Genomic DNA, 110,522 nt, shown 5'->3' on the forward strand with positions numbered 1-110,522 from the left:
GAAAAGCGCGTCACCGCCTTTCGGACATGAGGAAGAGTGTGCGCAGCGCAAAATCCGGAGGAATGATCAACCATGGCGGATTTTCCGGCATGGAACTGATCGGCAATCGCGTTCATTGTGATCACGGTTCTCCCAAACCATATCACAAGGACATTTTTCATGACCCATCAATCCCGCACGGCCGTTAATGGCCGCAGCGATGGTAGCCGGTCTGCCTGGCTTGCGGTCGCCTCTCTCTCGCTGGGCAGCTTCAGCCTCGTGACCGCCGAATTCCTGCCGGCAAGCCTCATCCCTGGCATTGCCTCCGATCTCTCGATCAGCCCCGGCCTTGCCGGACAAACGGTCACCGCGACAGCCGCCATCGCCGCCTTTGCCGGCCCCGGCATTGTCGTCGGCGCCCGCAAGCTCGACCGCCGGCTGGTGCTCTTGAGCCTGACGGTGCTGCTGGTCATCTCCAGCCTGATTGCCGCGACCGCAAGCGGCTTTGCCCTTTTGCTCTCCGCGCGCGTGCTTCTGGGCGTCGCGCTCGGCGGCTTCTGGGCGTTATCCGCCGCCTTCGCCATGCGTCTGGTGTCGCCGGACAATCTGCCGCGTGCCATGGCCATCGTCATGGCCGGCGTCTCCGTCGCCACGGTTTGCGCGGCCCCTCTCGGCGCCTGGATCGGTGACCTCTTCGGCTGGCGCTCGGCGTTCTACATGACATCAGGCCTCGGCGTGATCGCCCTCATCATCCAGGCGCTGACGGTTCCGGCCATGCCGCCTGCCGGTCATGCCGGTTTCGCCACCATGGCCCGCCTGTTTCGCCGCCCGGCGCTTCGGGTGGTGCTGCTTGTCACGGTCTTTGCCGTGGCTGGCCATTTTGCCGGCTTCACCTTCATCCGCAGTTATCTGGATGAGGTGATCCATCTCGACGTGGCAACCGTGTCGCTGGTGCTGCTTGCCTTCGGCATCGCGGGCTTTTTCGGCAATATGGCGGGCGGCGCGATGTCGGCACGCAGCAGCAGCGTTTCGCTCGCCGTCGCTGCCGGCCTCATCGCGCTTGCTGCGGGAACCATGGCCTTGTCCGCCAGCATTCCAGCCCTTGCCATCGCAGCGGTTGCCGTCTGGGGTTTTGGCTTTGGTGCCTTTCCCGTCAGCGTGCAGAGCCGGATCACCCGCATCGCCTCCGATGAAGTGGAAAGCGCCGGCGCCGTGATGCTGACCACATTCCAGGTGGCGATTTCTGCCGGTGCCATCATCGGCGGCCTGCTGGTGGATGCTATAGGCCCGATCGGCGTCATCAGCTTTGCCGGCGTATCAAGCGCGCTCGGCGCCTATATCATGCTGGCCGGCACATCCCGCGTGCCCGCCGAAAGTGCTGCCTGACATCGAACGGCCGGGCGGCGCAACCTTCGTGCCGCCCAACCTGCCCTATTTGCGCAGTCGATACCCTGTCTTGAAGATCCATGCCAGCACGCCAAGGCAAGCGCTGAGAAAAACCGCGATCATCGCCACGCTGATCAGCGGATTGACGTCGGAGATCTCGTAAAAGCTCCAGCGGAAGCCGGAGACGAGATAGAGCACCGGGTTGAGGTGGCTGACGGCCTGCCAGAAGGGCGGCAGCATGTCGATGGAATAGAAGCTGCCGCCAAGGAATGTCAGCGGCGGCACGACCAGCATCGGCACCAGGTTGAGCTGTTCGAAATTATCCGCCCAGATGCCGATGATGAAACCGAACATCGAAAACGTCACCGCCGTCAGCACCATGAACAGCAGCATCATCACCGGATGGGCGATGGTGAGATCAACGAAGAGCGAGGCGGTGGCCAGGATGATCAGGCCGATGATCAGGCCCTTCGTGGCGGCAGCCCCGACATAACCCATGACGATTTCGGCCATCGAGACCGGCGCTGACAGGATTTCGTAGATCGTGCCGGTGAATTTTGGGAAATAGATGCCGATGGAGGCATTGCCGATGCACTGGCTGAGCAGCGTCAGCATGATGAGGCCGGGCGTGATGAAGGCACCATAGGAGACGCCGCCGACTTCGTTGATGCGCGAGCCGATGGCCGTGCCGAAGACGATGAAATAGAGTGATGTGGTAATGACCGGCGAGATCACGCTCTGCAGCAGCGTCCGCTTCATCCGCGCCATTTCGAAGAAATAGATGGCCTTGACCGCTTCAATATTCATGGGCGTTCTCCCACAAGCGACACAAAGATATCTTCAAGCGAGCTTTGGCGGGTGGCAACATCGCTGATTCCCAGGCCTTCCGCTTCGATGGCAGCGAGTACTGCGCCGATGCGGCCCTCGCCGGCGCCATTGCCATACTCATGCACCAGTCCGCGCCCGCCATCGGCAAGCGTCAGGCCAAGGGCTGCAAGCGTGGGCGGCAGGCTCTCCAGCGGCGCCTTCAGCTCCAGCCGCAACTGCTTGCGCCCGAGCTTTTGCATCAGCGCCCGCTTTTCCTCGACCAGCAGCAGCTCGCCGCCGCTGATGACGCCGATCCGGTCCGCCATTTCTTCCGCTTCTTCAATGTAATGCGTGGTGAGGATGACGGTCACCCCCGTCTCGCGCAGCCGGCCGATGGCCGCCCACATGCCGCGCCGAAGCTCCACATCGACGCCTGCCGTCGGCTCATCGAGAAAAAGGATCCGCGGCTCATGCGCCAAGGCCTTGGCAATCAGCACACGCCGCTTCATGCCGCCGGAGAGTTCGCGCAGCTTGGCATCGCGCTTGTCCCACAGCGTCAGGTCCTTCAGGATCTGCTCGATCAACGCCGGATTGGCCTTTGCGCCATGCACGCCGCGCGAAAACGTCACGGTGTTCCACACGGTCTCGAACTGATCGGTGGTCAGTTCCTGCGGCACAAGCCCGATCAGCGCGCGTGTTTTGCGAAACTCCTTCACCACATCATGGCCGCCGACGAGAACGGCACCTGAAGTGGGCATGGAAATGCCGCAGATGATGGAGATCAGCGTCGTCTTGCCGGCACCGTTCGGCCCGAGCAGCGCCAGGATTTCACCCTCGCGGATCTCGAGATCGACGCCTTTCAGCGCCGAAAACCCGTTGGCGTAGGTTTTCGTGAGGTTTTGGATAGAAACAATGGAGGACATGGGGGAAAGGCGCACACGTTTTGGGCAGGATGATGCGCCTTATATAGGCATGATATGACAATTACGAGGGCTGGAAACGAAACCTTGGCAGGCAGCGCCGCTTCGGGATGCTGCCTGAAGATGTGGTGTTTGCCGAGAAACCGTCAATTTCGCCGCAAAGACATAAGCATGGAACCGCTGATCCGGCATGCCTGCTGCAAGCGTCTGCCTGCTTCGCTCACAGTGCGTGTTAGCTCTGGCCTCGACGCCTGAGGGCAAACTCCACCGCCACGTCGATCCAGCCGGAATAGTTGATGCCGCATTCGGCCAGCGCCAGTGGATACATGCTGCGATCGGTGCAGCCGGGCATGGTGTTGACCTCGTTGAGATAGAGGCTGCCATCCTCCAGGAGAAAGAAATCGATGCGGGCAATGCCTTCGCAGCCGAGCGCGCGAAACGCCTTGCGGGAAAGCGCCCGTGCGCGCTCGGTAACGTCCTCCGGCACAAGCGCCGGCACATGGATGGCTGCCCCTTCCGGATCGAAATACTTGGCTTCGTAATTGTAGAAATCATGTTTTTTCGAGGTGACGATTTCGCCCGGCGGAGACACGGTGAGGCTGCCATCGGCGTGTTCGAGCACGGCGCATTCGATCTCGCGGCCGGCGAGGAACTGTTCCACCAGCAGCTTGTCGTCAAATTCGAAAGCCTTCTTGAGTGCCGGCAGAACCGCCTGCGCGCCATCGACGCGCGATACGCCAAAGGATGAGCCCTGTCGCGCCGGCTTGACGAAGAAGGGATAACCGAATTCCGCCTCGAGCGCTGCCGCATCCATGGCATCGCCAGCCGCAAGGCAGCGGGCCAGCGCCACAGGCACGCCTGCCTCGCGTAAAAGGCGCTTGGCCACATCCTTGTCCATGGCAACCGCCGAACCCAGCACACCGCAGCCGGCATACGGCAGACCCGCCATTTCAGCATAACCCTGCACGGTGCCATCTTCACCATACGGGCCATGCAGCACCGGAAACAGCAGGTCTAACTTCGGCAACTCGGCGGGGCCGCCCGGCGCGACGGCGACCATCAGGCCCTTGCCGCCCGGCACCAGCGCCACCGGCACGCCGCGGTCCGCTGCCAACGCGCGCCCCGTCGTGTCATCCTCCTGCAGCCACCAGCGACCATTGCGATCAATGCCGATCGGAAACACGTCATAACGCGTGCGGTCCATCGCCTTCATCACATTGGTGGCAGACAGGATGGACACGTCATGTTCGGCAGAACGGCCGCCGAACAGCACGCCGACGCGGATTTTAGGGCTCATGGGATCTCCGGAAAAGGAATTTGTCGAGGCAATGGGAAAAGGGTCACGCGGCAGGGGCAAGGGTGCGGTTCGAGCCGCCCCGGTTGCATCCGCCAGCATCATCGCCAGTATGTCGAAAGTCGGGCATCCGGCACGCCGTCCCCACGTCCGGCAAAAATTTCAGTCGCAGTAGCGGTTTCCGGTGGCGCGGCTGCGCAGGTCGAAATGGAAATGGTTCCAATGTTCCTTGTTGCTGCCCGGACCGAGCACGGTGTTGAAATACTTGCAGCTGTCGCTGCGCACCGCCTTCAGCAGCGCACCCTCGCGAAACGAGAACAGACCCTTCTTGCGCACATCGATTTCGTGGCCGTTCTTCAACACGAACTTGCCGACATCGATCGCGTTTCCGCGCGCGTGTTCCGACATCGGGTTGTAGCGCTGGCGGCTGTTGTTCATGCGGCGGCAGGAATAGCCACCCAAGGGCTCGATGGTCTTGACGCCGGTCAGGTAGCGCAGCCGCGAGGACGGAGCGAGTTCGTTCTTGACCCATTTGGCAAAGGCAAGCGTCGTCTGGCAATTGAGCGTCACGGAAGGCTTCACGTCGATATTGCCCGACAGCCCGGACAATTCCACCGGGTAATCGATGCCGCAGCTTGGGCCGTCGGAAATGCGCGGCTTGTCGCGAAATTCAACGCCCATGCGCTGTAGCTCGCGCCGGCAGGAGATTTCCGACGCCGGCATCGGCCCATCGGCAGGGGCGTCCATGCGCGGGCTTTCCAGCGCTCCGGCGGGGCTGTTCGGCCTCAGCATCGCCACCTGCTCGGGCTCCGGCTTCGGGCGGCTTGGCGCAATGACACGGCTCTGGTCGCTCCAGCGCGGCTCGGCGGGCGCCGAATTGCTGGAAACAGGCGCACGGGCCACGGATCCAGAGGGCAGCGGTCCAGGGGCGATCGATCCGCCGGACGACGTTGCGTCCATGCGTCTTGGCGCAACGGTGCCATTGGCATAACCGGCACCTGGCACGGCAGTTGGCGGCGCCATCGCCGCCTGCGGTGCAACGGACGCGACCTTCCGCGAAGGCGTGACGGGCTGGCGCGGCATGACCATCGAAATATCGTTATCCTGTTCCTCGGCAAGACCGACGACGCGGCGACTGTCAGCGGCAGGGTCTGCCAGCCCCTCACCGCGCACCGGCGCTGAGCCCGGATTTTCCGCCGCAACCGGATTGCCGGAGGCTGAAAGGGTGAGTGTGCCAAGCGATGCGGGCGGCGCTCCAAGCGTGACCGCTCTTCCGATAGGCTGCCTGTTGCCGCCATCGGGTGCATAGACCTCTCTGGAGAGGCTGTCACTGTTCTGGTTTTGGCTGTAGGCCTGCACCGCCTGCTGCTGCGGGACGGCATATCCCTGCTGCACCGGCGCATCCGGCAGCGGTGCCGGCGGCGTCATCGGCTGGATCGACCCGACCTGCGTGCGGGTATCGATCGATGCCAGCGGCATCAGGCCGTCCGCCGTGCAGCCGACCAGCACGGTCGAAATCATCAGGAAGGCCATCGCCCGCCGGGAGGAAAAGGCATACGCCATACGAAGCTCGTCACATCTCGTGGTGCGGGAAAGCCACACAGACGGATTCTAGGCGGTCAGGGTAAACGAAAGCTTTCTGAAACAAGGTCTTTTCATGACCAAAGGTTGCGCAGCAAGTCGCATCGCGCAACTGCGCATCCGGCGATCATCACGGAGTGTTCGGGAGGGAGCAATCGGGTCTATTCCGCCGCCAGCCGCTCCGGACCACCCCGGCGCCCGATCAGCTGGTGAAAATCCTGGCTGCTCGGGCACTGCGTCAGGCGCTGCGTCAGCGCCTCGATCAGCCAGCCTGTGGCAGGCCCTGGCGGGTTGGCAGTCCGGCGGATGTAATAGAGCGGATATTCCGTCGTCTCATAGGCATCGATATCGAGCGCCACCAGCCGGCCGCTCGCCAGATCCTCGCGGACCAGCGGGGCCGGAAGGCCGCCCCAGCCCAGCCCGCCGCGGATCAGCTGGTGTTTCGTCGCCACATCGCCAACCCGCCAGACCTTGAACGACAGCACGTTGAAATCACGCCCTTTTGTAATGCCGGAGGCATCCGTGACCACCAGCTGCACTTCCTCGCGCACGTCGCGGCGTGTCAGCGTGCGCTCGATCAGCGTCAGCGGATGGTCGGCAGCGGCCACCGGCACCATGTAGGAATGGCCGATCTTTTCCGCCGTCAGCGTGTCATCTTCCTTCAGCAGACTGCCGCCGATGCCGATCGTGGCACGCCCGGTCGCCACCATGTCCATCACCATGCCAAGCTCTCCCGCATGGAGGCTGAGCGAGACGGAGGGAAACCGCTTGCCGAATTCCGTCAGCGATTCGACGATGGCATCGATCGGCACCATGTTGCTGACGGCAAGCGACACATCGGCTTCCAGCCCCTGCTTCAGCGCCTTGGCGCGCGCCCGCATGACCTGCAGGTCGGAGTTGATGCGCCGCGCATCGGCCAGAAGTGCGCGGCCGGCATCGGTCAGCTGCGTCTGGCGCGAGCCGCTGCGCTCAAACAACGACACTTCCAGCTGCGCTTCCAGATTGCCGATCGTGTAGCTCACCACAGATTGCGCCCGGTTCACCTGGCGGGCGGCGGCGGAAAAGCTGCCGGTCTCGGCCACGGCGAGAAACACCTGCAACTGATCGAGCGTCGGATTGGCGTCCATGAGCATCATCCACAGAGTTGATGGGTATCTTCGATATTATCACTATTTTCTGGATAGGTGTCCAACCTTATGTTCCGCCGCGATGGAGGCGATCCCAGGCCTCCCGCCAGAAATCAGTATGGATAACCACCATGTCGAAGATCCTCCTCATCACCTCGAGCCCCCGCGGCGAAGAATCGGTTTCCACGAAGGTTGCCACGGATGTGGCAGGCGCACTCGCCACCCGTAGCGGCGGTGACGTGGTCGTACGCGACCTCGCCGCCCAGCCGATCGCCCATCTCGATACCGTCACCACCTCGGCCATCCGCAAGGCCCCTGCCGACCGCACGGCACCGGAAGCCGCCGCCGCCGAAACCTCTGACGCGCTTGTCGCCGAACTGTTTGCCGCCGACGAAATCGTCATCGCCACCGGCCTCATCAACTTCAACATCTATTCGGGCCTGAAGAGCTGGATCGACAATGTCGCACGCGCCGGCATCACGTTCCGCTACACGGCAGAAGGCCCGGAAGGCCTGGTGACCGGCAAGAAGGTCTACATCGTGCTCGCCGCTGCCGGCGTTTATTCCGATGGCCCGGCCGCCCCGCTGAACCACGCCGTTCCGTACCTGAAGACCGTGCTCGGTTTCCTCGGCATGAAGGACGTTGAAGTCATCTATGTCGAAGGTCTGGCTTTCGGTCCGGAAGCCGTCGAAAAGGCACTGGCCTCTGCCAAGAGCCGCACCGAAGAACTGGCAAAGGCTGCCTGATCAGCTTGGCCTGACCGGTCAATCCCACCAAAGGGCCGTAGCGCACGCTGCGGCCCTTTTTTTGCGTGCGTTACGTGGTGCGGGAGGCTGCACCATCCGAAAACAGCGAGGCGCCATTCTGGTCGATGATCTGGCGTGCCTTGCGGAAGGTGCATTCCATCGCATCGTCCATGGAGGTGAACATGTCGGCGCGCACGAAGGTGCGAACCAGCGTCTGGCCATCCACCACCTTTTCAATACGCCCGGCAAGCCGCAACTGAGACCCCTCGCGCATCGGCTCGGCATAGATCATGCAGCCGGCATGTTCCTGCGGCTCGGCTTTCGGAGCGGCAGCAGCCGGCTTGTCTCCGGCGGAAAACATCGAGAGGATTTTTGAAAGGAAGGCCATGGATTTCCCTGTCCGTGTCGCGTGGTGAACGAAACGCCGGCAGCAAGCCACCGGCGCCAGTTTAGATTGATCAGATGATCAGGTTTGCCAGGATCTCGTTTTCGGTAATGTCCTGGTAACCGAGCCCGGCCTCCTCGAAGCGGGCGAGCAGGCCCGCAAAATTCTCCGGTCGGATGGTTTCGATGCCAATCAGGATCGAGCCGAAATTGCGCGCCGATTTCTTCAGGTATTCAAAGCGGGCGATATCGTCCTCAGGCCCCAGAAGATTGAGGAAATCGCGCAGCGCGCCGGGGCGCTGGGCCAGCCGCAGGATAAAATATTTCTTGAGGCCCGCATGGCGCATGGCGCGTTCCTTGACGTCGGGCAGGCGCTCGAAATCGAAATTGCCGCCGGAGACCACAGCGACAATCACCTTGCCCGTCACCGCATCCGCCGGAAGCGATGCCAGCGCCGTCAGCGACAGCGCACCGGCAGGCTCCAGCACCACGCCCTCGATATTCAGCATTTCGGTGATGGTCACGCAGATGGCGTTTTCCGGAACCGCCATCACCTGGGTCTCCGGAAAATGCTTCAGCGCCTCGAAATTCATGTCTCCGATGCGCGCGACGGCTGCACCATCGACGAAATTATCCACCTTCGCCAGGGTCACCGCATGGCCGGCTTTGAGGCTTTCCTTGAGGCTTGGCGCACCCGCCGGCTCCACCATCAGGAAAGCGGATGGATCAAGCGTATCGGACAGATAACCTGTCATGCCCGAGGAAAGGCCACCGCCGCCGACGGGCATGATGACGAGATCCGGCGTCACACCCTCAGGCAACTGGCGGGTGATTTCGGCGGCCACCGTTGCCTGTCCCTCGATGATGTCGGCGTGATCGAAAGGCGGCACCATCATGCCGCCGGTTTCCTCCACATGCGCGCGCGCTGCCGCATAGCACTGGTCAAAGATGTCGCCGATCAGGCGGATGGTGATGAAGGGACCACCGAACATGCGCGTCTTGTCGATCTTCTGCTGCGGCGTCGTCACCGGCATGAACACCACGCCGGGCACTTCGAAATGACGGCACACGAAGGCAAAACCCTGCGCATGGTTGCCGGCGGAGGCACACACGAAGGTGCGACCGCGGGCACCGTTGGCGATCGCCTTGCGCAGGAAATTGAACGCGCCGCGGATCTTGTAGGAGCGCACCGGCGACAGGTCCTCGCGCTTCAACCACACTTCGGCACCGAAACGACGGCTCAGATGCTCGTTGAGTTGCAGCGGAGTTTCGGGAAAGATTTCCCGCATCGCGGCCATCGCGTCATCCACAGCTGCACTGATCATCATATTCCATCCGTTGAAATTCCATTCGCTCCCCGCTATGCCATAGCTGATCGAGAGAGACAAAAGCTTCTTTCCAGACACAACCATCAGGACATCAGGCTTTTGAACGCAAACCTGTTCCGGTCATCCCTCTATATCGTTGCCCTATGCGGCATGTATCTGTCGGCGGCGATGTTCGTTCCCGCCTTCGTCGACGTCTACTACGGCCATCGCGACTGGCATGTGTTTGCCTTTTCCGGCGTGATGGTCGGCGGATTGTCGCTGGCAACGGCCATGGCGACGCGCGGCTCGGTGCCGGTCTTCAACAAGCGTCTGGGCTTTTTCCTCGTCAATATGCTGTGGGCGCTGTTTTCGCTTGTGGGCGCCATTCCGTTTTACCTGTCGGGCCTTGATCTCACCTTTGCGCAGGCGCTGTTTGAATCGATCTCGGCGATCACCACCACGGGTTCGACGGTTCTTGTCGGGCTGGACCGGATGGCGCCGGGCATTTTGATGTGGCGCTCACTTCTGCATTGGCTGGGCGGCATCGGCATCGTGGCGCTCGGGCTTTTCGTGCTGCCGTTTCTGCGCGTCGGCGGCCTGTCCTTCTTCAAGCTGGAATCATCCGATACCGGCGACAAGCCGTTTGCCAAGCTCGCGAGCTTCACCCGCGCCTTCATGGCCGTTTATGTCGGCATCACGATCCTGTGCACCATGGCCTATGCTTTTGCCGGCATGGGGCATTTCGATGCGCTGAACCATGCCATGGCAACCGTTGCCACCGGCGGGTTTTCCACGCATGACGCCTCTTTCGGTTATTTCAACAGCATTCCCCTGATGTGGGTCGGCACCGTATTCATGACGCTGAGCAGCCTGCCCTTCTCGATCCTCATCCTGTTTGCGGTTCGCCAGCGGCTCGACAGCCTGCGCGATCCGCAGATCGGCTTTTTCCTCGGTTATCTCTGCCTGTTTTCCGTCGCGCTTGGACTCTATCACCACCTCTACAACGGCGTCGATATGCAGACGGCGCTGGCGCATTCCTTCTTCAACATCTCCTCGATCCTCTCTACCACCGGCTTTGCCAGCGAGGATTATACGCTGTGGGGACCGTTTGCGGTGATGCTGGTGTTTTTTGCCACCTTCATGGGCGGCTGCTCCGGCTCGACGGCGGGCGGTATCAAGGCCTACCGGTTCGTCGTCGTCCTGAACGTCGTGCGAAGCGGCCTCAAGAAGCTGATCTATCCCAACGCCATCTACCCGGTGCGTTATGGCAAGACCGTGGTGGACCCGGACGTGGTGCGCGGCGTCTTCCTGTTCATCAGCCTTTATCTTTTTCTCTGGGCGGTCGGAAGCCTGTGCATGGCACTGCTCGGCTACGATATTCTGACCTCGGTCTCGGCTGTCATCACCTGCCTCTCCAACGTCGGTCCCGGCCTTGGCCACCTCATCGGCCCCGCCGGCAATTTTTCCTCGATCAGCGACCCGGCACTTTATCTGCTCTCGCTGATGATGCTGCTCGGACGCCTGGAAATCCTGACGGTGATGGTGCTGCTCCTGCCGCTGTTCTGGCGCAGCTGAGGCCGGGGGTTGCCGGGAGGTGGGTGGTGCGGACGACGGGGATCGAACCCGTATACCTCTCGGTGAGAGATTTTAAGTCTCTTGCGTCTACCAGTTTCGCCACGTCCGCATGCGCCAAGTCTTCTTCATGGGCTTGAAGAAAAATGCAAGGGCATGTTTGGGCTGAATCGGCCTCGCCTTGCAAGACGGGCGGTGACATATATTTGAGCCGTGGCATCCGCCTCGCCTTCCGCTGCTTGATCCGAGCGCCGAGGACGATAGGCGAAGGCCGGGGCTCACTCGGGAACTTCGCCGCAGCCTTGGCCGTTTGCCCGCCATCAAAAACAGGACACGAAAGATCATGAGAATATCGACGCTTGCGATTTTTGGCGCACTGGCACTTTCCGCCTGCAGCACGGCCACCAATGCGCCCGGTTATGATCCCATTCCCGGCAGCATCATCTACAATGGCCAGCCGCGCACGAAGCTGACGAAATCCCCCATCGGCAGCACGTTTTCCCATGAGTTTCGCGCAAATGGCGGACAGTATATTGAAACCTACCAGATCCAGCCGGATCGCAGTCTGAAGATCGTGCGCCGTATCTTTATGCCTGACATCCTCAGTTTCGATGACTGACCCTTGTGACAGCCCCACGACCGGCCGCAATGAGAGAGGAACCGTCAGGGGCCGGTGACGCACCCTGCATTGCGCAGTAAACAGCCGCCCCTTGCATCCGGGGCGTGCAGCCCTATCTCGTCTCGGCATTGAAAGGGAATACCAGTGAAATATCGCTTCCTCATCGTTGAAGACGGCCTGCTGATCGCCATGGATCTGGAAGAGGCCATCGAGCGAAGCGGCCATGAGGTGGTGGGCATCGCACCGGATATGAAGGTGGCGTTGAACTATGCCAAAGATGCCGACATCGCCTTTGTCGACGTGCGTCTGGCCGATGGCGAAACGGGACCGCAGCTTGCCCGCATCCTTGTCGAGCGCGGCATCCTGGTGGTTTTTGTGACCGGCAATCCGATGCTGGTCGAAGGGCGCGATGCCGGAGCCCTCGGCGTCATCGCAAAACCTCTGACGCAGCAGGCGGCGCTCGATGTCATCCAGTTCGCTGTCGACTGGAAAAACGGCATAACCCGCAATCCCCCGGGCCGCCTGCGCCTGTTCAAGCCGCTCCCGGTTCCAGGCACCTGACATTCAGAATCTGCGACAAGACGTTGAAATAAAAGAAAAGGCGCGAAAAAATGATCCGCGCCTTTTCCTGTTGTGGTTTGCAGAAAATACTCAGCTGGCGAGCTTGTTGGCAATCTTTGCCACATGCGCACCCTGGAAACGGGCACCTTCCAGCTCGATCTCGGAGGGCATACGCGAGCCGTCGCCTTCGGTGATGGTCGAGGCGCCGTAGGGCGAGCAGCCCTTGACCTGTTCGGTGCCCATCTGGCCCTGGAAGGAATAGGGCAGACCGACGACGGCCATGCCATGGTGGAGAAATGTCGGAATGAACGACAGGATGGTCGATTCCTGGCCGCCATGCTGAGTGGCCGTCGAGGTGAAGACCGAGCCGACCTTGCCGATCAGCTTGCCGGCAAACCACTGGCTGCCGGTCTGGTCCCAGAAATTGCGCATCTGTGAGGCAACCGTGCCAAAACGGGTGCCGGCACCGACGATGATGGCATCATAGCTTTCGAGATCGGCAGGTGTGGCTATCGGGGCCGACTGATCCATCTTGTAATGCGAGGCCTTGGCCACCTCTTCCGGCACCAGTTCCGGAACGCGCATCACCGTCACTTCCGCACCTTCCGATTTTACGCCTTCAGCCACCGCATAAGCCATGGTTTCGATGTGTCCGTAGGTCGAATGATAAAGTACCAATACCTTCGCCATGTTTTTCTCCCTTGGTTGCAAACACCGGGCTGGCGTTTGCCTTGGCCCGCAGATTACCTGCAACCGGCGCGGAAGCTACCGCGAATTCACGCACGCACTGTTCGATGATACGAAACGACAAATCCGCAACGATCATGTTTACGTAACAATGCGGTCGGACAAAATCGGCCCGCCGGTAAACGGGTCGCAGGCTCTTCATCCGCTGCCCGGTTTGCCGTAGGAACAGCAGACACGGATCATCGTTCCATCGCATCAATCGCCACCCCATGAGGATCACCATGACGTCTCAGATCGTAACCGCTGCCATACTCGCGATTGGCGACGAACTTCTGTCGGGCCGGACCAAGGACAAGAATATCGGACATCTCGCCGATCTGCTCCTCCTGTCGGGGATCGACCTCAAGGAAGTCAGGATCGTCGCCGACGAGGAGGACGCGATCGTCGAGGCACTGAATGCGCTGCGGGCACGCTTCACTTATGTCTTCACCTCCGGCGGCATCGGCCCGACGCATGACGATATCACCGCCGATGCCATCTCAAAGGCGTTTGGCCTGCCCTGCGAGCACGATCAAGCGGCCATGACACAGCTTGCCGCCATGTATGAGCGGCGCGGCATGGAGTTTACGGACGCCCGCCAGCGTATGGCCCGTATGCCCCGGGGCGCGCGGCATATCGCCAACCCGGTCTCGACGGCACCTGGCTTTATCGTGGAGAATGTCTATGTGATGGCCGGCGTGCCTCAGGTGTTCCAGGCCATGGTCGACAACATCCTGCCGGAGCTTGCAACGGGCGAAAAGATGCTCACCCGCGCGCTGCCCTGCCCCTATGGCGAAGGCGATATCGGCACGCTTCTCGGCACCATCCAGAAAGCTCATCCCGACACCAGCATCGGCTCTTATCCCAAATATGATGGCCAGCGCTTTTCCACCGAGCTTGTGGTGCGCGCCCGCGACGCATCCGCACTTGACGCTGCGGCAGAGGCAATCATTGCGATGATCCGGGATCTTGATGCCGCACGCGCCACCGGCCATCCCGGACCGGAGGCCTGAGAGGCCGTCTTTTCCGGATTATCAAGGACATATGACTCAGCGTGAGAAGACGGGAACACGCACTGCTTGACCCAGCGCAAGGCGTGTCCCATCTGAAGTGAGATGGTGGAACAATACGTCCGCCATCCGCGCAGAGGAGATACCGCCATGGGTTACAAGACCATACTCGCCGTCCTCGACAGCCAGAAAAACGCCAAGCCGATCACCGATTTCGCGGTGGACTTTGCGCGGCAATTTTCCGCGCATGTCGTGGGGGTCCGGGCGGAAATGCTGCCGACGGTGCCGCTGATTGCGCCGATGGAAATTCCAGATCCGACGGCCATGGAAATGTTGCAGCAGGCAGCAGAGGCAGAAACCGGCAAGATTGCCGGCATATTTCGCGGCATTGCCGAGCACGAGGGCATCTCGTTTGAATGGCGTTCCTTCGTGTCCTCTGCCAGCTACAGTTCCGAAAGCGTGTTGGAATGCACCCGCGCCAGCGACCTGATCCTCGCGGTCCAGAATGATCCCGCCACCAGCAACGACAACAGCGCGGATCTGGAAACGCTGCTGTTTGAGAGCGGTCGCCCGGTGCTGCTGGTGCCGCATGTTCTCTCGGCACCGAAGCCCATCCGCCGCGTGCTGATTGCCTGGAACGGCTCGAAAGAGGCCGCCCGCGCCACCTTTGATGCGCTGCCCTTCCTGAAAGAGGCCGAAAGCGTCGAGATCCTGTCCATCGACCCACCCGGCATGCCGCGCCAGACGCCAGCCCTTGCCGGTTCAGATCTTGCCGCAGCGCTTGCCCGCCACGATGTCAATGTGACGCTGAGCACCGAAGAAAAGGGCGATCTTTCGGTAGCGGCCATTATCGAGAACCGCCTCTCCGACAACAGCATCGATCTGCTTGTCATGGGCGGTTATGGCCATTCGCGCTGGTGGGAAATGCTGTTTGGCGGGGTCACCCGCAATGTCTTGCAGAGCATGACGGCGCTGACGCTTCTGTCACGCTGATCCGGCTTGCACAGGCAAGCAATTTGCAGCTAATAGCAACGGCCAACGGGAACAGGGCGAAAAGACCTGTTTCCGCGGGCTGCTCCGGCGTCACGGCCAGCCCTTGATCTCCCTTCAAAGCGCCCTTCCGGAGCCAGCTGCATGTCCCTACCCGATAAAGCCTTTCCCGTTTCCTGGGATCAGTTCCACCGTGATGCCCGCGCGCTTGCCTGGCGTCTTACAGGTCTCGGCCAGGAGTTCCGCGCCATCGTCTGTATCACCCGCGGCGGCCTTGTGCCGGCGGCGATCATTTCGCGCGAACTGAACATCCGCCTCATCGAAACCGTCTGCATCGCCTCCTACCACGACTACGTGAACCAGGGCGAGATGAACGTGCTGAAGGGCATTACAGCTGATCTCACCACCGAAGGCGGTCGCGGCGTTCTGGTGGTGGATGACTTGACCGACACCGGCAAGACCGCATCGGAAGTCCGCGCGATGATGCCTGCCGCGCATTTTGCCTGCGTCTACGCCAAGCCGAAGGGTGTGCCGATGGTCGATACCTTCGTCACCGAAGTCTCGCAGGATACCTGGATCTATTTCCCCTGGGATATGGGTTTCACCTATCAGGAGCCGATCGCCAAGGGCGCCAAGGGCTGAAGCAGATTTTTTAGCAAACAACGGGGCGGCTGCGTGTCAAACGGGCCGCCCTGATGTGTGCGCATCAAGAATGCGACACTAAATTACATTATTTATCAAAGACATGATCGCGCACGCACAGCGTGCAACGCGGCCGAGTTAAGCTTTTTTTCACGTTCCGGCCCCATAAATCAGGCGTGTCCTCGTATCGCAAGATACAACGCCGATCATGATCGATTGAGCTTTTGAGCACACGGTGCGTTGCCAGGGTCCCGGGATTACCGGCCATGAAGCAGAGACGCCACATCATGCATCGATCCGCGAAATCCCTCACGCTCACGGCAAAACTTGCCACCGTCATTGTCGGAATAAATCTAACCGGAATGCTCGGACTGGCATTTTACACATGGCGCAACGAAAGCACGTCCATGCTGTCGGATGCCACACAGACCTGGAGCAAGGATACCGCCCAGTTTGCAACCCTTGCCGCCGGTGGCGTGAAATGGGGCAAATCCGAAGCGGTTGCCGAAACCTATGCGCTTTATCGTGACGATGTGACGCTCAACCTCGTGCAGTTTGCAGCCTTTGGCCCGGAACTGAAACCGGTCAACAACTGGAGCCGAACAGGACTTGCAAACCTGCCTGGAGACGCAGAGCTTGCAAAGGTTGCCGCCGTGCGGCCGGAAAAACCGAGCGTCGATCTCAGCGCAATCGGCAATCATTATGTCACCATCACCTCGCCCCTGCCGCTCGACAAGAGCGGTAAAGTTGGCGGTTATGTCGTCACCACCTGGTCGGCGCAAAGCATCATGGCGGAAGCGACGCAAAAGATGCTGGTGGCGCTTTCCATGCAGTTTGCCATCATCGCAATTGCCGTTGTCGTCTTCATTCTCACCATGCGCCGCATGATCGGCCGACCGTTGAAGGCGCTGAGCGGGCGCATTACCGACCTCCAGAACGGCGATCTGGAGACCCCGGTTTCGCACCGCGATGGCGGCGACGAGATCGGCTTTCTGGCCCGCGCGCTCGAAGGTTTTCGCAATGATGCGATTGCCACCCTGGCGCAGCGCCAGCTTGCCGAAGAACAGCAGCAGGCGCTGAACGCCGAGCGCGCCCGCAATGCAGCCGCCGCGCAGGCAACGTCTGCCACGCAGAACCACGTGATGCAGACACTGGGTTTCGCGCTGGAACAGGTGGCAAACGGCAACCTCAACACCCGGCTGGACGATCTCGGCCCCGAATTCGACAAGCTCCGGCTTGATTTTAATGCCATGGTGGCCGCAATCACCGGCGCCGTCACCGATATCAAGACCGCATCCTTTGCCGTGGAAACCGGCGCCGGCGAACTGACCAGCCAGGCCGAGCAACTTGCGCAACGGACCGAACGTCAGGCCGCAGCGCTGGAAGAGACCGCAGCCGCCCTCGACCAGGTGACGAGCACCGTGCGCACCTCCTCGCGCAATGCCGAAGAGACCGGCGCCATGATCGGCGAGGCCAAGTCGGAGGCGCAGCATTCGGCCCAGGTGGTGCGCAACGCCATCGGCGCCATGGACCGCATCCAGCAGTCTTCCTCGCAGATCGGACAGATCATCTCTGTCATCGACGAGATCGCGTTCCAGACCAATCTGCTGGCCTTGAATGCCGGCGTGGAAGCGGCACGCGCCGGCGAAGCCGGCAAGGGGTTTGCGGTTGTGGCGCAGGAAGTGCGCGAACTGGCCCAACGCTCGGCCAATGCCGCAAAGCAGATCAAGGCGCTCATCGAAGTGTCCAGCACGGAAGTCTCCGGCGGCGTCGAACTGGTCAACCAGACGGGCGACGCCCTCCTGAAGATCGAATCCCATATTGCCCGCATCAATGACGGCATCCTGGTCATGGTGGACGCCTACCGCCAGCAGGCTACCGGCCTGCAGGAGATCAATGGTGCCATCAACAACATGGACCAGACGACACAGCAGAACGCCGCCATGGTGGAGGAAACCAGCGCGGCCTGCCACGAGCTGCTGTCGCAAAGCCAGTTGATGCAGGACGCGGCAAACCGCTTCCAGCTCGGCTCCGGCACGCCCGCAATGGAAACACGGCGTTCCGTCGCCTGACCTTTCTGAATACCTCCGCAGCGGCCCGGGAGGCGGCAGTCGGGCTGCGCCAGAACCCAGATGACATCCAGATCAAACAAGAGGAACATTCCATGACACGCGCATCGACCAGCCTTGCAGTCCTTGCCCTCCTTGCCTTCGGCGCGCAGCCGCTGATGGCCGAAGAGGCCCATGTCGCCCCCGTCACGGCCTTCATGCAGAGCGGCGTCAAGCCATGGCTGAACGACCCGACGATCATCTCCGCTGTGAAGGCGCAGAACGCCAAACATGCCGCTCTTGCCGAAGCCGACATCATCGCGCTCGACAAGACGTGGCGCGCCGAAGTGGAGGCTTCCGACAAGCCGCTGATCAGTGCGACACTCGCCAATGCGGTATCTGTGTTCCTCAAGGAAAAACAGGCGGCATCGTCCGGCGCCATCGCCGAAGTCTTCGTCATGGACAACAAGGGCCTCAATGTCGGCCAGAGCGATGCGACATCCGATTATTGGCAGGGCGACGAAGCCAAGTTCAAGAAGAGCTTCGGAGCCGGCAAGGATGCCGTCTTCGTGGATGGTGTCGAGAAGGACGAATCGACCCAGGCCCTGCAGTCGCAGGCGTCCATGACCATCGTCGATGAAACCGGCACCCCCATCGGCGCCATCACCGTCGGCGTCAACATGGACGCCATCTGATACACTAGCCGCCAAGGCGCTGAGCAGACACGTATCAATCGCGGCCGCCCTCCGGGGCGGCCTTCAGACTGCTGACGATGGGCTTTCAGCTTTGTTCCGTCATGCTCGGGCCTGTCCCGAGCATCTACAAACGTCTGATGCTATTGGATCTTAGTAGATCCTCGGCACAAGGCCGAGGATGACGTCGTGGTGGGAGACAGGTTTGTCAACAAACTGGCGGCCGCCCTCCGGGGCGGCCGTTTTTATTCATCTGACAGCCTATCGCTTTTGCCCCAGATGAGGCCATACTTCCCCGGATATCGTCTTTCCCAGTCTGCGTTCCATCTCCTTGCGTTGCCGCCCATCGTCTCGGTCTTCAAAAGCATTTGCAGGCGCCATGTCGATTTCCGATTTCATCTACCGCCCGTTCGAGACGCTGATCCGCCCGCTCGACATTCCCTACCGGCCGCTGCCGTCGAAAAGCCCCTATGCGGTTCTCCTGCATTTCATCGGCCTGTTTCGCGGCATCCTGATTGCGCTGGCGCTCTCCTCCATGGCGATCGAGGCGATCAACCTCACCATCGTCTGGGGGCTCTCGGTCATCGTTGACGGCGTCACGCAGATGGGTGCCGAAGCGTTTCTCATAAACCGCTGGCAGCTTTTGACCGTTCTCGGACTGCTGATCTTTCCCGCCATGCCGCTCGTGTCCTTCCTCGTCAACACGTTCCAGTCGCACACGCTCGGCATCGGCATGCCGGTTGCCATCCAGTGGCAGGGCCACAAGGCGGTGGAGCGGCAGGACCTTGCCTTCTTCCACGATCTGTTTGCCGGACAGGTCGCCTCGCGCCTGTCGCAGGTAGCGTCTGCCGTGCAACAGCAGGTGATTGCCGCCTTCCAGTCCATTCCGCGCTTCCTGCTGCAGATGGTCGGTTCCGTCGTGCTGCTCGCCACCCTCTCCTGGCAGCTGGCACTTCCCGTCATCATCTGGATCGCGCTCAACGTGGCGCTTGCCGCATATCTTGCGCCGATCTTTGCCGATCGCGCCCGCCGCTCTGCCAAACAGCGCAGCCTTGTCTCCGGTGCCATCACCGATCTCTATGCCAACATGCAGATGATCAAGCAGTTTGCCGCCGAAGACAGCGAGGCCGGCGCCATCCGCCGCATCCTCGAAAAATCCATGCGCGCGCAGCACCAGGAACAGCGCATCTACCGCACGTCGGAACTGATCGTCGTTGCGCTCAACATGCTGTTGTGGCTTGCCATCCTCTTCATTGGCTTTTCCGGCCTTTTGCGCGGCTTTTTGAGCGTCGGCGAATTCGTGGCGGCGGTCTATGTGCTGCACCGGCTGTCCGGCCACACCTTCACGTTCCTGCAGATGGGCCAGCAGATCTTTCAGGCGATCGGCACGATCCGTGATGCCATGCCTGTCATGACCACGCCGCCAACCATCGTCGACCGGCCGAACGCGCCTCAACTTGCGGTATCGAGGGGCGAGATCCGCTTTGAAAATATCCGGTTCGAATACAAGCCCGGCAAGCCTGTCATCGAGGGCCTAGAGCTTTGCGTGCGGCCCGGAGAAAAAGTCGGGCTCGTCGGCCTTTCCGGTGCCGGCAAAACGACGCTGGTCAGCCTGCTCCTGCGCTTTTACGACCTGACGGAGGGGCGCATCCTCATCGACGGGCAGGATATCCGCACCGTCACCCAGGCAAGCCTGCGCGCGCAGATCGGCGTCATCGCGCAGGACGTGGCGCTGCTGCATCGCTCCGTCGGCGACAATATCCGTTACGGCCGCCCCGGTGCGACAGGCAAGGAAATCGTCGCAGCCGCCCAAGCAGCCGAAGCCGATCGTTTTATCGCCGATCTCTCCGACAAGGAGGGCCGGCACGGCTATGATGCCTTTGTCGGCGACCGCGGCATAAAGCTCTCAGGTGGTCAGCGGCAGCGGGTCGCCATTGCCCGCGTCCTGCTGAAGGATGCCCCGATCCTCATTCTCGACGAGGCAACCTCGGCGCTCGACAGCGAGGCGGAAGCCGCCATCCAGGACCGCTTGAGCCTGCTGATGCACGACAAGACCGTGATTGCCATTGCCCACCGCCTCTCGACGATTGCCGCGATGGACCGCATCGTCGTGCTCGACAAGGGGCACATCGTTGAACAGGGAACGCCAGACGACCTTCTGCACCAGGATGGGCTTTATGCGCGGCTGTGGAAACGCCAGACCGGCGGTTACATTCCCGATGTGATCGATCCTTGAACCGGCGCATGGCAGGAAAGGCTTGTCCTGCCCGCCTTCGCATGCCAGATGCAGGCGCACGTGAGACAGCGCCTGGCAACAGGCCAAACGAAGGGCCAACCGCTGGCCCGCCTGCCATACGAGGCCATCAGAAAAAATGCTCCCCTGGATACAGATCGACGAGGCAGACATTCCAGGCGATGGCGGCAAGCTGCGCCTCAAACAGCGCGGCCAGGAATTCTCCATCATGCTCGGCGCAAACGAGTTGATGAACAGCCGTCTCAGCGGCTCGGAAGAAGCGCTGGCCGTTCTGTCGCAGGAAAAGATCTCCGGACGCAAAAAGCCGCATATGCTGATCGGCGGTCTCGGCATGGGCTTTACGCTGCGCGCCGCCTTGGCCGTGCTGCCGCCGGACGCAAAAGTCACCGTGGCCGAACTGGTGCCGGCAGTTGTTGCCTGGGCACGCGGCCCCATGGCCGAAGTCTTCAAGGGCTGCCTGGATGATCCGCGCGTGGCCATTCACGAGGGCGATGTCGCCGGGCTGATCGCCGCCTCCCCCGCAACCTTCGATGCGATCCTGCTGGACGTGGACAATGGCCCGGACGGGCTGACGCGGCCCTCGAACGATCGCCTCTACGATCACGAAGGGCTGCGTTTCACCCGCGCGGCATTGCGCCCGGGCGGCGTTCTCTCCGTCTGGTCGTCCGGCCCCGATGCCGCCTTTACCCGGCGCCTGAAGGACAGCGGTTTTAGCGCGGAAGCCAAACCGGTGCGTGCCAGCACCAAGCGCAGCGGCGCGCGTCATGTCATCTGGCTTGCGGTGAAGCCTTAAGCCGACGTCCCCCATATAAAAAAGGCGCCGCATCGCTGCAGCGCCTTTTTGTGTTGGAAGCCTCGATAATCAGGCAGCGCGGCGATAGCCTTGGCCGCCACCCACGTCTCCACCGAGGCGGAACTTTGACAGGATTTCGGTGAGCTGGCGGCTTTCGGATGCAAGCACCTGGCTTGCCGCCGTGGTTTCTTCCACCATGGCCGCGTTCTGCTGTGTCATCTGGTCCATGTGGTTGACGGACGTGTTGATTTCGCCAAGCGCTGCGGACTGTTCGCCGGCCGCCCGTGCAATCATCGCCACGTGCTCGTTCACCCGGTTGACCAGATCCTCGATCTCCTTCAGCGCATCGCCGGTGGACAGGACCAGCGTCACGCCGCCCTTCACCTCTTCGGCCGACGTATTGATCAGCGTCTTGATCTCCTTGGCGGCATTGGCCGAACGCTGGGCAAGCTCGCGAACTTCCTGCGCAACGACGGCAAAACCACGCCCCGCCTCGCCGGCACGGGCGGCCTCGACGCCGGCATTCAGTGCCAAGAGGTTGGTCTGGAAGGCGATCTCGTCGATCACGGAAATGATCTGGCTGATCTTCTGCGAAGACTGCTCGATGCGGCCCATGGCGTCGATCGCGTCGCGCACGATACCGCCGGAACGGCCGGCGCTGACCTTGGTTTCCGACACCATACGGGTCGCCTCATTGGCGCGGTCCGTGGAGGTGCGCACCGTCGTGGTGATTTCCTCAAGCGCTGCGGCGGTTTCTTCCAGCGAGGCCGCCTGCTGTTCGGTGCGGCGGGCAAGCTGGTTGGAGGCGGTAGAAAGCTCACCGGAATTGTCGGTGATCGTGCCGGCGGCGGTCCGCACGTTTTCCATCGTGGCGCGCAGCGTCGCCATCGTCGTGTTGACGTTGTCCTGCAACTCGGCAAAGGCACCCTGGAACTGTCCGCGCATATCCTGCGTCAGGTCCTGCTCGGCAAGGGCTGCCACGACGCGGCGCACTTCGGTCACGCCGAAATCGACATTTTCAACGAGTTCGTTGACGCTAGCGGCAAAACGCTTGAGGTCGGCATCGTCATAGGACTTGCTGATACGCTGGCTGAAATCACCGGCGGCAGCCGCGGCCACGATACCGCTGATCGAGACCTGCAGATCCTTGCTCTGGCGGTTGAGGGCTGCTTCCTGCGCTTCCATCGCCCGCATCTGGATTTCGTTGGCGCGAAACACTTCGAGCGCACGCGCCATTTCGCCGATTTCGTCCAGGCGATCCGTATCGGTCACCGGCTGATCGGTGCGGCCCTTGGCCATTTCGCTCATGACCCCCGTCATACGCCGGATCGGGCCGGCAATGTCGCGCCGCGCAATGAGAAGGCTGAGCGCCACGCCAAGTGCGATGCAGACAGCTGCCGTGATGGCAAGGATCATCACCGTCGTCTGCGATTCGTCGATGGCGCGACCACGCGACTGCGACAGCGTCTTTGCCGAATAGGTGCTGTAGACCTTGACGGCGGCGGTCACCGCCTTCTGACCGTCGAGCGCCTTGTTCAGGGCTGCGGCCATCAGCTTGGGATCCTTGGCCGCATCCGTCGCGGCAACCTTCACCATGTCGCGGATGCTGTCGAAATAGGCGTTGAGGCTGGTGCGGATATCGGCGAGCTGTTTCTGTTCTTCGCTATCGGCGGTCGCTGCAATCTTCGGCAGACGCTCCAGCATTTCCTTGGAGCGCTTTTCCGTTTCGGCGGCAAAGTCAGCAGACTTTTCCGGCGCCAGCGCCAGCTGATAGGTCATGCGGCTGATGGCGATGATGTCGACGCGCAGGTCCATCGCCTCGCGGGCAACCTCTTCGCGCTGGCCGGTATCCTTCAGCGAGGAGCCGAGCATGAAGAGGCCTTGCGTACCGACCGCCGCAATGGCTGCCGCCGCCACGCCCATCAAGCCGACAACAAGGCTGATCTTTTTCAGGATTGATAGGTTCTTGATTTTCACGGGACGTGATCTCCGACGGACAGGACAACAATCGCCGTGCCTCACGAAGCGCAGGTTCACTTCATGAGACAAGGCTTATATGGAGAAATTCTAAGATTCGAACGTTAAAGATTTGGGTGGAGAACATTGTGGATTATCGCGCAAAGCTGGCGTCCGGGATGCATTTGCCGTGACGGGAGGCTGAAACATCACACCAAACGGCAGCGACAACCCCTTGAGTTTCCTCAGCGATTTATTTCTCCCCGTTTTCCACAGCTTACAGACACAAGATCTTGTGGTTAAAAATCCGTTGCAAACTACGGCTTGACGAATCTATAGGTTCGGCCGAGATTGAATTCCATGTTGCGGCGGCGACTGAACCGGAACTAACGAGGCCGGTTCTTCATGCGCAAAATCACCCCTTCCGTCTGTTGGCGGCCTGCCATGAAGGCATGCACGCGACGCGGTCTCTGTGTGTCGTTTTGCGCCTCGTCTCGACAAAATGCGCTGGTGGACAAGTGTCGTTTATACTATATTTAGTGTTTACAGACATCATAACCACCAGATACAGGTCGCCATCCCAGCGATGGTTTGCCACATGGCATGAACACGCAACGGCCGACGGTTGAAGCTCAACCGCCGCGGATGAGATTTTTTGCGCCTTTCTACGGCGCACAGCGAGGACGAGAGAGATGCGCATAGAACGTCGATTTACCAAGCCTGGCCACGGTGCCTATGCGGACATCCCCTTCCGTAAGGGGATCAGCGAAATCCGCAATCCGGATGGCTCCATCGTTTTCCGCCTGGCCGATATCGACGTGCCCGCGCAGTTCTCGCAGGTCGCCACCGACGTTCTCGCGCAGAAATATTTCCGTAAGGCCGGCGTTCCGAAGTTTCTGAAGAAGGTTGAGGAAAACAACGTTCCTTCCTTCCTCTGGCGCTCGGTTGCCGATGAAAAGGCGCTGAAGGATGTGCCGGAAGGCGAACGTTACGGGTCTGAAACCGATGCGCGCCAGGTGTTTTCGCGTCTCGCCGGCACCTGGACCTACTGGGGCTGGAAGGGCGGCTATTTCTCGTCCGAAGAAGATGCCTCCACCTTCATGGACGAACTGTCCTACATGCTCGCCACCCAGCGCGTTGCGCCGAACTCGCCGCAGTGGTTCAACACCGGCCTGCACTGGGCCTATGGTATTGATGGCCCCGGCCAGGGCCATTTCTACGTCGACCCCTTCACCGGCAAGCTGACGAAGTCGAAGTCGGCTTACGAACATCCGCAGCCGCATGCCTGCTTCATCCAGTCCGTCGAGGACGACCTCGTCAACGAGGGCGGCATCATGGATCTGTGGGTGCGTGAAGCGCGCCTGTTCAAGTACGGCTCCGGCACCGGCTCCAACTTCTCCTACCTGCGCGGCGAAGGCGAAAAGCTGTCGGGTGGCGGTCGCTCGTCGGGCCTCATGTCCTTCCTGAAGATCGGTGACCGCGCAGCCGGCGCCATCAAGTCTGGCGGCACCACGCGCCGTGCGGCCAAGATGGTCGTTGTCGACATCGACCACCCGGATATCGAGGCTTACATCGACTGGAAGGTGAAGGAAGAGCAGAAGGTTGCCGCCCTCGTCACCGGTTCCAAGGTTGTTGCCAAGCACCTGAAGGCCATCATGAAGGCCTGCGTCAATTGCGAAGGCGATAACGAAGCTTGCTATGACCCGAACCAGAACCCGGCCCTGAAGCGCGAAATCAAGGCCGCCAAGAAGGACCAGGTTCCGGAAAACTATGTGAAGCGCGTCATCCAGTTCGCCAAGCAGGGTTATAAGGATCTCGACTTCAAGACCTATGACACGGACTGGGATTCGGAAGCCTATCTCACGGTCTCCGGCCAGAACTCCAACAACTCCGTCTCCCTGAAGGACGACTTTTTGCGCGCTGTCGAAAACGACGGCGACTGGAACCTGACCGCCCGCAAGGACGGCAAGGTGATGAAGACGCTGAAGGCACGCGATCTCTGGGAAAAGATTTCCTACGCCGCCTGGGCCTCTGCCGATCCGGGCCTGCACTTCAACACGACCATGAACGACTGGCACACATCGCCGGCGGCCGGTCCGATCCGCGCGTCGAACCCGTGCTCGGAATACATGTTCCTCGATGACACGGCCTGCAACCTTGCCTCGCTGAACCTCCTGCGCTTCAAGGATGCCAAGACCAAGAACATCGACATCGCCGATTACGAACATGCCGTTCGCCTGTGGACCGTCGTGCTCGAAGTCTCCGTGATGATGGCGCAGTTCCCGTCGCGCCAGATCGCTGAACGCTCCTACGAATACCGCACGCTCGGCCTTGGTTATGCCAATATCGGCGGTCTGCTGATGTCCTCGGGCATTCCCTACGACTCAACCGAAGGCCGCGCCATCGCCGGCTCGCTGACGGCGATCATGACCGGCATCTCCTATGCCACCTCGGCTGAAATCGCCTCGGAACTTGGCCCCTTCCCGGGCTTTGCGCCGAACCGCGAGAACATGCTGCGCGTCATGCGCAATCATCGCCGCGCAGCTTACGGTGAAGCGACCGGCTACGAAGGCCTTTCGGTCAACCCGGTTCCGCTCATCCATTCGGAAAACCCGGATCAGGATCTGGTTGCCCATGCCAAGGCTGCCTGGGACAAGGCGATCGCACTTGGCGAAGAGCACGGTTACCGTAATGCCCAGACGACCGTCATTGCCCCGACCGGCACGATCGGCCTCGTCATGGATTGCGACACGACCGGCATCGAGCCCGATTTCGCGCTGGTAAAGTTCAAGAAGCTCGCCGGTGGCGGTTACTTCAAGATCATCAACGGCGCCGTGCCGGAAGCGCTTCGCACGCTCGGCTATTCGGAAAGCCAGTTGGCCGAGATCGAGGCCTATGCCGTTGGCCATGGCAACATCAACCAGGCCCCCGGCATCAACCCCGGTTCGCTGCGCGCCAAGGGCTTTTCCGACGAGAAGATCGAGGCGATCAACGGCGCCACCAAGGCGGCCTTCGACATCAAGTTCGTGTTCAACCAGTGGACGCTCGGCGCCGACTTCCTCAAGGACACCCTGAAGGTTTCCGACGAGCAGCTCGCCGACATGAGCTTTAACCTCTTGGAACATATCGGCTTCTCGAAGAAGGACATCGAGGCTGCCAATATCCACGTCTGCGGTGCCATGACGCTGGAAGGCGCGCCTTTCCTCAAGAACGAGCATCTGCCGGTGTTCGATTGCGCCAACCCCTGCGGCAAGATCGGCAAGCGGTATCTGTCGGTGGAAAGCCACATCCGCATGATGGCGGCTGCCCAGCCCTTCATCTCCGGTGCCATTTCCAAGACGATCAACATGCCGAACGAGGCAACCGTCGAGGATTGCGGTTCCGCCTACATGCTCTCCTGGAAGCTGGCGCTGAAGGCCAACGCCCTTTACCGCGATGGCTCCAAGCTGTCCCAGCCGCTCAACGCCTCGCTGATCGAGGATGAGAACGACGACGATGCGCTGGAAGAGCTGCTTCAGCAGCCGCAGGCAGCACAGGCCGTGACGATCACCGAAAAGATCGTCGAGCGGGTGATCGAACGCGTCACGCGCGAGCGGGAAAAGCTGCCGAACCGCCGTCAGGGTTACACCCAGAAGGCCAATGTCGGCGGCCACAAGGTCTACCTGCGCACCGGTGAATTCGGCGACGGCCGCATCGGCGAGATCTTCATCGACATGCACAAGGAAGGTGCCGCCTTCCGTGCGATGATGAACAACTTTGCCATCGCCATCTCGCTCGGCCTCCAGTACGGCGTGCCGCTCGAAGAGTTCGTCGAAGCCTTCACCTTCACGAAGTTCGAACCGGCCGGCATCGTGACGGGCAATGACGCGATCAAGAACGCCACGTCGATCCTCGACTACGTGTTCCGCGAACTTGCCGTCTCCTACCTCGGCCGCCACGATCTGGCCCATGTCGATACGTCCGACTTCTCGCAGACGGCGCTTGGCAAGGGCATCCAGGAAGGCAAGACCAACCTCGTCTCCACCGGCTGGACGCGCGGCTACAAGCCGACGCTCGTCTCCGGCGGTTCCGAGCGCCTCGCCGCCAACGAACCGAAGGGTTCGGCAACGGCAGCCCCCGCCAAGGCATCCTCCGGCGGCAACGTAACGGCGTTTGCGGGCTCCGCCGCCCGCAAGCTTGAAACCACGCTTGCCATCTCGACGTCTGAAGTCGTTTCCTTCAAGCGTGACTACGAAGAACGCGCCAAGGAACTGGTCGAAGAGATTGCCGAGGAAGCGCTCGCCGACGAAAGCCAGCAGTCCGCCACCGCCCTCTTCTCCGACAAGGCCGAGGCAGACGCCGCCGCCGCCAAGGCGGAAGCCAAAAAGAAGGAAGCCGACCGCCGCATGCGCTCCATCGCGCAAGGCTACACGGGCAACATGTGCTCCGAGTGCCAGAACTTTACGATGGTGCGCAACGGCACATGCGAGAAGTGCGACACGTGCGGCGCAACGAGCGGGTGCAGCTGAGGACCAACTAAAAACTCAAGAAGATTGAAAATAGATCTTAATTGAAATGAAGCCAGACGCATTCCGCAAACATGCGTCTGGCTCATATTGAAATCAATTGAGTTAATATTCCAGCGTACTATTTGGCCCTTAATAACAATGCTACGGCAGTCTGGTGGAAGACCATGATGAAGGGCAGCAAAAAATGGATTTATTTATCAATCACAGCACTTTTATGTTTAATAATTTTTTTCTCATTTTATTTGGACAGCCCACTATTTTTCCGAGAAAGCTGGTGCTATGGCGAAAATGACCAGTGCTTGCGCGAATGGATAGCAGCGCTTGGTAGCTGGGCGGCTGTGGCGGCTGCGGTGCCCACACTCATTTACTTGTCAAAACAGATTAGCGACGCACGCGGTCACCACCGTGAAAAACTCCGCTTACAGCAGCAACGGTCGTACGCAATTGCGCGCAGAGCCGAAGTAGCTGTGAAGAGAACCGAGTGGCGCTTAAATCAATTGATAGACGCAATAGAAAACAAAGATTACATCACAACTATTCGAGAGCTTCGATGTCAGTTCACTGATTTGATGGCACATTTAAGATCCCCCGAATTTTCCGCGTTTGAAAAAAATTTCGGACCACCAGATTATGATGATCTCAACAATCTCCTAGATCAATTGAAGCTTGCAGAAGATGCAATCGAAACCCTAAACATAAAATTTGGCCCGGACGACACCATCGATTGCGAGGAGAATAGTATAAATTTCGTTAGGTATAATGCAGAATTCACTCAATCATACCTAAAAAACTGCAAGACTATGATAGCCGCTTCTATTGAAGAATACCGCGCACTCGCACCAACCGACCTGGAAACCCGCCGCTGACATCAGACAATTGCGCGGCACCGCGCATGCCCCATGTCAAAGTCATCCGCCGGGCCTTCCGCCTGATGCAGGAAGAGTTTTCCGCACGTTACCACATCCCGCTCGGCACGCTGTGCGATTGGGAGCAGGGACGTTCCGTGCCCGACCAGACGGCACGCGCCTATCTGAAGGTGGTTGCCGTCAATCCCGATGGGACGGCGCAAGCACTTGCGAAGGGCGCGGCGTGATCGTCGGCGTTTAAGCCAGTTCGCCCTCTCTGCCCTACCGGCTGCCGGGGTCAGCAGCACGAAGGCACGACGCCGGCAGAAAATGTCACAAACGCCCCTACCCCTCCAGCAACCCCGCCGGAACCGGCGCGTCGTCGTAACCGCCATAAACAGACTGGTCGAACGGAATAACCGCTCCCGTCATCATGCCGCTGTCGTCAGAAGCCATCCAGAGCACGGTGCGGGCCACTTCCTTCGGGTCGAGAATGCGGCCGAAGGGTTTTGTCGCGGCCTTGCGGTCGATGAAATCGGGGTCGCCGGTTTCCGACAGGATGAGCTTGCGTTCGTGGTCTGAATTCATCCAGCCGATATCCAACTGGTTCACATGAATGCGGTGGCGCATCAGCGAGAAGGCGGCGTTGCGAGTGAGCGTCGCAAGCGCGCCCTTGGAGGCCGAATAGGGGGTGAGGAAGGGCTGCCCCGCAAGGCTCGACATGGAGCCAATATTGACGATCCGGCCCTCGATACCGTCGCGGATCATTAGTTTCACCGCATCCTGCATGAGGAAGAACGGCGCGCGGGTATTCACCGCAAACATCCGGTCAAAAAGCTCTGGCGTGGTGTTCAACAGATTGCCGCGATCGGTGAGCCCGGCGGCATTCACCAGAATATCCACGCGGCCGAACACACGGTCCGCTGCAGAAATGACGGTGCGCACCGCCTCGATGTCGGCAAGGTCGGCCGCCACCATCTGCACCGGCACGCCCGTTTCGCCGGTGATGCGGTCGGCCACCGCCTGCCCCTTGTCCGCATCGCGGCCCACGATGACGATGCCGGCCGCACCGGCTTGCGCAAACTGTTCGGCAATGGCGGCACCCACCCCCTGCGTGCCGCCCGTGATAACGGCGATCTTGCCTTCAATCCGGCTCATGGTCTCTCCTCCCGTTTTTTGATGCGTCCTCAGCAAGGCAATTGTTGCTCAGACGTGCGCCTCCCCGCGCCCGTCTGAGCCCCAAAGGAACTTAGCCCTTGCCTTCCAGCCCCGTTGCCACCACCGACACGCGGAAACGGCCGTCGAGATTGCGGTCGAAAATGGCGCCGACGACGATGTCGGCTTCGTCCTGCACCTCGTCACGAATGCGGCTGGCGGCCTCGTCCACCTCAAACAGCGTCATATCCGAGCCGCCGGAGATGGAGATCAGCACACCGCGGGCACCATGCACGGAGATATCGTCGAGCAACGGGTTGGCGATGGCGGCTTCCGCAGCCTTCATCGCCCGGCCCGTGCCTTCCGCTTCGCCGGTGCCCATCATCGCCCGGCCCATGCCGCGCATGACGGATTTCACGTCGGCGAAATCGAGGTTGATCAAGCCTTCCTTGACGATGAGATCGGTGATGCAACCAACGCCGGCAAACAGCACACGGTCGGCGGTCATGAAGGCATCGGCAAAGGTGGTTTTTGCGTCAGCAATACGAAACAGGTTCTGGTTCGGAATGACGATGACAGTATCGGCTGCCAGCCGCAGCGCCTCGATGCCGGCCTCGGCCGTCTTCAGCCGGCGGTTGCCCTCGAAGGAAAAGGGCTTGGTGACGACGCCGACCGTCAGGATGCCGGCAGCGCGCGCGGCTGCGGCAATCACCGGTGCGGCACCCGTGCCGGTGCCGCCACCCATGCCGGCGGTGACGAAGCACATGTGCGAGCCGGCGAGATGATCCATGATCTCGTCGATGGATTCTTCTGCTGCCGCACGACCTACTTCGGGTAGCGAGCCGGCGCCAAGGCCTTCCGTGACATGCGCGCCAAGCTGGATGCGGCGCGAGGCCTTGGAGGTGGCGAGCACCTGCGCATCCGTATTGGCGGCGATGAATTCCACGCCCTCGAGATTCTCCGCGATCATGTTGTTGATCGCGTTGCCGCCGCCGCCGCCAACCCCGATGACGGTGATATGGGGCCGCAATCCGGTAACGCCGCTCCTGGCATTGCTCATGGTATTCTCCTGTTATGCAGAGCTTGCAGCCCGGCGCTTGCGCCGTCCGCCCTTGTCACAGGCGCAGACGGCACTTCAAATCCTGATGAAACGCGTCGTGCTGTCCAAAAGACCGGCGCCGGGAAACGGGCCGATGCTGTCGGGCCGACGGCGAATCGACGCACACATTAGCATGGCCAAGGCGGCAAAGCCGGGGCGAAGAGAGACGCCTGCGCAGATGTTTTTCCTGCCCCGCCTGCCGCTTGCCGTCGGTTGATCCTTCAGCACATGCCTGCACGACGCCAAACAAAAATGGCCTCCCCGGACCTGGGGAAGCCATATCTTTTTTTGCCCAGTCGCGCGGCGACTTAGAACTTGTAGTTGAGGCCAGCTTTCACCGAATGGTCATGCAGGTCCCGCTCGGAGGCGACGCCGCTGGCGAAGCTGCGCACGTTCGGCGTGCCGGTGTAGTTATATTCCACCCTGGCGGAAATATTGGAGGTGAGCTTCTGCTCAACGCCGGCACCGACGATATAACCGGGCTTCCAGCCATCCGGGCCGGAGACGTCACCATTATCGCGGAAGTTGGTCATGGCAAGGCCCGCCGTGCCATAGATCAGCGTCTGGTCAAGCGGCATGCCGACCTTGCCTTTGGCGGCCAGACGGTGACGTTCCTTCAGGTTGCCGCCGTTCACCTTCACTTCTGTGTCACCCATGTAGGAGGCTTCCACTTCACCGCCGACAACCGCACGGCCAACCGTGGTGTTGTAACCGGCCTGCACACCGGCTGCGACGCCGTTATTGCCGGAGAAGGGGTTGAGCTTGGGCATTGCGACGCCGCCATGCGCACCCACATAGGCGCCGTCCCAGCCGGACGAAACCGACGGTTCGTTATAAGCCGGCGGCTCCGAATAGGGGGCAGCCAGATCGGCAGCGGACGCAGCCGTTGCAAAGGCGGTGGTGGCGGAAAGAGTGGCGAAAAGCGCCACGGCAAAAGGCTTCGAGGTCATATTTTACTACTCCATACACAGCCTGCGTGTGGCGAATGCGCAGGCGATACATTCAGCTGTCGCCACGAGATCAGAAGACGGCGGCGCCCCGTTTACCGCACGTCGATCCCGCACCAAAGGTACCTTTCATTCGCATGAATTCATAAACATTCCATTAACCGTCCAGCCTGCACTTCCGTGCCGAAGGGACAGGCCTCGCCGTGCATTTTAGCTAAATCGCATTCACAATCAGGGGTTTGCCTTGAGGTAGGCGATCACGTCATCGATCTGCGACTGAAACCAGAATCCGTAAAAGCGCATCTTCGTGCCCGGCAGCTTTTTGGCGGGGCTGGCGAGAAAGGCCGAAAGCGCCGCCTCATCCCAGACAAGCCCTGCGGCACCGGCCTCCTGCATGGCCTCAGAATAGGCATAACCGGGCACACTGCCGGCACGTCGCCCCACGACACCCTTCAGGTGCGGGCCAAAGCCGTTGCTGTCACTGTCCACCGCATGGCAGGAGGCACATTGCTGAAACGTGCGGCGGCCCTTTTGCGCATCGGCAGCAGAGGCCGGAGCGGCAAGACTGAAGGCGGCCACTGCGATCGCCGGCAGCGCCACGCGTGCAAGGAGAGATGAGGACAGACGAGAAGGATTAGACATGGCGACAACCTTATGAAGGCATCGCCGGACGCGGCAAGAGGCCCGTTTGATCTCGACCATATCACGTCCGGGCTTTACGCCCCGTGAAAGGCGCCTGCCGCCGTTAAGGGCGTCAGGCACCCGCATCTTCGGGAGGGACTAAAACTCAGGCACTCATCCGGTCTGCCACCACACGCCAGTTGACCAGCTTGTCGAGGACCGCGCGGATGTGTTCGGCCTTGCGGTTTTCATAGTCGAGGTAATAGGCATGTTCCCATATGTCGATGCCGAGCAGTGCCGGCCGTCCGAAGGCCAGCGGATTGTTGCCGTCCTCATAACCAACAAGCGCTAACGCATTGCCTTCATCTCGTGTCAGCCATACCCAGCCGGTGCCAAAGACTTCGTCGGAGACCGTTACCGCGCGGTCGATGAACCCATCATATCCGTCGAATGCCGCATCGATTGCCGCTTTCGCATCGCCGTCCGGCCTTGCCGGTCCACCCGGAACGAACTGGTCCCAATAGGCCACATGGTTGAAGGCCTGCGCCGCATTATTGAAAATCTTGGCATCGTCGCTCGTCTTGGCAGAAGCCTGCACGATACCCTCCAGATCCATGTCGGCATAACGCGTTCCGGCGGCAAGTGTGTTCAGCTTGTCGAAATAACCCTTGTGATGCTTGCCGTAATGCAGGCCAACGGTACGGGCGGAAATGACCGGCGCCAGTGCGTCCTCCCCGAACGGCAGCGCCGGCTGGGAGATCGGCAAGGCCGCCCTTGCAATAGGCGGGGCTTGCAGAACGGTGGCGGCTGCCGTCACCGCTGTGGCCGTCAACATGGTGCGTCGGGTTATTTGCATCGAAACCTCCTCTGATGCTTCCTGGGCTGTGATAGAACAGCGCGCATCCGGCGGTGTTTCTTCACCCTTGCGTTATCGGCAGCCGCAAGAGGTAGGGTTTCGTAAGCTCAGAGATTGATTCAAGCGGTTGCCGCATCGATTCATCCGATGGGTTCAAGCTGCTGTAAGAAAAGGGGTTTCGCCATCTCGGCGCAAAGAAAAGGCCTTGTCCGGCAGGGGAAACGGGACAAGGCCTGAAACGACTGGAGATCAAATTCTTGTTGTTATCGGCTGTGGTGGATCACAGCCATGGCCGCCCGGGCGGGGAAATCCTCTGGCGACACGTCTTGTTCGCTCTGTTAACGAATAAGTTGCCACCCGGTTCCACCAAGCCTTAACTTCCTCGCCCTACCCTTGGCCGCGCACAAAAATCAGGGAGACAAGCATGGCAGGCCCCGCATTTCGCTTCACGCATTTTGACCTCAGCATGCAGCGCCCCGGCACGGTGATCGAGGTGACGCTGTCGGCCGTCAACAATGTCCGGCTGATGACGGCGGTCAACTACCAGCGTTTCACGGAAAAACTCGATTTCAAATTCGTTGGTGGCGTTGCGAAAAAATCGCCCATCCGGCTCACCATTCCCGAAGGCGGCCATTGGCATGTGGTGGTGGATTGCGAAGGTCACCACGGCCTTGCCGATTCAGCGGTGAAAATGATCGCCGCCCCGTCCGCCGGCGGTGTTATCCCGGCGCAGAAGAAGGCATCCTGACAACACGACGTCAGGCCCCGCCCCGCTCGCGGCGCAGTTTTGACCACCAGTCGAGCCGCTTGCGGATCTCGCGCTCAAAACCCCGCTCCGGTGGATCGTAAAATACCTGCCGGCCGAGCTTGTCGGGAAAATAATCCTGACCGGAAAACGCGTCCGGCTCGTCATGGTCATAACGATAGCCGTCGCCATACCCTTCGCCCTTCATCAGCTTGGTTGGGGCATTCAGGATGCGCTTGGGCGGCAGCAGCGAGCCGTTTTCCTTGGCAGCCCGCATCGCCGCCTTGAAGGCGACATAGACGGCATTGGATTTGGGCGCTGTCGCGAGATAGACGCAAGCCTGCGCCAGCGCCAGTTCCCCCTCGGGCGAGCCCAGGTAATCATAGGCATCTTTTGCGGCATTGCAGATGACCAGCGCCTGCGGATCGGCAAGGCCGATATCCTCCACCGCCATGCGCACCAACCGGCGTCCGATATAAAGCGGGTCCTCACCGGCATCGAACATGCGCGCGAGATAATAAAGCGCGGCATCCGGATCGGAGCCGCGCACGGATTTATGCAGGGCAGAGATGAGGTTGTAATGCCCGTCCTGCGCCTTGTCATAAACAGGCGCGCGGCGTTGCACGATCTGTGCCAGGCCCTGGCTGTCGAACACTTCCCCCTCGCGCGCTGCGCGCCACACTTCCTCGGCAAGCGTCAGCACGGCGCGGCCATCGCCGTCAGCCATCCGCACCAGCGCAGAGCGCGCCGCCTCATCCAGCGGCAAGGGTTTCTGCTCCACCTTTTCGGCGCGCAACAGAAGTTCACCGAGGCTCTCGTCGTCATGCGCCCGGAAGGTCAGCACGCGGGCGCGTGACAAAAGAGCGGCATTCAGCTCGAAGCTCGGATTTTCCGTCGTGGCGCCGACTAAGATTACGGTGCCGTCTTCCATGACAGGCAAAAAACTGTCCTGCTGGGCGCGGTTGAAGCGATGGATCTCGTCGACGAAAAGCAGTGTCTGGCGCCCGTCCATGCGCCGAAGTCGGGCCGTCTCAAAGACTTTCTTGAGGTCAGCCACGCCGGAAAAGATCGCCGAGATCTGCTCAAACGCCAGCCCCGCCTCGCCGGAGAGAAGCCGCGCAACCGTTGTCTTGCCGGTGCCGGGTGGCCCCCAGAAGATCATCGAGCCGAGCGAGCCTGCGTCAATCATGCGGCGAAGGGCACCATCGGCGCCCGTCAGGTGCGGCTGGCCGGTCACCTCGGCAAGCGAGGTCGGGCGCAGCCGGTCTGCAAGCGGCCGCCCTGAAGCGACCGCAGCGGGCATGGTCTTCTGGAACAGATCGCCACTCATCGGAAGAACTGACGGATGCGCTGTCCGTCACGTTCGATTTCAACCCGCCAGAGGTTCGGATCGCTTCCGACCAGTGTCTGGAGCACCTTGGTGGAGGAGACCGCATCGCCATTCAGCGAGATCACGATGTCACCCGGCTGGAAACCCAGGCGGGCAGCGGGAGAATTGCGCACCACCTCTGCCACGACGACACCGGTCTTGTCTGTGGGCAGGCGCAGTTCTGTCGCAAGCTTTGGCGAAAGATTGGCAACCTTCAACCCGGCAAACGGGTTGCGCCCCTCAATCAGCCGCTCGTCGCGCGGCACCGTCTCCGGCGCCGTGCCGAGCGTCATGGTCAGCTCCCGCTCACTGCCGTTCTGCGACACCATGAGGCGGGCGGATTTGCCAAGCCCGGCCGTTGTCAGGCGGTACCAGAGCGCATCGGGATGTTCCACCGCAATGCCATTGACGGACGTGATGACTTCGCCCGGCTTCAGCCCAGCCTTGTCCGCCGGACCGCCTTCCGTGACACCGACCACCAGCGCGCCGCGGGCTGATTTCAACCCCAGCGCCTCAGCCACTTCCGAGGTGACCGGCTGGAAGGTTGCCCCGACATAGGGCTTTTCAAAGCTCTTTTTGCCCTCTTCGGCCGCGGCCACGAAAACTTTGACGAGATTGGCCGGAATGGCAAAACCGATGCCGTTCGAGCCACCGCCGCGCGAAAAGATCGCGGTGTTGATGCCGATCAGCTCACCGCGCATGTTCATCAGCGCGCCGCCGGAATTGCCGGGATTGATCGAGGCATCGGTCTGGATGAAAAAGCCGACATCGCCGCTCGACACCTGGTTTCGGGCAAGCGCCGAAACGATGCCGCTCGTCACCGTCTGGCCAACGCCAAAGGGGTTGCCGATGGCCAGCACCAGATCGCCCACCTCCACGGCATCGGAATTGCCAATGGCAAGCACGGGAAACTCCTGCTGCCCCTTGATCTTCAAAACGGCAAGATCGATGTTTTCGTCCTTCAGCAGCACTTCGCAGGGAAACTCGCGGCCATCGGGCAGCGCGATCTTGATGTCGTCGGCGCCCTGGATGACGTGGTTGTTGGTGACGACAAGACCATTATGCGAGACGATGACGCCGGAGCCCAGCGACGACTGCTTTTCCGAACGGTTCGGCATGCGCTGGCCAAAAAACTGCTCGAAGAAGGGGTCGCCGGCAAACGGGTTCTGTCGCTGCACAACACGCTCGGCATAGACATTGACGACGGCGCCCGACGTCTGCTTGACCAGCGGCGCAAAGGAAAGCTGCATTTCCGGCCGGCTCTGCGGCAAGGTCTTGTCCTGCGCGAAACTTTGCGACGGCAGAACAAGCGACAGGGCCAGAAGGCAGAGGGAGATGCTTTTCGGCATGCTCAGCATGTGATTCCTCACTTTGAAGGGTATGATGACTTCTACCGACAAACGCTAGAAATGAAAGGTGGCCGAAAATGGGGAGGCAGCGGGCCTGAATGCTGCATCTGCATTAAACTATGTTCATGTGAGGAAGACATAGAACCAGACCTTCGAAAGACCAGACGATCGCTCGTCATTGCGCAGCAGTTGCGCGCTGCTTTACGGCCTTGCTGCCCCGCCGCTCGCCGTGCCTGCATTTTGGCGGGAACCATTTGGTTCCAAAGCCGTAGTGGGGGTTCATGGAGACTAATTTGATGATGACGATCCGCTTGTCCCACACCTTTGCCGCCGGCGCACTTGCGCTTTCCAGCCTCACCCTTGTTGCTCCCGCACCGGCTTTTGCCGCAAGCTTCGATTGCCAGAAGCCCGATCTCTCCGGCGGCGAAAAGGTGATCTGCGAGGACCGGTCGCTGAACGATCTCGACGTGAAGATGGTCACCACCTTCGACATCCTGACATCGCTGATGGCGATGGGAAACCGTGACCAGCTGAAGGACGAGCAACTGGCATGGCTGAAGAAACGCCAGGCCTGCGAGGCCGACGCCGCCTGCATCCGCGCCGCCTATGAGGAGCGCATGAAGCAGCTGGAAGAGGCGACAAAGTCGCTCATCCGCCCGATCTGAACAGCGTGAGAGGGGGCAGCGTAACGGCTGCCCCCCACTCCTCATCCCGCCTTCCGGCGATTGCCCAGATAGATCAGGCAGAGCGCTGCGGCAAGCAGCGCAATCGAGGCATAACGGCTGGCATCCAGTGGAATGACGCTGTTGCCGAACCAGCCGAAGTGATCGATCAGGAGGCTCATGGCAAGCTGACCGGTAATGACTGCAACCGTTGCGGCCGCAATGCCGACGCGCGGGACCGCAACGACATTCACCAGAATATAGATCACACCGAACAGTGCGCCGATCAACTGCCATTTTGGCGCGGTAAAAAGGGTCATCGCATGCGGTGGCTCAAAGAAAAAGAACAGAAGGAAACATACCGCCGCCCCAAGCACAAAGGTCAGCCAGGCGGTTTCCATCACGCCTGCGGCCTTGCCGAGCCGCCCGTTGATGGAGGATTGCGCGGCAAGCGAAACACCACCGGCCAGCGCAAGAAAAGTAACCAGCACGAAAATCATCGATTGAGTATCCCGAGAGCCAGAAGAATAAGGACGAGCGCCGAAAGGCGGTATCGGTCGATCGACTGTCGCGGCGTGCCGAACAGGCCGAAATGGTCGATGGCAAGGCTTGCCGCCACCTGCCCGCAGAGAATGCCGACCATGGTTGTGCCAACGCCGATCACCGGCGTCGCAATGGTCAGCACGATCACGTAGACGGGCCCGAGAATGCCGCCGGCGAGCAGCCATCGAGGCTGCGCAAGGAGCCTCGGCAGGCTGCGCTGCGGGGCAAAGACCAACGCCACCGACAAGAGCAGCCCGCCGACGAGAAAGATCGACAGTGCCGCGGCCGTATGACCGACTTCCTCGCCAAGCGGCCCGAGCAGGCCCGCTTCGACGGACAGCCCCATGCCGGACGCGACGACAAGAAGAAGAATGAAAATTTGGCCCATCAGGCGGCCTCCGTTCTGTTGAAGGAGCCGCAGATAGGCTAATGTCGACAGCGCAACAATGACGTCAAATTGCAAAAGATAATTGTGCGATGAGCAACGAACTCACTCTCCTGTCGCTGCGCCTGTTTGTTGATGTGGCAACGACCGGCAGCTTTACCGAAAGTGCCAGACGCTGCGGCTTGCCGCCCTCTTCCGTCTCCCGCCACATCCAGGGTCTTGAGCATCTGCTGGGTCAGCGCCTGCTGTTTCGCCACACACGCGCGGTGACGCTGACGGAGGCAGGTGCTGCCTATCTCCTTGAGGTACGCGATCTCATCGCATCGCTCGATCTGGCAACCGAGCGGGCAAGCGGCGGGGCTGCGGGTGCGCCGCGCGGGCTGCTGCGCATCAATGCGCCGATCGCCTTCGGGCGCCGCCATGTGGCACCGCTGCTTGCCGATTATCAGGCGCGTTACCCTGAGGTGGAGGTGGAACTGACGCTGTCGGATGCCTTCCACGATCCGGTGGCCGAGGGTGCCGACATCACCATCCGCATCGGCATGCTGAAGGATTCAAGCCTCAGCAGCCGAAAGCTCACCGCCCAGCATTATGTGCTCTGTGCCTCGCCCGCCTATCTCGCCAGCCACGGTCGCCCGCAGGTGCCTCTCGAGCTTAACGCTCACAACTGCCTTCTCTACAAGGGCATCAGCGGCGCGCAGAAATGGTATTTTCGCTCAGGCACGGCTGCCTTTCAGGCCCATGTCGTCAGCGGCAACTTGACCAGCAACAATGCAGAAAGCCTGGTGGAGGCCGCCCTGCAGCATCAGGGCCTTGTTCTCTTCCCGACCTGGCTCCTGCACGACCATATCGACAGCGGCCGTCTGGAGGTGCTGATGGCCGACCACGAGGCCGCCATCGACACTACCGTTCACGACATTCACCTGATCTATCCGGAAAATCGCCTCAGATCCCTCAAGGTCCTGTCGTTTCGCGACTACCTGATCGAGCACATCGGCACGCCTCCCTATTGGGACCGAACGCCGGGTGCCGGGCAAGACGCATGAAAAAGCCCGCCGGATCGCTCCGGCGGGCCAATATCAAATCAGAACCGTCAGATCCGGATCATTCCGGCAGGATGCGCACGGCACCCTTGTCGGCACTGGAGGCGAAGGCCGCGTAAGCCTTGAGCGCCGTCGTGACATTACGCTTGCGCGGGGCAACCGGCTTCCAGCCGAGCTTGTCCTGCTCGGCACGGCGGCTTGCCAGATCGCTGTCCTGAACCAGAAGGTTGATCGTGCGGTTCGGAATATCGATCTCGATCATGTCGCCTTCGCGTACCAGACCGATCGCGCCGCCATTGGCCGCTTCCGGCGAGGCGTGGCCGATGGAGAGGCCCGACGTGCCGCCGGAAAAACGACCGTCGGTGATCAGCGCGCAGGCCTTTCCGAGACCCTTCGACTTCAGGTAGCTCGTCGGATAGAGCATTTCCTGCATGCCCGGGCCGCCCTTCGGGCCTTCATACCGGATAACGACGACATCGCCGGCCTTCACCTCGTTGTTGAGGATTGCCTTGACGGACGCATCCTGGCTTTCGAAGACGCGCGCCGGGCCGGTGAATTTCAGGATCGATTCGTCAACGCCCGCCGTCTTTACGATGCAGCCATCAAGCGCGATATTGCCGTAGAGTACCGCCAGGCCGCCATCCTTGGAGAACGGCTTTTCGACCGAGCGGATGACGCCGTTTTCGCTGTCGGTATCCAGATCATCCCAGCGCGAGGACTGCGAGAAGGCAACCTGCGTCGGCACGCCACCCGGTGCTGCCTTGAAGAAGGTGCGCACGGTTTCCGAATTGGTGCGGGTAATATCCCAGCGGTTGATGGCATCGCCAAGCGTTGCCTCATGCACCGTCTTGCAATCGGTGTTGAGAAGGCCGCCGCGTTCCAGTTCGCCGAGAATACGCATGATGCCGCCGGCCCGGTGGACGTCTTCCATGTGAACGTCCTGCTTTGCCGGCGCCACCTTGGAAAGGCAGGGCACGCGGCGCGACAGGCGGTCGATATCGTCCATGGTGAAATCGACGCCGCCTTCATAGGCCGCCGCCAGGATATGCAGAACCGTGTTGGTCGAGCCGCCCATGGCGATATCGAGCGTCATGGCGTTTTCGAAAGCTTCCTTGGTGGCGATCGTGCGCGGCAGAACGCCGTCATCGTCCTGCTCATAATAACGGCGGGCGAGATCGACGATCAGGTGGCCGGCCTCGACGAACAGGCGTTTGCGATCCGAATGGGTGGCAAGCGTCGAACCGTTGCCGGGCAGCGACAGGCCGAGCGCTTCGGTGAGGCAGTTCATCGAGTTGGCGGTGAACATGCCCGAGCACGAACCGCAGGTGGGACAGGCCGAACGTTCGATTGCCTGCACATCCTCGTCGGAATATTTCTCATCAGCAGCCGCCACCATGGCATCGACCAGATCGAGCGCCACGGTCTTGCCATGCATGACGACCTTGCCGGCCTCCATCGGACCGCCGGAGACGAAGACGGCCGGGATGTTGAGGCGCATGGCTGCATTCAACATGCCGGGCGTGATCTTGTCGCAGTTGGAAATGCACACCATCGCATCGGCGCAATGCGCGTTGACCATATATTCGACCGAGTCGGCGATGATCTCGCGCGACGGCAGCGAATAGAGCATGCCATCATGACCCATGGCGATGCCGTCATCGACAGCAATCGTGTTAAATTCCTTTGCAACGCCACCGGCCGCCTCGATCTCGCGGGCCACCAGCTGGCCGAGATCCTTGAGGTGGACGTGGCCCGGCACGAACTGCGTGAAGGAATTGACCACGGCAATGATCGGCTTGCCGAAATCGCTGTCCTTCATGCCCGTGGCGCGCCAGAGACCACGGGCGCCCGCCATGTTGCGGCCATGGGTCGTCGTTCTCGAACGGTATGCAGGCATGGTGTTTTCCTCAGGTCTTGAATTTATCCGGGCATGGCCGCTTTGTCGGCTTGAAAGCCCTGCTTTTAGGCATTTCCTAGCGGAAATGACCCACTCTGTCACTATCAGGACAGGCCAAAGCGGTACGCCTGCGCAGGCCTGGGGCATCACGAGAACGTGGCCGGGCAAATCTGCGTAAAACCTGTGAAACAAATCGCCTTGCCGCTACGTAATAGATAATATCACAACCGATCCGCTTATCCGCAGGAGACTGTCTCATGTCGCTCTACCGGCCGCCGTCCATTCCCGCATCCGAGATCACACCGCAGTCTCTTTATGTGTCGCGGCGAGGCTTTATCGCCGGCGCTGCCGCCGGGCTGACATTTGCCGGCGCCGGCGGCGCTTTCGCTGCCCCCATTGCGACGACACCCAGCATCTACAAGGTCGATGACAAGCTGACACCGAAAAAGGATGTCACCACCTACAACAATTTCTACGAGTTCGGCGTCAACAAGGCCGATCCCGCCCAGAACTCCGGCAGCTTCCAGCCGACACCCTGGGCGATCACCGTCGGCGGCATGGTAGCAAAACCCCAGGTGATCGACATGGAAAAGATCATGGCGGAAATCCCCATGGAAGAGCGCATCTACCGCATGCGCTGCGTCGAGGCCTGGTCCATGGTCATCCCCTGGGTCGGTTTTCCCATCTCGGCCATCCTGGACCGGGTGGAGCCGCTTGGCAGCGCCAAATATGTCGCCTTCGAAACCGTGGTGCGCCCGGAACAGATGCCCGGCCAGAGCGGCTTTTTCCAGGCCCTGCCCTGGCCTTACGTCGAGGGCCTGCGGCTGGATGAGGCCCGCCATCCGCTGGCAATACTTGCAACCGGCGTCTACGGCGAAACCCTGCCCAACCAGAACGGCGCGCCGATCCGCCTGGTGACCCCGTGGAAATACGGCTTCAAGGGCATCAAGTCGATCGTCAAGATCACCCTCACCGACAAGGAGCCGCCGTCCACCTGGAACATCTCTGCTCCCAGCGAATACGGCTTCTACGCCAACGTGAACCCGAAGGTCGATCACCCGCGCTGGAGCCAAGCGACGGAACGGCGCATCGGCGAAGGCAGTGGCCTCTTCGGCGGCCGCACGCTGGATACCCTGCCCTTCAACGGTTACGCCGATGAGGTTTCAAGCCTCTATGCCGGCATGGACCTGAAGAAGTTCTTCTGAGCATGGCGCAACTTGCCCTTACCGCGCGCTACAAACCGGCTTCGGTCTGGGCGCTTTATGTGATCGGCCTGCTACCGGGCCTCTATGCCTTTTACCAGGGGGTCTTCGGAGATCTCGGCGCCGATCCGGTGAGAACATTCGAGCATCTGCTCGGACTATGGGCTCTCAGGTTTCTCTGTCTCGGGCTTGCGATCACCCCGATCCGCGACCTCTTCGGCACCAACCTCATCGCCTACCGACGGGCGCTGGGGCTGATCGCCTTCTATTATGTGCTGGCGCATTTCGCCGTCTACCTGACGCTGGACCGAGCCCTCGTTCTCTCCTCGATCCTCGGGGATATCCTGAAGCGGCCCTATATCATGCTCGGCATGGCGGGCCTTGTGATGCTGATCCCGCTGGCGCTCACCTCCAACCGCTGGTCGATCCGAAAGCTCGGCAGCCGCTGGAACACGCTGCATAAGCTGAGCTACCTCGTGCTCCTCGTCGCGATCCTGCATTTCGTACTGTCGCGCAAGAGCCTGACGCTGGAGCCTGCGTTCTATATCGCGGTGGTCACGGTTCTGTTGGGCTACCGGCTGGTGCGGCCGAAGCTGATGGAGCGCCGCCGGGGACGCAGGTCATTTGCGAGATGAAGCCCTACTCAGCTCGATTGCTGCTGCAAGACCAATACCCAACAAATAGGCTAGGATATTAGCCCAGGAGAAGATCCGCCCCAACAGCAGAGCGCCTGCCAGAGTCAGGCGGAAGGCATCAAGCCAGGGCGTATGGTAAAGCCGGCTGAACTCGGTCAATACCGCAATGACAGCAGCTACCAGCGCGATGACGAGAATTGACCGGCCATACAGGATCGCCCCGACGATCCACAACACCATCATGCCCCAGAGAAAGGAGCCACCGTATTTGACCAAAACATACGGCAAGCCGATGTCATACCCGGTCAGCCGCAGTGTCAAACCGCATAGGATTACGAAGGCCGCAGTCATCAACCGACGCCGCAACGCTTTGGGTATTGCCTTGAATTTGTCCATGCCACTTCTGTAAGGGATGTGATGAGGAAAATACAATCAGGGGCAAACGATGCAGAGAGTGGCAGGCGGCAAGAACGGTTTCCTGCAGACCTTTGACGCCGCATTGACGCATCCGCGCTCCGATCCAGGTCTTGCGGGCATAAAACGCTTCGTCGTCGAGTTCCTCTTATTCGGCATCAAAGAAGGGCGAGCCTGCCTGTTTGCCGGGCTGTTTTTCGTGTCGATCTTCGTCGTCCCACGCAGCGGGCTTTTCGGCATACCGCGCTATGACCTGCTGTTAATCATAGCGCTGACGATCCAGGCCTGGATGATCTGGACAAAACTGGAAACCAAGGATGAGTTGAAGGCAATCTGCCTGTTTCATATCGTGGGCTTTGCGCTTGAAGTGTTCAAGACATCCGGCACCATCCAGTCATGGTCCTATCCGGATTTCGCCTATACCAAGGTTTTGGGCGTGCCGCTTTTTTCCGGCTTCATGTATGCAGCCGTCGGCAGCTACATCATACAGGCTTGGCGCATCCTCCATGTCCGCATAGAACACCACCCGCCCTACTGGATGGCTGCACTGGTGGCGCTCGCCATATACGCCAATTTCTTCGCACATCATTATATCGGCGATTACCGCTGGTACCTGGCAGCCCTTGCCATTGGCCTTTACGCGCGTGCCACAGTGATTTTTCGCCCTTACGACCGGGACCGCCGCATGCCCATGCTACTGTCTTTCATTCTGATCGGCTTCTTCATCTGGCTGGCAGAAAACATCTCCACCTTCTTTGCAGTCTGGCACTATCCAAACCAACTCGGCGCATGGTCGACTGTGCATATCGGCAAATGGAGTTCATGGACGCTGCTGGTCATCATGACATTCACGATCGTTGCGTCACTGAAACATATCCGCGACACCATCCATATCCCGAAATAGCGTCCTGCCCAGCCGCGAGCCGGTTGCGAACCCAACCGGTATGACCGGGCGAACGAACGTCTGCAACGATACCCTCAGCAGCAGAATATGTGTGTTGAAAGCTTGTGGAAAGATGCCCCGCCCCCTCAAGGTGGCCCGGGGTGCGAAGGAGTGCCCTCCCACACAAGAGGAGAGAGACATGCGCGTCATGGTGTTGGTCAAGGCCACCGAAGACAGCGAAGCGGGTATCATGCCAACCGCGGCAGCAATGGCGGCGATGGGAGAGTTCAACGACGAGCTGATGCAGGCCGGGATCCTGATTACCGGTGACGGCTTGAAGCCCTCGAAGCTCGGCAAGCGGATCGCCTTCGAGGGACATGATCGGCGGGTCACCGATGGCCCTTTTCCGCAAACCCGCGAACTGGTCGCCGGCTACTGGATCTGGGAGGTCGAGAGCATGGAGGAAGCGATTACCTGGGTAACGCGCTGCCCAAATCCCATGCCGGGTCCGAGCGAAATCGAAATCCGTGCCTTTTACGAAATGTCGGATTTTGCTGCCGTGACATCGGCCGATGCCAACCATTGACGGCAGGAAGCACCAAACCGCCTTGGTTCAAAGGCCTTAAGGTCACCCATTCAGATACAACAAAAAGGCCGGACGATCGCTCGTCCGGCCTTTTTCGTGTCTACCCTTTACAGGGCAAAACATTATGCGGCTTCAGCAGCTTCTGCTTCAGCGGCAACGCGAGCCTTGTCGGCTGCGCCCTTGGCGTTCACATCGCGTTCAACGAACTCGATGACGGCCATGGCAGCGTTGTCGCCCTGGCGGAAGCCAGCCTTCATGATACGCAGGTAACCGCCGTTGCGGGTTGCGTAACGCGAAGCAATGGCATCGAACAGCTTCTTCACAGCGTCCTGATCCTGGATCTGCGAGATGGCCTGACGACGAGCGTGCAGGTCGCCGCGCTTGCCGAGCGTGACCAGCTTTTCAACGATCGGACGGATTTCCTTGGCCTTCGGAAGCGTCGTTACGATCTGCTCATGCGTGATGAGCGAAGCCGCCATGTTGGCAAACATTGCCTTGCGGTGGCTGGCGGTACGGTTGAGCTTGCGGCCGGCTTTATGGTGGCGCATCTCTGGTCTCCTTTACTTGCAGGCATCCGCCTGCAGTTTAAACATGCTTTCCAATTCCATCTGCGGGCCAGACACTGGCCCGCGCGGAACGGTTGGGCGGGTTAATACTGGTCTTCGTAGCGCTTGGCGAGATCTTCGATGTTTTCCGGCGGCCAGGCAGGAACTTCCATACCCAGATGCAGGCCCATGGAAGCCAAAACTTCCTTGATCTCGTTCAGCGACTTGCGACCGAAGTTCGGCGTGCGCAGCATTTCCGCCTCGGTCTTCTGGATGAGGTCGCCGATGTAGACGATGTTGTCGTTCTTCAGGCAGTTGGCCGAACGGACAGACAGTTCCAGTTCGTCGACCTTCTTGAGGAGAGCCGGGTTGAACGCGAGTTCAGTGACCGATTCTTCTTCTGCTTCCTTCTGCGGCTCGTCGAAGTTGACGAAGACCGACAGCTGGTCCTGAAGAATGCGAGCGGCAAACGCCACGGCATCCTCGCCCGTGACCGAACCATCGGTTTCGATGGTCATGGTCAGCTTGTCATAGTCGAGAACCTGGCCTTCGCGGGTGTTTTCCACCTTGTAGGACACTTTCTTGACCGGGGAGTAGAGGCTGTCGACCGGGATAAGACCAATCGGCGCATCTTCGGCACGGTTACGATCGGCAGGAACATAACCCTTGCCGTTGTTCACCGTGAATTCCATGCGGATCTCGGCACCCTCGTCGAGCGTGCAGATCACATGGTTCGGATTGAGGATCTCGATGTCGCCAACCGTCTGGATATCGCCGGCAAGCACAGAACCCGGGCCCTGCTTGCGCACGACCATCCGCTTTGCATCGTCGCCATCCATCTTGATGGCGATTTCCTTGATGTTCAGCACGATGTCCGTCACATCTTCCCGAACGCCGGGGATGGAGGAGAATTCGTGCAGAACGCCGTCGATCTGCACAGCAGTGACGGCAGCACCACGCAGAGACGACAACAGAACGCGGCGAAGCGCGTTGCCGAGTGTCAGACCGAAACCGCGTTCCAGCGGCTCCGCGACGAGCGTGGCCTTGGTGCGGCCGGACGAGGTGAACTCCACCTTGTTCGGCTTGATCAGTTCCTGCCAGTTCTTCTGGATCATGATTAAAACCTTCCGTTCGCTGCCACTATCCAATCGTGGCAACCGAGCATGAGAAGCGCCAAGGAGAAACACTCTTCTTAGGCGTTACGGCAAAGCCGCCAAACCTCGATTGACGAAGTAAGGCGGCATTACACGAATTCGAACCGGGACCGCCGCGAGGGCAGCCTCCGAAGGCGAATTAGACGCGGCGCTTCTTGCGCGGACGGCAACCATTGTGCGGGATCGGCGTCACGTCACGGATCGAGGTGATCATGAAACCCGCAGCCTGGAGGGCGCGCAGAGCCGATTCACGACCGGAACCCGGGCCGCAGACTTCGACTTCGAGAGACTTCATGCCGTGTTCCTGAGCCTTCTTGGCGCAGTCTTCGGCAGCGATCTGGGCAGCAAACGGGGTCGACTTACGCGAACCCTTGAAGCCCTTGGCACCAGCAGACGACCAGGCAATTGCGTTGCCCTGTGCGTCGGTGATGGTGATCATAGTGTTGTTGAACGTCGAGTTGACGTGAGCAACGCCCGATGAAATATTTTTACGTTCGCGACGGCGAACGCGTGTGGCTTCCTTGGCCATGGTCTTCCTTTCGTTGATATCGTCACCGCCGTAATACCAGCGGCTCCACCTTTTCAGGCAATAGAAATTAGGCAGTAGCCAGTAGCTGTTTCCGCTACCGCCTACCGCCTATTGGCTAATGCCCGAAAAATTACTTCTTCTTACCAGCAATCGCCTTCGCCGGACCCTTGCGGGTGCGGGCGTTGGTGTGCGTGCGCTGACCGCGGACCGGGAGGCCGCGACGATGACGCAGGCCGCGGTAGCAGCCGAGGTCCATCAGACGCTTGATGTTCATCGCGGTCTCGCGACGAAGATCGCCTTCGACCTGATAGTCACGGTCGATGGTTTCGCGGATCTGCAGAACTTCTGCGTCCGTCAGCTGATGAACGCGACGTTCAGCCGGAATACCGGCCTTCTCGACGATTTCCTGAGCGAATTTAGGTCCGATCCCGTGAATGTAGGTCAGCGCGATAACGACGCGCTTCGCAGTCGGGATGTTGACGCCAGCGATACGTGCCACGCCTATTCTCCTTGCGTTCCAGTTGCCATCCGGCAAGTGGTGCTTCTTCCATGAGAGCAGCCATAGAGGGCCGCCAGTTCAAATCTCATCCGTGACAAGTCAAAAAGACCGGACCGGACATCCATCTCTGGATGGCCCACGCCGATCGCTGTCAAATGTCGCGAGTTGGCGCGGTCTTTAGCGGAATCAGTCGAAAATAGCAACCGGCCCCGCCAAGATTCTTGGGTAACACCTGGGTTAAGCTCTAGAGAGCCGCCAGGATCGCCTCGATATTGGACGTGACGACGTCCATTTCGGCCATGCCATCGACAGTCTTCAGCTTGCCCTTGGCATAATAATAACCGATCAGCGGCGAGGTTTCCTTGTAGTAGACCTCGAGTCGCTGCGTCATCGTCTCGGCATTGTCGTCCGGCCGACGCTTGAAGTGGGTCGACCCGCACTTGTCGCAGACGCCTTCCACGGATGGTTTGTGGTCCGTGTCGTGATAGACCGCACCACAGCTGGCGCAGGAATAACGACCGGAGACACGGCGAACCAGTTCCTTGTCGTTGACCCGAAGCTCAATCACCACCGAGAGGTCGAGACCCTTGGCGGCCAGCATCGATTCGGTGGCATCCGCCTGCACCAGGGTGCGCGGAAAACCATCGAGAATGAAGCCCTTGGCACAGTCCGGCTGGTCGATGCGTTCCGAGACGATCGCAATCACGATGTCATCCGAGACCAGTTTGCCCGAATCAAGCACCGCCTTGACGCGCTTTCCAACTTCTGTCTCCGCGACGATTGCCGCGCGCAGCATATCACCCGTGGACAGTTGCGGAATGCCGTACTTCTCCACGATCCGCTGGGCTTGGGTCCCCTTACCCGCCCCCGGCGGCCCCAAAAGAATTAATCTCATCGTCCCCTCTTTCCTCCACGCAGCTTGGACTTCTTGATCAGTCCCTCATATTGCTGGGCAATAAGATGGCCCTGGATCTGTGCTACCGTATCAAGGGTAACACTGACAACGATCAAAAGCGAAGTACCACCAAGGGCTAATGGGATACCAGTCCTTGCGATCAGCGTTTCGGGAAGAATGCAGACAAAAACGAGATAGATGGCGCCGACGACGGTGATGCGCGTCAGCACATAGTCGATATATTCGGCCGTGCGCTCGCCCGGACGAATCCCCGGAATGAAGCCACCATGCTTCTTCAGATTGTCGGCCGTATCCTTCGGATTGAAGACGATGGCCGTATAGAAGAAGGCGAAGAAGGCAATCAGAATGCCGTAGAACAGCATGAACAGCGGCTGACCATGCTGCAGCGAGCCGATGATCATCGTCGCCCAGGATGGCAGATTGGTGTTTCCGGCAAAGCCGGCCGCCGTTGCCGGTAAAAGCAACAGCGACGAAGCAAAGATCGCCGGGATCACGCCTGCGGTGTTGAGCTTCAGCGGCAGGTGCGACGTATCACCCTGGAACATGCGGTTACCAACCTGGCGCTTCGGATACTGGATCAGCAACCGGCGCTGGGCGCGTTCAACAAACACGATCAGCGCGATGACGCCGATGGCAACGACCACGACCATAAGAATCAGTGCCGTCGACAGCGCACCCGTGCGGCCAAGCTCCAGCGTACCGGCAAGTGCCTTCGGCAGGCCTGCGGCAATGCCCGCAAAGATGATCAGCGAAATACCGTTGCCGATGCCGCGCGAGGTGATCTGCTCACCGAGCCACATCAGGAACATGGTCCCACCCAGCAGCGTCACGACCGTGGAGATGCGGAAGAACCAACCCGGATCGATCACGAGCCCCTGCCCGCCTTCAAGGCCGGCAGCAATGCCATAGGCCTGCAGCGTGCCGAGCAGAACGGTGCCGTAGCGGGTGTATTGGTTGATGATCTTGCGGCCCTGTTCGCCTTCCTTCTTCAGGTTTTCCAGCGAAGGAACGACAGACGTCATCAGCTGCACGATGATCGAAGCGGAAATATACGGCATGATGCCGAGCGCAAAGATCGCCATGCGCTCCACGGCGCCGCCGGCAAACATGTTGAAGAGGCCGAGAATGCCGCCCGCCTGACCGCGGAAGGCCTGCGCATAGGCTTCTGGGTTGAGACCCGGCAGCGGAATATGCGTCCCCAGGCGATAGACAAGAAGTGCTGCGAGTGTGAACCACAGGCGATTCTTGAGATCCGTCGCTTTGGAAAAGGTTGAAAAATTTAGATTGGAGGCCAGTTGTTCAGCTGCAGAAGCCATGCATTTCTCCGCCTGACCAATTCCGGCGGCACGCCCCTGCGGCCATATCCGGAAAGCAGTCCATATTCAGGTTCAGAAAACCGGGAGACGGAAGGGCTGCAATGCACCTTATGCCCCACCCCGTTTTCCGCGATATCCCGGATGAGCCAAAATAACGGGTCCGGGATCGTGAGGCTCACATATGGGAGCAAAATCGCCCGGTGTGAAGCACCCCGGGCGATTTGTCAGACACTTATTCGGCAGAAGCGACTTCCGGCAGCTGGATCGAGCTGCCAGACTTTTCGATCTTCTCGACAGCAGCCTTGGAGGCGCCAGCAGCGACGATCGAAACCTTGGTCGTCAGTTCGCCATCCGAGAGGATGCGAACGCCGTCCTTGAGGCGGCTGATCACGCCGGCAGCCTTCAGAGCAGCAGCATCGATCGGTGCGGAAGCGTCGAGCTTCTTGGCGTCGATGGCAGTCTGGATGCGGCCGAGCGACACGACAACAAATTCGGAAGCGAAGATGTTGTTGAAGCCGCGCTTCGGCAGGCGACGGTAGATGGGCATCTGGCCGCCTTCGAAGCCGTTGACGGCAACGCCGGAACGGGCCTTCTGACCCTTGACGCCGCGACCACCGGTCTTGCCCTTGCCCGAACCGATACCGCGACCTACGCGGATACGGTCCTTGGTGGAGCCTTCGTTGTCTTTGATTTCATTCAGTTTCATGATGTCTTCCTCCGTCTCACTTCTCGTCGACGACGCGAACGAGATGCTGGACAGACCGGATCATGCCACGCACGGACGGGGTGTCTTCCAGCGTGCGAACCCGGTGCATCTTGTTGAGGCCGAGGCCGATCAGCGTCTGGCGCTGAACTGCCGGCCGGCGAATGGGGCTTCCGATCTGTTCGACCGTTACCGTCTTGGAATCATTGGCCATCGACGAAACTCCTTATTCTTCCTGAGCATTGCCGGAAGCGGCACGGCGAGCCTGAAGCGTTGCATACTTGATGCCGCGCTGTGCTGCCACGTCCTTCGGATGCACCTGGTGCTTCAGGGCGTCGAACGTTGCGCGAACCATGTTGTAAGGGTTCGACGAACCGGTCGACTTTGCAACGACGTCATGAACGCCGAGCGTTTCGAAAACGGCGCGCATCGGGCCACCGGCGATGATACCGGTACCGGCCTTGGCGGCACGCAGCAGAACCTTGCCAGCGCCGTGACGGCCATTGACGTCATGATGAAGCGTACGGCCATCGCGCAGCGGTACGAAAATCAGGTCGCGCTTGGCAGCTTCAGTTGCCTTGCGGATAGCTTCCGGCACTTCACGTGCCTTGCCATGGCCGAAGCCAACGCGGCCCTTCTGGTCGCCAACGACGACGAGTGCAGCGAAACCGAAACGACGGCCACCCTTGACAACCTTGGCAACGCGATTGATCGCGACCAGCTTGTCAACGAATTCGCTATCGCGCTCTTCGCGGTTCGAGCGATCGTCGCGCGAGCCTCTCTTTTCCTGTGCCATTGTCCTTTTCCTTTTTCTTTTCCGGTTCGAACGGCAAACTATGGAAAGCCGGGGGATCGCCTTTATTCAAGGAGATATCCACCGGCCGGTGATGGCGTAAAACGCCGAAGACGTCCGGCCCGCAAGGGACCGGACGACTAACTTTAGAAGCTCAGACCACCTTCGCGGGCAGCATCGGCAAGTGCCTTGATGCGGCCGTGGAAAATGAAGGCACCGCGGTCAAAGACCACTTCCTTCACGCCAGCCGTAACGGCACGCTCTGCAACGAGCTTGCCAACTGCAGCGGCTGCAGCGGTGTCGGCACCCGTCTTCAAGGACGTGCGCAGACCGCCATCGAGCGTGGAGGCGGCCGCAAGCGTGCGACCAGCCACGTCATCGATGACTTGGGCATAGATGTTCTTCGACGAGCGATGAACCGACAGACGCGGGCGGCCGTTCGCAACCGCCTTGATCTGGCGGCGCACGCGGCTCGCGCGCTTTGCAAGTGCTTGTTTCCTGCTAGCCATTTCGCGTCAACCTTACTTCTTCTTGCCTTCCTTGCGGACGATCCGTTCCTCAGCGTACTTGACGCCTTTGCCCTTGTAGGGCTCTGGACCGCGGTATTCGCGGATTTCCGCTGCTACCTGACCGACCTGCTGCTTATTAATGCCGGTGACGACGATTTCCGTCGGCTTCGGCACGGCAATGGTGATGCCCTGCGGGGGCTCATAGACCACGTCGTGGCTGAAACCAAGCGACAGCTGCAGGTTCTTGCCCTGCAGAGCCGCGCGGTAACCAACGCCGTTGATTTCAAGCTTGCGCTCAAAACCGTCCTTCACGCCCTTGAAGATGTTCTCGATCATCGTGCGGGACATGCCCCACTTGGACCGAGCATCCTTGCTATCGTTGGCCGGAACCACCGATACGGCGTTATTGTCGAAGGAAACCTTCACTTCGTCGTTTGCAACGAAGACGAGTTCGCCTTTCGGGCCTTTTGCAGTCACTGTCTGGCCTTCAACCGAGGCCGTGATCCCTGCAGGTACCTGAACGGGCTTCTTACCGATACGAGACATTGTTCAACCTGTCTGTTTCGCTGGAGAACGTTGCATCAGTCTTAGAAGACCGAGCAAAGTACCTCACCACCAACATTCTGTTCGCGAGCCTGGTGATCGGCCATCACACCCTTCGGAGTCGAAAGGATGGTGATGCCGAGGCCGTTCGCGACCTGCGGAATGGACTTAACCGAGACATAAACTCGGCGGCCCGGCTTGGACACGCGGCCAATCTCACGAATGACAGACGCGCCTTCATAGTACTTCAGTTCGATTTCGATCTCGGACTTGCCGTTACCGTAATCGGTCTGGGTGTAACCGCGGATGTAGCCTTCCGCCTGAAGCACGTCGAGAACGCGAACGCGCAGCTTGGAAGCCGGCGTGATCACGGAAGACTTGCGACGGGCAGCGCCGTTGCGGATGCGGGTGAGCATATCGCCCAGAGGATCAGTCATGGTCATTGAACCGTCTCCTTACCAGCTGGACTTAACGATGCCGGGAACCTTGCCCAGGTTGCCCAGTTCGCGAAGCGCGATACGGGACATCTTGAGCTTGCGGTAGAAAGCGCGCGGGCGACCGGTGACTTCACAACGGTTGCGGATGCGCGTCTTCGAACCGTCACGCGGCAGCGAAGCGAGCTTCAGGGTAGCCTGGAACCGCTCGTCGATGGGCAGCTCCTGGTTCATGACGGTTGCCTTCAAGGCTGCGCGCTTGGCAGCCTGTTCGGAAACCGTCTTGCGGCGGCGCTTGTTCTTTTCGATTGCGCTTGTTTTCGCCATATCGAGTTCCTTTTCTACGCTCGTCGTTACGGTTACTGACGGAACGGGAAGTTGAACTCTTTCAGAAGAGCCCGTGCTTCGTCGTCCTTGGTGGCCGTCGTGCAAACGATGATGTCCATGCCCCACATCTGATCAACCTTGTCGTAGTTGATCTCCGGGAACACAATGTGTTCCTTGATGCCCATGGCGAAGTTGCCACGGCCGTCAAAGCTCTTCGGATTCAGGCCGCGAAAGTCGCGAACGCGCGGAAGCGCGATGTTGATCAGGCGGTCCAGGAATTCATACATGCGAGCGCCGCGCAGCGTCACCTTGGCGCCGATCGGCATCCCTTCGCGAAGCTTGAAGCCAGCGATGGAGTTACGGGCGCGGGTGATCACCGGCTTCTGACCAGCGATTGCGGCCAGATCGGCGGCAGCAACTGCGGGCTTCTTCGAATCAGCGGTTGATTCGCCGACGCCCATGTTGATGACGATCTTCTCGAGCCGCGGGATCTGCATCTCGTTGGCAAACGAAAACTGCTCCTGCATCGCCTTGCGAATGCGGGAAACGTATTCTGCCTTGAGACGCGGTTCGTACTTTGCCTCAGCCATCGATAACATCTCCCGTACGCTTGGCCACACGGACCTTCTTGCCATCGACCACGGAGAAGCCAACGCGAGTGGGCTTTCCGTCCTTCGCGACGATCGCGATATTGGACAGATGGATGGAGGCCTCCTTGTTGATGATGCCGGCTTCCTGCGTCTGGCTCTGGCGCTGGTGGCGCTTGACCATGTTGACGCCACGCACGAGTGCGCGGTCTTCCTTCGGCATCACTTGAACGACTTCACCGGTACGGCCCTTGTCCTTGCCGGCGAGTACGACGACATTGTCGCCCTTACGAATTTTCTGCATGGCTATCCGCCCCCTTAGAGTACTTCCGGAGCCAGCGAGATGATCTTCATATGGTTCTTGGCGCGAAGTTCGCGCGGAACCGGTCCGAAGATACGGGTGCCGATCGGCTCTTTTTTATTGTCGATGAGGACCGCTGCGTTGTTATCGAAGCGGATGACGCTGCCGTCGGGGCGGCGGATGTCCTTGGCGGTGCGAACAACGACGGCTTTCATAACGTCGCCCTTCTTGACGCGGCCGCGCGGGATGGCTTCCTTGATCGACACCACGATGATGTCGCCGATGGAAGCGTACTTGCGCTTGGAGCCGCCCAGCACCTTGATGCACATGACACGACGCGCGCCGGAATTATCGGCAACGTCGAGGTTTGTTTGCATCTGAATCATGTCAGGTCGCCTTCTCGTAATGACTGGAACGGTTGGGCCTTGGCCCCCTCTTCCAGCTCATGGACATATTTTGTTTTTCGCGCGGGATGGTGTCTTGCCAAGGTGGTTTCTCAGCCTGAGACCTTCCCTGCGCTGCAAAGCAAAAGAACGCCCGTGACCGGGCGTTCTGCGCCAATGCGCTGCTTCATACAGTTTTTTACGCCGAACACAAGGCCCGGAGCGCATCGAACTGTAAATTAAGCCTGGGCGGCAATCACCGTCCAGCACTTGTCCTTGGAGATCGGTGCGCATTCCTGAATGGAAACTACATCACCGGTCTTGTACTGATTGTTTTCGTCGTGAGCCTTGTACTTCTTGGAACGACGAACCGTCTTCTGGAGCAGCGGGTGAGCGAAACGACGCTCAACCCGAACCACTACCGTCTTGTCGTTCTTGTCGCTGACCACGACGCCCTGCAGAATGCGCTTCGGCATATTTTTTTCCTTTAGGCCTTTGCTTCTGCCGCCTTCTGGCGGGCAATGGTTTTCACGCGGGCGATATCCTTGCGGACTTCGTTGACGCGCGAGGACTTCTCGAGCTGACCGGTTGCCTTCTGGAAGCGCAGGTTGAACTGCTCCTTCTTCAGGTCCGCAAGCTTGTCCTTGAGCTGGTCGGCCGTCAGGCCGCGTACTTCTTCGGCTTTCATGTGCCTTACCCCTTACTCTGCGATGCGCTGAACGAAGCGCGTCTTGACGGAGAGCTTGGCGGAGCCGAGGCGAAGTGCCTCGCGCGCCGTTTCCTCGGACACACCGTCGATTTCGAACATCATACGGCCGGGCTTGACCTTGCAAGCCCAGTATTCAACCGAACCCTTGCCCTTACCCATACGCACTTCGGTCGGCTTTGCCGTGACCGGAACGTCTGGGAAGACGCGGATCCATACGCGACCGGCGCGCTTCATGTAACGCGTGATCGCGCGGCGGGCCGCTTCGATCTCGCGTGCATTGACGCGGTTCGGTTCGAGTGCCTTCAGGCCGAATTCACCGAATGCCAGGTCGAAGCCACCCTTGGCGACGCCCTTGATGCGGCCCTTGAACTGCTTGCGGTACTTGGTACGCTTTGGCTGCAACATTTTCTTACTTCTCCGAGCTTATCTTTCGCCAGCGCTAATCAAGCGTTCTCGCGACGACGATCACCACGGTCGCGGCTTGCCGGACCCTGTGCGTCACCTTCGAGAGCGCGGCGTTCAGAAGCCATCGGATCATGCTCAAGGATTTCGCCCTTGAAGATCCAGACCTTGATGCCGCAGATACCGAATGCGGTTTCGGCTTCCGCCGTCCCGTAATCGATGTCGGCGCGCAGCGTGTGAAGCGGAACGCGGCCTTCGCGGTACCATTCGGTACGCGCGATTTCCGCACCGCCGAGACGACCGGCGCAGGTGATCTTGATGCCTTCGGCGCCAAGACGCATGGCCGACTGAACGGCACGCTTCATGGCACGACGGAACGCGATACGGCGTTCCAGCTGCTGGGCGATCGACTGAGCGACCAGCGTGGCATCAACTTCCGGCTTGCGCACTTCAACGATGTTGAGGTGCGTTTCGGAGTTGGTCATCGTGGAGATCTTCTTGCGAAGCTTCTCGATGTCCGCACCCTTCTTGCCGATGATCAGACCCGGGCGAGCCGAGTGGATCGTGACGCGGCACTTCTTGTGCGGACGCTCGATAACCACCTTGGCGATGCCGGCCTGCTTCAGCTCGGACATCAGATATGCACGGATCTTCAGGTCTTCATGAAGCAGCTGGCCATATTCGGCATTGTCGGCGAACCAACGGCTGTCCCATGTCCGGTTAATGCCGAGGCGGAAACCGATTGGATTGATTTTCTGACCCATTATGCGGCCTCCCCTTTTTCCTCGACTTCGCGCACGACGATCGTGAGATGCGCGAACGGCTTTTCGATGCGGGAAGCGCGACCACGGCCACGAGCGTGGAAACGCTTCATGGTGATGGACTTGCCGACATAGGCTTCGGCGACGACAAGGCTGTCGACGTCGAGGTCATGGTTGTTTTCGGCGTTGGCGATTGCAGACTCAAGGGTCTTCTTCACCTGGCCGGAAATGCGCTTGCGGGAGAACTCGAGTTCTGCGAGCGCGCGCTCAACCTTCTTGCCGCGGATCATGGCGGCAACCAGGTTCAGCTTCTGCGGGCTGACGCGAAGCGTGCGGGCAACAGCCTGCGCTTCATTGTCCTTCAGCCGGCGTTCGGTCTTTGCCTTCGCCATGATTACTTCCTCTTTGCCTTCTTGTCCGCACCGTGACCGTAATAGGTCCGGGTCGGAGAGAATTCACCGAACTTGTGACCGACCATGTCTTCGTTGACATTGACCGGGACATGTTTGCTGCCGTTGTAGACACCAAAGGTGAGACCGACGAACTGCGGCAGGATCGTGGAGCGACGGCTCCAGATCTTGATCACTTCGCTACGACCGCCTTCACGAACCTTCTCAGCCTTCTTGAGAAGATAGCCGTCAACGAACGGGCCTTTCCATACTGAACGAGCCATTTCTGACTACCTCTCTTACTTCTTCTTCAGGTGGCGCGAGCGCATGATGAACTTGTCGGTCGACTTGTTCGAACGAGTCCGCTTGCCCTTGGTCGGCTTGCCCCAGGGGGAAACCGGGTGGCGACCACCGGATGTACGGCCTTCACCACCACCGTGGGGGTGGTCGACCGGGTTCATGACGACACCGCGGTTATGCGGGGTCTTGCCGCGCCAGCGGGTACGACCGGCCTTGCCATCGTTGGTGTTGCCGTGGTCCGGGTTGGATACGGCGCCAACGGTTGCCAGGCACGAGCCCGGAACCAGACGCTGTTCACCCGAGTTGAGGCGCAGGATCGCCATGCCGGCATCGCGGCCGACGAGCTGGACATAGGTGCCAGCCGAACGTGCGATCTGACCGCCCTTGCCGGGCTTCATTTCGACGTTGTGAACGATCGAGCCAACCGGGATGTATTGCAGCGGCATGGTGTTGCCGGGCTTGACGTCGACGGCCTTGTCGGAGGCGATCACCTTGTCGCCGGCAGCAAGACGCTGCGGAGCAAGGATATAAGCCTGTTCGCCGTCAGCATAGCTGATCAGCGCGATGAAGGCAGAACGGTTCGGGTCGTATTCCAGACGCTCAACCGTGCCTTCGACTTCAAACTTGCGACGCTTGAAATCGACGAGACGGTAGGTGCGCTTGTGACCACCACCGATGAAGCGAGCGGTGATGCGACCGAGGTTGTTACGGCCGCCGCTCTTGGAGAGACCTTCCGTCAGCGCCTTGACCGGCTTGCCCTTCCAGAGGCCAGAGCGGTCGACGATGACCAGCTGACGCTGGCTCGGGGTCGTCGGATTGTAGCTTTTCAATGCCATTGTTCTTGTTCCCTACCTCAGACGCCGGTCGATACGTCGATCGACTGACCTTCAGCAAGCGTCACGATCGCCTTCTTGACGTCCTTCTGCTTGCCGATGAAGCCGCGGAAACGCTTGGTCTTGCCCAGACGGACGAGCGTGTTGACGGCCTTGACCTTGACGCCGAACAGAGCTTCCACGGCAGCCTTGATTTCAGGCTTGGAAGCATCCTTGGCGACGTTGAAGACGACCTGGTTCTGTTCAGAGAGCAGCGTCGACTTTTCGGTGATCGAAGGAGAGACGATCACATCATAGTGGCGAAGATCGGTCACTTGAAACGCTCCTCTAGAGCTTCGACAGCAGCCTTGGAAAGCACGAGCTTGCCACGACGCAGGATGTCATAAACATTGATGCCCTGAACCGGCAGAACATCGACGTTCGGGATGTTCTGGGCAGCGAGCTTGAAATTGCTGTCGAGTTCGGCGCCGCCGATCACGAGAGCATTGGTGAGACCCATCGTTTCAAACGTACCGGCCAGTGCCTTCGTCTTGGCATCGGAAGCGACCAGCTGATCGATGATGATCAGGTCTTCAGCCTTCAGCTTTGCCGACAGCGCATGACGCAGAGCAAGCGCACGAACCTTCTTGGGCAGGTCATGCTCGTGGCTGCGAACAACCGGACCATGGGCCTTGCCGCCGCCGCGGAACTGCGGAGCGCGTGCGGAATGGTGACGAGCGCGGCCCGTACCCTTCTGCTTGTACATCTTGGCGCCCGTGCGCGATACTTCGGCGCGGGTCTTGGTCTTGTGGGTGCCCTGCTGCTTCTTTGCAAGCTGCCAGCGTACCATGCGGGCCAGGATATCCTGGCGGGGGTCGAGGCCGAAGATCTCGTCCGACAGGGAGACCTTGCCGGCGTCTTTACCCTCGAGGGTCTTGACGTTGAATTCCATGTTCTTGGCTCCCTTACTTCGCGGCCGACTTGACGGCGTCGCGGACGATGATCCAGGAACCCTTCGAACCGGGAACGGCACCCTTGACGAGGATCAGACCACGGTCGTCGTCCAGCGATACCACTTCGAGGTTCTGGGTGGTGATGCGCGTCTGGCCCATGTGACCAGCCATGCGCTTGCCCTTCCAGACCTTGCCCGGATCCTGGTTGGAACCGGTCGAACCATGCGAGCGGTGCGAAACGGACACACCGTGCGTGGCGCGAAGACCGCCGAAGTTATGACGCTTCATGGCGCCGGCAAAACCCTTACCGATCGAGGTACCCGTCACATCGACCAGCTGGCCGGCAGTGAAGTGGCTGGGGTTGATGGCCGCGCCGACATCGACGAGGTTGTCCGCATCGACGCGGAATTCGACGACCTTTGCCTTCGGCTCAACCTGAGCCACGGCAAAGTGACCGCGCAGGGCCTTCGTCGTGTTCTTGACCTTGGCAACGCCAGCGCCAAGCTGAACAGCCGTGTAGCCGTTCTTTTCATCTGTGCGGTGCGCGACAACCTGGCAGTTCTCAACGCGCAAAACCGTCACCGGGACATGTTCACCGGCGTCGTTATAGACGCGGGTCATTCCCACTTTCTGTGCAATTACACCTGAACGCATCGGTTCAATCCTTCTCACTCAGCTCAAGACGTGGGTCTCAGAGCTTGATTTCCACGTCGACGCCGGCGGCCAGATCGAGCTTCATCAGCGCGTCTACCGTCTGCGGGGTGGGATCGACAATGTCGAGCAGGCGCTTATGCGTGCGCATTTCGAACTGCTCGCGGCTCTTCTTATCGATGTGAGGGGACCGGTTAACCGTAAACTTCTCGATGCGAGTCGGAAGCGGAACGGGGCCCCGGACGCTAGCTCCGGTGCGCTTCGCCGTCGACACAATCTCGCGCGTGGAAGCATCGAGAATTCGGTGATCGAACGCCTTCAGGCGAATGCGGATATTTTGGCCGTTCATTCGACGTTATCCTTGTTATCTTGTTCTCCCCGGTGCCAACAGTACGGCATGGGGTGTTCTTTTTCTAAAAAGGCGGGACCACCGGTGTCAAAGATCGAGAGGGACACCGCAACAACGGCATCCCTATCCAGTCTTCGGGCCATAAGCCCACCTTTTGGATTGTTCTACCCGATCCGCTCAAAAGCGAAGCAGGCCGCAAATCTTGCTCGCGCGCCATTTGCAACATTTTCATGTCATACGCAAGCGCCAAGAGGCACTGCGCATGAAATTTCATGGATCATCGGATAAAAACCGACGGGCGGGAGGAAATCCCCTCGCCCGGCAGAATTTAAATTACTCGACGATCGAAGCGACGATGCCGGCGCCGACGGTACGGCCGCCTTCGCGGATCGCGAAGCGCAGCTTTTCTTCCATCGCGATCGGAACGATCAGCTCGACTTCAACGGTGACGTTGTCGCCGGGCATAACCATTTCCGTGCCTTCCGGAAGCGACACGATGCCGGTCACGTCGGTGGTGCGGAAGTAGAACTGCGGACGGTAGTTGGTGAAGAACGGCGTATGACGGCCGCCTTCTTCCTTCGTTAGGATGTAGGCTTCAGCCATGAACTTCTTGTGCGGCTTGACCGAACCCGGCTTGCACAGAATCTGGCCACGCTCAACGCCATCGCGCTGAACGCCACGAACCAGAGCGCCGATGTTGTCGCCAGCCTGGCCCTGATCGAGCAGCTTGCGGAACATTTCAACGCCGGTCACAGTCGTCTTGGAGGTGGCGCGGATGCCGACGATTTCGACTTCTTCGCCAACCTTGACGATGCCACGCTCAACGCGACCCGTCACAACCGTACCACGGCCGGAGATCGAGAATACGTCTTCGATCGGCAGCAGGAAGGGCTGGTCGATGGGGCGCTCAGGCGTCGGGATGTAGGCGTCAACCGCTGCCATCAGTTCGCGGATCGCGTCTTCACCGATCTTCTTGTCCGAATCTTCAAGAGCAGCAAGAGCCGAACCCTTGATGATCGGGATATCGTCGCCCGGGAAGTCGTAGGACGACAGAAGTTCGCGCACTTCCAGTTCGACAAGCTCGAGAAGCTCGGCGTCGTCAACCTGGTCAACCTTGTTGAGGAAGACAACGATTGCCGGAACGCCAACCTGACGGGCGAGCAGGATGTGCTCGCGGGTCTGCGGCATCGGGCCGTCGGCAGCCGAGCAAACCAGGATCGCGCCGTCCATCTGCGCTGCACCGGTGATCATGTTCTTGACGTAGTCGGCGTGGCCGGGGCAGTCGACGTGCGCGTAGTGACGAGCAGGCGTCTCATACTCGACGTGTGCCGTCGAGATGGTGATGCCGCGTGCCTTTTCTTCCGGTGCAGCGTCGATCTGGTCGTACGCCTTGTATTCACCGAAATACTTCGTGATCGCTGCCGTCAGAGACGTCTTGCCGTGGTCAACGTGGCCAATCGTGCCGATGTTCACATGCGGCTTGTTGCGCTCAAACTTGCTCTTTGCCATTTCAGGCTCTCCATCTTCTTACCCGCAAGGAGCGGGTGAATTATCAATTATTATGGGTTCAAGGGAACCCCGGTCACTTCTGACCGGAGTACTTCGCCTGAATTTCCTGAGCGACGTTGGACGGAACCGGCGAGTAATGGTCGAAGACCATCGAATACTGAGCGCGGCCCTGCGACATCGAACGCAGGTTATCGACATACTTGAACATGTTCGCGAGCGGAACATGGGCATTGATGACCACGGCGATGCCGCGGCTTTCCTGGCCCTGGATCTGACCACGGCGGGAGTTGAGGTCGCCGATCACGTCACCGACGTAATCTTCCGGCGTTACCACTTCGACCTTCATCATCGGCTCGAGCAGCTGGGCTCCAGCCTTCTTGGCCGCTTCACGGAAGCAGGCACGCGAGGCGATTTCGAAGGCGAGAACCGACGAGTCGACATCGTGGAAGGCGCCGTCGATGAGGGTCGCCTTGACGCCCAGCATCGGGAAGCCAGCCAGCGGACCGGAAGACAGAACGCTTTCGATACCCTTCTGAACGCCCGGGATGTATTCCTTGGGAACAGAACCACCGACGATCTTGGATTCGAACTTGAATTCGTCACCATCGGGATTGGGTTCGAAGACGATCTTGACGCGCGCGAACTGGCCGGTACCACCGGACTGCTTCTTGTGCGTGTAGTCTTCTTCGTGCTGGCGCGTGATGGTTTCGCGGTAGGCAACCTGCGGAGCACCGACGGTGGCTTCAACCTTGAACTCGCGACGCATGCGGTCGACGATGATGTCGAGGTGAAGTTCGCCCATGCCGGCAATGATGGTCTGGCCGGATTCCTGGTCGGTCTTGACGCGGAAGGACGGATCTTCTGCAGCCAGGCGGTTGAGCGCGAGGCCCATCTTTTCCTGGTCGCCCTTGGTCTTCGGCTCGATGGCGATCTGAATGACCGGCTCGGGGAATTCCATGCGCTCCAGGATAACCTGGTTCAGGGGATCGCAGAGCGTGTCGCCCGTGGTCGATTCCTTGAGGCCTGCGAGAGCCACGATGTCGCCAGCAAAGGCTTCTTCGATGTCTTCACGCGAGTTGGAGTGCATCTGCAGCATACGGCCGACGCGCTCGCGCTTGTCCTTGACCGTGTTGATGACAGACGTACCCTTTTCGAGCTTGCCCGAGTAGATGCGGCAGAACGTGAGCGAACCGACGAAGGGGTCGTTCATGATCTTGAAGGCCAGCATCGACAGCGGCTCGCTGTCATCGGCGTGACGTTCGATTTCGGCTTCGGTCTTGACGTCGATGCCCTTGATCGCCGGAATATCGAGCGGCGACGGCAGGTATTCGACAACGGCGTCGAGCAGGGGCTGAACGCCCTTGTTCTTGAACGCGGTACCGCAGAACATGGGATGGAACTTGACGTCGATGGTGCCGCGGCGAACCAGGGCACGAATCTTGTCATTATCCGGCATGATGCCGTTCAGGTAGTCTTCCATGGCCTGTTCATCGGCTTCGACGACCTGTTCGATCATCTTTTCGCGATATTCCTCGGCCTTTTCCTGCATGTCCTCAGGGATCTCGACGACATCCCAGGCAGCGCCGAGCGATTCGTCGCGCCAGACGAGAGCGTTCATCTCGATCAGGTCGACAACGCCCTTGAACTCGGTTTCTGCACCGATCGGGAGCTGCATGACAACAGCGATGGCGCCGAGACGGGTCTTGATCATTTCTACCGAGCGGTAGAAGTCAGCGCCGGTCTTGTCCATCTTGTTGCAGAAGATCATCCGCGGGACGTTGTACTTTTCAGCCTGACGCCACACGGTTTCTGTCTGCGGCTCAACGCCGGCATTGGCGTCGAGCAGAGCGATCGCACCGTCGAGCACGCGCAGCGAACGTTCGACTTCGATGGTGAAGTCAACGTGGCCGGGGGTGTCGATGATGTTGAAGCGGCGCATCTTGCCGTCGCGACCCTTCCAGTAGGTCGTGGTGGCAGCGGAGGTGATCGTGATGCCACGCTCCTGCTCCTGCTCCATCCAGTCCATGGTGGCCGCGCCGTCGTGTACTTCACCGATCTTGTGCGACTTGCCGGTGTAATAAAGGATACGCTCGGTGGTCGTCGTCTTGCCGGCGTCGATGTGCGCCATGATACCGAAATTACGGTAGTCTTCGATTTTATATTCGCGAGCCATAGGACTGCCTTTCGAAATTCGATCGGATGAAGATTACCAGCGATAATGCGAGAATGCGCGGTTGGCGTCGGCCATCTTGTGCGTGTCTTCACGCTTCTTGACAGCGCTGCCGCGGTTGTTTGCTGCATCCATCAACTCACCGGACAAACGGTCGACCATGGTGGTTTCGTTGCGCTTGCGGGCAGCCGCAATCAGCCAGCGGATCGCCAGCGCCTGACGGCGCTCGGGGCGAACATCAACCGGAACCTGATAGGTTGCACCACCAACGCGGCGCGAACGGACTTCCACATGCGGAGCCACATTTTCGAGCGCCTGATGGAAGGTCTGCAACGGGTCGGACTTGGCCTTGCCCTGAACCACATCGAACGCACCGTAAACGATGGTTTCTGCAACCGACTTCTTGCCGTGCAGCATGATGGCGTTCATGAACTTCGTGACAACAAGATCGCCGAACTTCGGATCCGGATTGATCTCGCGCTTTTCTGCTTTATGACGTCTGGACATACGTTCCGTCTCTTTAAAACTGGAGTGGGCGCCTTAACACGCGGAGAACCTCGCGCGGCGCCGGATCTGGTGAATTACTTCGGACGCTTCGCGCCATACTTGGAGCGGCGCTGCTTGCGGTTCTTGACACCCTGGGTATCGAGAACACCACGGATGATGTGGTAGCGAACGCCGGGCAAGTCCTTGACGCGGCCGCCGCGGATCATCACGACAGAGTGTTCCTGAAGGTTGTGACCTTCGCCCGGAATGTAGCCGATGACTTCAAAGCCATTGGTCAGGCGGATCTTGGCAACCTTACGCAGAGCCGAGTTCGGCTTCTTCGGGGTCGTCGTGTAAACGCGGGTGCAGACGCCGCGCTTCTGCGGGTTTTCCTGCAGTGCAGGCACCTTGTTGCGCTTGACCTGTGCCTGGCGAGGCTTGCGGATCAGCTGGTTTACGGTAGGCATATACCCATCCCTTGCAAAATCTTGTCTCAAGGCCCTTTTGGGGCCCGTGTGGTCGCCGTCTCCGGCCTCGGCACACATATCAACATGCGCAAAATATGGCCCGTTCCAAATCTGGAAAGGACCACATAAAGCAGAGGACGCATTCCTATGCGTCATGCGTGCAGCATACCTGTCTTCAACGTGCGTTTGGAACCTTGTTTGAGGCCAAGTCAGGAACGAGTCGATCCAAACGGGCAAGCCTCACATCGCTTCCGATGAGGGGCCGTTTACTGTTTTACCCCCCGCGCGTCAAGGCCGAATCCGGAATTAGCCCTCGGATGCCCCGCATCTGCGGCCTTTCCAGCCCTTTTGTGGCAAGGCAACCGTGCAAAAGGCAGGCATCAATTCATTAACCACTGGGATTTGCATGGCAAGCCGCTAAGTATCAACCGACAGCCACCGGCTAATCCTGAGTCGGTCCCACCCCTCCCACCAGGAGCAGAATTTTTCATGATCACCGACCCGGACAACGACAACAAGCACGACACCCCGATGGTCTTCATCATCATCGGCAAGGGTTATGAGGCCAAAGACAGCGAGGGCATCGAACTGCATATCCTGCTGCGCGCGCCCGACGATGACAGCGCAGTGCGCGAGGCGCTGAACGCGCTTTCCGAGGAAGGATTCATCGAGGCGGATCTCGACCAGATCGGTATCATGACCGAAGAGCCCGTCGAGGAACCACACGCCGCCGCCTATCAGGGCGCGCTCGAAGGCGAAGTCTCGATCATCCGCTTCCAGTAAACCGCCCTCGCCCGCCTTGCGCGGGATATCATCACCCACGACCCGACCAACAAAAAAGCGCCCGGATGTCTCCAGGCGCTTTTTTTGTGTCCACGTGTCCGGTTCCGTCGAAACGTCACCGGCAAAAACCCGGCGCGGAGAAAACCGCGCCGGATCTGATGATGTTATTCGCCAGCCGGAATGTCGCTGGCCGACAGTTCCTGCAGCATCGGCGTTGCAACGTTTGCACCGGTGCCCTTGCGGCGCTCGTCGAGGATCATCTCGTCGCGCGATGTCGCAATGCGGCGGATCTGCGTCATGGTGCCGCCGGTACCAGCCGGGATGAGGCGGCCGACGATGACGTTTTCCTTGAGGCCCTGCAGCGTGTCCGTCTTGCCGGCGATCGCAGCTTCCGTGAGAACCTTGGTAGTTTCCTGGAAGGATGCGGCCGAGATGAAGGACGGCGTCTGCAGCGAAGCCTTGGTGATACCCAGAAGAACGGGATCGCCATAAGCCGGCTTCTTGCCTTCCTCGATCAGGCGCTCATTGTTGTCATCCAGTTCAATGCGGTCGACATTGTCGCCCACGATGTAATGGCTGTCACCACTGTCGGTGATCTCGACCTTCTGCAGCATCTGGCGAACGATCACCTCGATGTGCTTGTCGTTGATCACCACGCCCTGCAGACGGTAGACTTCCTGGATTTCGTTGACCAGGTACGAGGCAAGTGCCTCAACGCCCTTGATCGCCAGAATGTCATGCGGTGCCGGGTTACCGTCGAGGATGTAATCACCCTTTTCGATATAGTCGCCATCCTGAAGATGGAAGGGCTTGCCCTTCGGGATCAGGTACTCGACCGGCTCGACACCGTCTTCGGCAGGCTCGATCTGGACGCGACGCTTGTTCTTGTAGTCGCGGCCGAGGCGGATCGTACCATCGATCTCAGCGATGATGGCATGGTCCTTCGGACGACGGGCTTCGAACAGTTCGGCAACACGCGGCAGACCACCGGTGATGTCCTTCGTCTTGGCGCTTTCCATCGGAACACGCGCCAGAACGTCACCCTGAGATACCTTCTGGCCGGGCTCAACCGACAGGATGGCATCCACGGACAGCATGTAGCGGGCATCGCCACCACGAGCGAGCTTCAGGATATTGCCGCTGGCATCCTTGAGGATAACCGCCGGCTTGAGGTCGATACCGCGCGGGGTCGAACGCCAGTCGATAACCTGACGCTTAGTGATCCCGGTGGACTCGTCGGTCGATTCCGTCACGGAGATCGAGTCGACGACGTCTTCGAAGTGCACGATACCTTCGACTTCCGTCAGCATCGGACGTGTGTAGGGGTCCCACTCGGCCAGACGCTGTCCGCGCTTGACCTTGTCATTGTCGTCCACGAACACCTTCGAACCGTAGGCGACGCGCTGCGAGGAACGTTCCACGCCGCGTTCGTCCAGGATCGTCACGGCCAGGTTACGACCCATGGCAATCAGATTGCCTTCCGAGTTGCGCAACAGGTTGCGGTTCTTGATCTGGATCGTGCCCTCGTAGGAGGCTTCCAGGAAGGACTGGTCGACCACGTTGGCCGTGCCGCCCAAGTGGAAGGTACGCATGGTGAGCTGCGTGCCCGGCTCGCCGATCGACTGTGCGGCAATGACGCCGACCGCTTCGCCCATGTTGACAGGGGTACCGCGTGCAAGGTCACGTCCGTAGCAGATCGAGCAGACGCCCGTCTGAACTTCGCAGGTCAGCGCGGAGCGAATACGGATCGACTGGATGCCGGCCTTTTCGATCTCGATGACATCGGGCTCGAGGATCATGCGACCGGCATCAACGATGCGCTCACCCGTGACCGGATGATCGATATCGTCAAGGGCGGTACGACCGAGAACGCGCACGCCGATGGAGGCAACGACCTGACCTGCATCGACGATAGCGGTCATGGTGAGGCCCTTGTCGGTGCCGCAATCCACGAGGTTGACGATGCAATCCTGCGCGACGTCGACGAGACGACGGGTCAGGTAACCCGAGTTCGCGGTCTTCAGGGCGGTGTCTGCGAGACCCTTACGGGCACCGTGGGTCGAGTTGAAGTACTCGTTAACGGTCAGGCCTTCCTTGAAGTTCGAGATGATCGGCGTCTCGATGATTTCACCCGAGGGCTTTGCCATCAGGCCGCGCATGCCGCCCAGCTGACGCATCTGGTTCGGAGAACCACGGGCGCCGGAGTGGGACATCATGTAGATCGCGTTCATCGGCTTCTGACGACCGGTTTCCGGATCGAACTCGACAGCCTTAATGCGGGCCATCATGTCTTCGGCGACCTTTTCGGTGGCCTTGCCCCAGGCGTCAACGACCTTGTTGTACTTTTCGCCCTGGGTGATCAGGCCGTCATTGTACTGCTGCTCGTATTCCTTGACCAGCGTTTCGGTGTCGCCAACGATCTTCGCCTTGGTTTCCGGGATGATCATGTCGTCCTTGCCGAACGAAATGCCAGCCTTGCAGGCGTGGGTGAAGCCGAGCTGCATGATCCGGTCGCAGAAAATGACCGTGTCCTTCTGGCCGCAGTGACGGTAGACCGTGTCGATCATCTTGGAGATGTTCTTCTTGGTCATTTCCTGGTTGCAGATGTCGAAGAGCACCTTGCCGTTTTTCGGCAGGAGTTCGCCCATGATCATGCGGCCAGGCGTCGTTTCATAGATCTTCGAATAGGACTTGCTCTCTTCGTCGATCGACTTGAAACGGCCACGGATCTTGGCGTGCAGGGTGACGACCTTATTTTCCAGCGCATGGTGCAATTCGCCCATGTCAGAGAAAACCATGCCTTCGCCCGGCTCGTTCTGGTTCAGAATCGACAGGTAATAGAGGCCGAGAACCATGTCCTGCGAAGGAACGATAATCGGTGCGCCGTTGGCCGGGTGCAGGATGTTGTTAGTCGACATCATCAGCACGCGAGCTTCCAGCTGGGCTTCCAGCGAAAGCGGTACGTGGACAGCCATCTGGTCGCCGTCGAAGTCGGCGTTGAAGGCCGTGCAGACGAGCGGATGCAGCTGGATGGCCTTGCCTTCAACCAGGATCGGTTCGAAGGCCTGGATGCCCAGGCGGTGCAACGTCGGTGCGCGGTTCAGGAGAACCGGATGTTCGCGGATAACCTCGTCGAGGATATCCCAGACTTCCGGCTTTTCCTTTTCAACCAGCTTCTTCGCCTGCTTGACGGTCGAGGAATAACCCTTGGCGTCGAGGCGGGCGTAGATGAACGGCTTGAACAGTTCGAGCGCCATCTTCTTCGGCAGGCCGCACTGGTGCAGCTTCAGTTCCGGACCCGTCACGATAACCGAACGACCGGAATAGTCGACGCGCTTGCCGAGAAGGTTCTGGCGGAAGCGGCCTTGCTTGCCCTTCAGCATGTCGGACAGCGACTTCAGCGGACGCTTGTTGGCACCGGTGATGACGCGGCCACGACGGCCGTTGTCGAACAGCGCGTCTACAGATTCCTGCAGCATGCGCTTTTCGTTGCGGATGATGATGCCCGGAGCGCGAAGTTCGATCAGGCGCTTCAGACGGTTGTTACGGTTGATCACACGACGGTAGAGGTCGTTGAGGTCAGACGTCGCAAAACGGCCGCCATCCAGCGGAACCAGCGGACGCAGGTCCGGCGGGATCACGGGAACGACCTTCATGATCATCCATTCCGGCTTGTTGCCGGATTCGATGAAGTTCTCGACGATCTTCAGACGCTTCATCAGCTTCTTCTGCTTCAGATCCGACGTGGTGTCGGCCAGATCCGAGCGCAAGTCGCCTGCGAGCTTCTCAAGGTTCATGGAAGCCAGCATCTCGAAGATGGCTTCGGCGCCGATCATGGCGGTGAACTGGTCTTCACCATACTCGTCGATCGCCAGCATATAGTCCTCTTCGGACAGTAGCTGGTTTTCCTTGAGCGCGGTGAGGCCCGGTTCCGTCACGATGTAGTTTTCGAAGTAGAGCACGCGCTCCACATCCTTCAGCGTCATGTCGAGCAGTGTCGAGATACGCGAAGGCAAGGACTTCAGGAACCAGATATGGGCAACCGGAGCGGCCAGCTCAATATGGCCCATGCGCTCACGGCGAACGCGCGACAGCGTCACTTCGACGCCGCACTTTTCGCAGATGATGCCCTTGTACTTCATGCGCTTGTATTTGCCGCACAGGCATTCGTAGTCCTTGATCGGTCCAAAAATGCGCGCGCAGAAGAGACCGTCGCGTTCCGGCTTGAACGTACGGTAGTTGATGGTCTCCGGCTTTTTGATTTCGCCGTAGGACCAGGAGAGAATCTTCTCAGGCGATGCAATCGAAATCCGGATGGAATCGAAATGCTGCGCAGGCACCTGCGGGTTGAAAAGATTCATGACCTCTTGGTTCATGCCTATCTCCTTATGGGGCTCTCGCCCTCGCTTGCGAGCGTCATCGGTCCGTTTGACCCGGGAGGACCGATCCGCTGCTTAAAACGGTCATAGCCGCGAAATGCGGCGAAATTCCCCTGCCCTGCAATCGGAAGCAGCAGGTGGGGACGGCGCGCGCTCATCAAAGCGCGCGCCCTTTTCCGATTTATTCTGCCGCGTCGGGCAGCTGGCCAGCGGCGTTCTCATCGAGCTTGGAATTTTCCAGCTCGACCGACAGTCCGAGCGAGCGCATTTCCTTGACGAGAACGTTGAAGCTCTCCGGAATGCCCGCTTCGAACGTGTCGTCGCCGCGCACGATCGCTTCGTAGACCTTGGTACGGCCGGCCACGTCGTCCGACTTCACCGTCAGCATTTCCTGCAGGGTATAGGCAGCACCATAGGCTTCCAGAGCCCAGACTTCCATTTCCCCGAAGCGCTGACCGCCGAACTGTGCCTTGCCGCCGAGCGGCTGCTGGGTCACGAGCGAGTACGGACCGATGGAGCGTGCGTGGATCTTGTCATCGACCAAGTGGTTGAGCTTGATCATGTACATGTAACCCACGGTGACCTTGCGGTCGAACGCTTCGCCGGTACGGCCATCATAGAGAACCGACTGGCCGGACGTGTGCAGGCCTGCCTTTTCGAGCATGGCCGAGACGTCTTCCTCGTGCGCACCATCAAAGACCGGCGTTGCGATGGACACGCCACGCTTGGCTTCTTCGGCCAGGCGAACGAGCGACTCGTCGTCGAAGCGCTTCACCTCGTCATGCGATTCAGACGCATAGATCTCGGTGAGTTCGGTGCGCAGTTCGCTGATGTCCATCGTCTTGCGATAGTCTTCGAGCATCTGGCCGATCTTCTTGCCCATGCCGGCGCAAGCCCAGGCCAGATGGGTTTCGAGGATCTGACCGACGTTCATGCGCGAAGGCACGCCGAGCGGGTTCAAGCAGATGTCCACATGCGTGCCATCTTCCAGGAACGGCATGTCTTCGACAGGAACGATGCGCGAAACAACGCCCTTGTTGCCGTGACGGCCGGCCATCTTGTCGCCTGGCTGGATCTTGCGCTTCACAGCGACAAAAACCTTGACCATCTTCATGACACCAGGAGGCATTTCGTCGCCGCGCTGGACCTTTTCGACCTTGTCCATGAAGCGCTGTTCAAGGCGCGACTTGGATTCGTCGTACTGGCCACGCAGGGCTTCGATTTCGCCCTGGACCTTTTCGTCCTCGACGGCAAACATCCACCATTGCGAACGCGGATATTCGGAAACAACCGCGTTGGACAGCTCGACGCCCTTCTTGAAGCCCTTCGGACCGGCAACGGAGACCTGACCACGGAGCATCTCGATCAGACGGCCGTAGACGTTACGGTCAAGGATCGCCTGTTCGTCGTCACGGTCCTTGGCAAGACGCTCGATTTCTTCACGCTCGATGGCCATCGCGCGTTCGTCTTTTTCCACCCCATGGCGGTTGAAGACGCGCACTTCGACGATCGTGCCGAACGTACCGGGCGGCATGCGCATGGATGTGTCGCGCACATCCGATGCCTTTTCGCCGAAGATGGCGCGCAGAAGCTTTTCTTCCGGCGTCATCGGGCTTTCGCCCTTCGGCGTGATCTTGCCGACGAGAATGTCGCCAGGAGCCACTTCCGCACCGATGTAGACGATGCCGGCTTCGTCGAGGTTCTTCAGCGCTTCTTCCGAAACGTTCGGAATGTCGCGCGTGATTTCTTCCGGACCAAGCTTGGTGTCACGTGCCATCACTTCGAATTCTTCGATGTGGATGGAGGTGAACACGTCGTCGGAGACGATGCGTTCCGACATCAGGATCGAGTCTTCGTAGTTGTAGCCGTTCCACGGCATGAACGCGACGAGCGCGTTGCGGCCGAGAGCCAGGTCGCCGAGGTCGGTCGAAGGACCGTCCGCGATGATGTCACCCTTGTTCAGGATGTCACCGACAGCCACCAGCGGACGCTGGTTGATGCAGGTGTTCTGGTTGGAACGCTGGAACTTCTGCAGGCGGTAGATATCGACGCCGGACTTGCCAGCATCCAGATCTTCCGTGGCGCGGATAACGATACGCGTCGCGTCGACCTGGTCAACCACACCGCCACGACGGGCAGCGATGGCAGCGCCGGAGTCACGGGCAACGACCGGTTCCATGCCGGTGCCAACGAACGGCGCTTCGGCGCGCACCAGCGGCACGGCCTGACGCTGCATGTTCGAGCCCATGAGGGCGCGGTTGGCGTCGTCGTTTTCCAGGAACGGGATGAGAGCGGCGGCAACAGAGACCAGCTGCTTCGGCGAAACGTCCATCAGGTTGATGGTGTCGCGCGGCGACAGCATGACTTCGCCGGCATGACGGCAAACGACGAACTCTTCGACGAACGAACCGTTCTTGTCGAGTTCGGCATTGGCCTGCGCCACGTAGTATTTTGCCTCTTCCATGGCGGAGAGGTAAATCACTTCCTTGGTGACGACGCCGTCGATGATCTTGCGGTACGGGCTTTCGATAAAGCCGTACTTGTTGACGCGGGCAAAGGTGGCCAGCGAGTTGATCAGACCGATGTTCGGGCCTTCCGGCGTTTCAATCGGGCAGATACGGCCGTAATGGGTCGGGTGAACGTCGCGGACTTCAAAGCCTGCGCGCTCGCGGGTCAGACCACCCGGTCCAAGAGCCGAAAGACGGCGCTTGTGGGTGATTTCCGAAAGCGGGTTCACCTGGTCCATGAACTGCGACAGCTGCGAGGAGCCGAAGAATTCACGCACTGCAGCCGCTGCCGGCTTGGCGTTGATCAGGTCCTGCGGCATCACGGTGTCGATTTCGATCGACGACATGCGTTCCTTGATGGCGCGCTCCATGCGCAGAAGACCCAGGCGATACTGGTTCTCCATCAATTCACCCACCGAGCGAACACGACGGTTGCCGAGGTTGTCGATATCGTCGATTTCGCCCTTGCCGTCGCGCAGTTCGACCAGCATCTTGACCACGGCCAGGATGTCGTCCTTGCGCAGTGTGCGCACGGTGTCGGCCACGTCGAGGTCGAGACGCATGTTCATCTTGACGCGGCCAACGGCCGACAGGTCATAACGTTCGCTGTCGAAGAACAGCGAATTGAACATGGCTTCGGCCGATTCCATCGTCGGCGGCTCACCCGGACGCATCACGCGGTAGATGTCGAAGAGAGCGTCCTGACGGTTCTCGTTCTTGTCCACAGACAGCGTATTGCGGATATAGGCGCCGACATTGATGTGGTCGATGCCCAGAATCGGGATCTCGTCGAAACCAACGTCGAGAATCTTCGGCAGATTCTTCTCGTCGATTTCTTCGCCGGCTTCCATGTAGATTTCGCCGGTTTCCATGTTGACCAGATCTTCGGCAAGGAAATTGCCAAAGAGGTCTTCATTGGAAGCCTTCAGAGCCTTCAGGCCCTTGTCGACCAACTGGCGCAACAGGCGCGGGGTGAGCTTCTTGCCGGATTCGACAACAACTTCACCCGTATCGGCGTCGACCATTTCCGACAGCGTCTTGGCACCCTTCAGCGTATCGGGCTGGAACGGAACGCGCCAGCCATTGCCGTCGCGCACGTAGACAGCCTTCGAATAGAAGGTCGACAGGATTTCTTCGCCGTCCATGCCAAGCGCCATCAGCAGCGAGGTGGCCGGGATCTTGCGGCGACGGTCGATACGCGCATAGACGATGTCCTTGGCGTCGAATTCGATATCGAGCCAGGAACCGCGATAGGGGATGACGCGGGCAGCAAACAGAAGCTTGCCCGAGGAATGACTCTTGCCCTTGTCGTGATCGAAGAACACGCCCGGCGAACGGTGCATCTGGGATACGATGACGCGTTCGGTGCCGTTGACGATGAACGTGCCGTTGTCGGTCATGAGCGGCATGTCGCCCATGTAGACGGACTGTTCCTTGATGTCCTTGATCGACTTGGAACCCGTATCCTCGTCAATATCGAACACGATGAGGCGCAGCGTCACCTTGAGCGGCGCTGCATAGGTCAGGTCGCGCTGACGGCATTCCTCGACGTCGAACTTCGGCGGCTCGAATTCGTAGGAAACGAATTCCAGCATCGAAGCACCGGAGAAATCCGTGATCGGGAACACCGACCGGAAAACGGCGTTAAGCCCCTCATCGGGGCGACCGCCGGCTGGCTCTTCAACCATCAGAAACTGATCGTATGAAGCCTTCTGAACCTCGATGAGGTTCGGCATTTCTGTAACTTCGGGAATTTTTCCGAAAAACTTGCGTACGCGCCTACGACCATTGAACGAAAGGGTCTGAGCCATCGTCGCTCCTTCAAAAATTGCATCCGGGCCTGCAACGGACGGTGTGCGATGGCCAGTCGACCCCGTCGATCATGAGTTGTTCAATCTCGTTTCCGCTCTCGAGACACCGGCCGGATTGCCGTATGCGCCGAGGAGAAACCATCCTCTTGAAGAACCCATTACCCAAAAGCCGTTTCACGGGCTTTTGGGTAATCAGTTCCGATGAAATGGACAACGGGAGAGGGCAGACAAGCCCTCCCCCATCGCATTTCGATATTACTTGACGTCGACCTTGGCGCCAGCGTCTTCGAGCTTCTTCTTGAGGTCAGCAGCTTCGCCCTTGGAAACAGCTTCCTTGACAGCCTTCGGAGCGCCTTCGACGAGGTCTTTGGCTTCCTTGAGGCCGAGACCGGTGATGGCGCGGACTTCCTTGATGACGTTGATCTTGTTAGCGCCGGCTTCAACGAGGATAACGTCGAATTCGGTCTTTTCTTCTTCAACGACAGCAGCAGCAGCGCCGCCAGCAGCAGCAACAGCTACCGGTGCAGCAGCCGAAACGCCCCACTTTTCTTCGAGCAGCTTGGAAAGCTCAGCAGCTTCCAGAACCGTCAGAGCGGAGAGGTCTTCAACGATCTTTGCGAGATCAGCCATGGTATTAGTTCCTTAATGTTGTTCGGTTCGAAACGAACGGGTTAGGGTATGAACAGCGAAAAACCGCCTTACGCGGCTTCGTCCTTCTTTGCATAGGCCGCAAACACGCGGGCAAGCTGAGCTGCCGGTGCTGCCACAACAGCTGCGATGCGGGTAGCCGGGGTCTGAATCATGCCGACCAGCTTTGCACGCAGTTCGTCCAGCGAAGGCAGGGTCGCAAGCGACTTGACTGCATCTGCCGACAACGTGGTTGTTCCCATGGCGCCGCCGAGCACAACGATCTTGTCGTTGGTCTTGGCGAAATCCATGACGACCTTCGGAGCCACAATCGGGTCAACGCTGTAAGCAATCAGCGTCTGACCTTTGAAGAGATCGGTGATCCCTTCGGCTTCCGTGCCCTGAAGAGCGATCTTGGCCAGGCGGTTCTTCGCGACTTTGACGGTGCCGCCAGCAGCACGCATTTTTGAACGGAAGTCGTTCATCTGCGCAACTGTGACACCAGCATAGTGGGCCACGACAACCGAACCGGAAGCCTTGAAGACTTCGTTCAGCTCCGTGACGAATTCGCGTTTTTCCGCTCTTTCCACTGTCTGTCTCCAGTTGATGGGACCGCAATCCTGCAGGCCCCACCGGGTTTGCCTTTGCCTCAGGGGATCCATTTCGAGATCCCAAGCGACGCTTGAGGATCCTGTCCCCTCCGGTTGGATTTTCATCCAGCCAAAAGGCGAATAAGGCTCGAACCGAACTTCAAGACGTCATCAGACGTTTAAATACCGGATCTCACCCGTCTCATGCAGGCAGATATTAAGGCCCGGAGGCCGCCCACAATCTCGGACAGGAGTGCCTGGTTTTGACACCAGGCATTTCCGGCCCCGAAAGGCCGGAAACTTTGTAGACCGGAGCATGACGCTCCGGTCAAAACTTAAATCAGGCCGTTACCGTCGAAGGCTCGACGCGCACGCCAGGACCCATGGTCGAGGAGAGCGCAACGCGCTTCAGGTAGTTGCCCTTGGCACCAGCCGGCTTCGCCTTGATGACGGCGTCAGCAAATGCCTTGATGTTTTCTTCGAGAGCCTTGGCGTCGAACGATGCCTTGCCGATGCCGGCGTGGATGATACCAGCCTTCTCGACGCGGAACTCGACAGCGCCGCCCTTGGAAGCCTTGACGGCGCCCGTGACGTCCATGGTGACGGTGCCGACCTTCGGGTTCGGCATCATGCCGCGGGGGCCGAGAACCTTGCCGAGACGACCGACGAGCGGCATCATGTCAGGCGTGGCAATGCAACGATCGAAGTCGATCTTGCCGCCCTGGACGATTTCGAGCAGGTCTTCTGCACCAACGATGTCAGCGCCGGCAGCGCGAGCTTCGTCAGCCTTGGCGCCACGTGCGAAAACAGCAACGCGAACGTCACGGCCCGTGCCGTTCGGCAGGTTGACCACGCCGCGGACCATCTGGTCTGCGTGACGCGGATCGACGCCGAGGTTCATGGCGATTTCAACGGTTTCGTCGAACTTGGCGGTAGCCCGTTCCTTGACCAGCGAGATTGCGTCGGAAAGAGCAATCAGCTTGGTGGGATCGATGCCTTCGCGGCTCTTCTGGATACGCTTTGCAACCTTGACCATGATTAAGCCACCACTTCCAGGCCCATGGAGCGGGCAGAGCCCTCAACCATCAGCATTGCGCCTTCGATGTCGGCTGCATTCAGATCCTTCATCTTGCCTTCGGCAATGGTGCGGACCTGCGCCTTGGTGATCGTTCCGATGTTGGCGCCCTTGCCGGGCGTCTTGGAACCGGACGTGATCTTTGCTTCCTTCTTCAGCCAGTAGGTAACCGGCGGCTGCTTCATTGCGAAGGTGAAGGACTTGTCCTGGTAATAGGTGATGACGACCGGGATCGGCATGCCCTTTTCCATTTCCTGCGTGGCAGCGTTGAACGCCTTGCAGAATTCCATGATGTTGATGCCGCGCTGACCAAGAGCCGGGCCGATCGGCGGGGACGGGTTAGCCGATCCTGCCTTGACCTGGAGCTTGAGCTGGCCTGCTACTTTTTTAGCCATTTCTCTGCCTTTCAATGGGAACCGGTTGCCCGGTCCAGATATGCCGGACAATGCCAGCGGCTGCGGTTGCGTGGTGCGTCTGAACGGTCCGGCTTAGAGACCGTCATCCTCCCACGCGGGGTTCGGGAAGTTGCCTTCCCTATTGAAACTCAGACCTTCTCGACCTGAGCGTATTCCAGTTCGACCGGCGTTGCGCGACCGAAGATCGACACCTCGACCTTGAGGCGCGAGCGCTCTTCATCGACATCCTGAACGATGCCGTTGAACGAAGCGAAGGGACCGTCGGAGACGCGAACCTGCTCGCCGATCTCAAACGAGATCGAGGACTTCGGCCGCTCGACGCCTTCCTGGACCTGGCCCAGAATGCGGTCGGCCTCGAAGTCCGGAATCGGAACCGGCTTATTGTCGGAACCGAGGAAACCAGTCACCTTCGGGGTGTTCTTGATGAGGTGGTAGGCCTCATCCGTCAGGTTGGCGCGCACCAGCACGTAGCCTGGGAAAAACTTGCGCTCGGTATCGACCTTGCGGCCGCGACGAACTTCGACAACCTTTTCCGTCGGCACCAGGATCTTTTCGAACAGATGCTCAAGCCCCTTCTGGCGAGCCTTATGTTCGATATCCTCGGCAACCTTCTTCTCGAAATTCGAATACGCGTGGACGATGTACCAACGAGCCGCCATCTTCATCTCCACAAATTTTAAATGCTGATGTTCAGCACGAGCCGGATGAGCCAGCCGATCAGCTGGTCAGCCGCAAAAAAGAACAGCGCGGCAAAAACAACCATCACGAGCACCATGGCCGTGGAGATCATCGTCTCACGACGAGAAGGCCAGGTTACCTTGGACGTTTCGGTGCGCACCTGCTGCAGAAACGCGAATGGATTGGTTTTGGATGCCATGACTGCCCACGCAATTACGGCGCGCAAGCTGAGATTAATCAGCCCCACGCACCGCGTGTCTGTTTGTACCCTACATAAACACAGCCCTTCCCTTTCACAAGGGGAAAAACAGCATCCATGCAATTTGCCGATATGGGCCGGCCTGCCCTCCTGCGACGCGCCAATGAAATGCTCATGTCGCGCGCCTGGAAAAAGTGGCAGGGGCAGCCGGGCTTGAACCGACGACCTGCGGTTTTGGAGACCGCCGCTCTACCAACTGAGCTATACCCCTATTCGTCGCAAGAAGCCTGCCGTTGATGACGGCCCCTTTTGAAGACATGGCGCTCTTTAAGATGCACAAAGCGGCTTGGCAAGGGGATTTGTCGAATTTGACGCATTTTCTGACACGGTGGAAAACATTGTTCACATGGTTTTGGCATTCGGCTTCAAGGCTTTGCAGCATTTCCCGCAACGACAGGCTCCTGGCGCGTCGTTGACGCCGCGCAGACAGTCGTTGTGGCCGCATTCTGTAAAGAAGGCGCTCGAAACGCCGCTTGCGCGACCGCTATTGTAGCCGGTTTCGCGCGCAGGGAATCACCGCGCAGGCGATTCGCTTGAGCTATTTCTTGTGTCATTAGAACGACCGCAACGCCGCTGTGCGATTCGCATCGCGACAAAACGCAAAAAAGCCCCGCCGTTGCCGGCGAGGCTCTTCTTATTCCCTTGCGGGAAAAACTATTACTCGACGATCGAAGCGACGATGCCGGCGCCGACGGTACGGCCGCCTTCGCGGATCGCGAAGCGCAGCTTTTCTTCCATCGCGATCGGAACGATCAGCTCGACTTCAACGGTGACGTTGTCGCCAGGCATAACCATTTCCGTACCTTCCGGAAGCGACACGATGCCGGTCACGTCGGTGGTGCGGAAGTAGAACTGCGGACGGTAGTTGGTGAAGAACGGCGTATGACGGCCGCCTTCTTCCTTCGTCAGGATGTAGGCTTCAGCCATGAACTTCTTGTGCGGCTTGACCGAACCCGGCTTGCACAGGATCTGGCCACGCTCAACGCCATCGCGCTGAACGCCACGAACCAGAGCGCCGATGTTGTCGCCAGCCTGGCCCTGATCGAGCAGCTTGCGGAACATTTCAACGCCGGTCACAGTGGTCTTCGAAGTCGCGCGGATGCCGACGATTTCGACTTCTTCGCCAACCTTGACGATGCCACGCTCAACGCGACCCGTCACAACCGTACCACGGCCGGAGATCGAGAATACGTCTTCGATCGGCAGCAGGAAGGGCTGGTCGATCGGGCGCTCAGGCGTCGGGATGTAAGCGTCAACCGCTGCCATCAGTTCGCGGATCGCGTCTTCGCCGATCTTCTTGTCGCTGTCTTCCAGAGCAGCAAGAGCCGAGCCCTTGATGATCGGAATATCGTCGCCCGGGAAGTCGTAGGACGACAGAAGTTCGCGCACTTCCAGTTCGACAAGCTCGAGAAGCTCGGCGTCGTCAACCTGGTCAACCTTGTTGAGGAAGACAACGATTGCCGGAACGCCAACCTGACGGGCGAGCAGGATGTGCTCGCGGGTCTGCGGCATCGGGCCGTCGGCAGCCGAGCAAACCAGGATCGCGCCGTCCATCTGCGCAGCACCCGTGATCATGTTCTTGACGTAGTCGGCGTGGCCGGGGCAGTCGACGTGCGCGTAGTGACGAGCAGGCGTCTCATACTCGACGTGTGCCGTCGAGATGGTGATGCCGCGTGCCTTTTCTTCCGGTGCAGCGTCGATCTGGTCGTACGCCTTGTATTCACCGAAATACTTCGTGATCGCTGCCGTCAGAGACGTCTTGCCGTGGTCAACGTGGCCAATCGTGCCGATGTTCACATGCGGCTTGTTGCGCTCAAACTTGCTCTTTGCCATTGATGCTTCCTGTGATCAAAAAGAATGATGGACCCGCGCGTGCGGATTTGGTGTCGCCGTTTACGGCTTTCCCGTTCGATGCGCAAGATATAATTACGCCGCCTGCCCGTACAAGGCCCGGAGGTTGCGGCACCTCCCGACGGGAGGCTTGCTATCGTCTTTGAAACTTGGAGCGGGTAGCGGGAATCGAACCCGCGTATTCAGCTTGGAAGGCTGCTGCTCTACCATTGAGCTATACCCGCGGGGGTGGCTTGTCGGTCGAAGATCAGAATGGTGGAGGGAGTTGGATTTGAACCAACGTAGGCTGAGCCAACGGATTTACAGTCCGTCCCCTTTAACCACTCGGGCATCCCTCCAGTATTCTGTCTGGACCGAAGACCAAGCTCGTCTGTGTCTGCGGCGAAGTCGTTTGCCTCAGTCACGGCGGCGTATATGACTGCCCCGCTCGCCTCTGTCAACACGACTGCAAACGAAAAATGACAGAAAATTTAAATCTCTGCGGCAGCCTGTGGACAGAGGCCGGGACTATGCCGAACGACGCCTCATGTATATAAGGCGGCCATGAGCAAGGAAGATCGCCCCGACAAATCCGCCCGCGACACCCATTACGCGACGCTGCGCCGACAGGTGCGCGACGCCAAGCGTGAGCGTGGCGAAATCCCCACCCCGCAGCAGGACCGCCGCAGCCGTCGCAATGATGACTGGACGCCGCCGCAGCTTTCGCCCGATGTCGTCTATCTCTACGGCCTCCACACCGTGCGGGCCGCCCTCGACAACCGCGAGCGCAAGCTGATCAAGCTGACCGTGACCCAGAACGCCTTTGCGCGCCTGGATATCGGACCGGCCGAGAGCCTCCCCTACCCGGTGGAAATGGCGTCGCCGCAGGATATCGACAAGGTTCTCGGACCCGACGCCATTCACCAGGGTGTTATGCTGGAAACCCGGCCGCTGCCGGCGCGCCGGCTTGAGGCGCTGAAGGAAAGCCCGCTGCTTCTCGTTCTCGATCAGGTCACCGACCCGCACAATGTCGGCGCCATCATGCGCTCGGCCGTTGCCTTTGAGGCCGGTGCGATCATCACCACCCAGCGTCACAGCCCGACGGAATCAGGCGTGCTCGCCAAATCCGCCTCCGGTGCGCTCGAAATGATCCCCTATATCCAGGTGACGAACCTTGCCGATGCGCTGGGCGAGCTGCACCGCCTCGGCTTCCAGACCATCGGTCTCGATTCGGAAGGTCCGCAGCCGCTGGAAGGCACGTTTGCAGGCGCAAAGGTTGCGCTGGTGCTCGGATCGGAAGGCAAGGGTCTGCGCCAGAAAACGCGCGAAACCTGCACGGCGCTAGCACGCCTCGACATGCCGGGCGCCATCAAGTCGCTCAATGTGTCGAATGCCGCAGCCATCGCGCTTTATGCATCGCGTCGGCATCTGGGTGATGCCAAGGGCTGACCGCCTGGAAGATCAAGGCGCAACCGAGGTGCAGACGGCAAGCGTCAGGAGACGAAACGGCGCATCCGCTCCGGCGGCAGCGCATCGTTTCCTGCACGCACTTCGGCGGCATACTGGATCGAGCCAATCAGTTCCAGATCAAACAGGGGTTTGGAAATGACGCCAAGCGCACCCGGGATGCCGCCCGAAAGCGCTTCCGGATTGGCTGTCATGAAGACAACGGTCGTGCCGTTTGCCGCAAGGCTTCGGCCGATCTCCGGTCCGGTCGGACCGTCTTGCAACTGCACGTCAACGAACGCGATGTCGCACGCGTCCGACAGCCGCAATGCATCGGCGCGATTGGCCGCGATCCCCGCCACTTCATGGCCGAGAGCAAGGACGGCTTCCTCAATGTGAAGCGCGATGAGTAGCTGGTCCTCAACGACCAGTATTCTGAATGCCATGGCCCCCTCGCTTTGCCATTCTTGATACACGCAACGTGTATTGTGCGCAAAGGTTCCTGCTTCACCGGCGCCCGCCCGTAAATACCATGCCGCCTAACCGGCCTCCGCCATCTCATCATTCGAGACACTGGGATGCACCGCCATGATCTGGCGGATAACCGGCAGGCTCTTCACGAACGCGGCAACGCAGAGCGGATCATACTGCGACCCGGCGCGCTCCTTGATGTGCTGCACGGCCCGCTCCATGCTCCAGGCTTCCTTGTACGGCCGCGCGATCGTCAACGCATCGAAACTGTCGGCAATCGCCACGATGCGCCCGGCAAGCGGTATGTCCTCTCCGGCCAGCCGTTCAGGATATCCCTGTCCGTCGAATCGCTCGTGATGGGCGCTTGCAATATCGGCGGCAAGCTGCAGCAGGCTGATCCGCGACTGGCCGAGAATATGGCCGCCGATGGCGCCGTGGCTTTTGACATAGGTCACTTCCGGATCGACATAGGTGCCGCGCTTCAGCAACATGGCATCGGGAATGCCGACCTTGCCGATATCGTGCATGGGGGCTGCAATACGGATATCGCTGCAGATGGCGGGCGGCAGGCCATAAGCCTTGGCAATCGCCTCGGCATAAGCGCCGACGCGCAGCGTATGCAGGGCCGAATCGGTATCCTTGTAGGTGGCAGCCAGCGTCAGGCGGTAGATGATTTCCTGTTCGCGCTCGCGCAGTTCATCGACGGCCTTTTCCACCTCGCTCTTGATCCAGGCCGCCTTTTCCGCCAGCTGATTGCGCGCATTGACGAGTGCCACGAGATTGCGGATGCGCGCCTGAAACTCGGCCGGGTTAACCGGTTTCGTCAAGAAATCGATGGCGCCGGCGTTGATGGCTGTCATGCGCGTTTGCGTATCGCCATCGGCGGTTACCACAACAAAGGGCTTGTCGCGGTATTTTTCAAAGCGGCGGATCTCGATCAGCAGGTCGACGCCGTTATACACCGGCATCTGGAAATCGATCACGCCGATATCGAAATCCAGCTCCGGCATCGCGCCGAGCGCTTCCTCCGGGCCTGAGAAGGCAATGGCCGTGCAGCCGGACACCGTACCGGCCAACTTCTTCAGAAGGATCAGGTTGGTTTTGTTGTCGTCGACCACGAGAATTTTCATCGTCTCTCTATCCTTATGCAGCGGCGGTCTGGTCTTTTGCGGAAAGGGACTGACGCGCGACGTCCACCATCTGCGTCAGTCGTTCGATATCGGCAGGAGCCGGGTCCGAATGGCGAAGCGCCTGCGACAGGTCTGAAATGTCCATCAGGCCGATATTGGCGGCAGAGCCCTTCAGATTGTGCAGCAGCGGATCGAGCTTTTGCCGCTCGCCGCTGGCAAGCATCGCATGGAGGCCCGCCAGGATATCCACGGCATCCTCGAAAAATGCATCCAGCAGTTCCTGGAACCCGTCCTCGCCAAGAATCTCGGCAATCTCCTGCCGGCGCGCCGAAACGGTGGCTGCAACCTGCGGCGAGACGGCGGGCGCAACGGGATGAGACACGGCAGCCGGTTTCGGTATTGTGGCCGGCGGTTGGCTCTGTACGGCGACCGCCTCCTCCCGGCTGCTGCCGCCCATCTCGCGGATCAACCGGTGCAGAACGGCAATGCCGATCGGCTTTGCCTGAAAGCCCGTCATGCCGGCCTCAAGGCAGAGGCGACGGTCTTCTTCCGATGCGTTGGCGGTAAGGGCCACCACCGGCACATCGCAGCACGGCCCGGAACCGGCGCGCAGCTGGCGCGTCGCCTCGATACCGTCCATGACCGGCATCTGCATGTCCATCAGGATGAGGTCGAAATGTTTGGCGCCGGCCTCTTCCACCGCCAGCGCACCATTTTCCGCAAGCGTGGCGTCCTGGCCGAGGTGATCGAGATAACCGAGAATCACCTGCTGGTTGACCTTGTTGTCTTCAGCCACGAGGATCCGGAGGCGCCTCAGCGCTGCAAGCGGCGCATTGTCTCTTTCGCCCTGCGACGAGACCACCGCATCTGTCGCCTCGATCGGCATTTCGAACCAGAAGGTACTGCCCTCGCCCACCGTGCTGTCGACGCCGACCGATCCGCCGAAACGATCGATGATCTCCTTGCAGATAATCAGGCCGAGCCCCGTTCCGCCATAGCGGCGGCTGATGCTGGCATCGACCTGCGAGAAGGGCTGGAACAGTTTGGCCTTGCCCTCCTCGTCGATGCCGATCCCGGTATCCTGCACCTCGACGCGCAGCCAGAGCACGCCTTTGCGCAGCGTCTGGCGCATGCGAAGCGTCACCCGGCCACCTTGCGTGAATTTCACCCCATTGCTCATGAAGTTGAGGATGACCTGGCGCAGCCGCGTTGGATCAGACAGGACCGTGCGGGCACGCCAGTCGCCGGCCAGCTCGAGCGTTACGGTATTTCCCGCCTCCGCCGCGCGCCCGCGCATCATGTCGGTGCAGGTTTCCGCAAGCCCCTGAAGATCGACCGGACGGCGCTCAAGCTCCAGCTTGCCATGCTCGATCTTGGCGTAGTCGAGGATCTCGTTGATGATATCGAGGAGCGCCTCTCCGGAGCGGCGGATGGTGCGGATATGGGCAGACGTCTCCGGCGAAAGCCGGCCAAGTTCCAGGAGTTCCACCATGCCCAGAATGGCGTTAAGCGGGGTGCGGATCTCGTGCCCCATCGTGGCCATGAACTGCGATTTTGCCCGGTTCCCTGCCTCTGCCGCCTGAAAGGACACGCTGAGCTGCTCGGCCATCGCCTCAAGGCTGACGCCGGCGGCCTGCACGCTGCGCAACTGGCGTTGCAGTGTCAGAATGAGGAAGGCAACGGACAGCACCAGAAGGCCGATCAGCGCGATCGATTTGCGTTGCAGGCCTTCCAGCTCGATGCGCGCCTTGGCCCGCTCGCTGGAGACGAATGTATTGGTATAAACGAGCAGATCGCTGGTGGCGCGGAAAAGCCTCGACCATTGGCCGTCGAGGTCTTGCAACTGCTGACGCGACACCGGCTGCCCGGCCGTAATCGCATCGAAGATCGGCTGGCTGTCGAAGATGATCCTCTGGACCAGATCGAGGTGCCTGCCGACCCCGACATCGACGGCGAAATTCTTCTCGAACTGCGCCTTCTTCAGCATGTTCATGCGTGAATAGACCACGTCATACCGAACAGACAATTCCTGCAGCCGGTCTTCTGCCAGATTTTCGCTGAAAAGCATCAGCTGCAGGTCGTGAACGAGATCCCCGCTTTCCCGGTTCAGCTGGTAGACGGACCACATGGCATTTTCCCGCACCGCATCGCGCATGTCGCGCTGGCGGCTGGAGATATCCACATAGACCGAGACCAGGATTGCCAGCAGGACGACCGCAAAAATCTGCAGTATCGCCGTGATACGGCTCGCCTTGCGGATCACGTCGCCGCTGAAAGGGGTCGCCGGCATCACGGCTGGACCTCAATCTCCTTGATCTGCCAGACGGAGCGGGAGAAGTAGGCCTCGTTATAGAGCGCCGGCTCCAGATCGAATGGATAGATCAGGAAGAGCGGCCCCTTGTCGCGCACCGACATCAGCTTGCCATTGGCGCGGGTGGCGAGGATCGTGTCATGCTTGATCGCGTCTTCCGCTGGAACGGTGGCGAAATAATCGTTGATGGCGCGCACCAGCAGTACATTGCCCTTTGCACCGGCAGCCGTCAGGACGGAGCGCACCAAGGGCCCGGAAAACTGCGTTTCCCCCTCGGTCCAGGGGGTCTTCATCGTGCCGGTGCGCCCGGCAAGCTTTTCCAGCATGGCCAGATCGAACTGCGCTGTCTCGCCGACATTGGGCGTTGCAAGCTTGCCCTTGATGGTCAGAATGACCGGGCCGGTCGGCTTATCCAGCGACCAGGCAGCAGGGGCCGAGAAGGACAGGGCAGCAAGGAGAACGGCAAGGGGTGCAAGGATACGCATAGGGTCACTCGCTCGGGTCAATGGTTCCGGGACAGGGTCAGAACCGCCGCCATCCTGGCGGCGGGAGCGTCAGGCGGCTTCCGACAGGCTATCGCCACCAAACAGACGCTGCACGTTGATGAAGCAGATCATTCCCTCCGCATGTGTGATGATGCCATCGCAGAAGCGGCTATCGAAGGAGGAGACGACATCGGGCACCGGCTGCAACTGTTCGGCGGAGACGGACAGCATGTCGGTGACGTGATCGACGAGCAGCCCGATGATCTCGGCTCCTGCCTCCACCACCACGATTGCACTGCGCTCGCTACGCTCGGCCGGCGCCATGCCAAGACGATAGGCCAGATCGATCGTCGGAATGACGGTGCCGCGCAGGTTCATCACGCCCAGCACATAACCCGGCGCATTGGGGATCGGCATGGAAGGCGCCCAACCGCGGATTTCGCGCACGCTGGTGGTGCGAATGCAAAAATTCTGCGCGCCCAGCCGAAACGCAATGATCTCAAATATGTCGGATGACGCCATGGCGGACCGTCCCTCTCTTGTCATCTGCAAACAGGTGCCGCCGGGAGGCGGGCAGAACAGGACAGGCGTCGTCTGCTGGAAAGCAGCAGAAGGCCTTGCCCGGATATGGTGAATTCCTGATGTTCCGAGCCGCGTTCAGCTCTGTCCTGCATGCCCGAATGCAAGCGGCCGGCTGCGCGGCAAAGGCTCCAGGCCGGGCCCGCAATCATCACGGAAGGGACGCTGAACCGCATCACCCGGCTTTCGAAATCTAGGGCAAGGTCTCTAACCAAGAGTGAAGGAAAAGCCTCAACTGCCTCTTTTTCTCAGATTTTCCTAATATGCACCCTCAAAGCATCGTGTTTGCCAGGCTTCATTGGCCGCATTTCCCCTCAACCGATGCATTTTACGCTTTACACACCGGGAGAATATGGTAATTCGCACCATGAAATGCCCTTGTAGCTCAGTTGGTAGAGCACCTGATTTGTAATCAGGGGGTCACGAGTTCGAACCTTGTCGGGGGCACCATTTCACCTTCCAATCCTTGCGCCGCATCACCTGCAGTTTAGCTTCTCGCAGGCGCCCTCAGGCCGTTCTTCGCATTGCAGGACGCAAGCACTTGTTCCCACCGCAGTTCTTCCTGTACCAAGGTGCTCCAGAAGAGGTGCGCCAATGTCGTTGAATTCCAATCATCTTTGCTTCATGGCATCCTCGGCGCCCGAAGCGCAGATGGCTCTGTCGGAACTGACCGGGCTTTACGGCAATGCCACCGTCGAGGAGGCCGATGTGATCATTGCGCTCGGCGGCGATGGTTTTATGCTGCAGACGCTGCACCAGACGATCAACAGCGGCAAGCGGATCTACGGCATGAACTGCGGTTCCGTCGGCTTCCTGATGAACGATTATCGCGTCGACCAGCTGCTTGAGCGCATCGACAACGCGCTGGAAAACGATTTTCATCCCCTACAGATGACAACGGTGAATGCCGACGGCACAAGCTCGGTGGCGCTTGCCATCAACGAGGTCTATCTGTTTCGCCAGTCCTATCAGGCGGCAAAGCTTCGAGTGACGATCGATGGCCATGTGCGGCTGTCTGAACTCATCTGCGACGGATTGATGATTGCAACGCCCGCCGGTTCCACCGCCTATAACCTCTCGGCCCACGGCCCGATCCTGCCGCTGGAGGCGCCGCTTCTGGCCATGACGCCGGTATCGGCCTTTCGCCCGCGCCGCTGGCGCGGTGCGTTGCTGCCGAACAAGGTGTGCGTCGAGATCGATATTCTCGAGCCGGACAAACGCCCGGTCAACGCGGTCGCCGACAATACCGAGGTGAAGGACGTGCTGCAGGTGCGCATTGCGCAATCGGATGCGCGCACCGCCCGCATTCTCTCCGACCCCGATCATTCCTGGTCGGAACGCATTCTGGCCGAGCAGTTTTCCGACTGAGAAGCCGCCGAAAACGAAAAACGGCGCGCCCCTTGCGAGTGGCGCGCCGTTTTGATGGCTCGGGAAAACCGCCTGTTAGTCGATATCGGCAACATCTGCACCGGCGCCGCCGCTGATGCGGTGGGCCAGGGCTGCTTCCATAAAGTCGTTCAGCTCGCCGTTCAAAACGCTATCCGGATCGGTGCTTTCCACGCCGGTGCGCAGGTCCTTGACCAGCTGGTAGGGCTGCAGCACGTAGGAGCGGATCTGGTGGCCCCAGCCGATTTCCGTCTTCGACGCGGCTTCGGCATTGGCTGCCTCTTCCCGCTTCTTCAACTCGACCTCGTAGAGGCGGGCGCGCAGCATGTCCCAGGCCTTGGCCTTGTTCTTGTGCTGCGACCGCTCCTGCTGGCACGACACCGCGATGCCTGTCGGAATGTGCGTGATGCGCACGGCCGAATCGGTGGTGTTGACGTGCTGGCCGCCGGCACCCGACGACCGGAACGTATCGATGCGGCAATCGCTCTCGTTGATCTCGATATTGATGGAATCATCCACCACAGGATAAACCCAGATCGATGAGAACGAGGTGTGGCGGCGGGCGTTCGAATCATAAGGCGAGATGCGCACCAGGCGGTGAACGCCCGATTCGGTCTTCATCCAGCCATAGGCATTGTGGCCCTTGACCAGAATGGTCGCGGACTTGATGCCGGCCTCGTCGCCGTCGTGCACTTCGAGCAATTCAACCTTGTAGCCGGAACGCTCGGACCAGCGGGTGTACATGCGCAAGAGCATGTTTGCCCAGTCCTGGCTTTCGGTTCCGCCGGCGCCCGAATGCACTTCCACATAAGTGTCGTTGCCATCGGCTTCGCCTGACAGCATGGCTTCCACCTGCCGACGCGAGGCTTCAGACCGCAGGGCTTTCAGCGCATCCTCGGCTTCGCGAACGATGGCGTCATCGCCCTCTTCCTCGCCAAGCTCGATCAGCTCGATATTGTCCTTCAGGCGCTGCTCGAGCGCTTTGACGCCGGCAATCGAATCGTCCAGCTGCTGACGCTCGCGCATCAGCTTCTGCGCTTCGGCAGCGTCATTCCAGAGGGAGGGATCCTCTGCCTTGTTGTTCAACCAGTCCAGTCGTCTTACCGCCTGATCCCAGTCAAAGATGCCTCCTCAGCAGGCTTATGGCCTGCTTGATTTCGTCGACAATGTTCAGGGTTTCATTGCGCATCGTGTGTGCTTCGTCCTTTCGGGGAAATTGCGCCGTGCATAGTGGCAGGCGCTGGCGAAGTAAACCCCGCACGCGCCCGTGAGGCCCATGCGGGAGATGTTGATCCAGAGATCAGAAAAGTCCGCCGGCGCCTGATGTCACGGCCTGTTGGGCCTGCGGCGATGTCTTGAGGATTTCCTCAGGCGGCAGCTGGTCGCCCATGCCGATGACCGAAAGCGAATCGGCAGGGCCGGTGCCCGGCTTGAAGGCTTCGATGATCGTATCCGGCTCGCCCTCATAGGCAAACATGCCGGTCTTGCGGTTGACCGGAATAAGCTGCATGCCATCGGGCACGATGAACTTGCTCGGTGCCGTCACCTTGGCGGCCTGGGCCAGAAAATCGCCAAAGATCGGAGCTGCCAGGCCACTGCCGGTGCCGGCGCGGCCAAGCGGGGCCGGCGTATCGAAACCGACATAAAGACCCGCCACCAGATCCGGCGTGAAGCCAACGAACCAGGCGTCCTTTTCATCATTGGTGGTGCCGGTCTTGCCGGCGACGTCGCGATCCTTGACCGGGATTTTTCCAGCCGCCGTGCCGCGCGTGACCACACCTTCCATCATTGACGTGATCTGGTAGGCCGTCATCGGGTCGAGCACGCGCTCGCGGTTGTCGACCAGCGTCGGCTCACCCTGGTTTGCCCACTGGCTGAAATTGCAGCCCTCGCAGCCGCGTTCCTCATGACGGAAAATGGTCTTGCCGTAACGGTCCTGGATGCGGTCGACCAGTGTCGGCTTGATCTGCTTGCCGCCATTGGCAATGACGGAATAGGCCGAGACCATGCGCAGCACCGTGGTTTCGCCCGAACCCAGCGACATGGCGAGAACCGGAAGCATCTTGTCATAGATGCCAAAACGCTCGGCATATTCGGCCACGAGATCCATGCCCATGTCCTGCGCCAGACGAACGGTCATCTGGTTGCGGGATTTTTCGATACCAAGACGCAGCGTGGAGGGACCGGCACTGTCGCCGCCATAGTTTTCCGGACGCCAGACCTGACCGCCCGAGACCATTTCGATCGGGGCATCGAGAATGACCGAGGCCGGCGTATAGCCGTTATCCAGCGCTGCCGAATAGACAAAGGGCTTGAACGAAGACCCTGGCTGGCGCATCGCCTGGGTCGCACGGTTAAACTCTGACTGGCCGTAGGAGAAACCGCCGACCATGGCCAGAACGCGGCCGGTATGCGGGTCCATCACCACCATGCCGCCCTGCACTTTTGGCGGCTGGCGCAGCCGGAATTTGCCGGTCTTGCCTTCGATGGCTTCCACATAGACAACATCGCCGGGCTTCAGCACGCCATCGGGTGATTTCGCCGTCTTGCGCTCGCCCTTGGCATCACGATAGGCCCATTTCATTTCATCGGCGGGGATCTGGCCGCGCACACGATCGTCGGCCACCTTGCCGGCAACGGTTGCAGGCTGAAGGCCGATATCGACACCGGTTGCCGAGACGGCGGTGACCACCGCAAGCTGCCATTCCGGCACGTCACGCAGCGGCGACATCTTGGCAAGATCCGGCCCCCAGTCACCGGTGACGGCAATCGTCGAGACCGGCCCGTGGAAACCGCGGCGCTGGTCATATTCCACCAGACCGTGCTGGAGTGCCGCGCGCGCCATGATCTGCATCTGCGGGTCAAGCGAGGTGCGGACCGAAAGGCCACCCTCGTAGAGGGCCTTTTCGCCGTATTTGCCGATGATCTGGCGACGGACTTCCTCGGAGAAATAATCCGATGCAAAGAGCGAGGAGCCACCGCGGCGCAGCTTGACGCCGAGCGGCTGGGCCTTGGCTTCGGTCGCATCGCCAACGGTGATGTAGCCATTCTCGGCCATGCGGTCGATGACCCAGTTGCGGCGCTCGAGCGCTGCCTTTTCATGACGGAACGGATGGTAATTGGCGGGACCCTTCGGCAACGAGGCCAGATAGGCGGTCTCGGCAATCGTCAGTTCCGTCACCGACTTGTCGAAATAGGTCAGCGCTGCACCGGCGATGCCATAAGCATTAAGGCCGAAAAAGATCTCGTTCAGATAAAGCTCGAGGATCTTGTCCTTCGAATAGGTCTGCTCGATGCGGAAGGAAAGGATCGCTTCCTTGACCTTGCGGTCGATGGTCTGGTCAGCCGACAGAAGGAAGTTCTTGGCCACCTGCTGCGTGATGGTCGAGGCGCCCTCCGGACGACGACCGGAACCGATGTTCTGGACGTTGTTGACGACTGCGCGCGCCAGACCCCAGAAATCGACGCCCGGATGATTGTAGAAGTTCTTGTCTTCCGCAGAGAGAAAAGCCGCCTTGACACGATCCGGAATGGCCTGGATCGGCAGGAACAGCCGCTTTTCGCGGGCATATTCGGCCATCAGCGCGCCGTTGCCGGCATGCACACGCGTGGCGACCGGCGGCTCATAGGAGGCCAGAACTTCGTAATTGGGCAAGTCCCTGGATACGCCGCCGAGATAAACGGCAGCGACGGCGGCCACCACGAGGAACCCCGCGCAGGCCAGTCCGAAAAGGTATCCAAGCAATCTGATCATCAGCAGCTACCGCTTTAATATCGTCTGGCGCACAACAGCACCATCTCATGTTTCGAGGCGTTTTGCACGGGCGGCCTTGCAAGCGCAAGCCTGAAGCCGGGAAAACCGGGCTGTCGCCGGTCTCTGTCAATCCCCGTGCTACCGCTTGTCCCGTGTAACCGCTCGAATGTGAGGAAAGTAGGGCTCCAGCCTGCCTTTCACAGGCACGTGTTGGTGCAAGGCCTCGAAAAGCGCAATTTACCGCAGGCTGTAACATTGTGGGCACGCTCGCGCGCTGAAGGCTGCCGATCGGCGACTGTCAGCCGCCCCCCGCCACCGTCTCCGTCCGGTAGCGCATCACGGCGTCAACCATCCGATCCGCCACCTTCTGGCGCCATTCGGGATCAAGCAGAAGCGCCTCGTCGTCGGGATTGGAGAGGAAGCCTAGTTCCAGCAGGATGGACGGCATGTCCGGCGCGCGCAGCACCTGGAAACCGGCCTGCCGGTGCGGATTGTTGATGAGGCCGATCTGTCCGTCGAAGGATTTGACCACCCGTTCCGCCAGCGAAATCGAAAAGGCCTGGGTTTCCCGGCGTGCGAGATCGAGCAGGATATCGGCAATTTCCGGCGGCCCCCTTTCGATGGAATAACCGGCAAGCTGGTCGGACAGGTTTTCGCGCGCTGCAAGCGCTGCCGCCATGCGGTCAGAAGCGGTATCGGAGAGCGTGTAGACGGTTGCGCCGCGAATGTTCTTCTGGCCGAGCGTATCGGCATGCAGGGATATGAACAGGTCCGCCCCGCCCTGGCGCGCCAGCGTCACCCGTTCGGACAAAGACAGGAAGGTATCGCTGTCGCGGGTGAGAAACGCCTTGACGCCTGTCTGCTGGTTGAGGCGGTCGGCCAGCGTATTGGCGAAGGCGAGCGTGATCTCCTTTTCAGGCGTCTTCGATTTCGCCCCCATGGCGCCGGTATCGATGCCGCCATGGCCCGCGTCGACAGCAATGGTAAAGACGCCATCGGTTGCCGGATCCTTTGCCGTGGCGCCAAGGCCCTGCAGGGCGGAATTGGATAGCGACTGGCCCCATTTCTGCTGGGATACGAGATCCGCAAAGGCCTTTGGCGTGGTCATCTCTGCGTCAAGCACGAGGCGGAAACCATGGCCCTCGTTCTTTTGCACTTCGGCAAGCACCAGGCGCACCGGGCGGATGCCGGTAAAGACGATGCGCGCACTCCCCTGCCCCATCGTGCCGTAACGGATGTCCTTGAAGAGCCCGCGCGGCGCAAGATCTTCGGCTGGAAAGCCGAAGGCTGTGGCCGGCAGGTCGATGACGATCCGCTCCGGCCCCGCGACATAATGGGCGGTAAATTCCGGCTTGCCGTCGAAATCGATCACCACGCGCGTGCGGGCATCGTCTCCGGCAATGCGGGCGCTGAAGGCGAGCAGATTTTCGCCCGGTTTCGTTTCGGCTTCGGTTTCGCTGGCGCGCGCCATGAAGGGCATGAGCAACGCCAGAGACACGGTCAGCGCAAAGGCCACGGCAAGGCATGCAGCGCAGAACCGGCGAGGCCATTGCACAGAGCCACGGGAAAACACCGGCGGTACAACCGTCTGGATTGCTGTCGAAAGCCGTATCATTCGCCCTGCCGTTCCCCTCTTGCCGAACCTCTTGCTCGCCCCTGCCCGATGATCGCTGCGGCCCTGCCTTGCCTTGCCGTCCGCGCCAGCCAGGCAACGACCGATTCGCCACGCGGATCCCGCTGCGGGATGGTCCGCAACCGCCCGCCCGTTCGTCCGGTCACGGCACTGCCCTTTTCACGTCTGGCTTAAGGCGCGCAAATTGATCCATAATAAGGCAGAACCGGCTTTGCCCTTGCTATTGTGACGGATAAAACATACAAGGGTTATGAGGGTTTAAGTGTCGACGGGATAGTATGTTGATAGGCTGCCAGCAAGTTAGTTCTGGCGCCGGAGACCGACAGACATCCGCCGTCTCTACATTTGGCCTGAAACTCTATATGAACCGGCGGTGGCCGGAGACAGTACCGGATGGTTCGCCATCCACGCTCATCGGGAGCAAATTCATCGGACCCCTGGTCGGGTCTATTGTATCGTCTTTCTCGTCTGGTCTTTGATGTCGCGGCACGGATTGCATAAACTGGAACAGCGGAGGGAGCCGATGGCTCCGGTCGGCGTCCGGTTGATCCCTTCGCCGAGGCTGCCGACGGGAATATTCTTATCCGGCGCCCTGTACGCGACGCACGATCGGCCTGTCCTTGTGATGCGCCCCTCTGCCTCTGCGCGTCCGCGCCGAGGAGCAGAACTTTCATGGCAGACAAAATGCTTATCGACGCGTCTCACGAAGAGGAGACACGCGTAGTCGTCGTTCGGGGAAACCGGATCGAGGAATTCGACTTCGAGTCGCAGCACAAGAAGCAGATACGCGGCAACATCTATCTGGCCAAAGTGACCCGCGTCGAGCCGTCACTGCAGGCCGCCTTCGTGGATTACGGCGGCAACCGCCACGGCTTCCTCGCTTTTGCGGAAATCCATCCGGACTATTACCAGATCCCGCTCGCCGATCGCCAGGCGCTGATGCAGGCCGAGGCCGAAGACCAGCGCCGCCATCCGGATTTTGATTCGGCAGATCCGATCGTTGATCTCTCCAAGGAAGACCAGCCGGATATCGGCATCGTTGCCCAGGTGGACGCCGCTCTCGGATCCGAAACGCCGGAGCCTGCGACGACGGAAGTCGTTGAGGCCGTATCGGAGGTTTCCGAACCGGCTGCCGAGGAAAAGCCCAAGGCAAAGCCCCGCCGCAGCCGTTCGCGCAAGAAGCCGGCCGCAGACGAAATTGCAGACGCCGGCGAAGCAGCAGCTGACGCTGCCGACGCGCAGATTGCCGCCGTTGGCAGTGACGACGACACCACGCCGGATACGATGGCCGCCATGGTGGAAACCGACGCCATTTCCGAAGACGTGTCCGACCGTCGCAGCCGCGATGACGATGATGACGACGACGATGACGACAATCACGAAAAGGAAGTGATCGAATCGGTCGGCGCCGAAGATGCGATGGAAGAGGTTCCGGATCGCGTCTACCGCAAGCCGCGCAAGCAGTACCGCATTCAGGAAGTCATCAAGCGCCGGCAGATCCTGCTGGTGCAGGTGGCCAAGGAAGAACGCGGCAACAAGGGTGCGGCCCTCACCACCTATCTGTCGCTGGCCGGTCGTTATTCTGTCCTGATGCCGAACACGGCGCGGGGCGGCGGCATTTCGCGCAAGATCACCCAGCCGACGGACCGCAAGCGTCTGAAGGAAATCGCCCGCGAGCTGGAAGTTCCGCAGGGCATGGGCGTTATCCTGCGCACCGCCGGTGCCAACCGCACCCGCGTCGAGATCAAGCGCGACTTCGAATATCTGATGCGCCTGTGGGAAAACGTGCGCACGCTGACGCTCGCCTCCATGGCGCCGTGCCTCGTTTATGAAGAAGGCTCGCTGATCAAGCGCTCGATCCGCGACCTCTATAACAAGGACATTTCCGAGATCGTGGTGTCCGGCGAAGAAGGCTATCGTGAAGCGAAAGACTTCATGAAGATGCTGATGCCGAGCCATGCCAAGGTGGTTCAGCCCTACCGCGACCTGCATCCGATCTTTGCCCGTTCGGGCATCGAGGCGCAGCTGGACCGCATGCTGCAGCCGCAGGTGACGCTGAAGTCCGGCGGTTACCTGATCATCAACCAGACCGAAGCGCTGGTGGCGATCGACGTCAACTCGGGCCGTTCGACCCGCGAGCATTCCATCGAGGAAACCGCGCTGCAGACCAATCTGGAGGCCGCCGAAGAGGTTGCCCGCCAGCTGCGCCTGCGCGACCTTGCCGGCCTTGTCGTGATCGACTTCATCGACATGGAAGAGAAGCGCAACAATCGCTCCGTCGAAAAGCGCCTGAAGGATTGCCTGAAGAACGACCGCGCCCGCATCCAGGTCGGCCGCATCTCGCATTTCGGCCTTCTCGAAATGTCGCGCCAGCGTATCCGTGCCAGCGTTCTGGAATCCACGACGCAGATCTGCTCGCATTGCGGCGGAACCGGCCATGTGCGCTCGCAGTCTTCGGTTGCCCTGCATGTCCTGCGCGGCGTCGAGGAATATCTGCTGAAGAACACCACGCACGACATCACCGTGCGCACCACGCCCGATATCGCGCTTTATCTTCTGAACCAGAAGCGCGGCTCCGTGGTGGATTATGAAAAGCGTTTCGGCGTTTCCATCTTCATCGAATCGGATGCCGGCGTGGGTGCAGCCCACTTTGCCATCGATCGTGGCGAGCCGGTGGAAAACCCGGTTCGCATCGAAAGCCTGATGCAGTTTGCGACCCTTCCCATTGAGGATGAGGATGACGACTACATCCCCGAGGTAGACGAGGAAGAGGAAGACGATGTGGTTGTGGCAGCACCTGCTGCGGCGGCCGCAACGGCTGCAGTCTCGCAGGAAGCGCGTGGCGAGGACGATCAGAACGGTCGCAAGCGCAAGCGCCGCCGTCGTCGTCGCAACCGCGATCGCAACGGCGCCGAGCTTCCGCAGTCTGCCAGCGACGAGGCTGAAGGCGACGAAGACGACACGGACGAGGACGATGCAACCGACGCAGGCGAAGGTGCTGGCGAGCGTGCAGAAGCTGGCGAAACCAGCCTGAACGACACCGAAGAAGGCCAGCGCCGCAAGCGCCGCCGTCGTGGCAAGCGTGGCGGTCGCCGCAATCGCAGCGACGAAGACGAAAACGGCGTTTCCGCGGATGGTGACGACACGACTGGCGAAGAGGGTGGCGAAGACACCGGCGGTGAAGCCGATGACGCAGTGTCCGCAACCGAAACGCCCGCGGATGCCACCATCGCTGTAGAAGCCGCAGCGGAAGCCGTTGAACAGCCGGTTGCAGACGTTGGAGTCGCAGTGCCGGAAGCAAAGGTTGCCAAGCCGCGCCGCAGCCGCAAGGCAAAGGTCGTCGAGGCCGCGCCGGATGAGGTAGCGGTTGCCGAAGCTCCAGCTTCTGCCGCCGTCGAGGAAGTACCTGCGGAAACACCGGCTGCCGTTGAAGCGGAAGCCCAGCCTGTTGCAGAGCCTGCAGCGGTTGCAACGGCTGAGACCCCACGCGATGAGCCCGCTGCCGAAGCGGCTCCCGCCCCGGTCGACACCACATCCGCCGAGGACGGCGAGGCCGATCAGAGGCCTGCCCGCGCCAATCGCGCCTCCACCATCACGGCCTCCGAGCCGGTGATCAAGTCGGCCGCTTCTCCGGAAGGCGATAGCGATCCGTCAAAGCCCAAGAAGGGCGGCTGGTGGCAGCGCCGCGGTTTCCTTTGAGAAACCGGACAGATTGAAAAGACGAGACGGCCGCGCATCCCGCGGCCGTTTCCTTTGGTGGATGCACTGCTGTCGCTGCCATACACAGATGTGAGTTTGTCTAAGGTGCGATCAGGCATTATGGTTCGATCGATTGCAGGCCACAGACAGACGCCGGTGCGATTCGTCCTGCGCGCTCGCGCGGCCCTTTGATGAAATTTTAAAGACGAGGACAGACATGAAGCCCTTTTCCAAGACGCTCGCTGCGCTCCTGATCGCCGGCACTGCCATCGTTCCTTTCGCGGGCGCAGCCGTTGCGCTGGATGACCAGCAGAAACAGGAAATGGGCGCCTTCATCCGCGAATATCTGATCGCCAATCCGGAAGTGATGCTGGAAGTGCAGGATGCGCTGGAGAAGAAGCAGCAGGAGGCGCGCATCTCGCAGGCCTCCAACGGCATCGAGGCCAATCGCCAGGCGATCTATTCCACCCCGAGCGATATCAGCGTGGGCAATCCAAAGGGCGATGTCACCGTGGTCGAGTTCTTCGATTACAATTGCGGCTACTGCAAGCGGGCGCTGTCGGACATGGAAGAGATCCTGTCAGAAGACAAGAATGTCCGCTTCATCCTCAAGGAATTCCCCATTCTCGGGCCTGATTCGATGGCAGCCCATCGCGTGGCAAACGCCGTGCGCCTGACGGCGCCGGAAAAATATGCCGAGTTCCACCGCACCCTGCTTGGTGGGCAGGACCGCGCTACGGAAGCCTCGGCGATTGCCGTTGCTGCCTCGCTCGGAATTCCGGAAAAGACCTTGCGGGCCTCCATGGCGAAAAACCCGAACGATGCGCAGGTGCGCGACACCTATGCGCTCGCCAACAATCTCGGCATCACCGGCACGCCCTTCTATGTCGTCGGCAACGAGGCCGTGTTCGGTGCCGTTGGCCATCAGGAGCTTTCGGAGAAGATTGCCAACATCCGCGCCTGCGGAAAGGCAACCTGCTGAGGCGTCCGTCCTGCTTCGAAAATAGGCCTGCCCCCCGGTTATCAACGGCTTTCGCGGCCGGGGGCTTTCCCTTGGGCGCTGGCCGGTCTATAGGTGGCGCTGATTTTCTGACGGGTATTCCATGATCAAAACAATCTTCGTTCTCAACGGGCCGAACCTCAACATGCTGGGCAAGCGCGAACCCGGCATTTACGGCGGCAAGACGTTGAAGGACATCGAAGAGGATTGCATCGCGGCAGGCGAAACGCTCGGCTTTTCGGTCGAATGTTTCCAGAGCAATCATGAGGGCGTGCTGGTCGACAGGCTGCATGAGGCCAATGACCGTGCTGTCGGCGTGGTTATCAATCCCGGCGCCTACGGCCACACCTCGATTGCCCTGCATGATGCGATCCGCGCCATTTCCGTGCCGGTCGTGGAAGTGCATATTTCCAACATCCATGCGCGCGAGGAATTCCGTCATAAATCCATGATCGCGGCGGCCGCCAAGGGAATGATCTGCGGATTGGGCCCGGGCGGTTACGTGTTGGCCTTGCATGCCCTGCGCGACATCACCAGCTAAGAACAACAGAACATATAGGTTGACCATGTCTGAGAAGAAAACCGGTATCGACAAGGGGTTGATCCGCGATCTGGCGAACATCCTCAAGGATACCGATCTCACGGAAATCGAAGTGCAGCAGGACGAGTTGCGCATCCGCGTGTCGCGCAACATTCCCGCCGCACAGTATGTGCAGGCCGCAGCGCCGCAATATGCCGCAGCACCTGCAGCCGCCGCACCGGCCGCAGCAGCCCCCGCCGAAGCCGTGAAGGATCGCAGCAACGCCGTTGCCGCACCCATGGTCGGCACGGTCTACCTGTCGCCGGCCCCCGGCTCGCGTCCTTTTGTCGAAGTCGGCGCGATGGTCAAGGAAGGCCAGACGCTGCTGATTATCGAAGCCATGAAGACCATGAACCAGATCCCCGCGCCGCGTTCCGGCAAGGTGACGGAAATCATCGTCAGCGACGGCCAGCCTGTCGAATATGGCGAACCGCTCATCGTGATCGAATAAGGCAGATCCATGATCTCCAAGATTCTCATTGCCAACCGCGGCGAAATTGCACTGCGCGTCCTGCGCGCCTGCAAGGAACTCGGTATTGCGACCGTCGCCGTCCACTCGACGGCCGATGCAAACGCCATGCACGTGCGCCTTGCCGACGAAAGTGTCTGCATCGGTCCGCCGCCCTCGCGTGACAGCTATCTGAACATCCACCAGATCGTTGCCGCCTGCGAAATCACCGGCGCCGATGCCGTCCACCCCGGTTACGGCTTCCTTTCGGAAAACGCCAAGTTCGCCGATATCCTCGACGCACACGGCATCACCTTCATCGGACCGACGGCGGAACATATCCGCCTGATGGGCGACAAGATCACCGCCAAGAAGACGGCGGTCGAGCTTGGCATTCCGGTTGTGCCGGGGTCCGATGGTGAAGTGCTTCCGGAAAACGCGCTGGAAATCGCCCGTCAGATCGGCTTCCCGGTCCTGATCAAGGCCACCGCCGGCGGTGGTGGCCGCGGCATGAAGGTTGCCAAGACCGAGGCCGAACTGGAAGAGGCCGTGTCGACCGCCCGTTCCGAAGCGCTTGCCGCCTTCGGCAATGACGCCGTCTACATGGAAAAATATCTCGGCAAGCCGCGCCATATCGAAGTGCAGATCGTCGGTGACGGCGAAGGCAACGCCATTCATCTCGGCGAACGCGACTGCTCGCTGCAGCGGCGTCACCAGAAGGTCTGGGAAGAAGCAAACTCCCCTGCCCTCAACGTCGAACAGCGCATGAAGATCGGCCAGATCTGCGCCGACGCGATGAAGAAGATGAAGTACCGGGGCGCCGGCACGATCGAGTTCCTCTACGAAAATGGCGAGTTCTTCTTCATCGAGATGAACACCCGCCTGCAGGTGGAGCACCCGATCACCGAGGCAATCACCAATATCGACCTGGTGCACGAGCAGATCCGCGTCGCTTCCGGCGCCGGCCTCTCCGTGACCCAGGAAGAGATCGTCTTTTCCGGCCATGCCATCGAATGCCGCATCAATGCCGAGGATCCGCGCACCTTCGTGCCGTCTCCGGGCACGATCACGCATTTCCATGCGCCGGGCGGTCTCGGCGTTCGCGTCGATTCAGGCGCTTATGCCGGCTACAAGATCCCGCCCTATTACGACAGCCTCATCGGCAAGCTGATCGTGCATGGACGCACCCGCGTCGAATGCATGATGCGTCTGCGCCGCGTGCTGGACGAGTTCGTCGTGGACGGTATCAAGACGACGCTTCCGCTGTTCCAGGACCTCGTTTCCAACCAGGATATCGCCAATGGCGATTATGATATCCACTGGTTGGAAAAGTACCTGGCAGGCGATAAGCCCGAAGCCTAACTATGGCAGGGCGGCGCGGCAGATATTATCCAGCCATTACCCCGGATGTTCTGCTGCGCGCCTATTCCATCGGCCTGTTTCCCATGGCCGAATCGGCTGATGATCCGGAGATTTTCTGGGTCGAGCCGGAACTGCGCGGCATCCTGCCGCTCGACGCTTTTCATGTGTCACGCAGCCTGCAGAAGGCAATCAAGCACTCCACCCTCACCATCCGTGTCGATACAGCCTTCGAGTCCGTGATGGCTGGCTGTGCAGCAGAAGCGCCTGACAGGCCAAGCACCTGGATCAACGCCACCATCCGCACGCTCTACACGGAATTGCATCGCATGGGCCACGCCCATAGCGTGGAAGCATTCGAGGGGGATGAACTGGTGGGCGGGCTTTACGGCGTCTCGCTTGGCAGTGCCTTCTTCGGCGAAAGCATGTTTTCGCGCCGCACCAACGCCTCCAAGATCTGCCTCGTCCATCTGGTGGACCGGCTGAAGGCCAAGGGCTTTCGCCTTCTCGATACGCAGTTCACCACCGAACACCTGAAGACCTTCGGCGCAATCGACGTGCCGAAGGCGGACTATCTGAAACTTCTGGCCGGCGCGATGGAAGGCGAAACGCTGCGGTTTTAGGGGTAAAGCCCTGTGTCCCGCAGCGGCAATGCCGCCTTAGTTTGTCGTCAGATCCGCCGTCTCGCCAAAACCGATGATCAGCTTCGGGCTCGACATGTCGCCGCTCTCCTCATCCACCTGCACGGAATAGGCGGCAACGCCGATATGGCGGGCGGACATGGCAGTGGCGATCTTTTCCGCGGATGCAGCGCTGGAGGCCTGGCGCATTTCGCCCGGCACGATATGGCCGCGGTTCTTCTTGAACGGCAGGACGATGAATTTTTCAGCGAGTGGCATGGCAAAGGCTCCGGTGGCGTCCCACGATAATCTTCATCATCGCATATATCCAATGACGACGCGCAGGGAATAAGTGAGATTTGGGGCCTTACTTGCGTGCGGCAGCCGGTGGCGGAACGTCAGACGTCTTTTTGCAGCCGGTCAGCCACACGTCATAGATCGGGTGTTCGACTGCATTCAAACCGGGGCTATCGGCAAACATCCAGCCGGTAAAGATGCGGCGGATTTTTCGGTCGAGCGTGATCTCATCGACCTCAACGAAACCGTCGATCCGCTGCGCCTCGCTGTCATCGCGTGAATAACACACCTTCGGTGTCACCTGCAGCGCGCCATATTGCACCGTCTCGTTCACATAGACGTCGAACTTGGTGATGCGGCCTGTGATCTTGTCGATGCCGGAAAATTCCGCCACCGGGTTTTCCAGCCGCGCGGCAGAGGCAGGCATCATGCCGGACAGCAAGGTCGCCCCCACAGTCAGGCTGAGAAGCAGCGGTCGAAGGAAATTCTGTCGCATCGGCGATCTCACCACGATTTAAAACCTGTCCCGACAAGTAACCGGGGCAGGCATGGGTTATGCCGCAAATGTGGCGCGAAGGCGGAGAAAGAAAAGGTCAGCCGCCGGGTGTCCAGGCGTCATAGTCGCCGGTGACGCGCGGACGCTCGCCGGTTGCCTCGAGCGAGCCCTTGGGACGATAGGCGAGCGGCGAACCGGTCATGTTGGGCACATGCGACTTCTGCCATTCGCGGGCCACATAGGTTTCCTTGCTCGGGGCTATATCCGTGCGGTGATGCATCCAGCCATGCCAGCCGGGCGGAATCGCGGAGGCTTCCGCATATCCCTTGTAGATCACCCAGCGCTTCTGCAGGCCATAGGAGGACATGGGGCCCTCATAATAGACATTGCCCAACTCGTCTTCGCCGACGCGCGTTCCCTTGCGCCAGGTAAAGAAGCGGGTGCCCATTGTCTGGCCATTCCACCAGGTGAAGATTTGCAGGAGGAGATTTTTCATGCTTTTTTCCAACGTCCTCGCGAGAGACAAGGAATGTTTCCTTGATCTGCTTATGCAATCTCGCACCGTCGATGTCCAGTGGTTCGGCGGCCGCGCACTCTTATTTGAGCTTCATCTTGAAGCCGATATGGGTGCGGGTAAACCCTTCCCGTTCATAGAAACGATGCGCATCGGTGCGCGCTGCATTGGAGGTCAGCTGCAGCAGCCGGCAGTCGCGGCGACGGGCTTCCTGCTGCGCATGGTCCATCAACGCCCGGCCAATGCCCTGCCCGCGGCAGTCGGCACGCGTGTGGACCGCCTCCACCTGCGCATCCATCGCGCCTCGCCCGCGCAGCGTGCGCAGAAACGTCATCTGATAGGTCGCAACGATCTCGCCGTTGCGTTCGGCCACAAACAGCTGCTCCTGTGGCGCCTGATCGATCACATGAAAGGCGCGCAGATAATCCTCGAACGCACTCGGATCGACGGTATCGCCATGCGAGCCGACCGTATCCTCCGCCAGGAGATGAATGAGTTGGGGAAGATCCTCTTCCCGGGCCTTGCGCACTACAAAATCCTCGGCAGTCATTCGCACTCTCCTCCAGTTCCGAATACTGCTCAGATCTTATCCCGTCGGGTGGCGCACCTCCACCCCTCATCTGGCATAACAAGCATTTAGCCGAACGGTTGCCCGGCCCTGCTCATCTTGCCAGCGGCTTTTCCATGATCACGGCTTCGATACCGCTGTCTGCACCGCCGCAGTTTTTCGTGCGATCGACCTCGATGAAACCGAGGCGGCTGTAGAAGGCGATGGCGCGCACATTGCGTGGCTCCACTTCCAGTCGCATGATTTCCGCGTCGGGAAAGCAGGTCTCCAGCTCGGCAAAGATATCCCGACCGATGCCTTCGTTCTGGCAGGAGGGGCGCACGTAAAGCTGATGCAGCATGGCGGTCTTCGTCATCTTCGGCGACATCGCCGCATAACCGACACCACCAAGCTTGCGCCCGTCATCGGCCACCAGAAACTCGCCGTCGCGCTTGCCGATCTGTGCCTTGATGTCCGCCGCCGAATGCCAGGTCGTGGTCAGTTCAGCCACCTTTGCACTGCCATAAAAGCCGTCATAGGTGGCATGCCAGGTTTCGCGCAGCAGGGCGCGGATTGCCTCCACATCCTGCTCGCCGGCGGTGCGTACAAAAAACACCATGTCTTTTATCTCTCCTCAAACGACAACACCGGCCACGCGACAGGCGCGGACCGGTGCTGTGGAACGGCTTCAAACAGCCCCGAAACAGCGTTGATCAGTCTTCAAGCCCGAGCTTTGCCTTGACCAGCGCCTGCACGGCCTGCGGGTTGGCCTTGCCACCCGTTGCCTTCATCACCTGCCCGACAAACCAGCCGGCAAGCGTGGGCTTTGCCAGCACCTTGGCGACCTGATCAGGGTTTGCGGCAATGATCTCGTCCACGGCCTTTTCGATGGCGCCAGTATCGGTCACCTGGCGCATGCCACGGCTCTCGACGATTTCGGCGGGATCGCCGCCTTCGGTAAAGACGATCTCGAACAGGTCCTTGGCGATCTTGCCGGAAATGGTTTCCGACTTGATGAGATCGATGATGCCACCGAGCTGGGCCGGGGAAACGGGAGTCTCTTCAATGCCTTTGCCGGCTTTGTTCAACGCGCCGAGCAGGTCGTTGATCACCCAGTTCGCCGCCGTCTTGCCATCGCGGCCGGCAGCCACGGCTTCAAAATAATCGGCAATCGACTTTTCCGAAACCAGCACCGAGGCATCGTAAACCGACAGGCCAAGCTCGGCCACGAAACGCGCCTTCTTGTCATCGGGCAGTTCCGGCAGGTCCTTCTTCAGGGCCTCAACAAACGAATCATCAAACTCAAGCGGAAGCAGATCAGGATCGGGGAAGTATCTGTAATCATGCGCATCTTCCTTGGAGCGCATGGAGCGCGTCTCGCCCTTGTTCGGGTCGAACAGACGGGTTTCCTGGTCAATGGAGCCGCCGTCCTCAAGGATCGCGATCTGCCGGCGTGCCTCGTATTCGATGGCCTGGCCGATGAAGCGGATGGAGTTGACGTTCTTGATCTCGCAGCGCGTGCCAAACCCTTCGCCCGGACGGCGCACGGAAACGTTGACGTCGGCGCGCATGGAGCCCTCGTCCATGTTGCCATCGCAGGTGCCGAGATAACGCACGATGGAGCGCAACTTGGTCATATAGGCCTTGGCCTCGTCCGAGGAGCGCATGTCGGGCTTCGACACGATTTCCATCAGCGCCACGCCCGACCGGTTGAGATCCACATAAGACATGGTCGGATGCTGGTCATGCATGGACTTGCCGGCATCCTGTTCCAGGTGCAGACGCTCGATGCCGATTTCGATATCCTCGAAATTGCCCTGGCGATCCGGTCCGAGCGAAATCACGATCTGGCCTTCGCCGATGATCGGATCCTTGAACTGCGAGATCTGGTAGCCCTGCGGCAGGTCGGGATAAAAATAATTCTTGCGGTCGAAGATCGAGCGGTTGTTGATCTTAGCCTTCAGGCCCAGGCCGGTGCGCACGGCCTGGGCCACGCATTCTTCGTTGATCACGGGCAGCATGCCGGGCATGGCGGCATCGACCAGCGACACATTGGCGTTTGGCGCCTTGCCGAACTCGGTGGAGGCGCCGGAAAACAGCTTGGATTTAGACAGCACCTGCGCATGCACTTCCATGCCGATGATGACTTCCCAATCGCCGGTGGCACCGGGAATGAAGCGTTTCGGATCAGGCGTGCGAACATCGACAAGGGTCATGGAAAAAGCTCTTCATGCGGACTGTTTGAAGTCTTTGTCAGGTAGAGCAAATGAGGCAGGCGTGCAAGCTTTCCCGCTTTTGAACGGCACCAGCCCGGCCTCAATTGCAGGCTTCAGAACTCGCGCCCGTAGCCTTCAGCCTCCGGCGCCACCAGTTGCTTGGACATGCCGACCGATTGCACATCCTGGTCAAGCTTTGGCGCATAGGCGACCGACAGCCAGTTCACGGCATATCCGTTTCTTTCAAAAAAGGTCACGGCATCCGTATTGTGGGCATGCGTTTCGAGCCTTGCGGTGGCAAACCCCTGGTGGACGATTTCCTTTTCCACCTCGCCGATCAGGGTTGCCCCAAGGCCGCGGCGCTGATGATCCGGGTCGATCCAGAAATCGCTGATCGTTTCGTCCAGCCCCTCGCGCGCCGCCCAGCCGGCCACGACGCCATTGTCCTCGATGACGGTGATGGTGAGCCAGGATGACCGGACGAAATTGGAAAAGGCGGACGATGCGCTTTCCTGCAGCACATCGCTGCCGCCGATGGCGCCCATGGCCTGCGCCCAGGCGCGCAACCCGATCTCAGTCAATAACTCGGCCTCGTCTTCCCGGGCATTGCGAATGGTCAGCATGGCAGCCTCTGTGTGACGACAGGATTAGACCATCGCATCGCGGCAATTCCAAGAGGCACCACCGACCAACCGCTTGATTGCCGGTTGCTTTCCCGGTAATTCTTAAGCGTCAACAGGAGTTTTGATGTCCAATTCGTCCGAGTCCCGGTATGGGGCAGCCTGAGAGCCCATCTCTCACGGCCGCCCGATGATCACGAAGCCCCGGCGCAGCCTTTGCGTCCGGACCCGTTTTCATGCGTCCCCACGGGACCTTTCGGACTTCACGACTATGGACATTTCCCGCGCCGAACAGCGCATTCTCCACCTGCTCGCCCAGGGCGGCAGGATCGAACTCATCCGCAACGACAACCGCAAGATCGAGACCGTGCGCTTGCTGACCCGCGAAGGCTGGGCCTTCTCCGGCCTCGACCTCATCACCTTCCGCAAGCTGAAGCAGAAAAAGGCCATTTCCTCTCGCAGCGGCCAGCCTTACCGCATCACCGAACGCGGCCTGGTTCTGGTGCGCTCCGAGCAGGATAACCGATAGAGCAATGGGCCGGCGCAAAGGCAAAGCAAAGCGTCGGCCCTTTGCCTTTCGGCCATGGCTGCGCTATTGTTAGACCATGGCGAAACTTCGCAAAAGTTCAGCACAAACAGATACAGCGCCACCGACCGAAAAGCCGGTGACGCCGGAGCAATATGCTGCCTGGAAAGAGGCAAAAATTCGCGCCGCGCTTGCTGAAGCTGACAATCGTTCCACGCTGATACCGGCTTCCGATGTCTGGGAGCAGTTTGGCTTTGAACGTTAGGTTCACACCGCAAGCACTGGCCGATCTGATCGACATCCATCGCTATATTGCCGAGACCGATGAGCCGACGGCAGACCGGATCCTGTCTCGCATACGCCAGGTGACCGTCATGCTGGAAAGCTTCCCCGTATTGGGACGGGAAGGCAGTGTCGAGGGAACGCGTGAGTTTGCTATTCCCGGGCTTCCTTACACCATCGTGTATCGCTTAGCCTCGGAGGCGGATCTCGACATTCTGACTGTCATCCACCAGCGCAAACTCTATCCGCCCGTACGGAATTGAACGTCGGCCAGACACCAACGCTCACCCCAGCGCCCTCTCCATATGCACCTTCTCCAGTTCCGTGCCGGCGCTTCTGGAAAACTCCATGCCGCGCCAGACGATGCGAAAGCCCGCGCGCTCATAGAGCCGGATCGCGCCTGAATTGGTGGCATGCGTGTGGATGGTAACGCGGGAAATGCCTTCGCTCCGCATGCGCAAGAGCAGATGATCGGTCATAGAGCGGCCGATCCCTATCCCTTGGCTTTCAGGATGCACCCACAGGTCGGAGATGTGGTTTCTCTCCCTATTCAGCGCCGTCCAGCCGACGACCTTCCCGTCCTGTTCGGCAACGGTGACCAGATCCTGTGCTTCTGCCGGAAAGGCATCAAAGGCACGGCGCACGTGGTCGATCACCGCATCGGTCGGCCGCTGAACGCTCCAGGCATCGCTGCTTATCCACGCGGAAAAACCGATCTCTGCGACCGCCCGGTGATCGGCGGCCGCCATCAAGCGGATGGTGAGCTTCGTTACCACCACTTCGCCGGCGAAAACGTGCCGGCGGCCTGTTCGATGACATGCGCCGTCTTGAACAGCGTTTCTTCCTCGAACGGCTTGCCGATCAGTTGCAGGCCAAGCGGCAGCCCCTTGTGATCAAGCCCTGCCGGCACCGAAAGCCCGGGAAGGCCCGCCATGTTGACGGTGATGGTAAAAACGTCCTGCAGGTACATTTTCACCGGATCGGCCGCCAGTTCCTTGTCGCCGATGGCAAAGGCCGAGGACGGGGTGATCGGCGCCAGAACCGCATCGACGCCCTCATGGAAGACATTCTCGAAGTCGCGCTTGATCAGCGTGCGCACCTTCTGCGCCTTCAGGTAATAGGCGTCGTAATAACCGGCAGACAGCACATAGGTGCCGATCATGATGCGGCGCTTCACTTCCTTGCCGAAACCGGCTGCACGCGTCTTCTCGTACATGTCGGCAATATCCTTGCCGTCGACGCGAAGGCCGTAACGCACGCCGTCATAACGGGCCAGGTTGGACGAGGCTTCAGCGGGCGCCACGATATAATAGGCCGGCAGCGCGTATTTGGTGTGCGGTAGCGAGATGTCGACGATTTCGGCACCGGCATCCTTCAACCACTGCATGCCCTGCGCCCAGAGCTTTTCGATCTCTTCCGGCATGCCCTCGACGCGATATTCGCGGGGAATGCCGATCTTCATGCCCTTCAGCGACTGGCCGAGCGACGCCTCGTAATCCGGCACCGGCAGATCGACGCTGGTCGAATCCTTCAAATCCACGCTTGCCATGGATTTAAGCAGGATCGCGGCATCGCGCACGTCGCGCGCAATCGGCCCGGCCTGATCGAGCGAGGAGGCATAGGCGGCAATGCCCCACCTTGAGCAGCGACCATAGGTGGGCTTGATGCCGACGGTGCCGGTAAAGGCAGCGGGCTGACGGATGGAGCCGCCGGTATCGGTGGCGGTGGCACCGGCACAGAGGCGCGCGGCAACGGCTGCCGCCGATCCGCCGGACGAGCCGCCCGGCACCAGCTTCTCGTCAGATCCCTCAGCCTTCCAAGGGTTCACCACCGGGCCGTAATAGGAGCTTTCGTTGGACGAGCCCATGGCGAACTCGTCCATGTTGAGCTTGCCCAGCATTACGGCCCCGTCGTTCCACAGGTTCTGCGTCACGGTCGATTCGTATTTCGGCTTGAAGCCATCGAGAATGTGGCTGGCAGCCTGGGTGTGGACGCCTTCAGTCGCAAAGAGGTCCTTCACGCCAAGCGGAATGCCTTCCAGCGCTCCGGCCTTGCCGGCGGACAAGCGCTCGTCGGAAGCCTTGGCCATGGCAAGCGCCTGGTCGGGCGTCACCGCCACATAAGCGTTCAGCGCGCCATTGGCCGCGTCGATGGCGGACAGGTAGCTCTGCGTCAATTCTACAGCGGAAATGTCACGGCTCTTCAGGCGGTCGCGGGCGGCGGCAATGGAAAGGCTGGTCAGGTCGGTCATGATGTTTTCAAGGCTCGTTCGGGTGCGGAGGGAGGCTGGAAAGGCGTGAGAGGACGCGCTTATTCGACAACCTTGGGCACGAGGAAAAAGTTCTGGTCGGCACCGGGGGCATTGGCCACCACGTCATCGGCCTTGTCGCCATCGGTCACCGCATCGACACGCTTGCGCATGGTAATCGGCGTCACCGACGTCATCGGCTCGACGCCCGACACATCCACTTCCGAAAGCTGCTCGACGAAACCGAGAATGCCGTTCAGTTCACCCACCATACGCTCTGCCTCCTCATCGGTGACGGCAATGCGGGAGAGGCGCGCGACGCGCTTGACGGTGGCTAGATCGACGGACATCAGTTTTCTCCGGATGGAATTTCCCTCCCGCTATAATGTCCCGCTCCGGCCTTCGCAACGGGTTTGGCCGCATCCCTGCACCTCGAAGCCCTTAGAAACGCAAAAGGCGACGGCAAGCCCGCGCCTGCCACCGCCTTCAGCAATCCTCAGGTCAAAAATCAGAACGACAGGGTCGTGCCGACCTTCGGCGCTTCGACGCGGGTCTTCAGGCCTTCCATGCCCTTCACGAACTTTTCCGGCGTCTGGTCGATGATCGGGAAAGTGCCGTAGTGGCAGGGAATGGCGTGCTTGAAATCGAAGAAACGCTGGCAGGCAAGGGCTGCGACGGCACCGCCCATGGTGAAGCGGTCACCGATCGGCACGAGGCCGATATCGGGCTGGTGCAACTCGTTGATCAGGCCCATGTCGGTGAAGATGTCGGTGTCGCCCATATGAAGCAGCGAGGATTCCCCCTCGAAATGCAGCATCAGGCCGTTGGCATTGCCCAGCGCATGCGACACGCCGTCTTCGGTGATCTGCGCCGAGGAATGCAGCGCCTGGGTAAAGGTCGCTGTGAAATTGCTAAAGCCGACGGTGCCGCCGGTATTGCCCATCTCGATCTTCTGCACGCCCTTGGAACCGAGCCAGGCTGCAAGATCCGCGTTGGCCAGCACCACGGCACCGGTCTCGGCGGCAAGAGCGATCGTGTCACCGACATGGTCGCCATGGCCGTGGGTGAGAAGAATATGGGTTACGCCGTCGGCGACATCCTTGCGGTCAAGATCGGCGAAGGAAGCATTGCCGGTGAGAAAGGGATCGATGAGGATTTTTGCATCCTGGATTTCGATCTTGAAGGCGGAATGGCCAAGCCAGGTGATCTTCATGAAAAACTCCTCTTTCTGCTAAAATCGGATTAGGTGTGGGAGACAAAGCACGGATCGATAATCTGGGGGCACCTGCACATTACGCAAGGGGCTCGCGCCCGGATCTGCTTTACCCCGCACGGGATAGCACATAGGCAATCCGGCCATAAATAAAAGCGGCGGATGCGATTCCCCCGCTCAAAGGACAAAGGAAACGGCATGGCGGTTTTGACGATAGAGGAACTGGCGGTCCATCTTCAGCCCGGACAGGCGGTCGCCGGTCTCGACCTCGGCACAAAAACCATTGGCCTCTCCATGTCGGATCTCGGCCTGCATTTTGCCTCGCCACGCCCGGTGCTAAAACGGGTGAAATTCACCCAGGATGCCGTGACGCTTCTTGCCTTTGCCGAAAAGGAAAAGGTGGCGGCCTTCATCATTGGCCTGCCGACGAACATGGATGGTTCAGCCGGACCGCGTGTCCAGGCCACCCGCGCCTTCGTACGCGCCATGAGCGAAAAAACAGACATCCCGTTTGTTTATTGGGACGAGCGGCTGTCGACGGTGGCTGCCGAACGGGCGCTTTTGGAAATGGATGTGTCGCGGGCCAAGCGCAAGGAGCGCATCGATTCGGCCGCCGCAAGCTTCATCCTTCAGGGGGCTCTAGACAGGCTGTCGTCGCTGCGGGCGGCATCGACGGCCAACTGACGCGCCCGCCACCAGGCGGCAATCTGCTTACGCTTACGGAAGGCAACGATCGACAGCACGATCAGGCTGTCGACAGCAATGGCACGCGCCACCAGCGGCGGCAGGTTTTCCGGCGGAATGCCGAGCACGTTGCCATAGATCTGGAACACCAGGTCATGCGTCTGGCGTGTCAGCATGAAGAAGCCAAAGCTCATGTCGTAATAGGACAGGCCGTACCAGGCGCCAAGCAGCAGCACGGGGCCGGCCCAGAGGATGAGAAACCACTTCATGCGGCCTGCCCTTTCATATTGAAATCGTTGGGTGCGAGATCATCGGCGGAAAGAAGCGCCCAGCGGATCGCCGCCATCAGCGTCAGCACCAGCGCCGGAACGGCGATATCGAGCGCCAG

The 110,522-nt window shown here is 60.0% G+C and carries 116 protein-coding genes and 5 tRNA genes (1 of these 121 running past the window's edge); 36 read left to right on the plus strand and 85 right to left on the minus strand.

The window, feature by feature from the left end; translation table 11 throughout:
- Positions 1–159: 159 nt before the first annotated feature.
- Positions 160–1,365, plus strand: coding sequence for an MFS transporter (locus AC4CWH_RS08770; RefSeq protein WP_491321247.1), 1,206 nt, complete (start codon positions 160–162; stop codon positions 1,363–1,365).
- A 45-nt stretch (positions 1,366–1,410) separates the two neighbouring features.
- Here the strand turns inward: AC4CWH_RS08770 and AC4CWH_RS08775 are convergent, their stop codons facing one another.
- The 5 genes from AC4CWH_RS08775 to AC4CWH_RS08795 form a co-directional block, all read right to left on the minus strand.
- A complete protein-coding gene (locus AC4CWH_RS08775; RefSeq protein ID WP_491281670.1) occupies positions 1,411–2,172 on the minus strand; it encodes an ABC transporter permease in 762 nt (253 codons plus the stop codon).
- Positions 2,169–3,095: an ABC transporter ATP-binding protein gene (locus AC4CWH_RS08780; RefSeq protein WP_491321248.1), complete on the minus strand. Its 927-nt coding sequence runs from the start codon at positions 3,093–3,095 to the stop codon at positions 2,169–2,171. The genes AC4CWH_RS08775 and AC4CWH_RS08780 overlap by 4 nt, the downstream gene beginning before the upstream one ends.
- A gap of 229 nt (positions 3,096–3,324) precedes the next feature.
- On the minus strand, positions 3,325–4,389 hold the full coding sequence (locus tag AC4CWH_RS08785) for a D-alanine--D-alanine ligase family protein (RefSeq protein WP_491321249.1): 1,065 nt from the start codon (positions 4,387–4,389) through the stop codon (positions 3,325–3,327).
- A gap of 159 nt (positions 4,390–4,548) precedes the next feature.
- Positions 4,549–5,949 carry an extensin-like domain-containing protein gene (locus AC4CWH_RS08790; protein WP_491321250.1) on the minus strand — a complete coding sequence of 467 codons (1,401 nt, stop codon included), beginning with the start codon at positions 5,947–5,949 and terminating at the stop codon, positions 4,549–4,551.
- 179 nt (positions 5,950–6,128) lie between these two features.
- Positions 6,129–7,094, minus strand: coding sequence for a LysR family transcriptional regulator (locus AC4CWH_RS08795; RefSeq protein ID WP_491321251.1), 966 nt, complete (start codon positions 7,092–7,094; stop codon positions 6,129–6,131).
- A 131-nt stretch (positions 7,095–7,225) separates the two neighbouring features.
- Between AC4CWH_RS08795 and AC4CWH_RS08800 the strand changes: the two genes are divergently transcribed.
- Positions 7,226–7,840 (plus strand): FMN-dependent NADH-azoreductase, encoded by a 615-nt coding sequence (locus AC4CWH_RS08800; protein WP_491281675.1) that lies wholly within the window; start codon positions 7,226–7,228, stop codon positions 7,838–7,840.
- Between the two features lie 70 nt (positions 7,841–7,910).
- On the opposite strand, the gene AC4CWH_RS08805 is transcribed toward AC4CWH_RS08800, so the two are convergent.
- Complete coding sequence (locus tag AC4CWH_RS08805) at positions 7,911–8,228, minus strand: HlyU family transcriptional regulator (RefSeq protein WP_491321252.1); 318 nt, start codon at positions 8,226–8,228, stop codon at positions 7,911–7,913.
- A gap of 70 nt (positions 8,229–8,298) precedes the next feature.
- The gene (gene ilvA / locus AC4CWH_RS08810) at positions 8,299–9,552 is read right to left on the minus strand and encodes a threonine ammonia-lyase (RefSeq protein WP_491321253.1); all 1,254 of its coding nucleotides are present in this window, start codon (positions 9,550–9,552) and stop codon (positions 8,299–8,301) included.
- Between the two features lie 99 nt (positions 9,553–9,651).
- On the opposite strand from ilvA, the gene AC4CWH_RS08815 reads away from it, so the two are divergent.
- A complete protein-coding gene (locus AC4CWH_RS08815) occupies positions 9,652–11,106 on the plus strand; it encodes a TrkH family potassium uptake protein (protein ID WP_491321254.1) in 1,455 nt (484 codons plus the stop codon).
- 24 nt (positions 11,107–11,130) lie between these two features.
- Here the strand turns inward: AC4CWH_RS08815 and AC4CWH_RS08820 are convergent.
- Positions 11,131–11,215: transfer RNA gene (locus tag AC4CWH_RS08820), tRNA-Leu, on the minus strand.
- A 231-nt stretch (positions 11,216–11,446) separates the two neighbouring features.
- Between AC4CWH_RS08820 and AC4CWH_RS08825 the strand changes: the two genes are divergently transcribed.
- Positions 11,447–11,722 (plus strand): hypothetical protein, encoded by a 276-nt coding sequence (locus tag AC4CWH_RS08825; RefSeq protein WP_491281679.1) that lies wholly within the window; start codon positions 11,447–11,449, stop codon positions 11,720–11,722.
- A gap of 144 nt (positions 11,723–11,866) precedes the next feature.
- A complete protein-coding gene (locus AC4CWH_RS08830; RefSeq protein WP_491281680.1) occupies positions 11,867–12,283 on the plus strand; it encodes a response regulator in 417 nt (138 codons plus the stop codon).
- 90 nt (positions 12,284–12,373) lie between these two features.
- Here AC4CWH_RS08830 and wrbA read toward each other — a convergent pair whose 3' ends face one another.
- Positions 12,374–12,973 carry an NAD(P)H:quinone oxidoreductase gene (wrbA, locus tag AC4CWH_RS08835; RefSeq protein WP_491321255.1) on the minus strand — a complete coding sequence of 200 codons (600 nt, stop codon included), beginning with the start codon at positions 12,971–12,973 and terminating at the stop codon, positions 12,374–12,376.
- Positions 12,974–13,251: 278 nt separating this feature from the next.
- Between wrbA and AC4CWH_RS08840 the strand changes: the two genes are divergently transcribed.
- From AC4CWH_RS08840 to AC4CWH_RS08870, 7 genes are all read left to right on the plus strand, one after another.
- Positions 13,252–14,022 carry a competence/damage-inducible protein A gene (locus tag AC4CWH_RS08840; protein WP_491321256.1) on the plus strand — a complete coding sequence of 257 codons (771 nt, stop codon included), beginning with the start codon at positions 13,252–13,254 and terminating at the stop codon, positions 14,020–14,022.
- A gap of 147 nt (positions 14,023–14,169) precedes the next feature.
- Entirely contained in the window at positions 14,170–15,012 is an 843-nt protein-coding gene (locus AC4CWH_RS08845) for a universal stress protein (RefSeq protein WP_491321257.1), read from the plus strand.
- Positions 15,013–15,153: 141 nt separating this feature from the next.
- A complete protein-coding gene (gpt, locus tag AC4CWH_RS08850) occupies positions 15,154–15,651 on the plus strand; it encodes a xanthine phosphoribosyltransferase (protein WP_491321258.1) in 498 nt (165 codons plus the stop codon).
- Positions 15,652–15,938: 287 nt separating this feature from the next.
- Entirely contained in the window at positions 15,939–17,723 is a 1,785-nt protein-coding gene (locus tag AC4CWH_RS08855; RefSeq protein ID WP_491321391.1) for a methyl-accepting chemotaxis protein, read from the plus strand.
- Between the two features lie 92 nt (positions 17,724–17,815).
- A complete protein-coding gene (locus AC4CWH_RS08860; RefSeq protein ID WP_491321259.1) occupies positions 17,816–18,394 on the plus strand; it encodes a hypothetical protein in 579 nt (192 codons plus the stop codon).
- Between the two features lie 376 nt (positions 18,395–18,770).
- Positions 18,771–20,627: an ABC transporter ATP-binding protein gene (locus AC4CWH_RS08865; protein ID WP_491321260.1), complete on the plus strand. Its 1,857-nt coding sequence runs from the start codon at positions 18,771–18,773 to the stop codon at positions 20,625–20,627.
- Between the two features lie 136 nt (positions 20,628–20,763).
- Entirely contained in the window at positions 20,764–21,438 is a 675-nt protein-coding gene (locus tag AC4CWH_RS08870; protein ID WP_491321261.1) for a spermidine synthase, read from the plus strand.
- 69 nt (positions 21,439–21,507) lie between these two features.
- Here the strand turns inward: AC4CWH_RS08870 and AC4CWH_RS08875 are convergent, their stop codons facing one another.
- The gene (locus tag AC4CWH_RS08875; RefSeq protein ID WP_491321262.1) at positions 21,508–23,415 is read right to left on the minus strand and encodes a methyl-accepting chemotaxis protein; all 1,908 of its coding nucleotides are present in this window, start codon (positions 23,413–23,415) and stop codon (positions 21,508–21,510) included.
- 671 nt (positions 23,416–24,086) lie between these two features.
- Between AC4CWH_RS08875 and AC4CWH_RS08880 the strand changes: the two genes are divergently transcribed.
- The 3 genes from AC4CWH_RS08880 to AC4CWH_RS08890 all read left to right on the plus strand — a co-directional run bounded on the left by AC4CWH_RS08880 (position 24,087) and on the right by AC4CWH_RS08890 (position 28,995).
- Positions 24,087–27,902: a vitamin B12-dependent ribonucleotide reductase gene (locus AC4CWH_RS08880; protein ID WP_491321263.1), complete on the plus strand. Its 3,816-nt coding sequence runs from the start codon at positions 24,087–24,089 to the stop codon at positions 27,900–27,902.
- Positions 27,903–28,066: 164 nt separating this feature from the next.
- Positions 28,067–28,768, plus strand: coding sequence for a hypothetical protein (locus AC4CWH_RS08885; protein ID WP_491321264.1), 702 nt, complete (start codon positions 28,067–28,069; stop codon positions 28,766–28,768).
- Positions 28,726–28,995, plus strand: coding sequence for a helix-turn-helix domain-containing protein (locus AC4CWH_RS08890; protein WP_491321392.1), 270 nt, complete (start codon positions 28,726–28,728; stop codon positions 28,993–28,995). Before AC4CWH_RS08885 ends, AC4CWH_RS08890 begins: the two co-directional genes overlap by 43 nt.
- Positions 28,996–29,092: 97 nt before the next feature.
- Here the strand turns inward: AC4CWH_RS08890 and AC4CWH_RS08895 are convergent, their stop codons facing one another.
- From AC4CWH_RS08895 to AC4CWH_RS08915, 5 genes are all read right to left on the minus strand, one after another.
- Positions 29,093–29,905: an SDR family oxidoreductase gene (locus AC4CWH_RS08895; protein WP_491321265.1), complete on the minus strand. Its 813-nt coding sequence runs from the start codon at positions 29,903–29,905 to the stop codon at positions 29,093–29,095.
- 91 nt (positions 29,906–29,996) lie between these two features.
- The gene (ftsZ, locus tag AC4CWH_RS08900; protein ID WP_491281705.1) at positions 29,997–30,962 is read right to left on the minus strand and encodes a cell division protein FtsZ; all 966 of its coding nucleotides are present in this window, start codon (positions 30,960–30,962) and stop codon (positions 29,997–29,999) included.
- Positions 30,963–31,309: 347 nt separating this feature from the next.
- Positions 31,310–31,951 carry an outer membrane protein gene (locus AC4CWH_RS08905; protein ID WP_491281706.1) on the minus strand — a complete coding sequence of 214 codons (642 nt, stop codon included), beginning with the start codon at positions 31,949–31,951 and terminating at the stop codon, positions 31,310–31,312.
- Between the two features lie 228 nt (positions 31,952–32,179).
- Entirely contained in the window at positions 32,180–32,590 is a 411-nt protein-coding gene (locus AC4CWH_RS08910) for a c-type cytochrome (protein WP_491321266.1), read from the minus strand.
- A gap of 145 nt (positions 32,591–32,735) precedes the next feature.
- Positions 32,736–33,425, minus strand: a complete 690-nt coding sequence (locus AC4CWH_RS08915) for a superoxide dismutase (protein ID WP_491321267.1) — start codon at positions 33,423–33,425, stop codon at positions 32,736–32,738.
- A gap of 424 nt (positions 33,426–33,849) precedes the next feature.
- Here AC4CWH_RS08915 and AC4CWH_RS08920 point away from each other — a divergent pair, with 424 nt between their 5' ends.
- Positions 33,850–34,173 carry a DUF1883 domain-containing protein gene (locus AC4CWH_RS08920; RefSeq protein ID WP_491281709.1) on the plus strand — a complete coding sequence of 108 codons (324 nt, stop codon included), beginning with the start codon at positions 33,850–33,852 and terminating at the stop codon, positions 34,171–34,173.
- Positions 34,174–34,183: 10 nt separating this feature from the next.
- On the opposite strand, the gene AC4CWH_RS08925 is transcribed toward AC4CWH_RS08920, so the two are convergent.
- Both AC4CWH_RS08925 and AC4CWH_RS08930 read right to left on the minus strand, forming a co-directional pair.
- Positions 34,184–35,500 (minus strand): replication-associated recombination protein A, encoded by a 1,317-nt coding sequence (locus tag AC4CWH_RS08925; RefSeq protein WP_491321268.1) that lies wholly within the window; start codon positions 35,498–35,500, stop codon positions 34,184–34,186.
- Positions 35,497–36,897 (minus strand): DegQ family serine endoprotease, encoded by a 1,401-nt coding sequence (locus AC4CWH_RS08930; RefSeq protein ID WP_491281711.1) that lies wholly within the window; start codon positions 36,895–36,897, stop codon positions 35,497–35,499. Before AC4CWH_RS08930 ends, AC4CWH_RS08925 begins: the two co-directional genes overlap by 4 nt.
- A 287-nt stretch (positions 36,898–37,184) precedes the next feature.
- On the opposite strand from AC4CWH_RS08930, the gene AC4CWH_RS08935 reads away from it, so the two are divergent.
- Positions 37,185–37,553 carry a lysozyme inhibitor LprI family protein gene (locus tag AC4CWH_RS08935; protein WP_491281712.1) on the plus strand — a complete coding sequence of 123 codons (369 nt, stop codon included), beginning with the start codon at positions 37,185–37,187 and terminating at the stop codon, positions 37,551–37,553.
- Between the two features lie 41 nt (positions 37,554–37,594).
- Here the strand turns inward: AC4CWH_RS08935 and AC4CWH_RS08940 are convergent, their stop codons facing one another.
- Positions 37,595–38,050: a DMT family transporter gene (locus AC4CWH_RS08940; RefSeq protein WP_491321269.1), complete on the minus strand. Its 456-nt coding sequence runs from the start codon at positions 38,048–38,050 to the stop codon at positions 37,595–37,597.
- Complete coding sequence (locus AC4CWH_RS08945; RefSeq protein WP_491321270.1) at positions 38,047–38,481, minus strand: DMT family transporter; 435 nt, start codon at positions 38,479–38,481, stop codon at positions 38,047–38,049. The genes AC4CWH_RS08940 and AC4CWH_RS08945 overlap by 4 nt, the downstream gene beginning before the upstream one ends.
- Before the next feature lie 89 nt (positions 38,482–38,570).
- Between AC4CWH_RS08945 and AC4CWH_RS08950 the strand changes: the two genes are divergently transcribed.
- A complete protein-coding gene (locus AC4CWH_RS08950; RefSeq protein WP_491321271.1) occupies positions 38,571–39,524 on the plus strand; it encodes a LysR family transcriptional regulator in 954 nt (317 codons plus the stop codon).
- Between the two features lie 58 nt (positions 39,525–39,582).
- On the opposite strand, the gene ilvD is transcribed toward AC4CWH_RS08950, so the two are convergent.
- Positions 39,583–41,418, minus strand: coding sequence for a dihydroxy-acid dehydratase (gene ilvD / locus AC4CWH_RS08955; protein ID WP_491321272.1), 1,836 nt, complete (start codon positions 41,416–41,418; stop codon positions 39,583–39,585).
- A 257-nt stretch (positions 41,419–41,675) separates the two neighbouring features.
- On the opposite strand from ilvD, the gene msrP reads away from it, so the two are divergent.
- Both msrP and msrQ read left to right on the plus strand, forming a co-directional pair.
- On the plus strand, positions 41,676–42,623 hold the full coding sequence (gene msrP, locus AC4CWH_RS08960) for a protein-methionine-sulfoxide reductase catalytic subunit MsrP (RefSeq protein WP_491321273.1): 948 nt from the start codon (positions 41,676–41,678) through the stop codon (positions 42,621–42,623).
- A gap of 2 nt (positions 42,624–42,625) precedes the next feature.
- Positions 42,626–43,255 carry a protein-methionine-sulfoxide reductase heme-binding subunit MsrQ gene (gene msrQ, locus AC4CWH_RS08965; protein WP_491321274.1) on the plus strand — a complete coding sequence of 210 codons (630 nt, stop codon included), beginning with the start codon at positions 42,626–42,628 and terminating at the stop codon, positions 43,253–43,255.
- Here msrQ and AC4CWH_RS08970 read toward each other — a convergent pair.
- Positions 43,241–43,651, minus strand: coding sequence for a ribosomal maturation YjgA family protein (locus AC4CWH_RS08970; RefSeq protein WP_491321275.1), 411 nt, complete (start codon positions 43,649–43,651; stop codon positions 43,241–43,243). The two genes, msrQ and AC4CWH_RS08970, sit on opposite strands and share 15 nt — an antisense overlap.
- Positions 43,652–43,700: 49 nt before the next feature.
- Between AC4CWH_RS08970 and AC4CWH_RS08975 the strand changes: the two genes are divergently transcribed.
- Entirely contained in the window at positions 43,701–44,573 is an 873-nt protein-coding gene (locus AC4CWH_RS08975; protein ID WP_491321276.1) for a DUF817 domain-containing protein, read from the plus strand.
- A gap of 178 nt (positions 44,574–44,751) precedes the next feature.
- Positions 44,752–45,138, plus strand: a complete 387-nt coding sequence (locus AC4CWH_RS08980) for a YciI family protein (RefSeq protein WP_491321277.1) — start codon at positions 44,752–44,754, stop codon at positions 45,136–45,138.
- A 122-nt stretch (positions 45,139–45,260) separates the two neighbouring features.
- Here the strand turns inward: AC4CWH_RS08980 and rplQ are convergent, their stop codons facing one another.
- The 31 genes from rplQ to rpsL all read right to left on the minus strand — a co-directional run bounded on the left by rplQ (position 45,261) and on the right by rpsL (position 64,635).
- Complete coding sequence (gene rplQ, locus AC4CWH_RS08985; RefSeq protein ID WP_491281719.1) at positions 45,261–45,686, minus strand: 50S ribosomal protein L17; 426 nt, start codon at positions 45,684–45,686, stop codon at positions 45,261–45,263.
- Between the two features lie 101 nt (positions 45,687–45,787).
- The gene (locus tag AC4CWH_RS08990) at positions 45,788–46,798 is read right to left on the minus strand and encodes a DNA-directed RNA polymerase subunit alpha (protein WP_491281720.1); all 1,011 of its coding nucleotides are present in this window, start codon (positions 46,796–46,798) and stop codon (positions 45,788–45,790) included.
- Between the two features lie 178 nt (positions 46,799–46,976).
- A complete protein-coding gene (rpsK, locus tag AC4CWH_RS08995; protein ID WP_015915761.1) occupies positions 46,977–47,366 on the minus strand; it encodes a 30S ribosomal protein S11 in 390 nt (129 codons plus the stop codon).
- A gap of 130 nt (positions 47,367–47,496) precedes the next feature.
- Complete coding sequence (rpsM, locus tag AC4CWH_RS09000; RefSeq protein WP_491281721.1) at positions 47,497–47,865, minus strand: 30S ribosomal protein S13; 369 nt, start codon at positions 47,863–47,865, stop codon at positions 47,497–47,499.
- Between the two features lie 244 nt (positions 47,866–48,109).
- Positions 48,110–48,760, minus strand: a complete 651-nt coding sequence (locus AC4CWH_RS09005) for an adenylate kinase (RefSeq protein WP_491281722.1) — start codon at positions 48,758–48,760, stop codon at positions 48,110–48,112.
- Positions 48,757–50,097 carry a preprotein translocase subunit SecY gene (gene secY, locus AC4CWH_RS09010; protein WP_491281723.1) on the minus strand — a complete coding sequence of 447 codons (1,341 nt, stop codon included), beginning with the start codon at positions 50,095–50,097 and terminating at the stop codon, positions 48,757–48,759. Before secY ends, AC4CWH_RS09005 begins: the two co-directional genes overlap by 4 nt.
- A gap of 232 nt (positions 50,098–50,329) precedes the next feature.
- A complete protein-coding gene (rplO, locus tag AC4CWH_RS09015; protein WP_491281724.1) occupies positions 50,330–50,803 on the minus strand; it encodes a 50S ribosomal protein L15 in 474 nt (157 codons plus the stop codon).
- Between the two features lie 16 nt (positions 50,804–50,819).
- Complete coding sequence (gene rpmD / locus AC4CWH_RS09020) at positions 50,820–51,014, minus strand: 50S ribosomal protein L30 (RefSeq protein ID WP_491281725.1); 195 nt, start codon at positions 51,012–51,014, stop codon at positions 50,820–50,822.
- A gap of 12 nt (positions 51,015–51,026) precedes the next feature.
- Positions 51,027–51,596 carry a 30S ribosomal protein S5 gene (gene rpsE, locus AC4CWH_RS09025; RefSeq protein WP_210102761.1) on the minus strand — a complete coding sequence of 190 codons (570 nt, stop codon included), beginning with the start codon at positions 51,594–51,596 and terminating at the stop codon, positions 51,027–51,029.
- Positions 51,597–51,739: 143 nt separating this feature from the next.
- Positions 51,740–52,102, minus strand: a complete 363-nt coding sequence (gene rplR / locus AC4CWH_RS09030; protein WP_491281726.1) for a 50S ribosomal protein L18 — start codon at positions 52,100–52,102, stop codon at positions 51,740–51,742.
- Between the two features lie 12 nt (positions 52,103–52,114).
- Positions 52,115–52,648 (minus strand): 50S ribosomal protein L6, encoded by a 534-nt coding sequence (rplF, locus tag AC4CWH_RS09035; protein ID WP_491281727.1) that lies wholly within the window; start codon positions 52,646–52,648, stop codon positions 52,115–52,117.
- Positions 52,649–52,689: 41 nt separating this feature from the next.
- The gene (gene rpsH / locus AC4CWH_RS09040) at positions 52,690–53,088 is read right to left on the minus strand and encodes a 30S ribosomal protein S8 (RefSeq protein WP_491281728.1); all 399 of its coding nucleotides are present in this window, start codon (positions 53,086–53,088) and stop codon (positions 52,690–52,692) included.
- Between the two features lie 12 nt (positions 53,089–53,100).
- The gene (rpsN, locus tag AC4CWH_RS09045; RefSeq protein ID WP_491281729.1) at positions 53,101–53,406 is read right to left on the minus strand and encodes a 30S ribosomal protein S14; all 306 of its coding nucleotides are present in this window, start codon (positions 53,404–53,406) and stop codon (positions 53,101–53,103) included.
- Between the two features lie 32 nt (positions 53,407–53,438).
- On the minus strand, positions 53,439–53,996 hold the full coding sequence (gene rplE, locus AC4CWH_RS09050) for a 50S ribosomal protein L5 (protein WP_491281730.1): 558 nt from the start codon (positions 53,994–53,996) through the stop codon (positions 53,439–53,441).
- On the minus strand, positions 53,989–54,297 hold the full coding sequence (gene rplX / locus AC4CWH_RS09055) for a 50S ribosomal protein L24 (protein ID WP_491281731.1): 309 nt from the start codon (positions 54,295–54,297) through the stop codon (positions 53,989–53,991). The genes rplE and rplX overlap by 8 nt, the downstream gene beginning before the upstream one ends.
- Before the next feature lie 14 nt (positions 54,298–54,311).
- The gene (gene rplN / locus AC4CWH_RS09060) at positions 54,312–54,680 is read right to left on the minus strand and encodes a 50S ribosomal protein L14 (protein WP_007770138.1); all 369 of its coding nucleotides are present in this window, start codon (positions 54,678–54,680) and stop codon (positions 54,312–54,314) included.
- Positions 54,681–54,916: 236 nt separating this feature from the next.
- Positions 54,917–55,153, minus strand: a complete 237-nt coding sequence (gene rpsQ / locus AC4CWH_RS09065) for a 30S ribosomal protein S17 (protein ID WP_137131953.1) — start codon at positions 55,151–55,153, stop codon at positions 54,917–54,919.
- Between the two features lie 11 nt (positions 55,154–55,164).
- Entirely contained in the window at positions 55,165–55,365 is a 201-nt protein-coding gene (rpmC, locus tag AC4CWH_RS09070) for a 50S ribosomal protein L29 (protein WP_016553554.1), read from the minus strand.
- Positions 55,366–55,377: 12 nt separating this feature from the next.
- A complete protein-coding gene (gene rplP / locus AC4CWH_RS09075) occupies positions 55,378–55,791 on the minus strand; it encodes a 50S ribosomal protein L16 (RefSeq protein WP_210102769.1) in 414 nt (137 codons plus the stop codon).
- Positions 55,792–55,829: 38 nt separating this feature from the next.
- Positions 55,830–56,552: a 30S ribosomal protein S3 gene (gene rpsC / locus AC4CWH_RS09080; RefSeq protein ID WP_491281732.1), complete on the minus strand. Its 723-nt coding sequence runs from the start codon at positions 56,550–56,552 to the stop codon at positions 55,830–55,832.
- Positions 56,552–56,941 (minus strand): 50S ribosomal protein L22, encoded by a 390-nt coding sequence (rplV, locus tag AC4CWH_RS09085; RefSeq protein WP_306838472.1) that lies wholly within the window; start codon positions 56,939–56,941, stop codon positions 56,552–56,554. Before rplV ends, rpsC begins: the two co-directional genes overlap by 1 nt.
- 2 nt (positions 56,942–56,943) lie before the next feature.
- A complete protein-coding gene (rpsS, locus tag AC4CWH_RS09090) occupies positions 56,944–57,222 on the minus strand; it encodes a 30S ribosomal protein S19 (RefSeq protein ID WP_491281733.1) in 279 nt (92 codons plus the stop codon).
- A 15-nt stretch (positions 57,223–57,237) separates the two neighbouring features.
- Positions 57,238–58,074: a 50S ribosomal protein L2 gene (gene rplB / locus AC4CWH_RS09095; protein WP_491281734.1), complete on the minus strand. Its 837-nt coding sequence runs from the start codon at positions 58,072–58,074 to the stop codon at positions 57,238–57,240.
- 17 nt (positions 58,075–58,091) lie between these two features.
- Entirely contained in the window at positions 58,092–58,385 is a 294-nt protein-coding gene (locus tag AC4CWH_RS09100) for a 50S ribosomal protein L23 (RefSeq protein WP_137131958.1), read from the minus strand.
- Complete coding sequence (gene rplD, locus AC4CWH_RS09105) at positions 58,382–59,002, minus strand: 50S ribosomal protein L4 (protein ID WP_491281735.1); 621 nt, start codon at positions 59,000–59,002, stop codon at positions 58,382–58,384. Before rplD ends, AC4CWH_RS09100 begins: the two co-directional genes overlap by 4 nt.
- Positions 59,003–59,015: 13 nt before the next feature.
- Positions 59,016–59,657, minus strand: coding sequence for a 50S ribosomal protein L3 (gene rplC / locus AC4CWH_RS09110; RefSeq protein WP_491281736.1), 642 nt, complete (start codon positions 59,655–59,657; stop codon positions 59,016–59,018).
- A 37-nt stretch (positions 59,658–59,694) separates the two neighbouring features.
- Positions 59,695–60,003, minus strand: coding sequence for a 30S ribosomal protein S10 (gene rpsJ, locus AC4CWH_RS09115; protein WP_003547547.1), 309 nt, complete (start codon positions 60,001–60,003; stop codon positions 59,695–59,697).
- Between the two features lie 333 nt (positions 60,004–60,336).
- Positions 60,337–61,512: an elongation factor Tu gene (gene tuf, locus AC4CWH_RS09120; protein ID WP_491321278.1), complete on the minus strand. Its 1,176-nt coding sequence runs from the start codon at positions 61,510–61,512 to the stop codon at positions 60,337–60,339.
- A gap of 73 nt (positions 61,513–61,585) precedes the next feature.
- Complete coding sequence (fusA, locus tag AC4CWH_RS09125) at positions 61,586–63,685, minus strand: elongation factor G (RefSeq protein ID WP_491281738.1); 2,100 nt, start codon at positions 63,683–63,685, stop codon at positions 61,586–61,588.
- A gap of 33 nt (positions 63,686–63,718) precedes the next feature.
- On the minus strand, positions 63,719–64,189 hold the full coding sequence (gene rpsG / locus AC4CWH_RS09130; protein WP_210102777.1) for a 30S ribosomal protein S7: 471 nt from the start codon (positions 64,187–64,189) through the stop codon (positions 63,719–63,721).
- Positions 64,190–64,263: 74 nt separating this feature from the next.
- The gene (gene rpsL / locus AC4CWH_RS09135) at positions 64,264–64,635 is read right to left on the minus strand and encodes a 30S ribosomal protein S12 (protein ID WP_003507760.1); all 372 of its coding nucleotides are present in this window, start codon (positions 64,633–64,635) and stop codon (positions 64,264–64,266) included.
- A gap of 489 nt (positions 64,636–65,124) precedes the next feature.
- Here rpsL and AC4CWH_RS09140 point away from each other — a divergent pair, with 489 nt between their 5' ends.
- Positions 65,125–65,418, plus strand: coding sequence for a transcriptional regulator (locus AC4CWH_RS09140; protein ID WP_491281739.1), 294 nt, complete (start codon positions 65,125–65,127; stop codon positions 65,416–65,418).
- A gap of 164 nt (positions 65,419–65,582) precedes the next feature.
- On the opposite strand, the gene rpoC is transcribed toward AC4CWH_RS09140, so the two are convergent.
- The 12 genes from rpoC to AC4CWH_RS09200 form a co-directional block, all read right to left on the minus strand.
- Positions 65,583–69,794 carry a DNA-directed RNA polymerase subunit beta' gene (rpoC, locus tag AC4CWH_RS09145; RefSeq protein ID WP_491321279.1) on the minus strand — a complete coding sequence of 1,404 codons (4,212 nt, stop codon included), beginning with the start codon at positions 69,792–69,794 and terminating at the stop codon, positions 65,583–65,585.
- A gap of 184 nt (positions 69,795–69,978) precedes the next feature.
- Positions 69,979–74,115, minus strand: a complete 4,137-nt coding sequence (gene rpoB / locus AC4CWH_RS09150) for a DNA-directed RNA polymerase subunit beta (protein ID WP_491321280.1) — start codon at positions 74,113–74,115, stop codon at positions 69,979–69,981.
- Positions 74,116–74,370: 255 nt separating this feature from the next.
- Positions 74,371–74,745 carry a 50S ribosomal protein L7/L12 gene (gene rplL / locus AC4CWH_RS09155; RefSeq protein WP_491281742.1) on the minus strand — a complete coding sequence of 125 codons (375 nt, stop codon included), beginning with the start codon at positions 74,743–74,745 and terminating at the stop codon, positions 74,371–74,373.
- Positions 74,746–74,813: 68 nt separating this feature from the next.
- Complete coding sequence (gene rplJ / locus AC4CWH_RS09160) at positions 74,814–75,332, minus strand: 50S ribosomal protein L10 (protein ID WP_491281743.1); 519 nt, start codon at positions 75,330–75,332, stop codon at positions 74,814–74,816.
- A gap of 340 nt (positions 75,333–75,672) precedes the next feature.
- Positions 75,673–76,368: a 50S ribosomal protein L1 gene (gene rplA / locus AC4CWH_RS09165; protein WP_491281744.1), complete on the minus strand. Its 696-nt coding sequence runs from the start codon at positions 76,366–76,368 to the stop codon at positions 75,673–75,675.
- A 2-nt stretch (positions 76,369–76,370) separates the two neighbouring features.
- Entirely contained in the window at positions 76,371–76,802 is a 432-nt protein-coding gene (gene rplK / locus AC4CWH_RS09170) for a 50S ribosomal protein L11 (RefSeq protein WP_491281745.1), read from the minus strand.
- Positions 76,803–76,951: 149 nt separating this feature from the next.
- On the minus strand, positions 76,952–77,482 hold the full coding sequence (gene nusG / locus AC4CWH_RS09175) for a transcription termination/antitermination protein NusG (protein WP_491281746.1): 531 nt from the start codon (positions 77,480–77,482) through the stop codon (positions 76,952–76,954).
- A 17-nt stretch (positions 77,483–77,499) separates the two neighbouring features.
- Positions 77,500–77,700 (minus strand): preprotein translocase subunit SecE, encoded by a 201-nt coding sequence (secE, locus tag AC4CWH_RS09180; protein ID WP_491285356.1) that lies wholly within the window; start codon positions 77,698–77,700, stop codon positions 77,500–77,502.
- A 195-nt stretch (positions 77,701–77,895) separates the two neighbouring features.
- Positions 77,896–77,971, minus strand: a tRNA-Trp gene (locus AC4CWH_RS09185).
- Between the two features lie 446 nt (positions 77,972–78,417).
- Positions 78,418–79,593: an elongation factor Tu gene (gene tuf / locus AC4CWH_RS09190; protein ID WP_491321278.1), complete on the minus strand. Its 1,176-nt coding sequence runs from the start codon at positions 79,591–79,593 to the stop codon at positions 78,418–78,420.
- Positions 79,594–79,761: 168 nt separating this feature from the next.
- Positions 79,762–79,835, minus strand: a tRNA-Gly gene (locus tag AC4CWH_RS09195).
- Positions 79,836–79,864: 29 nt separating this feature from the next.
- Positions 79,865–79,949: transfer RNA gene (locus tag AC4CWH_RS09200), tRNA-Tyr, on the minus strand.
- Between the two features lie 205 nt (positions 79,950–80,154).
- On the opposite strand from AC4CWH_RS09200, the gene rlmB reads away from it, so the two are divergent.
- Entirely contained in the window at positions 80,155–81,039 is an 885-nt protein-coding gene (gene rlmB, locus AC4CWH_RS09205) for a 23S rRNA (guanosine(2251)-2'-O)-methyltransferase RlmB (RefSeq protein WP_491321281.1), read from the plus strand.
- Positions 81,040–81,083: 44 nt separating this feature from the next.
- Here the strand turns inward: rlmB and AC4CWH_RS09210 are convergent, their stop codons facing one another.
- The 5 genes from AC4CWH_RS09210 to AC4CWH_RS09230 form a co-directional block, all read right to left on the minus strand.
- A complete protein-coding gene (locus AC4CWH_RS09210) occupies positions 81,084–81,512 on the minus strand; it encodes a response regulator (RefSeq protein ID WP_491321282.1) in 429 nt (142 codons plus the stop codon).
- A gap of 63 nt (positions 81,513–81,575) precedes the next feature.
- The gene (locus tag AC4CWH_RS09215; RefSeq protein ID WP_491321283.1) at positions 81,576–82,637 is read right to left on the minus strand and encodes an HD-GYP domain-containing protein; all 1,062 of its coding nucleotides are present in this window, start codon (positions 82,635–82,637) and stop codon (positions 81,576–81,578) included.
- A gap of 13 nt (positions 82,638–82,650) precedes the next feature.
- Entirely contained in the window at positions 82,651–84,927 is a 2,277-nt protein-coding gene (locus tag AC4CWH_RS09220) for an ATP-binding protein (RefSeq protein ID WP_491321284.1), read from the minus strand.
- Positions 84,927–85,433 carry a putative pterin-binding protein gene (locus AC4CWH_RS09225; RefSeq protein ID WP_491321285.1) on the minus strand — a complete coding sequence of 169 codons (507 nt, stop codon included), beginning with the start codon at positions 85,431–85,433 and terminating at the stop codon, positions 84,927–84,929. The genes AC4CWH_RS09220 and AC4CWH_RS09225 overlap by 1 nt, the downstream gene beginning before the upstream one ends.
- 69 nt (positions 85,434–85,502) lie before the next feature.
- On the minus strand, positions 85,503–85,979 hold the full coding sequence (locus AC4CWH_RS09230; protein WP_491321286.1) for a chemotaxis protein CheW: 477 nt from the start codon (positions 85,977–85,979) through the stop codon (positions 85,503–85,505).
- A gap of 407 nt (positions 85,980–86,386) precedes the next feature.
- Between AC4CWH_RS09230 and AC4CWH_RS09235 the strand changes: the two genes are divergently transcribed.
- Together AC4CWH_RS09235 and AC4CWH_RS09240 are read left to right on the plus strand one after the other, a co-directional pair.
- Positions 86,387–86,462 (plus strand) — tRNA-Thr (locus AC4CWH_RS09235).
- Positions 86,463–86,606: 144 nt separating this feature from the next.
- Complete coding sequence (locus AC4CWH_RS09240) at positions 86,607–87,380, plus strand: NAD kinase (RefSeq protein ID WP_491321287.1); 774 nt, start codon at positions 86,607–86,609, stop codon at positions 87,378–87,380.
- A 75-nt stretch (positions 87,381–87,455) separates the two neighbouring features.
- On the opposite strand, the gene prfB is transcribed toward AC4CWH_RS09240, so the two are convergent.
- From prfB to AC4CWH_RS09255, 3 genes are all read right to left on the minus strand, one after another.
- A protein-coding gene (gene prfB / locus AC4CWH_RS09245) for a peptide chain release factor 2 (RefSeq protein ID WP_491281754.1) occupies positions 87,456–88,587 on the minus strand; the annotation gives its coding sequence in 2 pieces (ribosomal slippage) (positions 87,456–88,517 and positions 88,519–88,587; 1,131 coding nt in all).
- A gap of 111 nt (positions 88,588–88,698) precedes the next feature.
- Positions 88,699–91,152: a penicillin-binding protein 1A gene (locus tag AC4CWH_RS09250; RefSeq protein ID WP_491321288.1), complete on the minus strand. Its 2,454-nt coding sequence runs from the start codon at positions 91,150–91,152 to the stop codon at positions 88,699–88,701.
- A 298-nt stretch (positions 91,153–91,450) separates the two neighbouring features.
- Positions 91,451–92,632, minus strand: coding sequence for an N-acetylmuramoyl-L-alanine amidase (locus AC4CWH_RS09255; protein ID WP_491321393.1), 1,182 nt, complete (start codon positions 92,630–92,632; stop codon positions 91,451–91,453).
- 825 nt (positions 92,633–93,457) lie between these two features.
- Between AC4CWH_RS09255 and AC4CWH_RS09260 the strand changes: the two genes are divergently transcribed.
- From AC4CWH_RS09260 to aat, 6 genes are all read left to right on the plus strand, one after another.
- Positions 93,458–96,484, plus strand: coding sequence for an Rne/Rng family ribonuclease (locus tag AC4CWH_RS09260; RefSeq protein ID WP_491321289.1), 3,027 nt, complete (start codon positions 93,458–93,460; stop codon positions 96,482–96,484).
- Between the two features lie 217 nt (positions 96,485–96,701).
- Positions 96,702–97,466 carry a DsbA family protein gene (locus AC4CWH_RS09265; RefSeq protein WP_491321290.1) on the plus strand — a complete coding sequence of 255 codons (765 nt, stop codon included), beginning with the start codon at positions 96,702–96,704 and terminating at the stop codon, positions 97,464–97,466.
- 121 nt (positions 97,467–97,587) lie between these two features.
- Complete coding sequence (gene aroQ / locus AC4CWH_RS09270; RefSeq protein WP_491281758.1) at positions 97,588–98,025, plus strand: type II 3-dehydroquinate dehydratase; 438 nt, start codon at positions 97,588–97,590, stop codon at positions 98,023–98,025.
- Between the two features lie 25 nt (positions 98,026–98,050).
- The gene (gene accB / locus AC4CWH_RS09275; RefSeq protein ID WP_491281759.1) at positions 98,051–98,515 is read left to right on the plus strand and encodes an acetyl-CoA carboxylase biotin carboxyl carrier protein; all 465 of its coding nucleotides are present in this window, start codon (positions 98,051–98,053) and stop codon (positions 98,513–98,515) included.
- 9 nt (positions 98,516–98,524) lie between these two features.
- Positions 98,525–99,874: an acetyl-CoA carboxylase biotin carboxylase subunit gene (accC, locus tag AC4CWH_RS09280; protein WP_491281760.1), complete on the plus strand. Its 1,350-nt coding sequence runs from the start codon at positions 98,525–98,527 to the stop codon at positions 99,872–99,874.
- A 2-nt stretch (positions 99,875–99,876) separates the two neighbouring features.
- Positions 99,877–100,494 (plus strand): leucyl/phenylalanyl-tRNA--protein transferase, encoded by a 618-nt coding sequence (gene aat, locus AC4CWH_RS09285; RefSeq protein ID WP_491321291.1) that lies wholly within the window; start codon positions 99,877–99,879, stop codon positions 100,492–100,494.
- A 36-nt stretch (positions 100,495–100,530) separates the two neighbouring features.
- On the opposite strand, the gene AC4CWH_RS09290 is transcribed toward aat, so the two are convergent.
- From AC4CWH_RS09290 to AC4CWH_RS09320, 7 genes are all read right to left on the minus strand, one after another.
- Positions 100,531–100,770: a hypothetical protein gene (locus AC4CWH_RS09290; protein ID WP_491321292.1), complete on the minus strand. Its 240-nt coding sequence runs from the start codon at positions 100,768–100,770 to the stop codon at positions 100,531–100,533.
- Positions 100,771–100,858: 88 nt separating this feature from the next.
- Positions 100,859–101,296, minus strand: coding sequence for a DUF2155 domain-containing protein (locus tag AC4CWH_RS09295; protein ID WP_491321394.1), 438 nt, complete (start codon positions 101,294–101,296; stop codon positions 100,859–100,861).
- 85 nt (positions 101,297–101,381) lie between these two features.
- The gene (locus AC4CWH_RS09300; protein WP_491281764.1) at positions 101,382–101,780 is read right to left on the minus strand and encodes an NADH:ubiquinone oxidoreductase subunit NDUFA12; all 399 of its coding nucleotides are present in this window, start codon (positions 101,778–101,780) and stop codon (positions 101,382–101,384) included.
- A gap of 100 nt (positions 101,781–101,880) precedes the next feature.
- On the minus strand, positions 101,881–102,348 hold the full coding sequence (locus AC4CWH_RS09305) for a GNAT family N-acetyltransferase (RefSeq protein WP_491281765.1): 468 nt from the start codon (positions 102,346–102,348) through the stop codon (positions 101,881–101,883).
- 112 nt (positions 102,349–102,460) lie between these two features.
- Positions 102,461–102,961: a GNAT family N-acetyltransferase gene (locus AC4CWH_RS09310; protein ID WP_491321395.1), complete on the minus strand. Its 501-nt coding sequence runs from the start codon at positions 102,959–102,961 to the stop codon at positions 102,461–102,463.
- Between the two features lie 97 nt (positions 102,962–103,058).
- A complete protein-coding gene (gene gatB / locus AC4CWH_RS09315; RefSeq protein WP_491321293.1) occupies positions 103,059–104,561 on the minus strand; it encodes an Asp-tRNA(Asn)/Glu-tRNA(Gln) amidotransferase subunit GatB in 1,503 nt (500 codons plus the stop codon).
- A gap of 113 nt (positions 104,562–104,674) precedes the next feature.
- On the minus strand, positions 104,675–105,184 hold the full coding sequence (locus tag AC4CWH_RS09320) for a GNAT family N-acetyltransferase (protein ID WP_491321294.1): 510 nt from the start codon (positions 105,182–105,184) through the stop codon (positions 104,675–104,677).
- A 268-nt stretch (positions 105,185–105,452) separates the two neighbouring features.
- Here AC4CWH_RS09320 and AC4CWH_RS09325 point away from each other — a divergent pair, with 268 nt between their 5' ends.
- From AC4CWH_RS09325 to AC4CWH_RS09335, 3 genes are all read left to right on the plus strand, one after another.
- Complete coding sequence (locus AC4CWH_RS09325; RefSeq protein WP_491321295.1) at positions 105,453–105,710, plus strand: YjhX family toxin; 258 nt, start codon at positions 105,453–105,455, stop codon at positions 105,708–105,710.
- 76 nt (positions 105,711–105,786) lie between these two features.
- A complete protein-coding gene (locus tag AC4CWH_RS09330) occupies positions 105,787–105,972 on the plus strand; it encodes a hypothetical protein (protein WP_491321296.1) in 186 nt (61 codons plus the stop codon).
- Positions 105,962–106,252, plus strand: coding sequence for a type II toxin-antitoxin system RelE/ParE family toxin (locus tag AC4CWH_RS09335; RefSeq protein ID WP_491321297.1), 291 nt, complete (start codon positions 105,962–105,964; stop codon positions 106,250–106,252). The genes AC4CWH_RS09330 and AC4CWH_RS09335 overlap by 11 nt, the downstream gene beginning before the upstream one ends.
- A gap of 21 nt (positions 106,253–106,273) precedes the next feature.
- Here AC4CWH_RS09335 and AC4CWH_RS09340 read toward each other — a convergent pair whose 3' ends face one another.
- The 4 genes from AC4CWH_RS09340 to AC4CWH_RS09355 all read right to left on the minus strand — a co-directional run bounded on the left by AC4CWH_RS09340 (position 106,274) and on the right by AC4CWH_RS09355 (position 109,450).
- Entirely contained in the window at positions 106,274–106,765 is a 492-nt protein-coding gene (locus AC4CWH_RS09340; RefSeq protein WP_491321298.1) for a GNAT family N-acetyltransferase, read from the minus strand.
- Positions 106,759–108,240, minus strand: coding sequence for an Asp-tRNA(Asn)/Glu-tRNA(Gln) amidotransferase subunit GatA (gene gatA / locus AC4CWH_RS09345; RefSeq protein WP_491321299.1), 1,482 nt, complete (start codon positions 108,238–108,240; stop codon positions 106,759–106,761). The genes AC4CWH_RS09340 and gatA overlap by 7 nt, the downstream gene beginning before the upstream one ends.
- 59 nt (positions 108,241–108,299) lie before the next feature.
- Positions 108,300–108,587: an Asp-tRNA(Asn)/Glu-tRNA(Gln) amidotransferase subunit GatC gene (gene gatC, locus AC4CWH_RS09350; protein WP_491321300.1), complete on the minus strand. Its 288-nt coding sequence runs from the start codon at positions 108,585–108,587 to the stop codon at positions 108,300–108,302.
- Positions 108,588–108,745: 158 nt separating this feature from the next.
- Positions 108,746–109,450 carry a metal-dependent hydrolase gene (locus tag AC4CWH_RS09355; RefSeq protein WP_491321301.1) on the minus strand — a complete coding sequence of 235 codons (705 nt, stop codon included), beginning with the start codon at positions 109,448–109,450 and terminating at the stop codon, positions 108,746–108,748.
- 198 nt (positions 109,451–109,648) lie between these two features.
- Here AC4CWH_RS09355 and ruvX point away from each other — a divergent pair, with 198 nt between their 5' ends.
- On the plus strand, positions 109,649–110,134 hold the full coding sequence (gene ruvX, locus AC4CWH_RS09360; RefSeq protein ID WP_491321302.1) for a Holliday junction resolvase RuvX: 486 nt from the start codon (positions 109,649–109,651) through the stop codon (positions 110,132–110,134).
- Here the strand turns inward: ruvX and AC4CWH_RS09365 are convergent.
- Both AC4CWH_RS09365 and AC4CWH_RS09370 read right to left on the minus strand, forming a co-directional pair.
- Complete coding sequence (locus AC4CWH_RS09365; protein ID WP_491321303.1) at positions 110,080–110,403, minus strand: DUF6105 family protein; 324 nt, start codon at positions 110,401–110,403, stop codon at positions 110,080–110,082. The two genes, ruvX and AC4CWH_RS09365, sit on opposite strands and share 55 nt — an antisense overlap.
- Positions 110,400–110,522, minus strand: the 3' portion of a protein-coding gene (locus tag AC4CWH_RS09370; protein WP_491281777.1) for a hypothetical protein. The gene runs 63 nt beyond the window's last position; the window shows 123 of its 186 coding nt (coding positions 64–186); its start codon lies off the right edge, out of view; its stop codon occupies positions 110,400–110,402. The genes AC4CWH_RS09365 and AC4CWH_RS09370 overlap by 4 nt, the downstream gene beginning before the upstream one ends.

This window comes from Neorhizobium sp. PAMB6716, from assembly GCF_058242805.1.

Excerpts from the sequence above, each read along its gene's own strand:
- AC4CWH_RS09255 (WP_491321393.1), bottom strand. The coding sequence starts at position 92,632 with ATGCCCTTCATGGCGCGCGCCAGCGAAACCGAAGCCGAAACGAAACCG.
- AC4CWH_RS08910 (WP_491321266.1), bottom strand. The coding sequence starts at position 32,590 with ATGTCTAATCCTTCTCGTCTGTCCTCATCTCTCCTTGCACGCGTGGCG.
- AC4CWH_RS08885 (WP_491321264.1), top strand. The coding sequence starts at position 28,067 with ATGATGAAGGGCAGCAAAAAATGGATTTATTTATCAATCACAGCACTT.
- AC4CWH_RS08905 (WP_491281706.1), bottom strand. The coding sequence starts at position 31,951 with ATGACCTCGAAGCCTTTTGCCGTGGCGCTTTTCGCCACTCTTTCCGCC.
- AC4CWH_RS08975 (WP_491321276.1), top strand. The coding sequence starts at position 43,701 with ATGCAGAGAGTGGCAGGCGGCAAGAACGGTTTCCTGCAGACCTTTGAC.
- AC4CWH_RS09325 (WP_491321295.1), top strand. The coding sequence starts at position 105,453 with ATGGACATTTCCCGCGCCGAACAGCGCATTCTCCACCTGCTCGCCCAG.
- AC4CWH_RS08925 (WP_491321268.1), bottom strand. The coding sequence starts at position 35,500 with ATGAGTGGCGATCTGTTCCAGAAGACCATGCCCGCTGCGGTCGCTTCA.
- rpsQ (WP_137131953.1), bottom strand. The coding sequence starts at position 55,153 with ATGCCGAAGCGCATTCTGCAGGGCGTCGTGGTCAGCGACAAGAACGAC.
- AC4CWH_RS09290 (WP_491321292.1), bottom strand. The coding sequence starts at position 100,770 with ATGCCACTCGCTGAAAAATTCATCGTCCTGCCGTTCAAGAAGAACCGC.
- AC4CWH_RS08780 (WP_491321248.1), bottom strand. The coding sequence starts at position 3,095 with ATGTCCTCCATTGTTTCTATCCAAAACCTCACGAAAACCTACGCCAAC.
- rplX (WP_491281731.1), bottom strand. The coding sequence starts at position 54,297 with ATGCAGAAAATTCGTAAGGGCGACAATGTCGTCGTACTCGCCGGCAAG.
- ruvX (WP_491321302.1), top strand. The coding sequence starts at position 109,649 with ATGGCGGTTTTGACGATAGAGGAACTGGCGGTCCATCTTCAGCCCGGA.
- AC4CWH_RS08860 (WP_491321259.1), top strand. The coding sequence starts at position 17,816 with ATGACACGCGCATCGACCAGCCTTGCAGTCCTTGCCCTCCTTGCCTTC.
- rlmB (WP_491321281.1), top strand. The coding sequence starts at position 80,155 with ATGAGCAAGGAAGATCGCCCCGACAAATCCGCCCGCGACACCCATTAC.
- gpt (WP_491321258.1), top strand. The coding sequence starts at position 15,154 with ATGTCCCTACCCGATAAAGCCTTTCCCGTTTCCTGGGATCAGTTCCAC.
- AC4CWH_RS09365 (WP_491321303.1), bottom strand. The coding sequence starts at position 110,403 with ATGAAGTGGTTTCTCATCCTCTGGGCCGGCCCCGTGCTGCTGCTTGGC.
- AC4CWH_RS08790 (WP_491321250.1), bottom strand. The coding sequence starts at position 5,949 with ATGGCGTATGCCTTTTCCTCCCGGCGGGCGATGGCCTTCCTGATGATT.
- AC4CWH_RS08865 (WP_491321260.1), top strand. The coding sequence starts at position 18,771 with ATGTCGATTTCCGATTTCATCTACCGCCCGTTCGAGACGCTGATCCGC.
- rplP (WP_210102769.1), bottom strand. The coding sequence starts at position 55,791 with ATGTTGCAGCCAAAGCGTACCAAGTACCGCAAGCAGTTCAAGGGCCGC.
- AC4CWH_RS08990 (WP_491281720.1), bottom strand. The coding sequence starts at position 46,798 with ATGATCCAGAAGAACTGGCAGGAACTGATCAAGCCGAACAAGGTGGAG.
- rplV (WP_306838472.1), bottom strand. The coding sequence starts at position 56,941 with ATGGCGAAGGCAAAGACCGAACGCCGGCTGAAGGACAATGAAGCGCAG.
- AC4CWH_RS08845 (WP_491321257.1), top strand. The coding sequence starts at position 14,170 with ATGGGTTACAAGACCATACTCGCCGTCCTCGACAGCCAGAAAAACGCC.
- AC4CWH_RS09215 (WP_491321283.1), bottom strand. The coding sequence starts at position 82,637 with ATGAAAATTCTCGTGGTCGACGACAACAAAACCAACCTGATCCTTCTG.
- rpmC (WP_016553554.1), bottom strand. The coding sequence starts at position 55,365 with ATGAAAGCCGAAGAAGTACGCGGCCTGACGGCCGACCAGCTCAAGGAC.
- AC4CWH_RS08870 (WP_491321261.1), top strand. The coding sequence starts at position 20,764 with ATGCTCCCCTGGATACAGATCGACGAGGCAGACATTCCAGGCGATGGC.
- accB (WP_491281759.1), top strand. The coding sequence starts at position 98,051 with ATGTCTGAGAAGAAAACCGGTATCGACAAGGGGTTGATCCGCGATCTG.
- AC4CWH_RS09320 (WP_491321294.1), bottom strand. The coding sequence starts at position 105,184 with ATGCTGACCATTCGCAATGCCCGGGAAGACGAGGCCGAGTTATTGACT.
- aroQ (WP_491281758.1), top strand. The coding sequence starts at position 97,588 with ATGATCAAAACAATCTTCGTTCTCAACGGGCCGAACCTCAACATGCTG.
- rplD (WP_491281735.1), bottom strand. The coding sequence starts at position 59,002 with ATGGAATTCAACGTCAAGACCCTCGAGGGTAAAGACGCCGGCAAGGTC.
- AC4CWH_RS08855 (WP_491321391.1), top strand. The coding sequence starts at position 15,939 with ATGCATCGATCCGCGAAATCCCTCACGCTCACGGCAAAACTTGCCACC.
- rpsH (WP_491281728.1), bottom strand. The coding sequence starts at position 53,088 with ATGACCATGACTGATCCTCTGGGCGATATGCTCACCCGCATCCGCAAC.
- rpsE (WP_210102761.1), bottom strand. The coding sequence starts at position 51,596 with ATGGCACAGGAAAAGAGAGGCTCGCGCGACGATCGCTCGAACCGCGAA.
- rpsG (WP_210102777.1), bottom strand. The coding sequence starts at position 64,189 with ATGTCCAGACGTCATAAAGCAGAAAAGCGCGAGATCAATCCGGATCCG.
- rpsS (WP_491281733.1), bottom strand. The coding sequence starts at position 57,222 with ATGGCTCGTTCAGTATGGAAAGGCCCGTTCGTTGACGGCTATCTTCTC.
- AC4CWH_RS08770 (WP_491321247.1), top strand. The coding sequence starts at position 160 with ATGACCCATCAATCCCGCACGGCCGTTAATGGCCGCAGCGATGGTAGC.
- AC4CWH_RS08785 (WP_491321249.1), bottom strand. The coding sequence starts at position 4,389 with ATGAGCCCTAAAATCCGCGTCGGCGTGCTGTTCGGCGGCCGTTCTGCC.
- rplR (WP_491281726.1), bottom strand. The coding sequence starts at position 52,102 with ATGGCTAGCAGGAAACAAGCACTTGCAAAGCGCGCGAGCCGCGTGCGC.
- rplE (WP_491281730.1), bottom strand. The coding sequence starts at position 53,996 with ATGGCTGAGGCAAAGTACGAACCGCGTCTCAAGGCAGAATACGTTTCC.
- rplQ (WP_491281719.1), bottom strand. The coding sequence starts at position 45,686 with ATGCGCCACCATAAAGCCGGCCGCAAGCTCAACCGTACCGCCAGCCAC.
- AC4CWH_RS09240 (WP_491321287.1), top strand. The coding sequence starts at position 86,607 with ATGTCGTTGAATTCCAATCATCTTTGCTTCATGGCATCCTCGGCGCCC.
- gatB (WP_491321293.1), bottom strand. The coding sequence starts at position 104,561 with ATGACCCTTGTCGATGTTCGCACGCCTGATCCGAAACGCTTCATTCCC.
- AC4CWH_RS08970 (WP_491321275.1), bottom strand. The coding sequence starts at position 43,651 with ATGGACAAATTCAAGGCAATACCCAAAGCGTTGCGGCGTCGGTTGATG.
- AC4CWH_RS08895 (WP_491321265.1), bottom strand. The coding sequence starts at position 29,905 with ATGAGCCGGATTGAAGGCAAGATCGCCGTTATCACGGGCGGCACGCAG.
- rpsJ (WP_003547547.1), bottom strand. The coding sequence starts at position 60,003 with ATGAACGGCCAAAATATCCGCATTCGCCTGAAGGCGTTCGATCACCGA.
- rpsL (WP_003507760.1), bottom strand. The coding sequence starts at position 64,635 with ATGCCTACCGTAAACCAGCTGATCCGCAAGCCTCGCCAGGCACAGGTC.
- fusA (WP_491281738.1), bottom strand. The coding sequence starts at position 63,685 with ATGGCTCGCGAATATAAAATCGAAGACTACCGTAATTTCGGTATCATG.
- AC4CWH_RS09220 (WP_491321284.1), bottom strand. The coding sequence starts at position 84,927 with ATGCCGGCGACCCCTTTCAGCGGCGACGTGATCCGCAAGGCGAGCCGT.
- gatC (WP_491321300.1), bottom strand. The coding sequence starts at position 108,587 with ATGTCCGTCGATCTAGCCACCGTCAAGCGCGTCGCGCGCCTCTCCCGC.
- AC4CWH_RS08805 (WP_491321252.1), bottom strand. The coding sequence starts at position 8,228 with ATGGCCTTCCTTTCAAAAATCCTCTCGATGTTTTCCGCCGGAGACAAG.
- secE (WP_491285356.1), bottom strand. The coding sequence starts at position 77,700 with ATGGCATCCAAAACCAATCCATTCGCGTTTCTGCAGCAGGTGCGCACC.
- AC4CWH_RS08840 (WP_491321256.1), top strand. The coding sequence starts at position 13,252 with ATGACGTCTCAGATCGTAACCGCTGCCATACTCGCGATTGGCGACGAA.
- msrQ (WP_491321274.1), top strand. The coding sequence starts at position 42,626 with ATGGCGCAACTTGCCCTTACCGCGCGCTACAAACCGGCTTCGGTCTGG.
- rpsC (WP_491281732.1), bottom strand. The coding sequence starts at position 56,552 with ATGGGTCAGAAAATCAATCCAATCGGTTTCCGCCTCGGCATTAACCGG.
- AC4CWH_RS08795 (WP_491321251.1), bottom strand. The coding sequence starts at position 7,094 with ATGGACGCCAATCCGACGCTCGATCAGTTGCAGGTGTTTCTCGCCGTG.
- AC4CWH_RS09300 (WP_491281764.1), bottom strand. The coding sequence starts at position 101,780 with ATGAAAAATCTCCTCCTGCAAATCTTCACCTGGTGGAATGGCCAGACA.
- ilvD (WP_491321272.1), bottom strand. The coding sequence starts at position 41,418 with ATGCCTGCATACCGTTCGAGAACGACGACCCATGGCCGCAACATGGCG.
- AC4CWH_RS09355 (WP_491321301.1), bottom strand. The coding sequence starts at position 109,450 with ATGAAGATCACCTGGCTTGGCCATTCCGCCTTCAAGATCGAAATCCAG.
- rplK (WP_491281745.1), bottom strand. The coding sequence starts at position 76,802 with ATGGCTAAAAAAGTAGCAGGCCAGCTCAAGCTCCAGGTCAAGGCAGGA.
- AC4CWH_RS08980 (WP_491321277.1), top strand. The coding sequence starts at position 44,752 with ATGCGCGTCATGGTGTTGGTCAAGGCCACCGAAGACAGCGAAGCGGGT.
- AC4CWH_RS09225 (WP_491321285.1), bottom strand. The coding sequence starts at position 85,433 with ATGCGTATCCTTGCACCCCTTGCCGTTCTCCTTGCTGCCCTGTCCTTC.
- ftsZ (WP_491281705.1), bottom strand. The coding sequence starts at position 30,962 with ATGAGCAATGCCAGGAGCGGCGTTACCGGATTGCGGCCCCATATCACC.
- AC4CWH_RS08920 (WP_491281709.1), top strand. The coding sequence starts at position 33,850 with ATGGCAGGCCCCGCATTTCGCTTCACGCATTTTGACCTCAGCATGCAG.
- AC4CWH_RS09250 (WP_491321288.1), bottom strand. The coding sequence starts at position 91,152 with ATGATCAGATTGCTTGGATACCTTTTCGGACTGGCCTGCGCGGGGTTC.
- gatA (WP_491321299.1), bottom strand. The coding sequence starts at position 108,240 with ATGACCGACCTGACCAGCCTTTCCATTGCCGCCGCCCGCGACCGCCTG.
- AC4CWH_RS08915 (WP_491321267.1), bottom strand. The coding sequence starts at position 33,425 with ATGCAAATAACCCGACGCACCATGTTGACGGCCACAGCGGTGACGGCA.
- rpoB (WP_491321280.1), bottom strand. The coding sequence starts at position 74,115 with ATGGCTCAGACCCTTTCGTTCAATGGTCGTAGGCGCGTACGCAAGTTT.
- AC4CWH_RS08800 (WP_491281675.1), top strand. The coding sequence starts at position 7,226 with ATGTCGAAGATCCTCCTCATCACCTCGAGCCCCCGCGGCGAAGAATCG.
- rplO (WP_491281724.1), bottom strand. The coding sequence starts at position 50,803 with ATGAAACTGAATGAAATCAAAGACAACGAAGGCTCCACCAAGGACCGT.
- aat (WP_491321291.1), top strand. The coding sequence starts at position 99,877 with ATGGCAGGGCGGCGCGGCAGATATTATCCAGCCATTACCCCGGATGTT.
- AC4CWH_RS09260 (WP_491321289.1), top strand. The coding sequence starts at position 93,458 with ATGGCAGACAAAATGCTTATCGACGCGTCTCACGAAGAGGAGACACGC.
- tuf (WP_491321278.1), bottom strand. The coding sequence starts at position 61,512 with ATGGCAAAGAGCAAGTTTGAGCGCAACAAGCCGCATGTGAACATCGGC.
- rpoC (WP_491321279.1), bottom strand. The coding sequence starts at position 69,794 with ATGAACCAAGAGGTCATGAATCTTTTCAACCCGCAGGTGCCTGCGCAG.
- secY (WP_491281723.1), bottom strand. The coding sequence starts at position 50,097 with ATGGCTTCTGCAGCTGAACAACTGGCCTCCAATCTAAATTTTTCAACC.
- tuf (WP_491321278.1), bottom strand. The coding sequence starts at position 79,593 with ATGGCAAAGAGCAAGTTTGAGCGCAACAAGCCGCATGTGAACATCGGC.
- AC4CWH_RS08945 (WP_491321270.1), bottom strand. The coding sequence starts at position 38,481 with ATGGGCCAAATTTTCATTCTTCTTCTTGTCGTCGCGTCCGGCATGGGG.
- AC4CWH_RS08880 (WP_491321263.1), top strand. The coding sequence starts at position 24,087 with ATGCGCATAGAACGTCGATTTACCAAGCCTGGCCACGGTGCCTATGCG.
- accC (WP_491281760.1), top strand. The coding sequence starts at position 98,525 with ATGATCTCCAAGATTCTCATTGCCAACCGCGGCGAAATTGCACTGCGC.
- ilvA (WP_491321253.1), bottom strand. The coding sequence starts at position 9,552 with ATGATGATCAGTGCAGCTGTGGATGACGCGATGGCCGCGATGCGGGAA.
- AC4CWH_RS09265 (WP_491321290.1), top strand. The coding sequence starts at position 96,702 with ATGAAGCCCTTTTCCAAGACGCTCGCTGCGCTCCTGATCGCCGGCACT.
- AC4CWH_RS09140 (WP_491281739.1), top strand. The coding sequence starts at position 65,125 with ATGATCACCGACCCGGACAACGACAACAAGCACGACACCCCGATGGTC.
- rpsK (WP_015915761.1), bottom strand. The coding sequence starts at position 47,366 with ATGGCCAAGGAAGCCACACGCGTTCGCCGTCGCGAACGTAAAAATATT.
- AC4CWH_RS08940 (WP_491321269.1), bottom strand. The coding sequence starts at position 38,050 with ATGATTTTCGTGCTGGTTACTTTTCTTGCGCTGGCCGGTGGTGTTTCG.
- rplL (WP_491281742.1), bottom strand. The coding sequence starts at position 74,745 with ATGGCTGATCTCGCAAAGATCGTTGAAGACCTCTCCGCTCTGACGGTT.
- rpsN (WP_491281729.1), bottom strand. The coding sequence starts at position 53,406 with ATGGCGAAAACAAGCGCAATCGAAAAGAACAAGCGCCGCCGCAAGACG.
- rplC (WP_491281736.1), bottom strand. The coding sequence starts at position 59,657 with ATGCGTTCAGGTGTAATTGCACAGAAAGTGGGAATGACCCGCGTCTAT.
- rplA (WP_491281744.1), bottom strand. The coding sequence starts at position 76,368 with ATGGTCAAGGTTGCAAAGCGTATCCAGAAGAGCCGCGAAGGCATCGAT.
- AC4CWH_RS08935 (WP_491281712.1), top strand. The coding sequence starts at position 37,185 with ATGATGACGATCCGCTTGTCCCACACCTTTGCCGCCGGCGCACTTGCG.
- AC4CWH_RS08775 (WP_491281670.1), bottom strand. The coding sequence starts at position 2,172 with ATGAATATTGAAGCGGTCAAGGCCATCTATTTCTTCGAAATGGCGCGG.
- rplF (WP_491281727.1), bottom strand. The coding sequence starts at position 52,648 with ATGTCTCGTATCGGTAAGAAGCCCGTTCAGGTACCTGCAGGGATCACG.
- msrP (WP_491321273.1), top strand. The coding sequence starts at position 41,676 with ATGTCGCTCTACCGGCCGCCGTCCATTCCCGCATCCGAGATCACACCG.
- nusG (WP_491281746.1), bottom strand. The coding sequence starts at position 77,482 with ATGGCGGCTCGTTGGTACATCGTCCACGCGTATTCGAATTTCGAGAAG.
- AC4CWH_RS09330 (WP_491321296.1), top strand. The coding sequence starts at position 105,787 with ATGGCGAAACTTCGCAAAAGTTCAGCACAAACAGATACAGCGCCACCG.
- wrbA (WP_491321255.1), bottom strand. The coding sequence starts at position 12,973 with ATGGCGAAGGTATTGGTACTTTATCATTCGACCTACGGACACATCGAA.
- AC4CWH_RS09230 (WP_491321286.1), bottom strand. The coding sequence starts at position 85,979 with ATGACAAGAGAGGGACGGTCCGCCATGGCGTCATCCGACATATTTGAG.
- rplB (WP_491281734.1), bottom strand. The coding sequence starts at position 58,074 with ATGGCATTGAAAAGCTACAATCCGACGACCCCGAGCCAGCGTCAGCTG.
- rpmD (WP_491281725.1), bottom strand. The coding sequence starts at position 51,014 with ATGGCCAATGATTCCAAGACGGTAACGGTCGAACAGATCGGAAGCCCC.
- AC4CWH_RS09305 (WP_491281765.1), bottom strand. The coding sequence starts at position 102,348 with ATGACTGCCGAGGATTTTGTAGTGCGCAAGGCCCGGGAAGAGGATCTT.
- rplN (WP_007770138.1), bottom strand. The coding sequence starts at position 54,680 with ATGATTCAGATGCAAACAAACCTCGACGTTGCCGATAATTCCGGCGCG.
- AC4CWH_RS08950 (WP_491321271.1), top strand. The coding sequence starts at position 38,571 with ATGAGCAACGAACTCACTCTCCTGTCGCTGCGCCTGTTTGTTGATGTG.
- AC4CWH_RS08825 (WP_491281679.1), top strand. The coding sequence starts at position 11,447 with ATGAGAATATCGACGCTTGCGATTTTTGGCGCACTGGCACTTTCCGCC.
- AC4CWH_RS09005 (WP_491281722.1), bottom strand. The coding sequence starts at position 48,760 with ATGAGATTAATTCTTTTGGGGCCGCCGGGGGCGGGTAAGGGGACCCAA.
- AC4CWH_RS08930 (WP_491281711.1), bottom strand. The coding sequence starts at position 36,897 with ATGCTGAGCATGCCGAAAAGCATCTCCCTCTGCCTTCTGGCCCTGTCG.